The 111,660-nt window shown below is 71.0% G+C and carries 111 protein-coding genes (2 of these 111 running past the window's edge); 63 read left to right on the top strand and 48 right to left on the bottom strand.

Annotated elements, in window-relative coordinates:
• Positions 1 to 1,356, bottom strand: the 5' portion of a protein-coding gene (locus tag RS82_RS13745; RefSeq protein ID WP_045300356.1) for an MDR family MFS transporter. Its footprint begins 405 nt before the window's first position; 1,356 of the gene's 1,761 nt are visible here — the first part of the coding sequence; the start codon lies at positions 1,354 to 1,356; the stop codon falls past the left edge of the window.
• Between the two features lie 358 nt (positions 1,357 to 1,714).
• Here RS82_RS13745 and RS82_RS13740 point away from each other — a divergent pair, with 358 nt between their 5' ends.
• A complete protein-coding gene (locus tag RS82_RS13740; RefSeq protein WP_157005581.1) occupies positions 1,715 to 2,704 on the top strand; it encodes a hypothetical protein in 990 nt (329 codons plus the stop codon).
• A gap of 129 nt (positions 2,705 to 2,833) precedes the next feature.
• Here the strand turns inward: RS82_RS13740 and RS82_RS13735 are convergent, their stop codons facing one another.
• Positions 2,834 to 3,532 carry a TetR/AcrR family transcriptional regulator gene (locus RS82_RS13735; protein WP_045300615.1) on the bottom strand — a complete coding sequence of 233 codons (699 nt, stop codon included), beginning with the start codon at positions 3,530 to 3,532 and terminating at the stop codon, positions 2,834 to 2,836.
• A 163-nt stretch (positions 3,533 to 3,695) separates the two neighbouring features.
• Here RS82_RS13735 and RS82_RS13730 point away from each other — a divergent pair, with 163 nt between their 5' ends.
• The 6 genes from RS82_RS13730 to RS82_RS13705 all read left to right on the top strand — a co-directional run bounded on the left by RS82_RS13730 (position 3,696) and on the right by RS82_RS13705 (position 11,461).
• Entirely contained in the window at positions 3,696 to 5,447 is a 1,752-nt protein-coding gene (locus RS82_RS13730) for an amidohydrolase (RefSeq protein ID WP_084695651.1), read from the top strand.
• A gap of 47 nt (positions 5,448 to 5,494) precedes the next feature.
• Positions 5,495 to 7,144, top strand: a complete 1,650-nt coding sequence (locus RS82_RS13725; RefSeq protein ID WP_045300354.1) for an ABC transporter substrate-binding protein — start codon at positions 5,495 to 5,497, stop codon at positions 7,142 to 7,144.
• A 76-nt stretch (positions 7,145 to 7,220) separates the two neighbouring features.
• A complete protein-coding gene (locus RS82_RS13720; RefSeq protein WP_045300612.1) occupies positions 7,221 to 8,174 on the top strand; it encodes an ABC transporter permease in 954 nt (317 codons plus the stop codon).
• The gene (locus RS82_RS13715; protein ID WP_045300352.1) at positions 8,171 to 9,034 is read left to right on the top strand and encodes an ABC transporter permease; all 864 of its coding nucleotides are present in this window, start codon (positions 8,171 to 8,173) and stop codon (positions 9,032 to 9,034) included. The genes RS82_RS13720 and RS82_RS13715 overlap by 4 nt, the downstream gene beginning before the upstream one ends.
• Positions 9,031 to 10,914, top strand: a complete 1,884-nt coding sequence (locus tag RS82_RS13710; protein WP_045300350.1) for a dipeptide ABC transporter ATP-binding protein — start codon at positions 9,031 to 9,033, stop codon at positions 10,912 to 10,914. Before RS82_RS13715 ends, RS82_RS13710 begins: the two co-directional genes overlap by 4 nt.
• Positions 10,915 to 10,957: 43 nt before the next feature.
• Complete coding sequence (locus RS82_RS13705) at positions 10,958 to 11,461, top strand: 2'-5' RNA ligase family protein (RefSeq protein ID WP_045300349.1); 504 nt, start codon at positions 10,958 to 10,960, stop codon at positions 11,459 to 11,461.
• A 24-nt stretch (positions 11,462 to 11,485) separates the two neighbouring features.
• Here the strand turns inward: RS82_RS13705 and RS82_RS13700 are convergent, their stop codons facing one another.
• Positions 11,486 to 12,193 (bottom strand): YqaJ viral recombinase family protein, encoded by a 708-nt coding sequence (locus RS82_RS13700; RefSeq protein ID WP_425411892.1) that lies wholly within the window; start codon positions 12,191 to 12,193, stop codon positions 11,486 to 11,488.
• A 114-nt stretch (positions 12,194 to 12,307) separates the two neighbouring features.
• On the opposite strand from RS82_RS13700, the gene RS82_RS13695 reads away from it, so the two are divergent.
• Positions 12,308 to 12,943 carry a 4a-hydroxytetrahydrobiopterin dehydratase gene (locus RS82_RS13695; protein ID WP_045300347.1) on the top strand — a complete coding sequence of 212 codons (636 nt, stop codon included), beginning with the start codon at positions 12,308 to 12,310 and terminating at the stop codon, positions 12,941 to 12,943.
• Positions 12,944 to 12,979: 36 nt separating this feature from the next.
• Here RS82_RS13695 and RS82_RS13690 read toward each other — a convergent pair whose 3' ends face one another.
• The gene (locus RS82_RS13690) at positions 12,980 to 13,384 is read right to left on the bottom strand and encodes a GlcG/HbpS family heme-binding protein (RefSeq protein WP_045300345.1); all 405 of its coding nucleotides are present in this window, start codon (positions 13,382 to 13,384) and stop codon (positions 12,980 to 12,982) included.
• A gap of 53 nt (positions 13,385 to 13,437) precedes the next feature.
• Complete coding sequence (gene fdhA, locus RS82_RS13685) at positions 13,438 to 14,658, bottom strand: formaldehyde dehydrogenase, glutathione-independent (protein WP_045300343.1); 1,221 nt, start codon at positions 14,656 to 14,658, stop codon at positions 13,438 to 13,440.
• A 358-nt stretch (positions 14,659 to 15,016) separates the two neighbouring features.
• Here fdhA and rplJ point away from each other — a divergent pair, with 358 nt between their 5' ends.
• From rplJ to RS82_RS13650, 7 genes are all read left to right on the top strand, one after another.
• On the top strand, positions 15,017 to 15,532 hold the full coding sequence (gene rplJ, locus RS82_RS13680; protein ID WP_045300342.1) for a 50S ribosomal protein L10: 516 nt from the start codon (positions 15,017 to 15,019) through the stop codon (positions 15,530 to 15,532).
• 44 nt (positions 15,533 to 15,576) lie between these two features.
• Entirely contained in the window at positions 15,577 to 15,963 is a 387-nt protein-coding gene (gene rplL / locus RS82_RS13675) for a 50S ribosomal protein L7/L12 (RefSeq protein ID WP_045300341.1), read from the top strand.
• Between the two features lie 308 nt (positions 15,964 to 16,271).
• Positions 16,272 to 17,198, top strand: coding sequence for a carbohydrate ABC transporter permease (locus RS82_RS13670; protein ID WP_045300339.1), 927 nt, complete (start codon positions 16,272 to 16,274; stop codon positions 17,196 to 17,198).
• A complete protein-coding gene (locus tag RS82_RS13665; protein ID WP_211255936.1) occupies positions 17,185 to 18,108 on the top strand; it encodes a carbohydrate ABC transporter permease in 924 nt (307 codons plus the stop codon). The genes RS82_RS13670 and RS82_RS13665 overlap by 14 nt, the downstream gene beginning before the upstream one ends.
• Positions 18,109 to 18,203: 95 nt before the next feature.
• Positions 18,204 to 19,541 carry an ABC transporter substrate-binding protein gene (locus RS82_RS13660; protein WP_052676839.1) on the top strand — a complete coding sequence of 446 codons (1,338 nt, stop codon included), beginning with the start codon at positions 18,204 to 18,206 and terminating at the stop codon, positions 19,539 to 19,541.
• Between the two features lie 178 nt (positions 19,542 to 19,719).
• A complete protein-coding gene (locus RS82_RS13655; protein ID WP_052676838.1) occupies positions 19,720 to 21,576 on the top strand; it encodes a DUF6807 family protein in 1,857 nt (618 codons plus the stop codon).
• A complete protein-coding gene (locus RS82_RS13650; protein ID WP_045300334.1) occupies positions 21,573 to 22,679 on the top strand; it encodes a Gfo/Idh/MocA family protein in 1,107 nt (368 codons plus the stop codon). The genes RS82_RS13655 and RS82_RS13650 overlap by 4 nt, the downstream gene beginning before the upstream one ends.
• A gap of 14 nt (positions 22,680 to 22,693) precedes the next feature.
• Here the strand turns inward: RS82_RS13650 and RS82_RS13645 are convergent, their stop codons facing one another.
• Entirely contained in the window at positions 22,694 to 23,743 is a 1,050-nt protein-coding gene (locus tag RS82_RS13645; protein WP_045300333.1) for a LacI family DNA-binding transcriptional regulator, read from the bottom strand.
• A 243-nt stretch (positions 23,744 to 23,986) separates the two neighbouring features.
• Between RS82_RS13645 and RS82_RS13640 the strand changes: the two genes are divergently transcribed.
• The 3 genes from RS82_RS13640 to RS82_RS13630 all read left to right on the top strand — a co-directional run bounded on the left by RS82_RS13640 (position 23,987) and on the right by RS82_RS13630 (position 27,744).
• Entirely contained in the window at positions 23,987 to 25,330 is a 1,344-nt protein-coding gene (locus tag RS82_RS13640; protein WP_045300332.1) for an ABC transporter substrate-binding protein, read from the top strand.
• 93 nt (positions 25,331 to 25,423) lie between these two features.
• Positions 25,424 to 26,767 carry a carbohydrate ABC transporter permease gene (locus RS82_RS13635; protein WP_045300331.1) on the top strand — a complete coding sequence of 448 codons (1,344 nt, stop codon included), beginning with the start codon at positions 25,424 to 25,426 and terminating at the stop codon, positions 26,765 to 26,767.
• Positions 26,767 to 27,744 (top strand): carbohydrate ABC transporter permease, encoded by a 978-nt coding sequence (locus RS82_RS13630; protein ID WP_045300329.1) that lies wholly within the window; start codon positions 26,767 to 26,769, stop codon positions 27,742 to 27,744. The genes RS82_RS13635 and RS82_RS13630 overlap by 1 nt, the downstream gene beginning before the upstream one ends.
• An 83-nt stretch (positions 27,745 to 27,827) precedes the next feature.
• On the opposite strand, the gene RS82_RS13625 is transcribed toward RS82_RS13630, so the two are convergent.
• Both RS82_RS13625 and RS82_RS13620 read right to left on the bottom strand, forming a co-directional pair.
• On the bottom strand, positions 27,828 to 28,502 hold the full coding sequence (locus RS82_RS13625; RefSeq protein WP_045300327.1) for a DUF305 domain-containing protein: 675 nt from the start codon (positions 28,500 to 28,502) through the stop codon (positions 27,828 to 27,830).
• Between the two features lie 7 nt (positions 28,503 to 28,509).
• Positions 28,510 to 29,220 carry a thioredoxin-like domain-containing protein gene (locus RS82_RS13620; RefSeq protein WP_045300325.1) on the bottom strand — a complete coding sequence of 237 codons (711 nt, stop codon included), beginning with the start codon at positions 29,218 to 29,220 and terminating at the stop codon, positions 28,510 to 28,512.
• A 388-nt stretch (positions 29,221 to 29,608) separates the two neighbouring features.
• Here RS82_RS13620 and RS82_RS13615 point away from each other — a divergent pair, with 388 nt between their 5' ends.
• Positions 29,609 to 30,964, top strand: a complete 1,356-nt coding sequence (locus tag RS82_RS13615; RefSeq protein ID WP_084695648.1) for a multidrug effflux MFS transporter — start codon at positions 29,609 to 29,611, stop codon at positions 30,962 to 30,964.
• A 7-nt stretch (positions 30,965 to 30,971) separates the two neighbouring features.
• Here RS82_RS13615 and RS82_RS13610 read toward each other — a convergent pair whose 3' ends face one another.
• On the bottom strand, positions 30,972 to 31,469 hold the full coding sequence (locus tag RS82_RS13610; RefSeq protein WP_052676837.1) for a nitroreductase family deazaflavin-dependent oxidoreductase: 498 nt from the start codon (positions 31,467 to 31,469) through the stop codon (positions 30,972 to 30,974).
• A 180-nt stretch (positions 31,470 to 31,649) separates the two neighbouring features.
• On the opposite strand from RS82_RS13610, the gene RS82_RS13605 reads away from it, so the two are divergent.
• The 3 genes from RS82_RS13605 to RS82_RS13595 are packed head-to-tail and all read left to right on the top strand — an operon-like array spanning position 31,650 to position 35,058.
• Entirely contained in the window at positions 31,650 to 32,315 is a 666-nt protein-coding gene (locus RS82_RS13605) for a phosphatase PAP2 family protein (protein ID WP_045300323.1), read from the top strand.
• Positions 32,316 to 32,319: 4 nt separating this feature from the next.
• Positions 32,320 to 34,374 carry a helicase HerA-like domain-containing protein gene (locus RS82_RS13600; protein WP_084695647.1) on the top strand — a complete coding sequence of 685 codons (2,055 nt, stop codon included), beginning with the start codon at positions 32,320 to 32,322 and terminating at the stop codon, positions 34,372 to 34,374.
• Between the two features lie 45 nt (positions 34,375 to 34,419).
• Positions 34,420 to 35,058, top strand: a complete 639-nt coding sequence (locus RS82_RS13595) for a DUF305 domain-containing protein (protein ID WP_157005579.1) — start codon at positions 34,420 to 34,422, stop codon at positions 35,056 to 35,058.
• 150 nt (positions 35,059 to 35,208) lie between these two features.
• On the opposite strand, the gene RS82_RS20755 is transcribed toward RS82_RS13595, so the two are convergent.
• Together RS82_RS20755 and RS82_RS13585 are read right to left on the bottom strand one after the other, a co-directional pair.
• Positions 35,209 to 35,955, bottom strand: a complete 747-nt coding sequence (locus tag RS82_RS20755) for an IclR family transcriptional regulator (protein ID WP_052676836.1) — start codon at positions 35,953 to 35,955, stop codon at positions 35,209 to 35,211.
• Positions 35,952 to 37,391, bottom strand: a complete 1,440-nt coding sequence (locus tag RS82_RS13585; protein WP_052676835.1) for an APC family permease — start codon at positions 37,389 to 37,391, stop codon at positions 35,952 to 35,954. Before RS82_RS13585 ends, RS82_RS20755 begins: the two co-directional genes overlap by 4 nt.
• A 251-nt stretch (positions 37,392 to 37,642) precedes the next feature.
• On the opposite strand from RS82_RS13585, the gene RS82_RS13580 reads away from it, so the two are divergent.
• The 7 genes from RS82_RS13580 to RS82_RS13550 all read left to right on the top strand — a co-directional run bounded on the left by RS82_RS13580 (position 37,643) and on the right by RS82_RS13550 (position 45,415).
• Positions 37,643 to 38,485: a hypothetical protein gene (locus RS82_RS13580; protein ID WP_045300319.1), complete on the top strand. Its 843-nt coding sequence runs from the start codon at positions 37,643 to 37,645 to the stop codon at positions 38,483 to 38,485.
• Between the two features lie 17 nt (positions 38,486 to 38,502).
• Positions 38,503 to 40,410: a copper amine oxidase gene (locus RS82_RS13575; protein WP_052676834.1), complete on the top strand. Its 1,908-nt coding sequence runs from the start codon at positions 38,503 to 38,505 to the stop codon at positions 40,408 to 40,410.
• Between the two features lie 94 nt (positions 40,411 to 40,504).
• Positions 40,505 to 41,191, top strand: coding sequence for a DUF305 domain-containing protein (locus tag RS82_RS13570; protein ID WP_045300317.1), 687 nt, complete (start codon positions 40,505 to 40,507; stop codon positions 41,189 to 41,191).
• A 143-nt stretch (positions 41,192 to 41,334) separates the two neighbouring features.
• Complete coding sequence (gene lepB, locus RS82_RS13565) at positions 41,335 to 41,829, top strand: signal peptidase I (RefSeq protein ID WP_045300314.1); 495 nt, start codon at positions 41,335 to 41,337, stop codon at positions 41,827 to 41,829.
• A 127-nt stretch (positions 41,830 to 41,956) separates the two neighbouring features.
• A complete protein-coding gene (locus RS82_RS13560) occupies positions 41,957 to 44,467 on the top strand; it encodes an FdhF/YdeP family oxidoreductase (RefSeq protein ID WP_045300312.1) in 2,511 nt (836 codons plus the stop codon).
• Between the two features lie 28 nt (positions 44,468 to 44,495).
• Positions 44,496 to 44,975, top strand: coding sequence for a MogA/MoaB family molybdenum cofactor biosynthesis protein (locus RS82_RS13555; protein ID WP_045300310.1), 480 nt, complete (start codon positions 44,496 to 44,498; stop codon positions 44,973 to 44,975).
• The gene (locus tag RS82_RS13550; protein WP_045300308.1) at positions 44,975 to 45,415 is read left to right on the top strand and encodes a molybdenum cofactor biosynthesis protein MoaE; all 441 of its coding nucleotides are present in this window, start codon (positions 44,975 to 44,977) and stop codon (positions 45,413 to 45,415) included. The genes RS82_RS13555 and RS82_RS13550 overlap by 1 nt, the downstream gene beginning before the upstream one ends.
• A gap of 114 nt (positions 45,416 to 45,529) precedes the next feature.
• Here RS82_RS13550 and RS82_RS13545 read toward each other — a convergent pair whose 3' ends face one another.
• Genes RS82_RS13545 through RS82_RS13520 form a run of 6 tightly spaced genes read right to left on the bottom strand, consistent with a single transcriptional unit; the run spans position 45,530 to position 49,514 of the window.
• On the bottom strand, positions 45,530 to 45,763 hold the full coding sequence (locus RS82_RS13545) for a MoaD/ThiS family protein (protein WP_045300306.1): 234 nt from the start codon (positions 45,761 to 45,763) through the stop codon (positions 45,530 to 45,532).
• Positions 45,763 to 46,032, bottom strand: a complete 270-nt coding sequence (locus RS82_RS13540; protein ID WP_045300304.1) for a DUF6457 domain-containing protein — start codon at positions 46,030 to 46,032, stop codon at positions 45,763 to 45,765. Before RS82_RS13540 ends, RS82_RS13545 begins: the two co-directional genes overlap by 1 nt.
• On the bottom strand, positions 46,029 to 46,655 hold the full coding sequence (mobA, locus tag RS82_RS13535) for a molybdenum cofactor guanylyltransferase (protein WP_045300302.1): 627 nt from the start codon (positions 46,653 to 46,655) through the stop codon (positions 46,029 to 46,031). Before mobA ends, RS82_RS13540 begins: the two co-directional genes overlap by 4 nt.
• A complete protein-coding gene (gene moaC, locus RS82_RS13530; RefSeq protein WP_045300300.1) occupies positions 46,652 to 47,143 on the bottom strand; it encodes a cyclic pyranopterin monophosphate synthase MoaC in 492 nt (163 codons plus the stop codon). Before moaC ends, mobA begins: the two co-directional genes overlap by 4 nt.
• A complete protein-coding gene (locus RS82_RS13525; protein ID WP_045300299.1) occupies positions 47,140 to 48,384 on the bottom strand; it encodes a molybdopterin molybdotransferase MoeA in 1,245 nt (414 codons plus the stop codon). The genes moaC and RS82_RS13525 overlap by 4 nt, the downstream gene beginning before the upstream one ends.
• Entirely contained in the window at positions 48,381 to 49,514 is a 1,134-nt protein-coding gene (locus tag RS82_RS13520) for a ThiF family adenylyltransferase (RefSeq protein WP_045300298.1), read from the bottom strand. The genes RS82_RS13525 and RS82_RS13520 overlap by 4 nt, the downstream gene beginning before the upstream one ends.
• A 210-nt stretch (positions 49,515 to 49,724) precedes the next feature.
• On the opposite strand from RS82_RS13520, the gene RS82_RS13515 reads away from it, so the two are divergent.
• Positions 49,725 to 51,242: a protein adenylyltransferase SelO gene (locus RS82_RS13515; protein ID WP_084695643.1), complete on the top strand. Its 1,518-nt coding sequence runs from the start codon at positions 49,725 to 49,727 to the stop codon at positions 51,240 to 51,242.
• 24 nt (positions 51,243 to 51,266) lie between these two features.
• Here RS82_RS13515 and RS82_RS21865 read toward each other — a convergent pair whose 3' ends face one another.
• Positions 51,267 to 51,629, bottom strand: a complete 363-nt coding sequence (locus RS82_RS21865; protein WP_045300296.1) for an MmcQ/YjbR family DNA-binding protein — start codon at positions 51,627 to 51,629, stop codon at positions 51,267 to 51,269.
• Positions 51,630 to 51,781: 152 nt separating this feature from the next.
• On the opposite strand from RS82_RS21865, the gene RS82_RS13505 reads away from it, so the two are divergent.
• The 6 genes from RS82_RS13505 to RS82_RS13480 all read left to right on the top strand — a co-directional run bounded on the left by RS82_RS13505 (position 51,782) and on the right by RS82_RS13480 (position 57,348).
• A complete protein-coding gene (locus RS82_RS13505; RefSeq protein WP_045300294.1) occupies positions 51,782 to 52,174 on the top strand; it encodes a TOBE domain-containing protein in 393 nt (130 codons plus the stop codon).
• A 1-nt stretch (position 52,175) separates the two neighbouring features.
• On the top strand, positions 52,176 to 52,982 hold the full coding sequence (modA, locus tag RS82_RS13500; RefSeq protein ID WP_045300292.1) for a molybdate ABC transporter substrate-binding protein: 807 nt from the start codon (positions 52,176 to 52,178) through the stop codon (positions 52,980 to 52,982).
• On the top strand, positions 52,979 to 53,812 hold the full coding sequence (locus RS82_RS13495) for an ABC transporter permease (RefSeq protein WP_045300290.1): 834 nt from the start codon (positions 52,979 to 52,981) through the stop codon (positions 53,810 to 53,812). Before modA ends, RS82_RS13495 begins: the two co-directional genes overlap by 4 nt.
• Positions 53,809 to 54,957, top strand: a complete 1,149-nt coding sequence (locus RS82_RS13490) for a sulfate/molybdate ABC transporter ATP-binding protein (protein WP_045300288.1) — start codon at positions 53,809 to 53,811, stop codon at positions 54,955 to 54,957. The genes RS82_RS13495 and RS82_RS13490 overlap by 4 nt, the downstream gene beginning before the upstream one ends.
• Before the next feature lie 165 nt (positions 54,958 to 55,122).
• Positions 55,123 to 55,731, top strand: coding sequence for a GNAT family N-acetyltransferase (locus tag RS82_RS13485; protein WP_045300287.1), 609 nt, complete (start codon positions 55,123 to 55,125; stop codon positions 55,729 to 55,731).
• A 66-nt stretch (positions 55,732 to 55,797) separates the two neighbouring features.
• Positions 55,798 to 57,348, top strand: a complete 1,551-nt coding sequence (locus RS82_RS13480) for an SDR family oxidoreductase (protein WP_045300285.1) — start codon at positions 55,798 to 55,800, stop codon at positions 57,346 to 57,348.
• Between the two features lie 11 nt (positions 57,349 to 57,359).
• On the opposite strand, the gene RS82_RS13475 is transcribed toward RS82_RS13480, so the two are convergent.
• From RS82_RS13475 to RS82_RS13455, 5 genes are all read right to left on the bottom strand, one after another.
• A complete protein-coding gene (locus tag RS82_RS13475) occupies positions 57,360 to 58,304 on the bottom strand; it encodes a capsular polysaccharide synthesis protein (RefSeq protein ID WP_045300283.1) in 945 nt (314 codons plus the stop codon).
• A 37-nt stretch (positions 58,305 to 58,341) separates the two neighbouring features.
• Positions 58,342 to 60,018, bottom strand: a complete 1,677-nt coding sequence (gene cydC, locus RS82_RS13470) for a thiol reductant ABC exporter subunit CydC (protein WP_045300281.1) — start codon at positions 60,016 to 60,018, stop codon at positions 58,342 to 58,344.
• Complete coding sequence (gene cydD, locus RS82_RS13465) at positions 60,015 to 61,697, bottom strand: thiol reductant ABC exporter subunit CydD (protein WP_045300279.1); 1,683 nt, start codon at positions 61,695 to 61,697, stop codon at positions 60,015 to 60,017. The genes cydC and cydD overlap by 4 nt, the downstream gene beginning before the upstream one ends.
• A gap of 118 nt (positions 61,698 to 61,815) precedes the next feature.
• Positions 61,816 to 62,850, bottom strand: coding sequence for a cytochrome d ubiquinol oxidase subunit II (gene cydB, locus RS82_RS13460; protein ID WP_045300277.1), 1,035 nt, complete (start codon positions 62,848 to 62,850; stop codon positions 61,816 to 61,818).
• 18 nt (positions 62,851 to 62,868) lie between these two features.
• Entirely contained in the window at positions 62,869 to 64,314 is a 1,446-nt protein-coding gene (locus RS82_RS13455; protein ID WP_045300275.1) for a cytochrome ubiquinol oxidase subunit I, read from the bottom strand.
• A gap of 229 nt (positions 64,315 to 64,543) precedes the next feature.
• Here RS82_RS13455 and moaA point away from each other — a divergent pair, with 229 nt between their 5' ends.
• Both moaA and fdhD read left to right on the top strand, forming a co-directional pair.
• The gene (moaA, locus tag RS82_RS13450) at positions 64,544 to 65,629 is read left to right on the top strand and encodes a GTP 3',8-cyclase MoaA (RefSeq protein WP_045300273.1); all 1,086 of its coding nucleotides are present in this window, start codon (positions 64,544 to 64,546) and stop codon (positions 65,627 to 65,629) included.
• Between the two features lies 1 nt (position 65,630).
• Entirely contained in the window at positions 65,631 to 66,545 is a 915-nt protein-coding gene (fdhD, locus tag RS82_RS13445; protein ID WP_045300270.1) for a formate dehydrogenase accessory sulfurtransferase FdhD, read from the top strand.
• Between the two features lie 13 nt (positions 66,546 to 66,558).
• Here the strand turns inward: fdhD and RS82_RS13440 are convergent, their stop codons facing one another.
• Together RS82_RS13440 and RS82_RS13435 are read right to left on the bottom strand one after the other, a co-directional pair.
• Entirely contained in the window at positions 66,559 to 67,167 is a 609-nt protein-coding gene (locus RS82_RS13440; protein ID WP_084695641.1) for an ArsR family transcriptional regulator, read from the bottom strand.
• A 59-nt stretch (positions 67,168 to 67,226) separates the two neighbouring features.
• Positions 67,227 to 67,598: a hypothetical protein gene (locus tag RS82_RS13435; protein ID WP_245619612.1), complete on the bottom strand. Its 372-nt coding sequence runs from the start codon at positions 67,596 to 67,598 to the stop codon at positions 67,227 to 67,229.
• Positions 67,599 to 67,923: 325 nt separating this feature from the next.
• Between RS82_RS13435 and RS82_RS13430 the strand changes: the two genes are divergently transcribed.
• The 4 genes from RS82_RS13430 (at position 67,924) to RS82_RS13415 (ending at position 71,902) form a co-directional block, all read left to right on the top strand.
• A complete protein-coding gene (locus tag RS82_RS13430; RefSeq protein ID WP_045300264.1) occupies positions 67,924 to 69,342 on the top strand; it encodes an amidase in 1,419 nt (472 codons plus the stop codon).
• 120 nt (positions 69,343 to 69,462) lie between these two features.
• Positions 69,463 to 70,398 (top strand): SDR family oxidoreductase, encoded by a 936-nt coding sequence (locus RS82_RS13425; protein ID WP_045300262.1) that lies wholly within the window; start codon positions 69,463 to 69,465, stop codon positions 70,396 to 70,398.
• A 365-nt stretch (positions 70,399 to 70,763) separates the two neighbouring features.
• A complete protein-coding gene (locus RS82_RS13420) occupies positions 70,764 to 71,507 on the top strand; it encodes a sulfurtransferase (RefSeq protein WP_045300260.1) in 744 nt (247 codons plus the stop codon).
• The gene (locus RS82_RS13415; RefSeq protein WP_396653208.1) at positions 71,504 to 71,902 is read left to right on the top strand and encodes a DUF3054 domain-containing protein; all 399 of its coding nucleotides are present in this window, start codon (positions 71,504 to 71,506) and stop codon (positions 71,900 to 71,902) included. Before RS82_RS13420 ends, RS82_RS13415 begins: the two co-directional genes overlap by 4 nt.
• 11 nt (positions 71,903 to 71,913) lie before the next feature.
• On the opposite strand, the gene RS82_RS13410 is transcribed toward RS82_RS13415, so the two are convergent.
• The 6 genes from RS82_RS13410 to RS82_RS13385 form a co-directional block, all read right to left on the bottom strand.
• Complete coding sequence (locus RS82_RS13410; protein WP_045300258.1) at positions 71,914 to 72,213, bottom strand: hypothetical protein; 300 nt, start codon at positions 72,211 to 72,213, stop codon at positions 71,914 to 71,916.
• Between the two features lie 19 nt (positions 72,214 to 72,232).
• Positions 72,233 to 73,606 (bottom strand): hypothetical protein, encoded by a 1,374-nt coding sequence (locus RS82_RS13405; RefSeq protein ID WP_045300256.1) that lies wholly within the window; start codon positions 73,604 to 73,606, stop codon positions 72,233 to 72,235.
• A gap of 147 nt (positions 73,607 to 73,753) precedes the next feature.
• Positions 73,754 to 74,668 carry an ABC transporter substrate-binding protein gene (locus tag RS82_RS13400; RefSeq protein ID WP_045300254.1) on the bottom strand — a complete coding sequence of 305 codons (915 nt, stop codon included), beginning with the start codon at positions 74,666 to 74,668 and terminating at the stop codon, positions 73,754 to 73,756.
• Positions 74,669 to 74,697: 29 nt separating this feature from the next.
• Complete coding sequence (locus RS82_RS13395; RefSeq protein ID WP_045300591.1) at positions 74,698 to 75,426, bottom strand: ABC transporter permease; 729 nt, start codon at positions 75,424 to 75,426, stop codon at positions 74,698 to 74,700.
• Complete coding sequence (locus RS82_RS13390) at positions 75,423 to 76,097, bottom strand: ABC transporter permease (protein ID WP_045300253.1); 675 nt, start codon at positions 76,095 to 76,097, stop codon at positions 75,423 to 75,425. Before RS82_RS13390 ends, RS82_RS13395 begins: the two co-directional genes overlap by 4 nt.
• Entirely contained in the window at positions 76,094 to 76,918 is an 825-nt protein-coding gene (locus RS82_RS13385; protein WP_045300251.1) for an ABC transporter ATP-binding protein, read from the bottom strand. The genes RS82_RS13390 and RS82_RS13385 overlap by 4 nt, the downstream gene beginning before the upstream one ends.
• 153 nt (positions 76,919 to 77,071) lie before the next feature.
• On the opposite strand from RS82_RS13385, the gene RS82_RS13380 reads away from it, so the two are divergent.
• The 4 genes from RS82_RS13380 (at position 77,072) to RS82_RS13365 (ending at position 81,569) form a co-directional block, all read left to right on the top strand.
• Positions 77,072 to 78,490: a dihydrolipoyl dehydrogenase family protein gene (locus RS82_RS13380; protein WP_045300249.1), complete on the top strand. Its 1,419-nt coding sequence runs from the start codon at positions 77,072 to 77,074 to the stop codon at positions 78,488 to 78,490.
• A 19-nt stretch (positions 78,491 to 78,509) separates the two neighbouring features.
• The gene (locus tag RS82_RS13375; protein ID WP_045300247.1) at positions 78,510 to 79,004 is read left to right on the top strand and encodes a DUF427 domain-containing protein; all 495 of its coding nucleotides are present in this window, start codon (positions 78,510 to 78,512) and stop codon (positions 79,002 to 79,004) included.
• A 182-nt stretch (positions 79,005 to 79,186) separates the two neighbouring features.
• Entirely contained in the window at positions 79,187 to 79,747 is a 561-nt protein-coding gene (locus RS82_RS13370) for a PadR family transcriptional regulator (RefSeq protein WP_045300245.1), read from the top strand.
• A 121-nt stretch (positions 79,748 to 79,868) separates the two neighbouring features.
• On the top strand, positions 79,869 to 81,569 hold the full coding sequence (locus tag RS82_RS13365) for an ABC1 kinase family protein (RefSeq protein WP_045300243.1): 1,701 nt from the start codon (positions 79,869 to 79,871) through the stop codon (positions 81,567 to 81,569).
• Positions 81,570 to 81,622: 53 nt separating this feature from the next.
• Here RS82_RS13365 and RS82_RS13360 read toward each other — a convergent pair whose 3' ends face one another.
• Positions 81,623 to 82,168, bottom strand: a complete 546-nt coding sequence (locus RS82_RS13360) for a DEAD/DEAH box helicase family protein (RefSeq protein WP_045300241.1) — start codon at positions 82,166 to 82,168, stop codon at positions 81,623 to 81,625.
• A gap of 106 nt (positions 82,169 to 82,274) precedes the next feature.
• Here RS82_RS13360 and RS82_RS13355 point away from each other — a divergent pair, with 106 nt between their 5' ends.
• The 3 genes from RS82_RS13355 to RS82_RS13345 are packed head-to-tail and all read left to right on the top strand — an operon-like array spanning position 82,275 to position 84,684.
• Complete coding sequence (locus tag RS82_RS13355; RefSeq protein ID WP_211255934.1) at positions 82,275 to 82,919, top strand: DUF1345 domain-containing protein; 645 nt, start codon at positions 82,275 to 82,277, stop codon at positions 82,917 to 82,919.
• 59 nt (positions 82,920 to 82,978) lie between these two features.
• The gene (gene gnd, locus RS82_RS13350; RefSeq protein ID WP_045300237.1) at positions 82,979 to 84,067 is read left to right on the top strand and encodes a phosphogluconate dehydrogenase (NAD(+)-dependent, decarboxylating); all 1,089 of its coding nucleotides are present in this window, start codon (positions 82,979 to 82,981) and stop codon (positions 84,065 to 84,067) included.
• The gene (locus RS82_RS13345) at positions 84,064 to 84,684 is read left to right on the top strand and encodes a GyrI-like domain-containing protein (RefSeq protein WP_045300235.1); all 621 of its coding nucleotides are present in this window, start codon (positions 84,064 to 84,066) and stop codon (positions 84,682 to 84,684) included. The genes gnd and RS82_RS13345 overlap by 4 nt, the downstream gene beginning before the upstream one ends.
• 3 nt (positions 84,685 to 84,687) lie before the next feature.
• Here the strand turns inward: RS82_RS13345 and RS82_RS13340 are convergent, their stop codons facing one another.
• The 3 genes from RS82_RS13340 to msrB all read right to left on the bottom strand — a co-directional run bounded on the left by RS82_RS13340 (position 84,688) and on the right by msrB (position 86,789).
• Entirely contained in the window at positions 84,688 to 85,635 is a 948-nt protein-coding gene (locus RS82_RS13340) for a hypothetical protein (RefSeq protein ID WP_157005573.1), read from the bottom strand.
• Between the two features lie 135 nt (positions 85,636 to 85,770).
• The gene (msrA, locus tag RS82_RS13335; protein WP_045300231.1) at positions 85,771 to 86,325 is read right to left on the bottom strand and encodes a peptide-methionine (S)-S-oxide reductase MsrA; all 555 of its coding nucleotides are present in this window, start codon (positions 86,323 to 86,325) and stop codon (positions 85,771 to 85,773) included.
• Positions 86,322 to 86,789, bottom strand: a complete 468-nt coding sequence (msrB, locus tag RS82_RS13330; RefSeq protein WP_045300229.1) for a peptide-methionine (R)-S-oxide reductase MsrB — start codon at positions 86,787 to 86,789, stop codon at positions 86,322 to 86,324. The genes msrA and msrB overlap by 4 nt, the downstream gene beginning before the upstream one ends.
• 181 nt (positions 86,790 to 86,970) lie before the next feature.
• On the opposite strand from msrB, the gene RS82_RS13325 reads away from it, so the two are divergent.
• Together RS82_RS13325 and RS82_RS13320 are read left to right on the top strand one after the other, a co-directional pair.
• On the top strand, positions 86,971 to 87,204 hold the full coding sequence (locus RS82_RS13325; RefSeq protein WP_045300227.1) for a FitA-like ribbon-helix-helix domain-containing protein: 234 nt from the start codon (positions 86,971 to 86,973) through the stop codon (positions 87,202 to 87,204).
• Positions 87,188 to 87,610: a type II toxin-antitoxin system VapC family toxin gene (locus RS82_RS13320; protein WP_157005571.1), complete on the top strand. Its 423-nt coding sequence runs from the start codon at positions 87,188 to 87,190 to the stop codon at positions 87,608 to 87,610. The genes RS82_RS13325 and RS82_RS13320 overlap by 17 nt, the downstream gene beginning before the upstream one ends.
• Before the next feature lie 8 nt (positions 87,611 to 87,618).
• On the opposite strand, the gene RS82_RS13315 is transcribed toward RS82_RS13320, so the two are convergent.
• Positions 87,619 to 89,121 carry a SulP family inorganic anion transporter gene (locus RS82_RS13315; RefSeq protein WP_045300225.1) on the bottom strand — a complete coding sequence of 501 codons (1,503 nt, stop codon included), beginning with the start codon at positions 89,119 to 89,121 and terminating at the stop codon, positions 87,619 to 87,621.
• A 406-nt stretch (positions 89,122 to 89,527) separates the two neighbouring features.
• On the opposite strand from RS82_RS13315, the gene RS82_RS21860 reads away from it, so the two are divergent.
• From RS82_RS21860 to RS82_RS13300, 4 genes are all read left to right on the top strand, one after another.
• Positions 89,528 to 90,352: an acyltransferase family protein gene (locus RS82_RS21860; RefSeq protein ID WP_245619611.1), complete on the top strand. Its 825-nt coding sequence runs from the start codon at positions 89,528 to 89,530 to the stop codon at positions 90,350 to 90,352.
• Positions 90,277 to 91,545, top strand: coding sequence for an acyltransferase family protein (locus RS82_RS21855; RefSeq protein ID WP_245619610.1), 1,269 nt, complete (start codon positions 90,277 to 90,279; stop codon positions 91,543 to 91,545). Before RS82_RS21860 ends, RS82_RS21855 begins: the two co-directional genes overlap by 76 nt.
• Positions 91,546 to 91,615: 70 nt before the next feature.
• The gene (locus RS82_RS13305; protein ID WP_045300223.1) at positions 91,616 to 92,575 is read left to right on the top strand and encodes an NAD(P)-dependent alcohol dehydrogenase; all 960 of its coding nucleotides are present in this window, start codon (positions 91,616 to 91,618) and stop codon (positions 92,573 to 92,575) included.
• A 264-nt stretch (positions 92,576 to 92,839) separates the two neighbouring features.
• Positions 92,840 to 93,184, top strand: a complete 345-nt coding sequence (locus RS82_RS13300; protein ID WP_045300220.1) for a DUF2200 domain-containing protein — start codon at positions 92,840 to 92,842, stop codon at positions 93,182 to 93,184.
• Here the strand turns inward: RS82_RS13300 and RS82_RS13295 are convergent.
• The 7 genes from RS82_RS13295 to RS82_RS13265 all read right to left on the bottom strand — a co-directional run bounded on the left by RS82_RS13295 (position 93,115) and on the right by RS82_RS13265 (position 99,395).
• On the bottom strand, positions 93,115 to 93,972 hold the full coding sequence (locus RS82_RS13295) for an FAD:protein FMN transferase (protein WP_084695640.1): 858 nt from the start codon (positions 93,970 to 93,972) through the stop codon (positions 93,115 to 93,117). The two genes, RS82_RS13300 and RS82_RS13295, sit on opposite strands and share 70 nt — an antisense overlap.
• Complete coding sequence (locus tag RS82_RS13290) at positions 93,969 to 94,529, bottom strand: FMN-binding protein (RefSeq protein ID WP_045300218.1); 561 nt, start codon at positions 94,527 to 94,529, stop codon at positions 93,969 to 93,971. Before RS82_RS13290 ends, RS82_RS13295 begins: the two co-directional genes overlap by 4 nt.
• 30 nt (positions 94,530 to 94,559) lie before the next feature.
• Positions 94,560 to 95,978, bottom strand: coding sequence for a ferredoxin reductase family protein (locus RS82_RS13285; protein WP_052676832.1), 1,419 nt, complete (start codon positions 95,976 to 95,978; stop codon positions 94,560 to 94,562).
• Positions 95,979 to 96,011: 33 nt separating this feature from the next.
• Positions 96,012 to 96,536, bottom strand: a complete 525-nt coding sequence (locus RS82_RS13280) for a hypothetical protein (RefSeq protein WP_045300216.1) — start codon at positions 96,534 to 96,536, stop codon at positions 96,012 to 96,014.
• A gap of 84 nt (positions 96,537 to 96,620) precedes the next feature.
• Positions 96,621 to 97,655 carry a sensor histidine kinase gene (locus RS82_RS13275; protein ID WP_045300214.1) on the bottom strand — a complete coding sequence of 345 codons (1,035 nt, stop codon included), beginning with the start codon at positions 97,653 to 97,655 and terminating at the stop codon, positions 96,621 to 96,623.
• Positions 97,655 to 98,332: a response regulator transcription factor gene (locus tag RS82_RS13270; RefSeq protein ID WP_045300581.1), complete on the bottom strand. Its 678-nt coding sequence runs from the start codon at positions 98,330 to 98,332 to the stop codon at positions 97,655 to 97,657. Before RS82_RS13270 ends, RS82_RS13275 begins: the two co-directional genes overlap by 1 nt.
• Positions 98,333 to 98,408: 76 nt before the next feature.
• Positions 98,409 to 99,395, bottom strand: coding sequence for an aggregation-promoting factor C-terminal-like domain-containing protein (locus RS82_RS13265; protein WP_045300212.1), 987 nt, complete (start codon positions 99,393 to 99,395; stop codon positions 98,409 to 98,411).
• A gap of 226 nt (positions 99,396 to 99,621) precedes the next feature.
• Here RS82_RS13265 and RS82_RS13260 point away from each other — a divergent pair, with 226 nt between their 5' ends.
• Entirely contained in the window at positions 99,622 to 100,944 is a 1,323-nt protein-coding gene (locus RS82_RS13260; RefSeq protein WP_045300209.1) for a M18 family aminopeptidase, read from the top strand.
• A gap of 200 nt (positions 100,945 to 101,144) precedes the next feature.
• Here the strand turns inward: RS82_RS13260 and RS82_RS13255 are convergent, their stop codons facing one another.
• Positions 101,145 to 102,779: an FAD-dependent oxidoreductase gene (locus RS82_RS13255; protein WP_045300207.1), complete on the bottom strand. Its 1,635-nt coding sequence runs from the start codon at positions 102,777 to 102,779 to the stop codon at positions 101,145 to 101,147.
• A 152-nt stretch (positions 102,780 to 102,931) separates the two neighbouring features.
• On the opposite strand from RS82_RS13255, the gene RS82_RS13250 reads away from it, so the two are divergent.
• The gene (locus RS82_RS13250) at positions 102,932 to 103,669 is read left to right on the top strand and encodes an NUDIX hydrolase (protein ID WP_045300205.1); all 738 of its coding nucleotides are present in this window, start codon (positions 102,932 to 102,934) and stop codon (positions 103,667 to 103,669) included.
• 7 nt (positions 103,670 to 103,676) lie between these two features.
• Here RS82_RS13250 and RS82_RS21550 read toward each other — a convergent pair whose 3' ends face one another.
• Positions 103,677 to 104,252 (bottom strand): DUF2510 domain-containing protein, encoded by a 576-nt coding sequence (locus tag RS82_RS21550; RefSeq protein WP_045300203.1) that lies wholly within the window; start codon positions 104,250 to 104,252, stop codon positions 103,677 to 103,679.
• A gap of 243 nt (positions 104,253 to 104,495) precedes the next feature.
• Between RS82_RS21550 and RS82_RS13240 the strand changes: the two genes are divergently transcribed.
• Complete coding sequence (locus RS82_RS13240) at positions 104,496 to 106,169, top strand: ATP-binding cassette domain-containing protein (protein WP_045300200.1); 1,674 nt, start codon at positions 104,496 to 104,498, stop codon at positions 106,167 to 106,169.
• Positions 106,170 to 106,213: 44 nt separating this feature from the next.
• The gene (locus RS82_RS13235) at positions 106,214 to 106,615 is read left to right on the top strand and encodes a PPOX class F420-dependent oxidoreductase (RefSeq protein WP_045300198.1); all 402 of its coding nucleotides are present in this window, start codon (positions 106,214 to 106,216) and stop codon (positions 106,613 to 106,615) included.
• A gap of 60 nt (positions 106,616 to 106,675) precedes the next feature.
• Here RS82_RS13235 and RS82_RS13230 read toward each other — a convergent pair whose 3' ends face one another.
• Positions 106,676 to 107,551 carry an SDR family oxidoreductase gene (locus RS82_RS13230; protein WP_045300197.1) on the bottom strand — a complete coding sequence of 292 codons (876 nt, stop codon included), beginning with the start codon at positions 107,549 to 107,551 and terminating at the stop codon, positions 106,676 to 106,678.
• A 109-nt stretch (positions 107,552 to 107,660) separates the two neighbouring features.
• Between RS82_RS13230 and RS82_RS13225 the strand changes: the two genes are divergently transcribed.
• The 3 genes from RS82_RS13225 to RS82_RS13215 all read left to right on the top strand — a co-directional run bounded on the left by RS82_RS13225 (position 107,661) and on the right by RS82_RS13215 (position 109,331).
• A complete protein-coding gene (locus RS82_RS13225; protein ID WP_045300196.1) occupies positions 107,661 to 108,023 on the top strand; it encodes a winged helix-turn-helix transcriptional regulator in 363 nt (120 codons plus the stop codon).
• Positions 108,024 to 108,096: 73 nt separating this feature from the next.
• On the top strand, positions 108,097 to 108,246 hold the full coding sequence (locus RS82_RS21110) for a hypothetical protein (RefSeq protein WP_211255933.1): 150 nt from the start codon (positions 108,097 to 108,099) through the stop codon (positions 108,244 to 108,246).
• On the top strand, positions 108,243 to 109,331 hold the full coding sequence (locus RS82_RS13215; RefSeq protein ID WP_045300192.1) for a DNA glycosylase AlkZ-like family protein: 1,089 nt from the start codon (positions 108,243 to 108,245) through the stop codon (positions 109,329 to 109,331). The genes RS82_RS21110 and RS82_RS13215 overlap by 4 nt, the downstream gene beginning before the upstream one ends.
• A 34-nt stretch (positions 109,332 to 109,365) precedes the next feature.
• Here the strand turns inward: RS82_RS13215 and RS82_RS13210 are convergent, their stop codons facing one another.
• Positions 109,366 to 109,701 carry a cupin domain-containing protein gene (locus RS82_RS13210; protein WP_045300190.1) on the bottom strand — a complete coding sequence of 112 codons (336 nt, stop codon included), beginning with the start codon at positions 109,699 to 109,701 and terminating at the stop codon, positions 109,366 to 109,368.
• 141 nt (positions 109,702 to 109,842) lie between these two features.
• On the opposite strand from RS82_RS13210, the gene RS82_RS13205 reads away from it, so the two are divergent.
• Complete coding sequence (locus RS82_RS13205; protein WP_045300188.1) at positions 109,843 to 111,603, top strand: Na+/H+ antiporter; 1,761 nt, start codon at positions 109,843 to 109,845, stop codon at positions 111,601 to 111,603.
• A 12-nt stretch (positions 111,604 to 111,615) separates the two neighbouring features.
• Here the strand turns inward: RS82_RS13205 and RS82_RS13200 are convergent, their stop codons facing one another.
• Positions 111,616 to 111,660 carry the end of a TetR/AcrR family transcriptional regulator gene (locus RS82_RS13200; RefSeq protein WP_045300186.1) on the bottom strand. Its footprint extends 570 nt past the window's final position, so only the last 45 of its 615 coding nucleotides appear in the window; its start codon lies beyond the right edge, outside the window — the gene reads right to left on this strand; the stop codon is at positions 111,616 to 111,618.

The following is a 111,660-nucleotide window of genomic DNA, read 5'->3' as shown; positions in this document are numbered from 1 at the left end:
GTCCTTGCGGTCGGTGAACAGGTTCGTCGCCGAGGTCGCGAGCGCCGCGCCCATCACCGAGACGCCGATCGTGCCGCCGAGGCTGCGGAAGAAGGTGACTCCCGAGCTCGCCACGCCGATCTCCGACGGCTTGGACGTGTTCTGCACGATCAGCACCAGGTTCTGCATGGTCATGCCGACACCCGCGCCGAGCAGGAACATGTACAGCGAGACCAGCACGAAGTTCGTGTCGTAGTGGATGGTGGACAGCAGGTAGGAGCCGGCGATCAGCAGCACGCCGCCCACGATCAGGTACGGCTTCCAGTGGCCGGTGCGGGTCACGAGACCGCCGATGACGATGGATGCGAGGAGGAGTCCGCCGATCATCGGGATCGTCATGAGACCCGCCTCGGTCGGGGTCGCGCCGCGCGCCAGCTGCATGTACTGGCTGAGGAACACCGACGTGCCGAACATCGCGATGCCGATGGAGATCGACGCGATGACCGCGAGGGTGAAGGTGCGGTTGCGGAACATCGTCAGCGGGATCAGGGGCTCCTTGGAGCGCAGCTCGACGATCACGAAGAGCACGGCTGCCAGCAGCGCGCCGCCGACCATCAGGATGGTCTCGGTGCTCCACCAGTCGTAGTCCTTGCCCGCGTTGGTGACCCAGATGAGCAGCAGCGAGACGGCCGTCGACAGCAGCACGATGCCGAAGTAGTCGATGCGCGCCTTCTTCTTCGGGCGCGCCGGCAGGTGGAGCGTCCGCTGCATGATGATGAGCGCGGCGACGGCGAACGGCAGGGCGATGAAGAAGTTCCAGCGCCAGTCGATCGTGTCGGTGATGAAACCGCCCAGGAGCGGGCCGCCGACGGTCGCGACGGCCATGACGGCGCCGAACAGGCCCATGTACCGGCCGCGCTCGCGCGGGCTGATGATGTCGGCCATGATGACCTGGCTGAGCGCCGCGAGACCGCCGGCGCCGATGCCCTGCACCGCGCGGAAGGCGATGAGCGTGCCGGGGTCCTGCGAGAAGCCGGCGGCTGCGGTGGCGAGCACGAAGATCACGATCGCGATCTGGATCAGCAGCTTGCGGTTGAAGAGGTCGGCGAGCTTGCCCCAGATGGGGGTGGAGATCGCGGTAGTGAGCAGGGTCGCGGTGACGACCCACGTGAACGCCGCCTGGTCGCCGCCCAGGTCGTGGACGATGACCGGGAGCGACGTCGAGACGACCGTCGACGCGAGCATCGACACGAACATGCCGAGCAGCAGGCCGGTGAGCGCCTGCAGGATCTTGCGGTGCCGGCGCTTCTCGTCGGCGCTGCTGATGCCAGCTGTCGAGGTTGCGACCGACCCGGTCGCGGGGGTGGACGTGGCCATAGGAGTCCTTAGGAACGAGGAGTGGTGGTGTCGCGGCGACGTCGGCGCGCAAGAAGGTTGACGCAAGTCAACAGTTGATTCGCGTCAACTATACGCTGATGGTTGACGTACGTCAACCATCACGTGGGTTGAGGGCGCAAGCGCGGGATGTTCACATCGGGTGCTCTCGCCGAGATCACCTGTCGTGTGCGTTCATAACGCGTGCGCTCGGTGAGAGCACGTGATGTGAACGAGCGATGTGGGGCGGATGCTGCGGCCCGCGGCATCCGTTCCTCCACAGGTCGTTGCGGGGACGAGCAGCGCACAGGCTGCGGGATCGGTCGAGCGTCCGGATGCCGTCGCGGGCAGTCTGGGTCGCGTGCCGCGCCACCTGAGTCTCGACGAGGCGATGGCTGTGGTCCGCAGCCGCGAGCAGTTGCGGGCCGGCGGCATGACCGCGCGGGCGATCGGTGACGCGGTGGTGCGCGGCGAGCTGCGGCCGCTGCAGCGCAACCGGTATGTCGGGGTGAAGCTCTGGAACGATCTCTGGCCGGAGTCGCGTCACCTCATCGAGGTGTGCGCCGCGGTCGCCGAGATGCGCGACGGCGATGGTGTCGCCTCCCATGAGTCGGCCGGGGTTCTGGCGGAGTTGCCTCTGTATCGGCACACGCCGTCGGCGGTCCACCTCCTCAAGCCCGAAGCGCGACGCGGGTCCAGCCGCGTCGGGCTGCAACACCATGGCGATCTGCTTCCCGCTGGCGACATCACGGTGGTCAACGGCATCCGGTGCACGACGCTGGATCGCACGGTGTTCGACTTGGTGCGCACCCTCAGCATGGAGGCTGCCATCGCTGTGGCGGATGCCGCGTTGCGCCGCGAGGCCATGCGCGGATCCGCGTACGAGGAACGCGCCGCGGAAGCATGGCGTGAGCGAATGCTGCAGCGGTGCGAAGCTGCACGCGGTGGCCGAGGCGTTCGCCAGGCTGAGGCGGCGATCCGCTTCGCCGACGGTCGTTCGGAGTCGCCCGGCGAGGCGGTCAGCCGGCTGCAGCTGAGTCGTCTCGGATTCCAGGAGCTGCGGCTCCAGGTGCCGGTCAGCGGACCGGACGGGCGGACCTATCGCGTCGACATCGGCATCGAAGATGTGCGGAGCTTCTACGAGTTCGATGGCATGGGCAAATACGACGAACTCGCGCTCGCGTCGGGGAAGACGGTCAAGGAGGTGGTTCTCGACGAGAAGCGCCGCGAGGACTGGATCCGCGGCACGACCCAGCGTCGGTTCGCGCGTGCGGAAGCCCCGCACATCCTGACGCCCGAGGCGCTGGGTCGCCGCCTCGCTGCCTTCGGGATCACCCCGCCGCGCCGGTGACCCTGCCGTTCACATCGGGTGCTCCCACCGAGATCACCCGTCGTGTGCGTTCACAACGCGTGCGCTCGGTGAGAGCACGTGATGTGAACGAGCGATGTGGGGCGGATGCTGCGGCCGGCGGCATCCTTCTCAGGAAGGGCGGGCGGCGCGCTCGGCGGATCGGATGACCGACTCGACGCCGAGCATGAAGAGCTCGCGGTCTTCGAGGGCCAGCAGCTGTGCGGACATCTGTGCGATGTGGGGGTGCTTGATCGGGTCGACGAGCAGCGGGCCCTCGAACCACGGGCTGGACTCGGCGGTGGCGGTGGCGGTGGCGGTGGTTGTGCGTTCGGCCCGCGCGCGGGCGACGCCGGCGGCGATCGAGAGCACGTGGGTGGCCATGAGTGCGTAGTGCTGCACCAGGGCGTCTCCGGTGAGGCCGGCTCGCGAGAACGCGTCGAGCATCAGCTCGATGGCGTCGAGCTCTCCGGGGCCGTGGGTGGTGAGGACGATCGCCTCCTGCCCTACGGCGGGGTAGCGGGCGAACTCGGTCAGGGTCGCCGATGCGAGCTGGCGAAGGCGCTCCTGCCACTGCTCGGGCTCGGCGGTGACCGCGGCGAGGCTCCGCAGGGTGAGCTCGTCGAGCAGTGCGCTCATCAGCTCCTCCTTGCCGCGGAAGTGGCGGTAGACGGCGGTCGGGTCGGTGCCGAGCTTCGCGCCCAGGTCGCGGATCGAGAGGGAGGCGGATCCGGTCGTCTCGGCGAGCTCGAGGCCCGCCGCGATGATCGTGGCCCGATCCAGGCGCTTCGCGCCCGGCTTCTCGGGCGTCGCCCCGGTGCGTGCCGCCATGATCCCCGCTTTCGCCGTCGCGTCCATCGTGCCACGCGGGCCCGTCTCGACCCGGACGATCCGAGCCTACTCGGGATGTCATCGCTTCTGTCAACAGTGTTGACAGAGGCGATGACAGCCGTCTATCGTCAAGCAACCCGTTCGACGACGAAGGAGAGGTCCCGTGGCCGCTGCTGTTCCTGCCGGTGCAGACAACCCGTACGCAGACACCGTGTTCATCCGAGGTGCGCTGTTCAGCTCCGACCTCGTTCGGGCGGGAAGCGCCGAGGCCCTGGGCGGCGTCGCCGTGGCCGTGCGCGACGGGCGCATCGCGGCGGTGTGCGCCGAGGACGAGGCATCCGTGTTCATCGGCCCTGACACGGAGGTCGTCGACCTCGCGGGGGCGCTGCTCGCGCCGGGATTCCAGGACGCGCACGTGCACCCGATGTCGGGCGGCGTCGAGCTGCTGCAATGCAACCTCACCGGCTCGGAGGACGCCGCCGACACGCTCGCGACCATCGCGCGCTACGCCGCCGAGAACCCCGACGCCGAGTGGATCGTGGGCGGCGGATGGTCGATGGACCACTTCCCGGGCGGAGCCCCGCTGCGCGGCGCGCTCGACGCGATCGTGCCCGACCGGCCGGCGCTGCTCGCAAGCCGCGACCACCACTCCGCGTGGGCCAACACCGCGGCGATGCGCGCGGCCGGCGTCGACGCGGCCACGGCCGACCCGGCCGACGGCCGCATCGAGCGCGAGGCCGACGGGTTCCCCGCCGGCACCTTCCACGAGGGCGCGGCCGACCTGTTCGCCGAGGCGCGCCCGAAGGTCTCGGAAGACCTCGCCTACGCGGGCCTGCTGCGCGCGCAGGACGACCTCATCGCCCAGGGCATCACGGGCTGGCAGGACGCTCTCGTCGGGAACTTCCCCGGGATCGCCGGCGGCCTCGCCGCCTACCGTCGCGCGCTCGCCGAGGGAACCCTCAAGGCGCACGTCGTCGGGGCGCAGTGGTGGGAACGCGGTGAGGGGATCGAGCAGCTCGAAGGCATGATCCGCGCCCGCGACGAGGTCGCCGCGCTCGGACGCGAGGACCGCTTCTCGCTCGGCTCGATCAAGTTCATGGTCGACGGCGTCGCAGAGAACCACACGGCCGCCATGCTCGAGCCGTACCGCGACGGGCACGGTCACCCGACCGACAACCGGGGCCTGTCGTTCATCCCGGCCGAGCGGCTCCGCGAGTACGCGATCGCGGCCGACGCCGCGGGCTTCCAGCTGCACTTCCACGCCCTCGGCGACCGGGCCGTGCGCGAGGCGCTCGACGCGGTCGAGGCGGCGGCGGAGGTCAACGGCGCCACCGACGGCCGTCATCACCTCGCCCACATCCAGGTGGTCGACGAGGCCGACGTGCCGCGCTTCGCAGCGGCGGGCGCGGTGGCGAACATGCAGCCCCTGTGGGCGTGCCACGAGGATCAGATGGACGAGCTCACCCTCCCGTTCCTCGCCGAGTCCGCCGCATCGCGCCAGTACCCGTTCGGCGATCTGCAGCGGGCAGGGGTGCGCCTCGCCGGCGGCAGCGACTGGCCGGTCTCGAGCGCCGACCCGCTCGCGGGCGTGCACATCGCGGTGAACCGCGTCGCGCCGCTCTCCGACGACGAGCCGCTCGGCGGCGGCCACCAGCGACTCGACCTCGCGACCGCGCTCGCCGCCTACACATCGGGCACCGCGTACGTGAATCACCGCGACCACGACACTGGCTACGTCCGCGCGGGCTACCTCGCGAACCTCGTCGTCGTGGAGCCGAACCCGTTCACCGTCCCCGTCGAGGACCTCCACCTGTGCCGCGTCGCCTCGACCTGGATCGACGGGGAGCACGTCTACTCGCGCGCCGACGCCGAGGCCGCAGCGCGCGCCGAGGCCGCAGCATCCGCTATGTCCTGAGTTCCTTCTCCACCACCCGACACCGTCGTCAGAACCCGAGGAGCACCATGATCCGCACCCGACGCGCCGCCCGTCGCCTGCTCGCCGCCGCGAGCCTCGGCGTGGCGGGCGCGCTCGTCCTGTCCGCGTGCAGCGCCGACACGTCGAGCCCCGACGCCACCGCCGCCCCCGAGTGGGATTACACCGTCCAGACGGCCGCGCCGTCGGGCGACATCGACTCGTTCTCGTGGGTGAGCTACTCCGAGCCCTACTCACTCGACTACGCGTACGCGTTCGACTACGCCGACAACCAGGTGCTCTCGAACGTGTGCGAATCGCTCCTGCGCCTGAACCCCGACTACACGCTGACGCCGGGGTTGGCGGAGGCGTTCGAGCACCCGACGCCCGAGACGTGGGTCTACACGATCCGCGACGGCGTCACGTTCCACGACGGCACCCCGCTCACGGCGGCCGACGTGGTCGCATCGATGAGCCGCCACCTCGATCCCGAGGTGGGGTCGTCCTGGTACTCCGTGTACCAGAACGTCGCCTCGATCCAGCAGACCGGCGACCGCCAGGTCACCGTCACCATGAACCAGGCGGACTCGCAGTTCAACCTCGCGATGGGCGGCGCGGCGGGCGTCGTCGAGTCGGCGGCGACGCTGGCCGACAAGGGCGCGGACTACGGCAACTCGTCCGGGCTGGTGAACTGCACGGGCCCGTTCGAGCTCAGCGAGTGGAAGTCGGGCGAATCCGTGACGCTGACCCGCTACGACGACTACTGGGACGCCTCGCTGCGCGCCAAGGCGGGCGAGGTCGAGATCCTGTTCATGACCGACGCGAACGCGCGGGTCAACGCGCTGAAGTCGGGCGAGGTCGACGGCGGCTGGATGATCCCGACCGACGCGATCTCCCAGCTGCAGTCCTCCGGCAAGGGTGATATCCACTTCGGCCTCAACACCGCTGTCGGCAGCCTCGTCGTGAGCAACCTGGAGGGTCCGCTCGGTGACGAGCGCGTGCGCAGAGCGCTGCTGATGGCGATGGACCGGCAAGGGATCCTGGATGCAGCGGCCAAGGGCTACGGCGAGGTCACCGACGTGCTCACCACCGAGTCGGTCTGGGTCGGCGCCGGCGACGCGGCGCTGAAGGAGGCGTTCGACGGGCTCGAGGAGTATCCGTACGACGTCGAGGCGGCGAAGAAGCTCATCGACGAGGCAGGAGTCACAGGCGAGGAGATCGTGATCGCGACCGCGCCGATCAGCAACGACTTCACCGTCATCTCGCAGGGCGCGGCCGCCGCCGCGCAGTCGATCGGCCTCACGGCGACCATCGAGACGGTGAGCCCGAGCGCGTACACGGCGCTGTTCTCCGACCCGAGCGCGCGCGAGGGCATCGACCTCTTCTACACGTCGTGGTACCTGTCGAGCCCGGATCCGCTCGAGATGTACAGCGTGCTGCGCACCGGCGAGTTCAGCAACTACGGCAACTGGAGCGACCCCGAGTTCGACGCCCTCGTGAACGAGGCGGTCGCGATCGACGACCCGGCGGCGCGCAGCGAGGTCACCGCTCAGGCTCAGCGCATCGCGAACGCGCAGCTGCCCTGGCTGCCACTGTTACAGGGCCCGATGACGCTGTTCCTCGGCGACCGGGTGACCGGCGTCGCCCCGTCGGTGGCGTTCATGTACTACCCGTGGGCGGCGACCATTGGCTCCCGTTGACGTGAGCGCGGACCCGGCGGTCGCCGCCGGGCCCGGCCCGGATCGGCGGCGGGCCGGAGGGAGCGGGGGAGCGACGATCGCCGTCCGTCGGATCGCCGGCAGACTCGGCGGGCTGCTGCTCACGCTCTTCCTGGCATCCGTGCTCGTGTTCTTCTCGCGCTTCCTGGTGCCCGGCGACCCTGTGGCGTTCCTGCTGCGGGGCCGCAAGCCCAGTGCCGAAGCGGTGGCGCAGATCACCGCGCAGTACGGCCTCGATCTCCCGCCGTGGCAGCAGTACCTGAACTGGGTGGCGGGGCTCTTGCAGGGCGACCTCGGGCGCTCGCTGCAGTACCGGCAGGACGTCACTGTGGTGCTCGGCGAGCGGCTGCCCGTCACGCTCGGCCTGGTCGTGATCGCGGGCACGGTGATCGCGGTCGTCGGCCTCATCGCCGGCGCGGTCGCCGCCCTCCACCGGGGCCGCCTCGCGGACCGCTCGATCCTCATCGGGCTCACCGTGCTTGGGGCGATCCCGTCGTTCGTCGGATCGATCGTGCTGATCGCGGTGTTCGCGGTGCAGCTCGGCTGGTTCCCGTCGTTCGGGTCGGGCGAGGGCTTCTGGGACACGGTCTACCACCTCGTGCTTCCGTCGATCGCCCTCGCGGTCGTGTTCGTCGTGCTGGTGGGCAAGGTGACGCGTTCGTCGATGATCGACCAGCTCGACCGCGAGCACGTCGAGGTCGCGATCAGCCGTGGCATCAAGCGCGGTACGGTGATCCGCCGTCACGTGTTCCGCAACGCCGTCGGGCCGATCCTGACGGTGAGCGGGATGCTGGTGGCCGGGCTTCTCGTCGCGAGCTCCATCGTCGAGGCGGCCTTCGGTCTCGCCGGCATGGGGTCGCTCCTCGTGCAGTCGGTCGACCGTCTCGACTTCCCGGTCGTGCAGGCGATCGTCCTCCTCGTCGTGACCGCTTTCGTCCTCGTGAACGCCGTGATCGACGTCCTCGAACCCTGGATCGATCCCCGATCCGCTGCCGGAGCCGGTGCCCGATGACGACCACGCCCACACTCGCCGTCAAGGTGCTGCGCGCGCCGCGGCGGCCTCGCACCAGCCTGACGCTCGCGATCGCCGTCGGCGTCCTCGCGGCGATGACGCTGGCCGCGATCTTCGCGCCGTTCCTCGCCCCGTACAACCCCGACGCCGTCGACTTCGCCGCCGTGAACGCGCCGCCGAGCCCCGCGCACTGGCTGGGCACCGACGGCCTCGGCCGCGACACGCTGAGCCGTCTCATCTACGGCGCGCGCACGGCCCTGCTCGGCCCGCTTCTGGTGGTGATCGCGTCGACGGTGCTCGGCATCCTCCTCGGTCTCGTCGCCGGCTGGCGCGGCGGCTGGATCGACTCCGTCCTCGGTCGCCTCTTCGACGTGCTGTTCGCCTTCCCGTCGCTGCTCATCGCGATCATGGCGGTCGCGCTGTTCGGCAAGGGGCTGGTCGCTCCCGTCATCGCGATGAGCATCGCGTACGCGCCGTTCGTCGCGCGCCTCACCCGCTCGCTGATCGCGGCCGAACGCACGAGGCCCTACGTCGCGGCGTATCGCGTTCAGGGCTTCGGCGGTGCGTGGATCGCGCTGCGGCGCGTGCTGCCCAACGTCACCCCGGTCGTCGGGGCGCAGTCGACGCTCAACTTCGGCTACGTGCTGGCCGAGCTCGCGGCCCTGTCGTTCCTCGGCCTGGGCGTGCAGCCGCCCGCCGCCGACTGGGGCGCGATGATCAACGAGGCGCAGGCCGGGCTCATCGGCGGGCACTTCCTGCCCGCGATCGTGCCGGCCGTCGCCGTCGTCGTGGTCGTCGTGGCCGTCAACGTCATCGGGGAAGAGCTCTCCGACCGCATCGGTGGGGAGATCCCGGCATGAGCGTACCCGAGACCGTCGTCGATCCGGTCGCCACCGCTGCGACCGCGGCCCCCGCGAACGCCCTGCTCGACATCCGTGACCTCGCGCTCGACCTGCGGGACGGAACGCGGCTGCTGCACGGCATCTCGCTGTCGGTCGCCGCGGGCGAGACCGTCGGCCTCGTCGGCGAGTCCGGGTCGGGCAAGTCCCTCACCGCCCGCACGGTGCTGGGGCTCGTTCCCGACCGCTCCACGATCACGGGCGAGGTCGTGCTCGACGGGGCCGGAGTGCTCACCGCACCCGCAGCCGGGCTCCGGCAGCTGCGCCGCCATGGCGCGGCCATGATCTTCCAGGATCCGCGCGCGGGCATCAACCCGATGCGCACGATCGGCGACCACCTCACCGAGGCGCTGCGCCTCGCGGAGGGATGGTCGACGGATGCTGCGCGCGCACGCGCCGTCGAACTGCTCGAGGCGGTGCGTCTTCCGCGCCCCGAAGATCACCTGCGCCAGTACCCGCACGAGTTCTCGGGCGGGATGCTGCAGCGGGTCATGATCGCAGGAGCCCTGACCACGTCGCCGAAGCTCCTCGTGTGCGACGAGCCCACGACGGCGCTCGACGTCACGACGCAGGCCGAGATCATCGGCGTGCTCGCCGAGCAGCGCGCGAGCCGCGGCATGGGCATGCTCTTCATCACGCACGACCTCAACCTCGCCGCCTCGCTCTGCGATCGCGTCTATGTGATGAGCGGGGGCCAGGTCGTCGAGCACGGGCGCGCACACGAGGTGCTGCGCGACCCCCGGGCCGAGTACACACGGCGCCTCGTCGCGGCGACCCCGACGCTCGTCGGCGCCGCGGCCCAGCACAGCATCGGAGGTTCTGCGCGACACGCCGGGCCGCAGCATCCGTTCGCCGCCGCGTCGTCGGCGATCTCCGATTCTGTGCACGGCGAGATGGTGGCGGATGCTGTCGACCCGGCCGCCGCAGCGCCGCCGATGCTCGAGGCGGACGGGGTGTCGAAGACCTACGTGCGCCGCGGCAAGGAGCCGGTGCGCGCGGTGATCGACGCGTCGGTGGCGGTGCCTCGCGGCGGTGCGCTGGGCGTGGTGGGCGAGTCGGGGTCGGGCAAGTCGACGCTCGCGCGCATGATCGTGGGGCTCGAGGCCGCCGACGCGGGCGACATCCGCATCGACGGTCGGCAGCGCAGCGCTGTTCCTCGCAACCGGCGCGACCGGCTCGCCCACGCGCGGAGCGTGCAGATGGTGTTCCAGGATCCGTACCTGTCGCTCGACCCGCGCATCACGGCGGGCCGGGCCATCGAAGACGCCCTGCGCCTGCACACGCGCCTGGGGGTGACCGAGGCGCGGTCGCGGGTGCTCGACCTGCTCGCCCAGGTCGGACTGGGGGAGAAGCACGCCGGCGCGCGGCCGCGGACCCTCTCCGGCGGTCAGCGGCAGCGTGTCGCGATCGCGCGCGCCCTCGCGATCGAGCCGGACGTGCTCGTGATGGACGAGGCGACGAGTGCGCTCGATGTCTCGGTGCAGGCGCAGGTGCTCGACCTGGTCGACCGCATCCGGCGGGAGCGCGGACTCACCGTGCTCTTCATCAGCCACGACCTCGCCGTCGTCAGGCGGGTGTGCGACGAGACCGTCGTGATGCGCCGTGGCGAGATCGTCGAGCGCGGCCTGACGGCGGAGCTGCTCGCCGCCCCGCAGCACGAGTACACGCGGCTGCTCATCGACTCGGTGCCCAAACCCGGGTGGGACGCGGAGGCGGCAGGTGCCGAAGTCGAGGCTGCGGCGATCGACGGCGGTGGGTCGGACACGCACGCCGACGACGGCGATGCGCAGGCGCGGGCGGTGGAGACGGCGAACATCGAGGCGGGCGGGCAGGCGCGGTGACCCGTGTCCGGCGGAGGACGCCGGCGCGCGGGAGGATGGAGGGGTGTTCAGCGTCGAACTGATTCCGGATGCCGAGGTCGACCGCGTCGTGCGGGAGGACTGGGACCGGCTCCTCGGCGCCGACCTGCCGAGCTCGGGACGCAATCCCGCGCCGAGCAACCGCCCGCACGTCACGCTCGCGGTGCGGGATCATCTCGAGCCGTCGGCATTCGCCGGCATCGCCGAGATCCTTCCCGTCCCCCTGGAGCTCGGAGGAGTGCTGCTCCTCGGCCACCGGGACCGGTACGTGCTCACGCGCCAGGTCGTCGTGAGCGCCGCCCTGCTGGCGATTCACCGTGTCGTGGCCGAGCTCGCCGGCAGGCCCGAGCCGCGCTATTCGACGACGGGCATCGACCACTGGACGCCGCACATCACCCTCGCGCGAGGGCTGACCGCGGTGCGGCTGGCGACGGCGATGCGCACGATCAGGGCCCCGCACATCAGCGGGGAGGCCGTGGGAGTGCGGGTGTGGGATGCCGAGAACCGCCGCGTCACCACGATCAGGTGAGCGCGGCGCGCGCTCCGCGAGCGCTCAGTCGGCGAGGGCGAGCGCGCGGAACGGCTCGCGCGGCGCGGCGGGCGGCTGCGGGGTCCGTTCCGGCTGCTGCCGTGCCCGCGTGGTGCGCAGGTAGAGCTCGTCGATGAGGGCGGTCGCAAGACGCACGAGCTTCGCGATCTCGGCGTCGTCGCGATCGACCCACGCGCAGCGGGGCTCGTCGTCGACGGGTACGAAACCGTCGTGCTGCTCCCACGCGACCAGCGTGCGCTCGGCGCCCAGCACGTGCTGCTGCCACCACACCTGGCGGAGATACGAGCGCGGGATGCTGCGCCACGCCTTGTTCGTCGTCTTGATCTCGGCGAGGGTGATGCGACCGACCCCGTCCACCGCGATGCCGTCGGGCGTCGCGAGGTGCCTCTTCTCGACGACGGCGTGGAAGAGCGCCGACGACGGCTGGATGCCGTGGGTCGCCGCGACCCACGCGGCGATCTCGGGCTCCCGCGCGCGTCCGTGCGCGGTGTACGCGTTGCCCGAGAAGCCCGAGCCGAGGAGTTTCGCATCGGCCGCGCGGGCGATCGCCCTGTCGGAGGTGAGGGTCGCGACGTCCGTCGCGGTGATACCCCGGGACCGGGCGCGCACCCAGGCCACCCGGTCGCGCGAGTCCGCGACGATGCGGGCGGCGACCTCCGGTGCCTGCGCCGCGAGCCCGGACGGGCGCGCGGCGGAGTGCTCGGGAATCACCCTTCGAGGCTACGCCGCCGACCCGACATCCGCCGCCTGCGACGCACCGCGGTCGACAGACGAGGGTGCGCAAGGGGGGTTGCGGCGGGCTGTGACGGTGGCATCCTCGGGGGCATGGACACCATCACTTCAGCCGAGTTCCGCGCTTTCCCCGGTGTCGAGCACTGGCATCCGCGCGTGACCGGGGCGTTCGCCCTGTTCCGCACCGGCACGTTCGCGGCCGGGGCGCAGCTGTTCGGCGCGATCGCCGAGCTGGCGGAGGCGGCCGACCATCATCCCGACGTCGACGTCCGGTACACCTCCGTGCGCGTGCGGCTCACGACGCACTCGGCCGGCGGGCTGACGGAGAAGGATGCTGCGCTCGCCGCGCAGATCTCGCAGGCCGCGCGCGAGCTCGACATCCCGGCCGACACCGGGCGCATGCTCGACGTGATGCTCGCGGTCGCCACACCGGATCCGGGGGCCGTGGTGCCGTTCTGGAAGGCGGCAACCGGATTCTCGGAGGTGCGCGACGGCGTCCTGTTCGACAAGGACGGGCGCGGCCCGCTGATCTGGTTCCAGCCGGTCGACAAGCCGCTGCGAGGTCGGTCGCACCTCGACGTCAACGGCCCCCGCGACGTCATCGAGAAGCGGCTGGAGGCCGCGCTCGCCGCAGGCGGCGTCATCGTCGACGACTCGCATGCGCCCGAATGGTGGACGCTCGCCGACGCCGACGGCCACAAGGTCGACCTCTGTCCCTGGCGGGCCTGACCCCGCCGGCGCGCGGCCCGCCATCTCTCCTCGAGGTCAGAACGCTGCGGCGCCGGCCTCCGCGACGGTCTGGTCCTGCTCGCCCGAGCCGCCGCTGACGCCGACCGCGCCGACGACTTCGCCGTCGCGGGTAAGCGGCACTCCGCCCGCGAAGATGGCGACGCCGCGGCCGTGCGCGTTGGTGGTGTGGATGCCGAAGAACTGCTGCGTCGGCTGCGAATTGTCGCCGAGGTCCTTGGTCGAGATGTCGAACGCCTTCGACGTCCATGCCTTGCTGATCGAGATCTCGATGCTGCCGATCCAGGCGCCGTCCTGGCGCACGTGCGCGACGAGGTTGCCGCCCGCGTCGACGACAGCGATGTTCATGGGCTGGCCGATCTCGTCGGCGCGCTTCTCGGCGGCTTCGATCACACGGCGGGCATCTGCGAGGGTCACAGACATTGGGGTTCCTTTCATAGCGGGACGGATGCCTCGGGCCGAGGCATCCGTGTCGGTCAAGCGGTCTGGATGTAGCCGTTGGGGTTGAGCACGTACTTCTTGGCGGCACCCTGGTCGAAGTCGGCATAGCCCTGCGGGGCGTCTTCGAGGCCGATCGGGGTCGCGCCGACCGCGTCGGCGATGTGCACCTTGTCGTGCAGGATCGCCATCATGAGCTGACGGTTGTACTTCATGACCGGGCACTGCCCGGTGGTGAACGACAGCGACTTCGCCCAGCCGAGGCCGAGGCGCAGCGACAGCGAGCCCACCTTGGCGGCCTCGTCGATGCCGCCGGGGTCTCCGGTGACGTAGAGGCCGGGGATGCCGAGGGCGCCCCCTGCCGCAGTGAGGTCCATCAGCGCGTTGAGCACCGTCGCGGGCGCCTCGTGGGAGGCATCCGATCCGTGTCCTCTCGCTTCGAAGCCGACGGCGTCCACGCCAGAGTCGACCTCGGGGACGCCGAGGATCTGCTCGATCTGATCCTTCGGGTCGCCCTGGGAGACGTCGACGGTCTCGCAGCCGAACGAGCGGGCGCGGGCCAGGCGGTCGGCGTTGAGGTCGCCCACGATGACGACCGCTGCCCCGAGCAGCTGCGCCCCGACGGCGGCGGCGAGCCCGACGGGGCCGGCCCCGGCGATGTAGACGGTCGATCCCGGCCGGACGCCGGCGGTGTAGGCGCCGTGGAAGCCGGTGGGGAAGATGTCGGAGAGCATCGTCAGGTCGAGGATCTTCTCGAGCGCCTGGTCGCGGTCGGGGAACTTCAGAAGGTTCCAGTCGGCGTAGGGGACGAGCACGTACTCGGCCTGGCCGCCGACCCAGCCGCCCATGTCGACGTAGCCGTATGCGGAGCCGGGGCGGTCGGGGTTGACGTTGAGGCAGATGCCGGTCTTGCCTTCCTTGCAGTTGCGGCAGCGGCCGCAGGCGATGTTGAACGGCACCGAGACGATGTCGCCGACCTTGATGAACTCCACGTCGGGGCCGACCTCGACGACCTCGCCGGTGATCTCATGGCCGAGCACGAGCCCCGCCGGTGCGGTCGTGCGGCCACGCACCATGTGCTGATCCGAGCCGCAGATGTTCGTCGACACGGTCTTGAGGATCGCGCCGTGCGGCACCTTCCTGCCGACGTTCGCCGGGTTGACCCCGGGGCCGTCCTTGAGCTCGAACTCGGGGTAGTCGGTGTCGATGACCTCGACCTCGCCCGGCCCCTTGTACGCCACCGCCCTGTTCGCAGACATCGTCGTCCTCTCCGTCGCTCGACAGATTCGGCCGGCGACTTCGTCGTGCTGGGTCCGCTGAGAGCCTTCTCCTTCCGGAGGCCTCGCGCAATGGGGGCTCGATTTGGCGGACCGCGCGGCATCACGTACCCTTGTGGAAGCCGAAGACCGCTGGTCATCGACGTGCGTGCGAACGCATGGAGATCGAAGCTCTGCAACGCAGGGGCCCGCGCAGGTGTCACGAACGATTCTCCTGGATTCAGGAATCCCGCTCCGTGCGCTTGCGCCGGAGCTTTTTTGTTGCCGCGACGAGGATGACCGGGAGCCTTCGGCCGGCGCCCCGCCACCGCGGAGCGTCTCATTCACACAAGGAGTGGCCATGGCGCAGAAGGAAGCATCGGTCGCCGAGCTCACGAAGCACTTCGAGGACTCGACCGCCGTTCTGCTGACCGAGTACCGCGGTCTGACGGTTGCCCAGCTCAAGGAGCTGCGCAACAGCATCCGTCAGGACGCGGAATACGCCGTGGTGAAGAACACGCTGACCAAGATCGCCGCGAACAACGCGGGGATCACGTCGCTGGACGACGACCTCAAGGGTCCGTCGGCCATCGCATTCGTGCACGGTGACCCGGTCTCCGTCGCGAAGGGTCTCCGTGCCTTCGCCAAGGCACACCCTCTTCTCGTGATCAAGGGCGGTTTCTTCGACGGAAACCCCCTGAGCGCTGACGAGGTCAACAAGCTCGCCGACCTCGAGAGCCGTGAAGTCCTGCTGGCGAAGCTCGCCGGTGCGATGAAGGCCTCGATGACCAAGGCGGCATACGTCTTCAATGCGCTTCCGTCGAAGGCCGTCCGCACGGTCGACGCGCTGCGCGAGAAGCAGGAGTCCGCGGCCTGACATCGGGCCTCGGCGTAGCAAAACCACAATCAAGGAGAAACATCATGGCAAAGCTCAGCACTGAGGAGCTGCTCGACGCGTTCAAGGAGCTCACGCTCATCGAGCTCAGCGAGTTCGTCAAGGCGTTCGAGGAGACCTTCGACGTCACCGCCGCCGCCCCGGTCGCGGTTGCCGCTGCGGGCGCGCCCGCCGGTGCCGCTCCGGAAGAGGTCGAGGAGAAGGACTCGTTCGACGTCGTCCTCGAGGCCGCCGGCGACAAGAAGATCCAGGTCATCAAGGTCGTCCGCGAGCTCACCTCGCTCGGCCTCGGTGAGGCGAAGGCCGTCGTCGACGGTGCTCCGAAGGCCGTCCTCGAGGGCGCCAACAAGGAGACCGCCGACAAGGCGAAGGCCGCTCTCGAAGAGGCCGGCGCGACGGTTACCCTCAAGTAATCCCGCGCTGCTTCTTGCAGCGATCCACGAAGGCCCCGGATGCTCGGCATCCGGGGCCTTCGTCGTTTTCGAGAACCGGTAGTTGGATCTGAGACTGCGCATTCTGTGAAACCCCTTTCTCACGAATCGGTCACGCTCCACCGTTGATTTCACTGCAGGGCTTGCGCTGCAGCATCCGTTCTGGCAAGAATGAGAAAGCGCATTCCAGAAAGCGCATTCTCACCCTCGAAGACGAGACCGGAGGATACGGTGACGACGACGCACCGCCCTAGAACGCTGCCGCCGGGCCGCGCATGCGGAGGCACCGCATGAGCGCGATCGGCGAGCTCGGCAAGCTCAAGACCGCGAAGAGCGACGGCAAGAAGCAGAACAAGGCCGCCTACCTCTTCCTCGCCCCGTGGTTCGTCGGGCTGGTCCTCATCACGATGGGCCCGATGGTCGCCTCGTTCGGGCTGTCGTTCACCCGCTACAACCTGCTCAGCGCGCCGAAGTGGATCGGACTTCAGAACTACGCCCGCATGTGGGAGGACGAGCGCCTCCACTCGGCGCTCCAGGTCACCTTCACGTACGTGTTCGTGTCACTGCCCCTGCAGCTCGCCGTCGCGCTGTTCCTGGCGATCGTGCTCGACCGGGGCCTTCGCGGGCTGGCGTTCTACCGCTCCGCGTTCTACCTTCCGTCGCTGCTCGGAGCGAGCGTCGCGATCGCGATCCTGTGGCGCCAGATCTTCGGCGTCGACGGCCTCGTCAACCAGGTGCTCGCGGTGTTCGGCATCCAGGGACAGGGATGGATCTCGAACCCCGATACCGCCCTCGGCACGCTCATGATCCTGAACGTGTGGACCTTCGGCTCGCCGATGGTGATCTTCCTCGCGGGCCTCAGGCAGATCCCGACGATGTACTACGAGGCCGCGGACGTCGACGGCGCCAGCAGGCGGCAGCAGCTGTTCCGCATCACGATCCCGCTGCTGACCCCGATCATCTTCTTCAACGCCGTGCTGCAGCTGATCGGCACGTTCCAGTCGTTCACCCAGGCGTACATCGTCTCGGGCGGCACCGGCGGCCCCGTCGACTCCACGCTCTTCTACACGCTGTACCTGTACCAGCAGGGGTTCACGAACTACAACATGGGCTACGCATCGGCCATGGCGTGGCTGCTGCTGGTCATCATCGGCATTCTGACCGTCCTGATGTTCTGGACCTCGAGATTCTGGGTTTTCTACGATGACCAAGATTGACGACGCCGCCATGCCGGCCCCGCTCGCGACCGAGACGATCGTCACAGGACGCCAGCCGCGCTCCCGCCGGCGGAGCGCCTTCCGCAGGCCGATGACGAGCATCGTGCGCCACACCCTGCTCATCGCGCTCGCGCTCGCGATGCTCTACCCCGTGATCTGGATGGTCGTCAGCTCGCTGCGGCCGAACGACGAGATCTTCCGCGATCCGAGCATCATCCCCGACAGCTTCGAGATCTCGAACTACACCGACGGGTGGAACGCGCTCGCATACCCGTTCAACGTCTACATGTGGAACTCGGCGCTGATCGTGATCGGCTGCATCGTCGGCAACCTCGTGTCGTGCTCGATGGCGGCCTACGCGTTCGCCCGCCTGTCGTTCAGTGGAAAGCGGTTCTGGTTCGCGGTGATGCTCCTGAGCATCATGCTCCCGATCCACGTCATCATCGTTCCGCAGTACGTGCTGTTCTCCCAGCTCGGCTGGGTCAACACGTTCCTGCCGCTCATCGTCCCGAAGCTGCTGGCGACGGACGCGTTCTTCATCTTCCTCATGGTCCAGTTCATCCGGGGCATACCGAAGGAGCTCGATGAGGCCGCGCGGATCGACGGGGCGGGCCACCCGCGGATCTTCCTGCAGATCATCCTTCCGCTGATGGTGCCCGCACTCGCGACGACCGCGATCTTCACCTTCATCTGGACCTGGAACGACTTCTTCTCGCAGCTGATCTTCCTGACCAAGCCCGAGCTGTACACCGTGCCGCTGGCGCTGCGGTCCTTCGAGGATGCGCAGAGCTCAACCAACTACGCCCAGATGTTCGCGATGAGCGTCGTGTCGCTCATCCCGATCTTCCTGATCTTCCTGTTCGGCCAGAAGTTCCTCATCAAGGGGATCGCGACGACCGGGATCAAGTGACGCTCGCGTCACGCACCTCTTCGCGGGCCGCCAGGCCCACCCTCATCACACCGCACCAACACCACTCACCGACTTCGGTGGAAAGGATGCAAGACATGCGACGCACCACAACCGCACCGCGCTGGTTGCTGCTGACCTCCGTCGGCGCAGCGACGATGCTGACGCTGACCGCGTGCGGGGGTCAGGCGGAGACCCCCGCCACCGGACCGACCCTGTCCGACGAACCCGTGACGCTCAGCTTCACCTGGTGGGGCAACGACGTCCGCCACGGCATCACGGAGGAGCTCATCGCCGCCTTCGAGGCCGAGCACGAGAACATCACCATCGAGCCGCAGTACACCGACTGGGCGGGCTACTGGGACAAGCTCGCCACCACAGTGGCCGCCGGAGACGCCCCCGACATCATCCAGATGGACGAGAAGCAGCTCTCGACGTACGCGGCGAACGGCGTCCTGCTCGACCTCGGAACCCTGGGCGACCAGCTGCCGACCGGTGACTTCCCGGAGTCGGTCCTCGGCACCGGCGCGCTCGACGGCACGCAGTACGGCATTCCGGTGGGCATCAACACCTACACCTACATGGCGAACGTGGATGTGCTCGACAGTCTCGGCATCGAGCTGCCCGACGATGAGACGTGGTCGTGGGACGACCTCAACGAGATCGCCGAGGAGGTGACCGCCGCCAGCGGCGGCGCGGTCGTCGGCTCGCAGTCGTGGGGCTTCGAGGACGGCGGCCTCAACAACTGGCTGCGCCAGCACGGCGAGTCGCTGTACGCCGAGGACGGCTCGCCCGAGGTGACCGCGAGCGAGAAGACGCTCGCCGCCTGGTGGCAGAACCTGCTCGACGTCACCGAGGCCGGTGGAACGCCCGTGCCCTCCGCGACGATCGAGCGCGAGTCCGCCGGACTCGCGGAGTCGTTCACGGCGACCAACCAGTCTGCCTTCGGACCGTGGTGGTCGAACCAGGTGGCCGCCCTCCGCGATGCGAGCGGCCAGAACCTGGTGCCGCTCATGGTGCCGACCCCCGACGAGGGCGAAGACGCCGCCGCGTACTACAAGCCCTCGATGTTCTGGTCGGCATCGGCCAAGACCGAGCACCCGGGGGAGGTCGCGCTGTTCCTCGACTTCCTCGCCAACAGCGAGGAGGCGGCCGACCTGCTGCTCGCCGAGCGCGGCGTGCCCGCCAACGACAAGATCCGTGCGTACATCACCCCGAAGCTCGACGAGGTCAACCAGGAGGTCGTCGACTTCCTCGACAAGATCGCGCCACGCGTCGGCGACGCGCCGCCGGCGACGCCGCCGGGCGGCGGTGCGATCGAGACGATCATCGATCAGCACACGCAGCGCGTGCTGTTCGGCGAGGTGACGCCCGAGGACGCCGCTGCGAGCTTCATCGCGGAGCTGCAGCAGGCGCTCGACGACGCGGCCATCTAGCCCACGAGCGGGGTCGCGACACAGAGCGCGCGACCCCGCCGTGCCCAGGACTGTCCGGGGCCGGACCGAAGTGATGAGGGGTCCGGTCCCGGGCGGGCGCCCCGACGCGGAAGTCGTCCGGTCGAATGCGCCCCACCGCGCCCGTCGGCGCCCAAGATTGAGAGAGGAGGGGGATTCCTTGAGCGAGGTCACGTCGCGCCCGATCACGATGGCGCAGGTCGCACAGTACGCCGGTGTGTCGCAGGCATCCGTGTCACGCGTGCTCAACGGCGTCGCCACCGTCGATCCCGCCATCGTCGCGAAGGTCAACCGCGCGGTCGCTGCGCTGAACTATTCGCCGAGCGAGGCGGCGCGCAGCCTCGTGCGCGGGAGCAGCCACACCATCGCGCTGCTGGTTCCCGACCTCGAGAATCCGATGTTCCAGGGCGTCCTGAAGGGGCTCACCGTCGCCGCCGCCCGCGACGGCTACCGTGTGCTGGTCGCCGACAGCGCAGAGGCGGTCGGCGTCGAGGCCGACATCGCGAGCGAGGCGCGCAGCAAGTGCGACGCCTTGGTGCTGGTGTCGCCACGGATGCCGGACGCCGAGCTCCGCGACCTCATCCACCGCACCACGCCGGTCGTGGTGGTGAACCGCCGCGTCGACGACACCGCGGCGGCCCAGCTGTCGGTCGACTACACCACGGCCGTCAAGGAGCTGGGGATGCACCTGCGCGGCTTCGGCCACCGACGCATCGCGTACGTCGCGGGTCCGGCCCTCAGCTACGCGAACGAGCAGCGGGCCCTCGGACTGGGGGAGCTGGCGCGGGAACACGCCGACCTCGAGTTCCTCACCATTCCGGCGGGCTCGAGCATGGAGGCGGGCTACGACGCCGCCGACGCCGTGCTCGAGACCGGAGCCACCGCCGCCATCGCCTTCAACGACCTCGTCGCCCTCGGGCTCATGTCGCGCCTGCGCGAGGTCGGCGTGGAGGTGCCCGAACAACTCTCCATCGTCGGGATCGACGACATCCCGCAGTCTCGTTTCGCCGCCCCTCCGCTGACGACCATGTCGGTCCCGCGGATCGAGATCGGGCGGCAGGCTTGGAATCGCATGCGTCAAGCGCTGGACGGCGAGAGCGCCGACCACCCCCTGTTCTATCGGCCGGTCCTCGTGGCGCGCCGCAGCTCCGGTCCGGCGTCCCACGCCAGCGGCTGGGTGGGCCCGGCCCGCCCGGTCCTGCGGCTCGGGTCCACCGTCGTCGCCCAGTACGAGGAGGGCGTGAACGTCGACTCGGTGCTCTCGCCGCGCCCGTACCTCGACGCGGTGATCTCCCGCACCGGAACGCCGCTCACCGTGACGGAGCCGACCGACCACCCTCACCACCTCGGCGTGAGCCTCGCGATCGCCGACGTCAACGGCACCTCGTACTGGGGTGGCCGCACGTACGTGCGCGGCGAGGGATCGGTCATGGTTCCCAACCACGGCCGGCAGCGCCGTGACCGCCTTCACATCGAGGGGCACGCGCTCGACGAGCGGCTGAGCTGGGTCGACGAACACGGCACGACGCAGCTCGTCGAGGTGCGCGAGCTCCGCTCCGCCGAGCTGGCGAACGGCTGGGCGCTCAGGTGGCGCAGCCACCTCAAGGCGACGCTCGACGCGATCACCTTCGGGTCCCCGGCGACGAACGGGCGCGACGGCGCCGGGTACGGCGGCATCTTCTGGCGGTTCGCCCCTGAGATCGCCCGGGTCTTCAGCCCCGCCGGCGACACCGAGCGCGATGTGCACGGGGCTGCGACACCCTGGATCGCCTTCACCTTCCCCGAGCGGGGCACGACCGTCGTGCTGACGCAGGGAGAAGAGCAGCTGCCCTGGTTCGTCCGATTCGCCGAGTATCTCGGCGCCGGCCCCTCGGTGGCATGGGACGAGGCACGCACGATCCCCGAGGGCGGCGAGCTGAACCTCGAGCTGACGGCGTTCGTGCTCGATGAAGAGCTCGCCGACGCTGCGGCCGTCGACGCCGTGCTTCCCGCACTGCGGGCCGAGGCGGGGCTGTGACGAACCGCCTTCGCGTGGGCGTCGCCGGCGTCCACGGTCACGGGCGCGGCCACGTCGACACCGTGCTCGCGGCGCCCGATCTCGAACTCGTCGCCGTCGCCGACCCCCGGGGCGGCGGCGACGTGCCCTCCTCGACACGGGAGTTCGCCGACGCCGTCGCCATGATCGACGCCGTCGATCTCGACGTGGTCGTGCTCAGCACCCCGATCCCCACCCATGCCGGCCTTGCCCGCCTGGCGCTCGCGCGCGGTGCGCACGTCCTGCTGGAGAAGCCGCCCGTCGCCTCGGTCGCCGATCATCACGCTCTCGTGAGTGCGACGGATGCCGCGTCCCGCGCCGTGCAGGTGGGCTTCCAGTCGCTCGGCAGTGCCGGAGTGGCGGCGACGGCGGACGCCGCGGCATCCGGTGCGATCGGAGACGTGCTCCACTACGGCGCAGTCGGGCTCTGGACGCGGTCCGAGGAGTACTGGCGACGGGCGCCCTGGGCGGGGCACCGCGTGATCGACGGGCGACCGGTCGCCGACGGCGTCGCGACCAACCCGCTGGCCCACGCCCTCGCGACAGCGTTCGCGATCGCCGGCGCCGCGGCCCCCGACGACGTCGTAGGGATCGACGCCGACCTCCGTCGCGCGAACGACATCGCCACCGACGACACGTCGTCCCTCGTCGTCGAGCTGCGCGGGGGAGCCAAGGTGGCGGCCGGCCTCGCGGTGACCGCCCCGACCCGCCATGAGCCGTTCGTGCTCGTGCGGGGCACGCGCGGCTTCCTCGTGTACGTCTACACGCTCGACACGCTGCACGTCCATCGTGACGCAGCGGCGCTGCCTCGCACGTACGCCTTCGAGCGCACGAGCCTGCTCGACAACCTCGCCCGGCACGTCCGCGACGGGGACGACCTGCTCGCCCCGCTCGCACGCACCGGTGCCTTCACCCGCGTTCTCGAGGAGATCGTCACAGGGCCGCCGCCCGCACCGATCGCTTCGCAGCTCATACGGATCGAGGCATCCGACGGCGAGACTTTCCGCACCGTGATCGGCGTGGAAGAGGCGGTCGAGCGCGTCGCGTGGGAGGCGCGCACCTTCCGCGACCTCGGCGTGCTCTGAACCGCCCGCGGCCTTCAGCCGGTGCCGAGCGGGCCGACGCCGATGATCGCGGAGGCGTCGTCGTCGACGGGGGCGGTGGAGTTGCGCACCACGAGCGGTGACGACTCGTACAGGCGGTGCGTGGGGGCGTCGGGGTCGTCGAGCTGCCACATGAGCAGCTGCACGGCGGCGCGCCCCTGCTGGTGCGGTCGCTGCTGCAGGGTGGTGAGAGAGAACATCTCGGCGTAGGCGTGGTCGTCGATGCCGACCACGCTGAGCCGCTCCGGAACACGGATCCCGAGCCGTCGCGCGGCGATGATCGCCCCGACGGCGACCTCGTCGCACACCCCGACGATCGCCGTCGGCCGGGTGCGGCGGTCGCCGAGCAGCTCGACGGCCGCGCCGTACCCGCCGGGCATCGTCACCTCGGATTGGACATGGCGGACGGATGCCTCGAGCCCGGCCTCGCCCATCGCCGAGAGGTAGCCGTCCAGGCGCCTGCCGTCGCCGAAGCTCGTGCGGCGCCCGTCGGGGTCGCCGCCGAGGAAGACGATCTCGCGGTGGCCCAGGCCGACGAGGTGGTCGGTGGCGATGCGGGCGGCCGCGTGGTCGTCGATGGAGACCGCGTTCGTGCCGATGCCGTAGCCGCCCACCGCCACGACCGGCTTGCCGAATTCCACGAGCCGCTCGAGCTCGTGCGCACTGGGTTCGATGCCGACCGCGATGAGCCCGTCGAACCTCTTGCGCGCGAGGAAGTGCTCGAACATCTCGCGGCGCGCGGAGGACTCGGGCGGTGCTCCGTAGAGGGCGAGGTCGTATCGACGTTCGAGCAGCGCATCCTGGATGCCTTCCAGCACCTGGGCGAAGAACCAGCGGTCGAGCGACGGCATGACGACGCCCACGGTCTGCGTACGTCCGGTCACCAGGCTCACGGCGCTCGTCGTGGGAACGTACCCCAGGGCGGCGGCGGCATCCCTCACGCGCTGCCGGGTGGTGGCCGAGACGTACCCGGAACCGGTGAGCGCACGCGAAGCCGTCGACTTCGAGACGCCTGCCGCTCGCGCAACATCGGCGATGCCCGCCATCGGGTCCTCCTCGCGGTCCCGGGAACGCCCTCGTCACCCGGGATTCTGGAACCGGTTCCAGGGGTCATTGTGCCGTGATCGCTTTCCGTGCGCCACCCTGGGTGCGTGGTTTACCGAGTTGTGATCCGCGGTCATTGTGCGCTCTTGCGCCATCCCCTAGTTTGAGCATGGAATCGGTTCCCGATCTCACATCTGCGGAGCCCGAGAGGCGTGGCTCCGCGAACTCAAAGAGGAGGCAGACACATGACTGCACTGCGATCACGTCGTCGGCACGGCTACATCGCGCTGGGACTGACGGCCGTCGCGGCACTCGCACTCGCCGGATGCGCCGAGGGCGGCGGCGACGACGGCGGCGACAGCGGCTCGGTCGAAGGAGAGACCGTCGAGATCGCCGGCGGCATCACCGGCTCGGAGGCCGACAACCTCCAGAAGTCGTTCGAGCAGTTCGAAAAGGACACCGGTATCACCGTCAACTACACCGGAGACAAGGGATTCGAGGGCAACATCGTCACGAAGGTGGCGGGTGGCTCCGCTCCTGACATCGCGATCGTCCCCCAGCCCGGCCTGCTGCGATCGCTGATCGAGACCGGAGAGGTCAAGGAAGGCACCTCCGAGGTCGAGGCGAACGTGGACAAGTACTGGGCGCCCGCGTGGAAGGACTACGGATCGCTCGACGGCACGTTCTACGCCGCGCCGATGCTCGCGAACCTCAAGGGCTACGTGTACTACTCGCCGAAGAGCTTCGCGGAGTGGGGCGTCGAGGTGCCGACGACCTGGGACGAACTCCTCACCCTCACCGACACGATCCGGGAGAAGACCGGCGAGCCCCCGTGGTGCGCCGGGTTCTTCTCCGAGGCGGCATCGGGATGGCCGGGAACGGACTGGGTGGAGGACCTCGTCCTGCGTCAGGCCGGCGCCGACGTCTACGACAGCTGGGCCGCCGGTGACACCCCGTTCACCGACCCCGACATCGAGGCCGCGTTCGACTCGGTCGGCGAGATCCTGCTGAACCCCGACTACGTCAACGCCGGCTTCGGCGATGTCAAGAGCATCAACCCGACGGCGTTCGGCGACCCGATCGCAGCTGCGGTGGCCAACGGAACCTGCGCGCTCACGCACCAGGGCTCGTTCCTCACGGCGAACTTCCTCACCGCGCAGACCGCGGACGGACAGACGCCGACGATCGCGCCGGACGGTGACATCTACGCGTTCATCCTCCCCGGCGTGAAGGAAGGCGAGCTCGCGGTCGAGGGCGGTGGCGAGTTCGTCACACCGTTCTCGGACGATGCCGCTACACAGCAGGTGCTCGAGTACATGTCGACGCCGGAATTCGCCGACGCGCGGGTGAAGCTCGGCGGCGCGATCTCGGCCAACACCGGTGCCGATCCGACACTGGCGTCGAGCGAGTTCCTCACTGAGGCGATGCAGATCGTCCAGGACCCGAACACCGTGTTCCGTTTCGACGCCTCCGACCTGATGCCGGCGACCGTCGGTTCGGGCTCGTTCTGGCGCGGCATGGTCGACTGGATCGACGGCAAGCCGACGCCGCAGGTCCTGAGCGATATCCAGGCGGGATATCAAGACTGATCCACCGCATCCTGGTGCCGGGTCCGCGCGGGCGACGTGCGGCCCCGGCGCCGGGGTGATTCATCCGTCGAGGTCGACGGGGGAAGGCAGAACATGTCTCAGACCACAACATCGGCGGCCGACCAGGAGCAGGGCGCGTCGCCACCGGAACGCGGAGGAAGGAAACCTCCGTCGCGGCGGACCACGCGACTCGGCGTCGCGATCGGGTTGATCCTGATCGCAGCGCTGGTGATCTTCCTCCTCCTCAGCCCTCCCAACCCGGACGCGCGGCCGGTCTCGCTGGGCTTCTCGTACAACTCGTTCTTCCAGTGGATCGGCAACCTGGGTCCGATCGTCCAGATCCCCATCGTCCTGATCGTCTTCGCCGCCGTGGTCGGCATCCTGCTCGTGCTCATCGAGTTCGCTCCGCGCGCCGGCAGAGGCTACTTCTGGCTGCGGCTCATCTCGTGCTTCGCGATCCCGTTCCTCGCATTCATGCTGCTGCGGCCCTACCAGGGCGCCGTGATCTACGTGATCGCCATCGCCCTCGTCGCCGGCGGCCTGCTCTTCTGGGCCGACTACCGCGCGAGCCAGGGCGCCGGCTACATGTACCAGCTGACGCTGTTCATGGCGCCGGCCGCGATCGCGATCCTCGTGGGTCTGGTGTATCCGAGCATCGCGACCATCGTGCAGTCGTTCTTCGACAAGACCGGCGAGAACTTCGTCGGGCTGGAGAACTACGTCTGGGCCTTCACGAACCCTCAGGGGTTCTGGTCGATCATCAATACGCTCATCTGGGCGATCTTCGCCCCGATCTTCGCGACCGTCGTCGGCCTGGCGTACGCGGCCTTCATGGAGCGGGCGCGTGGTGAGCGGCTGCTGAAGCTGCTCGTCTTCATGCCCTTCGCGATCGCGCCGGTGAGCATCAGCCTCATCTGGAAGTTCGTCTACGACTATCGGCAGGGCGAGCAGATCGGCACCCTCAACGCGATCGTGGTGGCCTTCGGCGGCCAGCCGGTGCCATGGCTCGACATCTGGCCGCTGGTCAACACGTTCTGCCTGCTGTTCGCGTTCGTCTGGGCACAGACCGGCTTCGCCATGGTCGTGCTCTCGGCGGCGATGAAGGCGGTGCCGGTGGAGCAGCTGGAGGCTGCACAGCTGGACGGCACGTCGGCCTGGCAGCGGTTCATCAACGTGACGGTGCCGGGCATCCGAACGTCGATCATCGTCGTCCTGACGACCGTCACGATCGCAGCCCTGAAGCTGTACGACATCGTGGCGGTGATGACGGGCGGACGGGCGAACTCGACCGTGCTGGGCTTCGAGATGGTCAACCAGCAGCAGCGGTTCCAGAGCTACGGCCACTCCGCGGCGCTCGCCGTGCTGATCTTCGTCTTCGTGACGCCGCTGATCGTCTACAACGTGTTGCAGTTGCGCAAGCAGAGGGAGGTGCGGTGATGACTGCCGTCGACTCCAAGACCACGCCGCAGAACACCAAGGCCGAGGCGCGCAGGGTCGCGCGCGAGACGCGCCGCAACGAGGCGCTCGCGCACAAGCGGCTGACGTCGCCCCTGGCCACCATCCTTGCGGTGGCGATCGCCTTCCTGTGGACGATCCCGACGCTCGGCCTGCTCATCACGTCGTTCCGGCCGGGCGCGGACTCGGCGACGACGGGCTGGTGGACGGTCTTCACCAACCCCGACTTCACTCTCGGCAACTATCAGGCCGCGCTCACGTCGGGTGGCACCGCCTTGACGCTCGGCGAGTCCTTCCTCAACTCGCTCGCGATCACGATTCCGGTCACGATCTTCGCCCTCGCCGTTGCGTCGCTCGCTGCGTACGCGTTCGCGTGGATGGATTTCAAGGGCCGTGGCTTCTTGTTCGTCGCGGTGTTCGCGCTCCAGATCGTCCCGATCCAGATGGCGCTCGTTCCGCTGCTGAGCCTGTTCTCGAGGGGGCTCGAGATCGGCGACGTGCAGATCTTCCCTGGCTTGGAGATGCGGGAGGTCGACCACAGCTTCGCGACGGTGTGGATCGCCCACGTCATCTTCGCGATGCCGTTGGCGATCTTCCTGCTGCACAACTTCATCGCCGAGATCCCGTCCGACGTCATCGAGGCGGCGCGCGTCGACGGCGCAGGTCACGGGCAGATCTTCTTCCGGATCATCCTGCCGCTCGCGACGCCGGCGCTGGCGTCGTTCGCCATCCTCGAGTTCATCTGGGTGTGGAACGACCTGCTCGTCGCGACGATCTTCGCCCCGACGACATCGCTGCCGATGACGCAGACGCTGAACTCGTTGTCCGGCACCTGGGGCAACCAATGGTTCCTCGTGTCGGCCGGTGCGTTCCTCGTGCTGTTCGTGCCGATCATCGTGTTCCTCGCGCTGCAGCGGTTCTTCGTGCGCGGGCTCATGGCCGGCGCGACGAAGGGCTGATCGACAAGAGACAACGGATGCCGCGGGCTTGCGTCTCACGCAGGCCCGCGGCATCCGTTTCTGGTGGCGCTCTCGTTTCGGCGTCAGCCGGTGCAGCCGAGCCGCGCCTGGATCGACTGCATCGCGTCGATCTCGGCCGTCTGACCGTTCTTGATCGCGGTCGCGACCTCGAGGGCGCGAGCGTCGGTGCCGAGCTCGAGGAGGGCCTCCGCCATCGGGATGGCGCCCTCGTGGTGGCGGATCATCAGCGTCAGGAACTGGCAGTCCGCCGCCACGCCTGTCGCCGCCTTGAGCGCGGCGATCTCGTCGGCCGACGCCATTCCCATCGCTTCGTGGGCCTCTTCGTCGCTCATCGGCTCGGCGGACGTGCCGCCGTGCGTGTGGTCCGCGTCGGAGGCGTCCATCCACTGCATCATCGGTCCGCCGGACTGCGGGAGACCCCACCGCACGAGCCAGTCGAACATCTCGCCGCGCTGGCCGGCCTGACCCGTCGCGATGTCGTACGAGAGCACGCGAAGCTCGTCGTCGTCGGTCTTGCGGTAGATCTCCATCGCCATCTCGATCGCCTGAGCGTGGTGCACCTGCATGTCGCGCGAGAACCCGGCCTCAGGCGAGTTCGTGCCCGGGCTCGACGCGGCCGCCTGTGAGCCGAACGTCGAGAAGCGTCCCACCGCGAACGCGAGGCCCGCGATGAGGATGAGCGCGACGGCGATGACGAACCATCGCCGGGCGCTTCCCGCCGAGGGCTCGTCCGACACGCGCGGCCTACTTCTTGCCGGGGGCGTCGTGCGCGCCGGTGCAGGCGGCGTTCGGCTCGGGGGCGTTGGTGCTCTTCCAGTACGCCTTGATGAACTCCTCGATGCGCTCGTCGTCGGCGGAGTCGATCTTGAGCTGCGCGTTCCATGCGCTGAGGGCGATGGGGGTGTCCATGTCGTTGTAGGGCGAGAGCACCGTGTAGGTCGAGGGCAGCTCGCCCTCGAGCTTCGCGATGTCGTCGGCGGACACCTGCGCGGGGTCGTACGTGACCCATACCGCGCCGTGCTCGAGCGCGTGTACGGCGTTCTCGTTCGGAACCGGCTCCGTGTACACGCCGCAGTTGAGCCACATGGCGTTGTGGTCGCCGCCGGCCGGGGGAGACTGCGGGTAGTCGACTGCGCCCTCGACGTGGTTCGCCGTGTTCGTGAACGTCTCGACGCCCTCGATGCCGCTGCCGTCGCTGTCACCGCGAGCGTACGACGGGGCGGGAGCCGGCGCGAAGACGATCGATGCGACGATCGCCGCGACGACCAGCACGGCGGCGGTCGAGCCGACGATCCACCACACGAGCTTGCCGCGCTTGCGCTTGGCGAGCTGCTTCTGGTACTCCGCGAGCTTCTCCTGGCGCTTCTGCTCACGCTGCTGCTTGACCGTGAGGTCGATCTTCGCCTGGGTGGCGGGGTTGCCGCTCTTACGCTTGTCGTCGGGGGTCGGGGTCATGCTCGTGATCTCTGCCAATCGATGAACAGGGGGATGCCGCGCCCGGCGCGAACCGCTCGAGAGCGGCTGACGGGTTGTCCTCATCCTATGCGAGTGCATGAGTCGGCCCCCTGGGAAGGAGCCGACAGCGCCGCCGTGGCCCGCCCCCGGCACGGCCACGGGATACCGCTTGCGGGCAGGGCGGAGGCATCCGTTATCATGGGTACTCGAATCGATTCGACCTTCTCGGTCTATCGTGCGGGCCCCGGTGCCGATCGGCAGCGCCGGACGACCCGCGTCATCTCGGTCCGTTCCTCCCTGCGCGCCCAGACCGGCTCAGCCGGTGTCGACGCCGCTCCGCCTCGTCCACCGCCCCGTCGAACCCCTTGCCACGAAACGAAGTCCACTGTTGCTCGACACCGCCTCCATCCCCACGCAGAAGCCCGAAGCCCACCTCCCCGCCCCACCCAAGCCGCAGCCCACGGCCACGGGCGCCATCCGCACGCTCGGCAGCAACCCGGCCACCGCGCCGATCGTGCTCCACCCGGGCGATTCGATCCCGCACCGCCGCCGGGTCCTCTACATCGTGCTGCTCGGCGCGCTCACCGCGCTCGGCCCGTTCACGATCGACCTCTACCTGCCGGCGTTCCCGGTGCTCGAGGCGGACTTCCAGACCACAGCCGCGATGATCCAGCTGACCCTCACGGGTACGATGATCGGCTTCGCCCTGGGACAGCTCATCGTCGGCCCGCTGAGCGACAAGGTCGGTCGGCGCATCCCCCTGCTGTCGGTGACCGCGCTGCACGTCGTGGCCAGCGTCGGCGCGGCGCTCGCGCCCACGCTCGAACTGCTGTCGGTGGCCCGCGTGCTGCAGGGTGCCGGCGCCGCGGCCGGTGGCGTCGTCGCCGCCGCGATCGTCCGCGACCTGTTCGGCGGCCGCCGCCTGGTCGTCATGCTCTCGCGGCTCGCGCTCGTGTCGGGCGTCGCCCCGGTGCTCGCGCCGCTCGTCGGCTCGGCCCTCCTCGCTGTCATGCCGTGGCGGGGGATCTTCGTCGTCCTCGCGGTGTATGGCGCGGTCATGCTCGTCGCGTCGATCGTCTTGCTCCCCGAGACGCTGCCGCCCGCGCGTCGCCACGACAAGGGCGCCACGACCGTCTGGCAGCGCTACCGGAGCGTCTTCGGCGACCGCGTCTTCATCGGCGTGCTCATCATCGGCGGCATGACCTTCTCGGGCCTGTTCTCGTACCTGTCGAGCTCGTCGTTCCTCTTCCAGCTGAGCTACGGCCTCTCCGCGCAGCAGTACGGGCTCATGTTCGCCGTCAACTCCCTCGGCGTCGTCGTCGGCGTGCAGACCGCTTCGCGTCTGGCGGCACGTTTCGGCCCGCAGTGGGTCATGGCCTGGTCGACCGCGGTGCTCGTGGTCGCAGCATCCGCCATCATCGTCACCGACCAGATGGGCCTGGGCCTGTGGGGCACGATCGTGCCGCTCTTCGTCTTCATGACGGCGTGCGGCTTCACGTTCCCCTGCGTGCAGGTGCTGGCGCTCGACCGCCACGGCAAGGCCGCGGGCACCGCGCAGTCGATCATCGGCGCGACGAACTTCGGCGTCGCGGGCCTGATCTCGCCCCTCGTGGGATGGATCGCGAAGGACGCCGGCATCACCGCCACGACGATGGCGGCGGTCATGGTCGGGTGCGCCGTCATCGGCGTGCTGGCGCTGTGGTTCGTCGTGCGCCCGCGCACGGTGGAGCGCCTCGCGCCCTGAGCCGGCGTCAGGCAGGCGGCCGCACGGGCTGCAGGCTGAAGAGCCGGACGGTGCGCCCGGACTCGCGCTCGTAGTTGCGGTAGCCGGGCCACTGGGCCTCGATGAGCTCCCACACTGCGTCGCGCTCGGACGCGGGAACCGGCGTGGCGCGGACGGGCATGCGCTGCCCGCGCACGGTGATCGCGGCGTCGGGGTGGGCGAGCAGGTTCGCGGTCCATGCCGGATGGTGGGCTCCGGCGAAGTTCGTGCCGGCCACGATGGCGCGACCGTGCCCGTCGGGCGTGTACATGAGCGGCACGTCCCGCGGCTCGCCGGACTTCGCGCCGACGGTGTGGAGCACGAGCGACGGCACCAGCAGGGCGCTCACCTGCACGCGTCCTCGCGACACCCAGGCGACGAACCGCTCGACCGGCGGCAAGAACGCGGGGCCGATCACGCGGCGGAACACCCTCGTGCGGGTGAGCGGTGCGATGAGCCGGCGCACCACATCGACCACCGATGCCATCGGGACCCCCTCGTGCTCGCGGATGAAACCGCACGATAGCACCGGACGGCCGCCCGATTCTGCCCACCCGGTGTCCGCGCGTCTGCGCCGAGCCGACGTCTGTGGTCGCCGGGTTCTGGCATGCGGCGCGCCGGTCCGCAAGGGGGTGGTGCGGACGAGCCCTCCGGGCAGAATGGGGCGATGACGACAGTCCAGCGGCGGGTGGCCGCTCCGGTCATCGCCTACCTGGCGGTGGGATCGACCCTGGTCCTGCTGTCGTGCCTGCTGGGCTGGTGGATCCTCGCGCGCGGCGACGAGCCGTTCGCCATCGACACGGCGTGGAATCTGCTCGTGGCCGAGCTGTGGCATCCGGCACTGACCGGGTTCTCCCAGGTCATGAACTTCCTGGGTGGAGGGTGGGTCGGCGTCCTCGCGGTGCCCATCGGCGGTGCGATCGCGCTCGTCGTACTGCGGCGGCCGTGGGCGGCCGCGTACTTCCTCGCCGCTGAGGCGGTGTCGGCAGCGGGTGTGCAGGTGCTGAAGCACGTGTTCGGCCGCGTGCGCCCCGAAGACATCCTCGTCGTCTCGGACTACGGTTCATACCCGTCGGGGCATGTGACCAACGCCGCCACGATCGCGGTCGCCGCGGTGGTCATCTTCCCGCGCGTGTGGGTAGCTGTCGTGGGTGCTGCGTGGGTCGTGCTCATGGCCTTCAGCCGCACCTACCTTCACGCACACTGGCTGAGCGACACGGTCGGCGGCGCACTGCTCGGCGCCGGGGCGGCGCTGATCGTGGCGGCGGCGTTCGCGGTTCCGATGGCACGGGAGGGGATGGCTGCCTCGGCGAAACGCCCGTGGCTAGGCTGAGCGCATGACCTCCGCCGTGCCCGATCCGCCCGCGTCCGACTCCACGGCGTCCGATCCGGCCGTCGCCGCCGCCGAGGCGGAACTCGCGCGACTTCGCGCCGAGGCCGAGGCCGCGGAGGCACAGTTGAAGGCCGCTCAGGCCAAGGCCGCGCTCGCCGCTGCGGAGGCGTCGGCCGCGAAGGCCAGGGCGACCGGTGCACCCGCGCCCGACGCATCCTCATCTGAGGACGAGAGCGGGAAGGCGGGAGCTTCCGGAGGCGCGGCTGCTCAATTCGGCTCAGATCCTCAAATAAGGACGGCGACGGGGGAGGGGTCGCAGGCTCAGGGGCCTGCGCGAGCGCCCGCCTCGGAATCGACCGCGCGGGAACAGACTCCGAGCGGATCAACCCCGCAGCAGACGCAACACGGCCCTCTCACCGAACAAGAGGTCGAGAAGGTGCGGACCGGGTACACCTTCGACCCGGCGACCGCGACCCTCGATCTCGGCGCCCTTCTCAACGGAGACCCCGTCCCCGCGGCGCAGATCCGCATCCCGCTGCCGATGATGAACCGCCACGGGCTCGTCGCGGGCGCGACCGGCACGGGCAAGACGCGCACGCTTCAGGGGCTCGCCGAGCAGCTCGCGGCGAAGGGCGTGCCCGTGTTCGCCGCCGACATCAAGGGCGACCTGTCGGGCGTCGCGACGCCCGGGGAACCCAGCGAGAAGCTCCTCGCCCGCACACAGGCGATCGGTCAGGACTGGAAGCCCGAGGCATCCGTCACCGAGTACTTCGCGCTGGGCGGCGTCGGAAAAGGCGTGCCGGTTCGGGCGACGGTGTCGGGCTTCGGCCCGCTGCTGCTCAGCAAGGTGCTCGGCCTCAACGACACGCAGGAGTCGAGCCTCGGCCTCGTGTTCCATTACGCCGATGCGAACGGCCTGGCGCTCGTCGACCTGTCGGACCTGCGCGCCGTGCTCACGCACCTCACGAGCGACGAGGGCAGGGCCGAACTCAAGGAGCTCGGTGGCCTGTCGGCGGCGACGGCCGGCGTGATCCTGCGCGAGCTCATCACCTTCGCGGATGCCGGAGCCGACGTGTTCTTCGGCGAGCCCGAGTTCGACGTCGCCGATTTCATCCGCACGGCGCCCGACGGCCGCGGCGTCATCAGCCTGCTCGAGGTGCCCGGAGTCATCGACAAGCCGGCGCTGTTCTCGACGTTCCTGATGTACCTGCTGGCCGAGCTGTTCGAGATCCTCCCCGAAGTGGGGGACGCCGACAAGCCGAAGCTGGTGTTCTTCTTCGACGAGGCGCATCTGCTGTTCAAGGACGCCTCGAAGGACTTCCTCGCGGCGATCGTGCAGACGGTGCGACTCATCCGCTCGAAGGGCGTCGGCGTCTTCTTCGTGACGCAGACTCCGAAGGACGTGCCGTCCGACGTGCTCGGCCAGCTCGGCTCGCGCGTGCAGCACGCCCTTCGCGCCTTCACACCCGACGATGCCAAGGCGCTGCGCGCGACCGTCGGCACTTACCCGAAGTCGGGCTACGACCTCGAGCGGGTGCTGCAGGAGCTCGGCACGGGGGAGGCGATCGTCACCGTGATGAGCGAGAAGGGCGCACCGACGCCGGTCGCCTGGACGCGGCTGCGCGCGCCGCAGGGGCTCATGTCGCCGACGCCGGAGCCGGCGATCGTCGCGGCCGTGAACGCGTCGCCCCTCCTGGCCGAGTACGGCACGGCGATCGACCGGGAGTCGGCGCGCGAGATCCTCGCGAAGAAGATGCAGGCCGCCGACGACGCGGCCGCCGCCGAGGACGCTGCTCTGGCGAAGGCGAAGGCCGACGCCGAGTATGCGAAGCAGAAGGCCGCGATCGACAAGCAGCAGGCCGCGGCCGACAGGGCCAGCGCTGCGGCCGAGAAGAAGGCGCAGCAGGAGTACGAGCGTCTGCTCAAGAAGACGGCCGGCACGACGCGCACGTCGCGGTCGGCCCAGAAATCGCCGATCGAGCAGATTCTCAACTCGAAGTCGACCCAGACGATACTGGGTGGGGTGATCCGCGGGATCTTCGGCACCGGCAAGCGCTGACGCATCCCGACCCCGGCGGATCGCTCCCGATCCGGAAGGTCTCGCGTGCGCCGCACAGTGGTTCTCGTCGTCGCGCTGACGCTCGCGCTGGCGACGGCGGGGGTCGGCGTGTGGCTTGCGATCGCCGCAACGGCCGGGAACACGGATGCAGCGCCCTCGGCGTCCTCGTCGCCCTCGGCGTCGCCCACGGCACCGGTGACGGCCGACGACTACTGCTACGTCGAGGCGATGATCTACTACCGGGTCAAGGAGCAGGAACTCGCAGACACCCTGCTGCGCAAGCAGGGGATCGACGCCGGGGCGAGCGGGTTCGCCACCGGCATCGCGGCGCGCAGCGAAGACGAGCTCGAAGACCTGCGGGCGTGGTACCTCTCATGGGCGGATGCGCGTCCTGCCGAGCCGCCGGCCGACGGGCCGTGCGGCGGCCACGGCGCCGACCACGCGCAGATGCCCGGCATGCCGTCGTGGAGCATTCTGCAGGGGTTCGTCGACGCGCAGCACCCCGATGCCGAGCGCCGCTTCGCAGAGATCCTCCAGGCGCAGAATGCCGGGATGATCGCGCTGGTCACGCTCATCCTCGAGGGCGACCCGCATCCGGCTGTAGCCGGATCGGCCGAAGAGGTGCTGAAGCAGGCCGAGGCCGACCAGGAGACGCTGCAGGGCATCCTCGACGCCCTGCCGTGATCACCTCCGCTCGGGTTCGCGCGGATGCAGCGGTCCACAGCATCCGTGTTCCCCCTCCTCCGACAGGTCAACCGGGTCTCTGCATGACGGGGGAACGCGTTCCGGTCGGGGGCAAGCCCGGTTGACCTGTTGAAGCGGTGAGGCGCGACGTCACCAGCCGCTGAGCGAGCCGAGTGGAGCGAGCGCGCGCGCGGCGTCACGCAGCGCGCCGACGTGACGGGCCGCCACCGAGAGGCGCGAGATCGAGGTCGACAGCGTCACCGCCCCGATCGGACGGGCCGCGTCGTCGTGGATCGGGACCGCGAGGCAGCCGCGATCGGAGGTGAGCAGGGCGGCCTGCTCGGTGTAGCCGCGGACGGCGTACGCCTCGTGGATCGCGCGCACGTCGTCCGCGGGCGGGGCGACGCGCCAGTTCGGCGCCTGCGGCATCCGACGGTCCGGGTGCGCGACGAGCCAGAGATGTCCGATCGCCGAGCGCGTGGGATCGGCGAGGAGGGCGTCGCGGTCCGACAGCGGCTGGGACTCGTCCTCGTCGAGGACCATCAGGCCCGAGCGGTGGAAGGCGAACAGGTGCACGGCCTCGCCGGTGTCGTCGCGCAGCCGGGCCACCACCGCCGCGTGCTCGGGCCGGGTGCGCGCGCCCACGATCGCGGCGAGCTCCAGCACGCGCGTTCCGAGCAGGAACCCCGAGAAGTCGCCGCGACGCACGAGATACTCGTCGCGCACGAGCGAGTTGACCACGCGGTACACCGTCGCGCGGGGCGCGCCGACGGCACGGGCGATCTCGGCCGCCGAGGCGCCGCGGTCGTCGCGGGCGACCTGCTCGAGGATCTCGAGAGCCAGGCCCAGACCCTTCTCCGGCAGGCGGGTGTCGCCCGCGAGGCCCGCGCCGTTCACGTCCGCGCCGGCCCGTCGATGCAGTCGGCGTCGGTCGGCCAGTCGTGCACGCCGACGCGGGCGGCCACACGGGGATGGCGCGCCAGGCGGACCGAACCGGCCACCACGACCGCGGCGAGGATGCCCACGGACCACAGCAGACCCGCCGGATTGTCGCGCAGCGTCGCGGCGAGGTAGAAGCCCAGCACGCACAGCAGCCCCGCGAGCGGACCGACGCTGAGCACGACCGCCCGGACGGTGAGCTCGCCGATCCGAGCGAGGAACACCGGAGCCGCCGCGCACACCAGCGCGTAGGCGAGCACGAAGCCGAGGATCGACGCCGGCGAGGTGACGATGCGCATGTCCTGTCGGCTGCCTCCCCACGCGAGGATCGCGACCGGCACCAGCGTGACCGCAGAAGCAAGCAGTACGCCGCCGATCGCCGGCACCCCGCGCCGCGACACGCGCCCGAACGCCGCGGGCATCAGCCCCTCGCGGCTCATCGCGAAGACCAATCGCGTCGCGGCGTTGGTCATGGCGAGCGCGCACGCGAGGAACGAGATCGCGACGATCACGTCGATGAGGGTCGCGAGTCCGGTGACGGACGCGAGGGAAGCCGCACCCGGGCGCTCTGCGACGATCGACAGCTGCGCCGCGGTGCCGACGAGCATCACGAGCCCCGTGGCGCCGACGCTCACCATGATCGCGCGGGGGACGGCGGCGAACGGGCGACGGGTCTCGGGGCCGAGCGCGGCGCCGCTCTCGAATCCGACGAAGCCGATCAGGGCGAAGGCGACGCCGGTGATGATCGCCTCGAGCGACACATCCGGGGCGCGAGGGATGAGCAGACCGACGTCCCAGCGGGTGAGGCTGAGCGCGGCGATGGAGAGGCATAGCACGGTCACGACGGCGATCGACTCGAGCACCAGCAGCACGCGCGTCGACATGCGCAATCCACGGGCGACGACGAAGGCGATGACCGCCCCGAACCCGGCGATGAGGGCGATCACGAGCCACGGGGGCGCATCGCCTCCGCTGAGGATGTTCGCGAGCCGTGTGGACCCCGAGGTGAGCGTGTTCATCGCCACGGCGAGGTAGCCGATCCCCAGCGCTGCCCCGGTGACGAGACCCGCGTGGGAGCCGAGCCCGCGTACCGCGAACGTGTACAGGGAGCCGGTGCTCACGATGCGTCGCGCGAACATGCCGATCACGAGGCCCACGCCCACCACCAGGGTGATCGTGATCGCGATGTCGAGGAAGGCGAAGGAGCCGCTTCGTGCGAAGGCGGCGGCGGGATGGATCAGGAGCACGCCGGCAGGAGCGGTGGCCGCCACGGACTGCGCGACCACGTCGATCGTGTGCGCGTGGCGTCGGCGGAGTCCGGCGAACGGAGAGCTGGCTCCGAGATCGTTGCGCGGACGAGCCCGCTCGATCGCGCCCGCGAGTGCACTGCTCACGCGACCTCCTCGCTTCCGGCGCTCGCCGCCATGCGGCTGGCCGTGACGCTACCGGGTGCGCGTTGCCGGGAACGACGAGCCATGTTTCGGCCGCGTGACGAGCCGTGGGAACGAAGTGCGCCGGGCGCGCGCCCTCGTCTCACCAGGTTTTCGCCCGACGTTCTCGGCCCTGAATCATCGGGAAACGGCGGCGTCCAAGAATCGGCCTCGATGCGGGTGCGAGCCGCATCTTCGCCGTCGAAAGGACTCCTGTGACCGAACAACAGCTCTCCACCGAGGGGGACTCGCCGCCCTCGGACCCGCGGCCCTCGAGGCGGGGCCGTTTCCTCACTCCCCGTGCGCTGGGCATCGGCTCTGCGCTCGCCGCGACCGCCGCGGCTGTCGCCCTCGTGTTCGCGACGCAGACCGCCGTGCAGGCGACCTCGTCTCCCGAATCGCCGGCGTCCACCCCCATCGCCGCCGACAGCACCGACGAGGACGCCCCCGAGAAGGCGACGGAGGTTTCGAAGCCGACCACCGTCGCCGCCGCGTATGACGGGCTCACCGGCGCCGAGGTCGAGTACGTGCGCTTCCTCGGCGCCCAGGACCCCGCGTTCGCCGCGGGCAAGGACCTGTTCGGCGAGCCTGGCCTGCAGTTCCTCTCGACCGACGTCGCCGACCCGCAGGCGTACTCGGACGGGCACCGCCGGCTGCTCTCGCTGTACTACGACTACGCCACCAACGAGACGGTCAGCATGATCGTCAACGTCACGAACGGCGCGATCGAATCGGTCGACCGTGCGTCGGGCACGCAGCCCGCGCCGACCGATGCCGAGACCTCGTTCGCGTGGGAGCTGCTGCTCGACGCTGACACGGCGCAGCCCGTGGTCGACGAGTTCGCCGCACTCACCGGCGGCTCGGTCCTGACCCCGGCATCCGCCGAGGTGCTCCTCACCGCGCACTCGTTCGTGACGGATGCCGGATCCTTCGGCGCCGAATCGTGCGGCGTCGACCGGTGCGTGCAGGTGCTCGCCCAGGTCGACGGCGGCGCCTTCCTCACCACCAGCACGTACGTCGTCAACCTGTCGACGCGTGCCGTCCTGTCCATCTCATGACCATGGAGACACCCCCGATGAAACGAACCTCCCTCCGCCGGCTCCTCGGCGCGGGCACCGCGATGGCCCTCCTCGCGGGCGGCCTCGTGCTGTCGGCGCCGGTCGCGGCGTCCGCGCAGACCGTCACCGAGGCGTCCTGCTCCGGCGAATCCCTCGTCTCGGAGACGCTGGAGTCCGGCTCGAGCTGGCAGATGTGCTGGCGCCTCGACACCTACCGAGGCCTCGTGCTCGACAAGATCGCGTACCAGCCGCGCGACGACGCGGCGCCGATCCTCGTGCTCGACTCGATCGCGCTCGCGCAGCTCAACGTGCCGTACGACACGGGCGCCACCGAGTACAACGACGTCACCACCTACCAGGTCGGCGGTCGCCGGCTGCAGGCGATCGAGGCCGTCGACTGCCCGGTGGGCGAGGTCTTCAACGCGTGGGTCGACGCGACCCGCGGCTCGATCCCCGCGCTCTGCATCGGCGAGGAGGACTCGGGCCTCGCGTACCGCTCGAACATCGCCCGTGACGCGCTGTACGCGGCGCAGGGCACCGACCTCGTGCTGCACACGGTCTCGCGGATCGGCTGGTACGAGTACCAGACCGAGTACCGGTTCCACGACGACGGCGAGATCTCGGTGCGCCTCGGCGCGACCGGCGACCTGTCGCCCAATGACTACGTGAACGTCGTCAACCAGGGCTGGCCGATCGCGCCAGGCCAGGAGGACTTCGCGGTCAACCACTACCACTCGGCGTTCTGGCGCGTGGACTTCGGCATCGACTCGGGCGCGAACCAGGTCGTCGAGAAGTTCGCGACCACGCCGACGGGCGAGTACGGCACGACCGGCGACACCGGCCACACCGCGATCCTCGAGACGCAGCTCACCCAGATCACGAACGAGACCAAGACGATGGGCGCGAACCGCGAGGCATACCGGGTCGTGAACCCGGAGAGCCTCAACGCGGACGGCCACGCCCGCTCGTACGAGATCATCGTGCCGCGCGACCAGGCGTACAACCTCAACCCCGAGACCGACTTCGACATCGCCTTCACCTCGGCGAAGTCCGATGAGGTGCACGCCAGCCACAACCTGATCCCCTCGAAGGCGGGTCAGATGGTCACCGACTACATCGCCGACGGCGAGACGCTCGAGGACCCGGTGGCGTGGGTGAACGTGGGCTTCCACCACATCAACCGGGACGAGGACCAGAGCCCCATGCCGATCCACTGGCAGGGATTCACCCTCTACCCGCGCGACTTCGCCGCGCAGAACCCCAACATCCCCGAGGGCCGCAAGTGGGTCAACGGCGACATGCGGGGCGTTCCGAACCCCAACATCACCCCGACGCCCACCGCGTCGCCGACGCCCACCCCGACGACCGAGCCGACGGGTGAGCCGACGCCGACCGCGACCCCGACCACGCCGGGCAACGGGAACGGGAACGGCAACGGGAACGGGAACGGGAACGGGAACGGCAACGGCAACGGCAACGGCAACGGGAATGGGGCCACGCCGGCCCCGGCCTCCGTGACGTTCGGCTCGGGCGAGGTCGCTCCGGGTGCCGCGCAGACGGCCACGGCCGCCGGCTTCACCCCGGGCGAGACGGTGAGCGCCGTTCTTCACTCCGACCCGGTCGCTGTCGGCACGTTCGTCGCCGACAGCGAGGGCGTCGTGAGCGCGCAGTTCGTCGTCCCGTCGGCCACGCCGGCCGGAGAGCACACCCTCGTGCTGACCGGGCAGACCTCGTCGGCGGTGGCGCAGGGCACGTTCACCGTGGCGTCCGCGTCGCCCGCAGCGGTGTTCGGCGCCCTGGCCACCACGGGCACCGACGCGAATCGCTGGGCGCTCTCGGGGCTCGTGCTCCTGGTCGCCGGCGCGGGCCTCGCCGGCACCTCGTGGTACCTGCGGCGTCAGCAGAGCCTGAAGGCTCACGCCTGACCCGCTCCCGCGGGGCGGCGCCCGGCGCCGTCCCGCGGGACCCTCCCTCGGCGCACCCGCCGGGGACGCGGCATCCGACCCGAAAGGACACCTGATGCGCAATCGCATCGCCGCGCTCGGCGTCGTGCTGGCCCTGTCGACCGTGGTCGTCGGCGCCACCGCCGTCGCGCTCGCGCTGACGACGCCGGAGGACTCGGCTCCGCAGGCGGCAGCCTCAGGAGCGATGACGGATGCCGCCACCGCCGCCTACCCGACCCTCGAGGACCACTGCTACATCGAGGGCATGATCCCGCACCACGAGCAGGCGCTCGAGCTGAGCCGCCTGGTGCTCGGCGCCCCCGGTGTGCGCGAGCGCACACGGGCGCTCGCCGACTTCATCGTCGCGGACCAGACCGCCGAGATCGACACGATGCGTGCCTGGCAGACCGCGTGGCGCGGCGCCATTCCCGCCGAGGGGTCGGCCGGCGGCCACCAGGGTCACGATGCTGCCCAGGCCGCCGCCGGTACCATCCCGACCGGCTGCGGAGATCACGCGCACATGCAGATGAAAGGCATGGCGACCGCCGAGCAGCTGGCCGCACTGGACGCGGCCGACGGTGTCGCCGCCGACCGGATGTTCCTCGCGCTGATGATCGCGCACCACGAGGGTGCGCTCGAGATGGCGGAGAACGCCGTCCGTGAGGGATCGAACGCGTTCGTCCGCAACTCCGGCAAGCACGTGCTCGTCGAACAGCAGCGCGAGGTCGCCGCCATGACCGCGCTGCTCGCCGAGGCGTCGTGACCCCGGTCGCTCAACAGGCCGATCGGGCTTCGACGGGCGATTCGCATCGGGTCGGATCCGGGGATTCCGCGGCCGACCCGTCGACGCGGGGCGACGGCGGCCGGGGCGACGGCAGGCGGGGCGACGGCAGGCGGGGCAGGCTCGTGTCCATCGCAGCGGTTGTCGCTCCCGTCGTGTTCGGGCTCGTGATCGCCACGGCCTTCGGCGTCGCGACCGTTCGCAACGACTCGATGAGCCCGACCCTGCACAGCGGTGCCACCGTCGTGTTCGATCGCTGGAGCACGCCCGCGCGCGGCGACGTCGTCCTCGTCGTCGACCGCGAGGGCTGGTCGGGCACGCCCGACACGCTCCTCGTGAAGCGGGTCGTCGGCGTCGGTGGGGATGTCGTGATCTGCTGCGAAGCGGGCAGCGGTCGGCTCCTCGTCAACGATCACCCTCTCGACGAGCCCTACGCGGGCGAGGTGCGCCCGGGCGGCGACATCCCCTTCCGCGTCGCGGTGCCCGACGGTGCGGTCTGGGTCATGGGCGACAACCGCGCCGGCTCGGCGGACTCGCGCCTCTCGGTGTCCGAGCCCGGTCACGGCGCCGTGCCGCTCGGCGACCTCCGCGGCACGGTGCGCCTCTGGTGGGGCGGCTGAGACCCCGCCTCGTGCGGATCCGCCGGCCCGCAGCATCCGTGCGTCCTGCTCCCGCGTACATCTGTGACGAACGAACATCGAGGGGCGGGGCCGCCCCGGGGCGTCGGGCGAGGCATAGCCTGGAGGTATGGCGACGAAGCCCCCGACAGCCGACATCGATGAGACCCGCCTGCGCGCGTCGCGACCCAAGAAGGTCGCGGTGGGCGTGCCGGCGGTGCTGCACGCGCTCGAGATCGCGAACGAGCAGATGGGCGTCATGCGCTCGGTGCAGACGCTCATGCGGGTCAACCAGAAGGACGGCTTCGACTGTCCCGGCTGTGCGTGGCCCGAGGAGGACAAGCGCCACATCGCGGAGTTCTGCGAGAACGGCGCCAAAGCGGTCGCCGAGGAGGCGACGCTGCGCCGCGTGGGTCCGGAGTTCTTCGCCGCGCACTCGCTCGACGAGCTGCGCGCCCATGACGACTGGTGGCTCGGGCAGCAGGGCCGGCTGACCCACCCCATGGTCCTCGACGAGGGGGCTTCACACTACCGCCCGATCTCCTGGGACGACGCGCTCTCACTCGTCGCCGACGAGCTGAAGGCCCTCGATGACCCCGATGAGGCCGTCTTCTACACGTCGGGACGCACGTCGAATGAGGCGGCGTTCCTCTACCAGCTGCTCGTGCGCGGCCTCGGCACCAACAACCTGCCCGACTGCTCCAACATGTGCCACGAGTCGTCGGGCTCGGCGCTCACCGAGACGATCGGCATCGGCAAGGGCACCGTCTCGATCGAGGACGTCCACGAGGCGGACCTGCTGATCGTCGCCGGCCAGAACCCGGGCACCAACCATCCCCGCATGCTGTCGGCCCTCGAGAAGGCCAAGCGGCGCGGCGCGACGATCATCGCCGTCAACCCGCTGCCCGAGGCCGGGCTGATGCGGTTCGAGAACCCGCAGACGGTGCGCGGCGTCGCGTTCGGCGGCACGAAGCTCGCCGACGAGTTCGTGCAGATCCGGCTCGGCGGCGATCAGGCGCTGTTCCAGGCCATCGGCAAGCACCTCCTCGAGGCCGAAGCCTCTGACGGGGGAGTGCTCGATCACGACTTCATCGCGGCGCACACCAGTGGTTTCGACGCCTATCGTCAGGCGATGACGGATGCCCCGTGGCGAGACCTCGTCACCGCCACCGGTCTGCCCGAGAAGGCGCTGCGCCGCGTGGGCGAGGCGGTGCGAACCTCGAAGGCGACCATCGTCTGCTGGGCGATGGGGCTGACCCAGCACAAGCACTCCGTGCCGACGCTGCGCGAGGTCGTCAACGTGCTGCTGCTGCAGGGCAACATCGGGCGACCCGGCGCCGGTGTCTGCCCGGTGCGCGGGCACTCGAACGTGCAGGGCGACCGGACGGTGGGGATCTACGAGAAGCCTTCGGCGGCGTTCCTCGATGCGCTCGACGCCGAGTTCGGGTTCGCCGCTCCGCGCGAGCACGGCTTCGACACCGTCCAGGCGATCCGCGCGATGCGCGACGGGCAGGTGCGGTTCTTCATGAGCATGGGCGGCAACTTCGTCTCGGCCACGCCCGACACCGCCGTCGTCGAGGCGGGGATGGCCCGGGTAGGGCTCACCGTGCACGTGTCGACGAAGCTCAACCGATCGCACGTGGTCACCGGCCGCCGCGCCCTCATCCTGCCGACGCTCGGACGCACCGACCGCGACCGCCGCGGCGGACGCGAGCAGCGGGTCACGGTGGAGGACTCGATGGGCGCGGTCCACTCCTCGCGCGGGCGACTCGCCCCGCCGTCGGAGGAGCTGCTCAGCGAGGTCGCGATCGTGGCACGGCTGAGCGCACTGATCTTCGGGGCCGCGGATGCCGCGGCGACGGCGCCACGAGCGGGGGAGATGTCGCGAGCGGAGGACGACTTCGCCGCATCCGCTCCTCCCGTGCTCACCTCTCCTCCGCTCGTCGCAGCCGCGCGGGGGAGTGCCGACCCGGGGACCGACCACGGGCTTCCCGAGCACGGCGCGGCGGAGGGCGAGCGTCCGGATCCCGTGGGGGTGCAGCATCCGTCCAACGTCCCTCAGGCCGACTGGGCGGCGCTCGAGGCCGACTACGCGCTGATCCGCTCGCACATCGAGCGGGTCGTCCCGGGTTTCGACGACTACGAGGAACGCATCGACAAGGGGCGCACGCTGCACCTGCCGAACGGTCCGCGCGACGCGCGCCGGTTCGCCACCGTCGACGGCAGGGCGCGGTTCACGGTGAACCGGCTCGAGTACCCGGTGATCCCGCGCGGCCGGCTCCTGCTGCAGACCCTCCGCTCGCATGACCAGTACAACACCACGATCTATGGCAAGGACGATCGGTACCGCGGCATCCACGGCGGCCGACGTGTGGTGCTCGTGAACGCGAAGGACATCGTGTCGCTCGGGTTCACGGAGAACGACGTCATCGACCTCGTGTCGGAGTGGACGCGCCCCGACGGCACGATCGAGGAGCGCCGTGCCGAGGAGTTCCGCATCGTCGCCTACCGCACGCCGCGGGGGAACGCCGCCGCGTACTATCCCGAGACGAACGTGCTCGTGCCGCTCGACTCGGTCGCCGACGTCTCGGGCACGCCGACGTCGAAGTCGGTGATCGTCCGGCTCGAGCGCCGCGCGTGATCCGCGCGTGCGCACCTAGGCTGGACGCATGACCCGAGCCGCTGTCGTCACCGTGTCGGACCGCTCGGCCGCGGGTTCGCGGACGGATGAGAGCGGACCGCTCGCGGTCGCCGCGCTCCGCGAGGCCGGCTTCGACTGCGCAGATGCCGTCGTCGTCCCCGACGGCGCCGACAGTGTCGAGCGCGCCCTCACGGCGGAGGTCGTCGCAGGCGTGAAGCTCATCGTCACGACCGGCGGCACGGGGGTCTCGCCGCGCGACCAGACGCCCGAGGGCACCGCGCGCGTGGTGACCCGCCATATCCCCGGCATCTCCGAGGAGCTGCGTCGCCGCGGTGCCGCCGAGAAGCCCGTGGGAATGCTCACGCGCGGCCTGGCCGGCGTCGTGGACCCCCACGGCGTGCTCGTCGTGAACCTTCCGGGATCCCCCGGGGGCGTGGCATCCGGGATGCCGGTGGTGGTGTCGGTCGCCCGCCACGTGCTCGACCAGCTCGGCGGGAGCGACCACTGATGGCCGTGTCGACCCATGCCGTGCGGATCGCGGCGATCAGCGCCGAGCCGCTCGATCTCGACGCCCACCTGCGCGCCGTCGACGACGCGCACATGGGCGCGGTCACCACGTTCGTGGGGCGCGTGCGCGATCACGATCCGGATGCCGCCACCGCCGTCGTCGCCCTCGAATACTCCGCCCACCCCGACGCCGAGGCCACGCTCTCCCAGCTGGCGGCGGCCGCCATCGGCTCGACCGGAGCACTCGTCGCGGTGTCGCATCGGGTCGGGACCCTGCAGGTCGGCGATGCCGCCGTCGTGATCGCGGTCGCCTCGGCGCACCGAGCGGAGGCCTTCGAGGTCTGTCGCACGCTCATCGAGACGATCAAGACGGACCTCCCGGTGTGGAAGCGTCAGGTCGAAGCCGACGGCACCGCGACCTGGCTCGGCCTCGGCGGCTGAGCCCACCGGAGCGCCGAGCACAGAATCGGAGTCCACCGCCGCCACGCCGGGTCGAGGCATCCGTCCCCGCCGTGTCGCCGGAGATCTCCGATGCTCTGCGCGCCGTCGGGGCCCTCAGCCGCCGGCGAAGGGCGGCAGCACGTCGACGAGTTCGTCGGCGCCGAGGGGGGTGTCATCGTCGACGCGCGAACCGCCGACGAGCACGGCGCAGCGGGGGAGGATCCCGCCGAGGCTCGGGTAGGCCGCCGAAACGGCGTCGCGCAGCGCGCCCAGCGTGGGCTCCGAGCGGCGTTCGGTGTCGAGGCCGGTCGCCTCCTGGGCGGCGGCGAAGTATCGGACGACGGCCACTAGACCTCCCACTCGTTCGCCATCGCGGTGATCACGGCGACAGCGGCCGCCGTGTCTTCGGGCGAGCCGCCGGCGCGACCGGCGACGAGACCGGCGGCGAACGCGCTGAACGGCGCCGCCGGGCGTGCGACTCCCAGCGCGACGTCGCGCGCGAGGTCGAGGATCAGGGCCACGGGGAGCTCTTCCGGCGCGAGGCCGAACCGCTCGCGCAGCGCGTCGGCCCACGCGTCGAGGGCCTCGGGCGGAAGGGTGCGGGACTGCTCGCTCATGACGGCTCCTCCGGTGCGTGCTCGGCCCTTCTCCGGGCCTCCTCCAGATCCTCCCACGTGTCCACGTCGCGGGTCAGGTCGTCGGGCGCGACCACGACCGTGATCGCGAGATCGTCGAGCAGCGCGCGGACGGGGGCGTCACGACCGGCATCGGGAAGAACGGATGCTGCGGCCCGCAGCGCGCCCGTGCGATAGGCGCCGATCAGCCACTGCGGCCGGCTCGACGCGTCGGCGAGGCAGACGCCGTCGCTGTCGGAGGGGAGGAGCGGGATGTCGTCGACGAGCCGACGCACGGCGGCGCCGGTGCCCGGGAGGTCGCACGCGAGCACCAGCGTCCACGCAGGGTCGTCGTCCTCCGACCAGGAGGCGAGAGCGGCGACGACGGCCGCCGCAGGTCCGGTGAACGGCGGGTCCTCGCGCACCCAGTCGACCGGCAGCGTCTTGTCGAGGACGGGCGCCACCACGGTGATCGGCCGGGCGGCGGCATCCGTCGCCGCTGTCACGGCTGCCGCCAGCAGAGTGCGCCCGCCCACGTCGAAAAGCGGCTTCGCCGCACCGTCGACGCGGGACGCGCGGCCGCCCGCCAGCAGGATCGCGCCGAGGCCGCCCTCAGTCGGGGTCATGCCTCGTCCGGGCGATGCCAGTCGCCGCTCTTGCCACCGGTCTTCGTCACGATGCGCACGTTTTCGATGGAGGTTCCCTTGTCGAGGCCCTTCACCATGTCGACGACCGCGAGCGCGGCGACCGAGACCGCGGTGAGCGCCTCCATCTCGACGCCGGTGCGGTCGGCGGTGCGCACCGTCGCCTCGATGCTCACACCGTCGTCGACGATCGCGAGGTCGACCGTCGCGCCGTGCACGCCGATCACGTGGGCCAGCGGCAGCAGTTCGGGGGTGCGCTTGGCGGCCTGGATGCCCGAGATGCGGGCGACGGCGAGCACATCGCCCTTCGGCACCGAGCCGTCACGCAGCGCGGCGACGACGTTCGCGGCGCACCGGACGAACCCGCGCGCGGTGGCGGAGCGCACCGTCGGCTGCTTGAGGGTCACGTCCACCATGCGGGCGTGTCCCGCTTCGTCGAGGTGTGTGAACGTCGGCTGCTCGGTGCTCATGAGATCAGCATGACATCGACGAGGTCGCCCGCTGCGACGGCGTCGACCTCGGCCGGCACGATGGCGTACGCCTCGGCGCGGCCGAGTCCTCCGGCCAGATGCGATCCGCCGGAGGTCGCGGGGATCACGCGCCACGCCCCGGGGTCGGTGCGGTCGATGGTGACGGGAAGGTATTGCCGCCGGCCCGGCGGAGTGCGCCAGTCCGCGGCCGCGGGCAGCGTGAGAACGGGGCGATCCCGCACCCGGCGACCCTGCATGAGCAGCAGGGCGGGTCGCACGAACACCTCGAACGACACTCCGGCGCTGACCGGGTTGCCGGGCAGACCGAACAGCAGCGCGCCCGAGGGAAGGCGGCCGAAGCCCTGGGGCTTGCCCGGCTGCATGGCGACCTTCGAGAACGTCATCGTGCTCTCAAGCGTCGTCTTGACGACCTCGTAGGCGCCCGCGCTCACGCCGCCCGAGAAGACGACGACCTCCGCCGACCGCGGTGACCTCGGATCGGTCACCTCCGCCAGCACAGCATCCAGGTCGCCCGGCTCGTCGGGAACGCTCGCGCGCCGCACGACCTCGGCGCCCGCGTCGGCGGCGAGTGCGGCGAGCAGCACGCTGTTCGACTCGGGGATCTGGCCGCGGCGCAGTGGCGCCCCGGGTTCGACCAGCTCGCTGCCGGTCGAGATCACGGCTACCCGCGGTCGGCGCGCGACCGCGACTACCGCGACGCCGCACGCCGCGACCGCCGCGACCTGCAACGCACCGAGCACGACGCCCGCGGGGAGCACCTCGTCGCCGGCACGCGCGTCTTCTCCCGCGCGGCGGACGTGCGCGCCGAGGGCGCGCGGCGCTCGCAGCACCGAGATCGACCCGAGCGAGTCGGCGAGTCCGCCGGCGGTGTCCTCGAAGGGCACGATCGCGTCGGCGTCGGTGGGGACGGGGGAACCCGTCATGATGCGGGCGGCCTCGCCGGGTGCGAGCTTCGGGTCGGCGGCGGTTCCGGCAGGCAGGTCGGCGACGACACGGAGGGTCACCGGGGCGCCGGGGGCAGCATCCGCGACATCCGCGAAGCGCACGGCGAAGCCGTCCATGGCGGAGTTGTCGAAGACGGGGATGTCGACGGCCGCCCGCACCGGTGCGCGAAGCGTTCGGCCGTGGGCGTCGGCGAGAGGGATGCGCTCAGCGGGCAGCGGCTGGGCGGCGGCCAGCACGTCGGCGAGCTGCTCCTCGACGGCGCGGAGCCCGCTCACGCGTGCACCGCGCTGATGTCACGGTTGTACGCGTCGATGCCTCCGGCGAGGACGGATGCCTCGACCCCGGCGTCACGCAGAACAGCCGCTGCGCGCTGCGCGCGCATTCCCACCTGGCAGACGACGACCACGGCCGGCGCGCTGATCCGCGACGGGTCGGCGAGCACGTCGCCGAGGGGCAGCAGCACCGAACCCGGGATGACGCCACGCTCCGTCTCGAAGGGCTCGCGCACGTCGAGCAGCATCGAGCCGGCGCGCTGCGCCGCCAGGGCCTCCGCGGGGGACAGCTGCGGGATGGCGGGGAGTGGTGCCGCATCGCCTCGGGTCGATGCCCCTGCCGTGGGTGCAGGAGCGGTGCCATCCACCGCCGGTCGCAACGGCACCTCGTCGGTGCGACCGCGGAGCGCGTCGATCACGAGCACGCGGCCCAGGAGCGGCTCGCCGACCCCGGTGATCAGCTTCACGGTCTCGGTCGCAAGGAGCGACCCCACCTGCAGGCACAGCGAGCCGAGCACGCCGACCTGTGCACACGACGGTGCTTCGCGCCCGGCGTCCGGCGGGTACAGATCCGCGAGTCTGATCGGTCGCTCTCCGGCGGGCGGCGCCGACCAGAAGACGGTGACCTGCGCGTGGAACTCCTGCACGACGCCCCACACGAGGGGCACGCCCAGCTGCTCGCACGCCACGGCGACGGCCTCGCGGGTCTCGAACGTGTCGGTGCCGTCGACCACGATGTGCGCGCCCGAGAGGAGGTCCGCCGCGTTGTCGGTCGTGAGCAGCTCCCGCACCGGACGCACCACGGTGGTGGGTGAGAGGTCCGCGGCGATGCGCACCGCCGAGTCCACCTTCGGCGCCCCCACATCGCTCACCCGATGCATCACCTGGCGCTGGAGATTGGATGCCTCGACCAGGTCGTCGTCGATCACGGTGATGGTGCCGACCCCCGCGGCCGCGAGGGCGAGCACGGCGGGAGAGCCGAGACCGCCGGCTCCGACGACGGCGACGTGCGCCGCGGCGAGCCGGCGCTGGGCGATCTCGCCGAAGCCGGCCAGCACACGGTGACGGGCGGTGCGCGTGCGTTCGGAGTCGGTCAGCTCGGCGACCGGCTCGACGAGCGGGGGAAAAGCCATGCCCTCAGGCTAGCCGCGCCCGTGCGCACGCAGGCCGGTCGTTCGGCAGCTCCGATCAGTCCTGCTCAGCGATCTGCCGGCGGCGGCAGAGCATGGCGCCTACTGTGCTCCGAGACCGGCTGCGCGGCGAGCACGTCATGCGGCGACGCGCGAGGCCGCACGACGTCATGTTCCGTCCAGGGGGACGGGCGTGCGGCCTAGCCTGCGTTCATGGGTGACGTGGTGGGTGTCGTGGCGCGGACAGGCCGCGCGGTCGTGCGGGTCGACGGACGGGAACCGCCGGCGCTCGAACGAGTATGGGCCGAGGCTCTCCCGGAGCTCTCCCGCCCGGTCGCTCCCGTCCGGACTCCGCGGCCGCGGGTGCTCGTGCTGAACGACGAGGTCGCCGTCGAACTCGGCCTCGACCCCGACTACCTGCGCTCGCCGGAAGGGGGCCGCTTCCTGACCGGTGAGTCGCTCGGGTCGGGGTCCGTCCCCGTGGCCCAGGTGTACGCAGGGCATCAGTGGGGCGTCTTCAAGCCGATCCTCGGCGACGGTCGAGCGGCGCTCCTCGGTGAGCGGCGTGACCGCGCCGGACGACTGCGCGATGTGCACGTGAAGGGGATCGGCCCCACGTCGATGTCGCGGGTCGACGGGTTCGCCGTGGTCGGGCCGATGCTTCGCGAGTTCCTCATGGCCGAGGCGATGCACGCGCTGCGCGTTCCCACCACGCGGGCGCTCGCCGTGGTGGCCACCGGTGCTCCTCGCGACCATGACGGTCGTGTGCTTCCCGGCGCCGTCCTTGCCCGAACGGCGTCGAGCCACGTGCGGTTCGGCTCGTTCGAGTACGTGCGCGCGCAGGGCGACTCCGAGCTGCTGCGCCGGCTCGCGGATCACGTCATCGCACGCCATCACCCGGCGGCGGCCGGCGCCGATCATCCGTATCGTGCGCTGCTCGACGGGATCGTGGATGCGGTCGCGGCCGTCACCGTCGACTGGATGCGCACCGGCTTCGTGCACGGCGTCCTCAGCACCGACAACGTGCTGGTGTCGGCGGAGACCATCGACTACGGTCCCTGCGCGTTCCTCGACGCGTACGAACCCGGTGCGTACTTCAGCTCCATCGACCAGCTCGGCCGCTACGCCTACGACAGGCAGCCCTCGATCATGCGATGGAACCTCGAGCGGCTCGGCGACGCCCTGGCGCCGCTGCTCGCAGACGATCCCGCGGCCGGCGCATCGGTGGCCAGAGAGATCGTCGACACGTTCGACGGGCGCTATCGGTCGTACTGGGCCGCGGCGTTCCGGGACAAGCTCGGGTTGGATGATCGGATCGACGAGCAACTCGCCGCCGAGCTCGCCCAGGGCGCCCTCGACCTGCTCGCGGACCACGGGGTCGACTTCACCGGGTTCTGGCGCGATCTCGCGGCGGCTGCGGAGCAGGATCGGCAGCCGCTGCGCGATCGCTTCCTCGGACCGGTCGCCAGGCTCGACGCGTGGCTCGCCCGATGGTCGGCGCTGGCGCCGGACGCCGCCCTCATCCGGGCGACGAACCCGCTGTACATCGCCCGCAACCACATCGTCGAGGAGGCGCTGCAGGCAGCGACCGACGGGGATCTCGCGCCCTTCGAGCGGCTGCTCGACCTGCTGTGCGACCCGTACACCGAGCGGGCCGGGAGCGAGTACCGGCGCTTCGCGCGGCCGGCGCCTGAAGGCACGGCCCGGCATCGCACCTTCTGCGGCACGTGATCGCGGGCCCAACGCGGCCCGGACCTACTCGATCTCCGGCGGGCGGTACTTCATCGGCAGTCCTGCGACCACCAGCTCGTAGGAACGGTCGATCGCCTCGCGCAGCTCGTCGTCGGGGATGCCGCCGCCCGTTCTGAGCCGGTTCCAGCCGGAGCGCCCGATGTACGCCGCGACGGTGGCGTCGTCGGGATAGCGCGCCAGCCAATCGTCGGCCTCGTCACGCGTCGTCGCCGCCTTGACGCCGATCGAGCTGCCATCGCCGAGGAAGACGAAGATCTTCCCGCGCTCGCCTGGACCCACCTTGAAGACCGGGTCGTCCTCCCAGGGCTCGTCCTCCCACGCTCCCGGCTTCGCGGCACAGTACGCGCGGATGTCGTCCGGGGTCACCCCCTCAGTATCCTCGCCCGATCGGTTCGGAGGCGAGCCTCGGCGTGAACATCCCCGGGAACTCACCGCCACGCTCCGCCGCCCCACGCCCGAACCGCAGCTGCGGAGAATTCGAAGAGATAGGTCCGCATCTGCGGTGCTAGCGTGAGGGCGTGAGCAGTTACAAGATCGCCGAAGCGGCGCGCCTTCTCGGCGTGAGCGACGACACCGTCCGGCGGTGGGTGGACGCGGGGACGCTGGCGACGACCGGGGCATCGCCGATCGAGATCCCCGGCGACGCACTCGCGGCGCACGCGGTCGGGCTGGCCGCGACGCCGAAGGATCCGGGCGACGTGCTCTCCAGCGCCCGCAATCGGTTCGTCGGACTCGTCACGCGTGTGCAGATCGACGGCGTCATGGCGCAGGTCGACATCCAGTCCGGCCCGCATCGTGTGGTCTCGCTCATGTCGTCCGAGGCGGTGCGCGAGCTCGATCTCGAGCCCGGCTCCCTCGCCGTCGCCCTGGTGAAGGCCACGAACGTCATCGTCGAAACCCCGAAAGGCTGACATGCCGCGCTCCGCGCTTGTGCGCACCTCTGTCGTCCTCGCCTCCCTCGCGCTGCTGCTCACCGGCTGCGCGACCGGCGCCGATCAGGATCCGGCCGCGACGTCGGTGCCGACGACGTCGGCCGAGCCCGAGCTCGCCGGCGACCTCACGGTGTACGCGGCGGCTTCGCTGAAGGCGGCGTTCGATGAACTGGCGACGGAGTTCGAGGTGCAGCATCCGTCCGTCGATGTCCAGCCGATCACGTACGACGGCTCGTCGACGCTCGCGACCCAGATCATCGAGGGCGCTCCCGTCGACGTGTTCGCGTCGGCCGACGAGAAGAACATGCAGAAGGTCGTCGACGAGAAGCTGGCGTCCGGCCCGGAGCTGTTCGCGACGAACACGCTCGTACTGGTGGTGCCCGCCGGCAACCCGGGCGGCGTGGAGAGCCTCGACGATCTCGCGACCGCCGACCTCACCGTCGTGCTGTGCGCCGCCGAGGTGCCGTGCGGCGGGGCGTCTGCGACGCTGCTCTCGGACGCCGGCGTCACGGCGAGCATCGACAGCTACGAGCAGAACGTGACGGCGGTGCTGACCAAGGTCGCCGCCGGTGAAGCAGACGCGGGCCTCGTCTATGTGACGGATGCGGCGACCACCGACGACGTCGAGGCGATCGAGGTCGACGGTGCCGAGGATGTCGTGAACCGCTACTCGATCGTGGCTCTCTCCGCCGCGGCGGACCCCGAGGTCGCCGACGCGTTCGTCGCGTTCGTGGTGGGCGACGAGGGCCAGGAGGTGCTCGCGGCCCTGGGCTTCGGGGCGCCGTGACCACCGCCGCAGCGGCGCACGCGCCCGCGCGTGAGGAACGCGCGGGGTTCGTGCCGCGCGTTCTGGCCGTGCCGGCGGTGGTCGGGCTCGCGTTGCTCGTGCTGCCGCTCGGCGCTCTCGTGCTGCGGGTCGAGTGGGGGACGCTGTGGAGCGACGTCACCTCGCCCCAGGCGCTGTCGGCACTGGGGCTCTCGCTCGCGACCGGCGCGGCGGCCACGATCGTGTGCGTCGTGCTCGGAGTGCCGCTGGCGCTTCTCATCGCCCGGAGCACCGTGCGCACGGCCGCCGTGCTGCGGGCTCTGGTGACGGTGCCGCTCGTGCTGCCGCCGATGGTCGGCGGGGTGGCGATGCTGTTCCTCTTCGGCCGCACGAGCTGGCTCGGCGGCATCCTCGCGGAGTGGGGCATCCGCATCCCGTTCACGACGACCGCCGTCGTGATGGCGCAGACGTTCGTCGCGCTGCCGTTCCTCGTCCTCGCGCTCGAAGGCGCCCTTCGGGCGACCGGGGTCGGCTTCGAGCAGGCGGCCGCGGGCCTCGGGGCGGGCCGGTGGACGATCCTGGCCCGCGTGACCCTGCCCCTTGCCGCCCCGGGACTGGTCGCCGGGATCGTGCTGTGCTTCGCGCGCGCGATCGGCGAGTTCGGGGCGACGGCGCTGTTCGCGGGCAACGCGCCCGGCGTCACGCAGACCATGCCGCTCGCGATCTACACCGCCTTCAACGGCGCGGGCGTCTCGCAGGGCACGGCCGTCGCGCTGTCGCTGCTGCTGCTGGTGACCGCCGTCGGCGTGCTGCTGCTCGTGCGCGCCTGGCGAGCGGAGGCGCCGCGATGAGCGCCCTCGCTTGGCAGACCCGGAAGGATGCCGAACCCGGCGCCGTGGCTGGACTCGACGCCCGCGTGGTGGTGCGTCGCGGCGGGTTCGCCCTCGATGCCGTGCTGCGCGTGCCCGGCGGATCAGTGGTCGCCCTCATGGGTCCGAGCGGCGCCGGCAAGTCCACGCTCCTCGGGGTGCTCGCGGGCTTGACGGGGTTCGACCAAGGCCACGTACGTCTCGGGGATCGCACGCTCGACGAGTCTCCCGTACGCCGCACGCCGCCCGCGTCGCGCGGCGTGGTGCTCCTCGGGCAGGACCCGCGCCTGTTCCCGCACCTCAGCGCTCGCGACAACGTCGCCTTCGGGCTGCGCGTCCATGGCGCGGCCAAAGCCGCCGCCGCGGACGGAGCCGCCGACTGGCTCCGGCGCGTCGGCCTCGAGGGTCTGGGCGGGCGTCGTCCCGCGCAGCTGTCGGGGGGCCAGCAGCAGCGCGTCGCACTGGCGCGTGCGCTCGCCACGGCGCCCGCCGCGATCCTCCTCGACGAGCCGCTGACGTCGCTCGACACCGAGACCGCCGGCGATGTGCGCGCGCTCCTGCATCAGCAGCTCGCGGCCACCGGCACCACGGCGGTCGTCGCGACCCACGACGCGGTCGACGCGGTGGCGCTCGCGAGCCGCCTGGTCGTGCTCGAGGGCGGCCGCGTCACGCAGTCGGGTCCCGTCCGTGAGGTCCTCGCGTCGCCGGCGACCCGGTTCGCCGCGGCGGTGGCGGGCCTCAACCGGGTGGAAGGGCGAGCGGTCCCCGCGGCCCCTCCACTCACCCCCGGCGCGTCGAGTGGAGCCTCAGGCCGTGTGGGCCCAGCTGCGGCCTGGCGTGCGGGGAATCTCGTGCTGCCGCTACCGGCGGGGGTGCGGCATCCTTCGCTCGCGGCCGTCTTCCGGCCGAGCGACGTGCGGGTCGTCGACGGAGCGCCGAGCGGTGCGGGGGAGTGGACGGCGCACATCGTGCGGCTCGAGCAGACGCCCGCAGGCGTGCGGGTGCGCACCGCCGATCCCGACGTCGCGGTGGACGTCACCGCCGACCGCGCGGCGGGGCTGGCGCCGGGTGATCCGATCACTCTGCGAGTCGACCCGGCCGACGTGCGCTTCGTCGTCGAGGCCTGAGCCTGCGCCGGCTCAGCGCCTCTCCTCTTCGCGCGCCGGAGCGCGCTCCGCTCAACGACCGGTGCTGGGGGTCCTGCTCGTCGAGCGCGCGAGGAACGAGCGAGACGAAACGCCCTGTGGTTCCGGGAACGCGTGGTGCGTGCGCAGCCGTAGACTCGGCCGGTGATGCGAATCCGCCCCTTCCGGCCGGGTGACGAGCCCGCCCTCGCCGACATCTGCCTCAAGACCGCGGACGCCGGCGCCGACGCCACCGGTCTGCTCGACGACGACGACCTCTGGGCCGAGATCTTCGTGCTCCCGTACGTTGCACGCCACCCCGAGTTCGCCTTCGTCGTCGAGACCGGCGACGACCGCGTCGTGGGCTACATCGTCGGTGCGCCGGACTCCGCCGCGTTCGAGGACTGGTTCCGGGCCGAATGGTGGCCGCGGTTCGCCGAGCGCTGGCCGAAGCCGCAGGGCGAGCCGCTGCCGGTGAGCGCGTCGCGCCAGGACGGCATCGTCCGCTACGCGTACGCTCGCCAGGGCGGAGCGCAGCCGTTCGGCGACGCGTACCCCGCGCACCTGCACATCGATCTGCTGCCCGAGACCCAGGGGCAGGGCCTCGGCCGTCGCCTCATCGAGACGCTCGAGGACGCCCTGCGCGCAGCGGGCGTGACCGGCCTCCACCTCGTCGCGTCGTCCGACAACACCGGCGCGATCGCGTTCTACCCGCGTGTGGGGTTCGAGCCGCTGCCGTCGCCGGAGGGCACGCAGGTCTTCGCGACGCGCCTCTGACCTACGCCCTCGGGCACCCGCCGTCAACCCGTTGGGGAGGCCGGAAGGCTCCCGTAGTCTGCGGGCGTGGACGATGTCTCGGCGCCGACCGGTCGCGAACCGGAACTGACCGCTGTGCCCCGTGAGGACGGCTCCGCGCCGCGCGCGCTCGTGCTCGGGGCCACCGGCTACATCGGCGGGCGCCTGGTGCCCCGGCTGCTGAACGCCGGGTACGAGGTCCGCGTGCTCGCGCGCGAGCCTGCCCGCGCGGCGGCCTTCCCCTGGGGTGACCGCGTCGAGATCGTGCGCGGAGACGCCACCGACGCGGCATCCGTCGGCGAAGCGGTTCGTGAGGTCGACGTGCTGTATTACCTCGTCCACTCGATGTCGGGCGGCACGACGTTCGCCGACGCCGACCGCCGCGCTGCCCAGACGGTCTCGCGGGCGGCGGCCGAGGGCGCCGTGGGCCGGATCGTGTATCTCGGCGGGCTGCACCCCGACGGGGTGACGCTGTCGCCGCACCTCAGGTCGCGTGTGGAGGTCGGCGAGACGTTCCTCGCGAGCGGAGTCCCGACGATCGTGCTGCAGGCGGGCGTCGTGATCGGGTCGGGATCGGCGTCGTTCGAGATGGTGCGCCATCTCACCGAGGTGCTGCCGTACATGCCGGCGCCGAAGTGGGTGCGCAACCGCATCCAGCCCATCGCCGTGCGCGACGTGCTGCACTACCTGCTGGGCGCCGCGCGCCTGCCCGCCGACGTGAACCGGGCGGTCGACATCGGCGGGCCGGACGTGCTGCGGTACGGGCAGATGATGAACGGGTACGCGGTCGAGGCGGGGCTGCGGCAGCGGCCCATCGCCGCGCTGCCGGTTCTGACGCCCCGTCTCGCCTCGCACTGGGTGAACCTCGTCACCCCGATTCCCCGCTCGATCGCGCGTCCGCTCGTCGAGTCGCTGCAGAACGAGTGCATCGTCAAGGACCACGCGATCGACGCACTGATCCCGCCGCCGCAGGGAGGGCTCACCCCTTACCGGGCGGCGGTGCGACTCGCGCTGCGTCGCGTCGAGGCCGACGCGATCGAGACGAGCTGGCAGGATGCCGAGGTGCTCGGCGCGCCGAGCGACCCGCTGCCGAACGACCCCGACTGGGCAGGGCGGGCGGTGTTCACCGACGTGCGCACGGCGCACACGCCCGCGTCGCCCGAGTCTCTGTGGGGCGTGATCGTGGGGATCGGCGGCGAGAACGGCTGGTACTCGTCACCGCTGCTGTGGGCCGTCCGCGGATGGATGGACCGCCTCGTCGGCGGCATCGGACTCGCGCGCGGACGGCGCAGCAAGGGGCGGCTGTCGGTCGGCGACGCGCTCGACTTCTGGCGCGTCGAAGCGCTCGAACCGGGACGGATGCTGCGCCTCCGCGCCGAGATGAAGGTGCCGGGGCTCGCGTGGCTCGAGCTTCAGGCGTCGCCCGACGGCGAGCGCGGCGGCTCGCGCTACGAGCAGCGCGCCGTGTTCTTCCCCAGCGGGCTCGCGGGGCGCCTGTACTGGCTCGCGGTGCTCCCGTTCCACGGGTTCATCTTCGCCGGGATGGCGCGGCGCATCACCAAGACGGCGGAGGCCGCGGCGGAGTCCGCGCAGCAGTGACCCGTGCGGCGTCACCGGACGAGGATCGGTTCGCCCGACACCAGCCGCTCGAGCACCGAGCCCGGCGGCACGTCGTCGTACTTGTAGCTGAGCTTCTGCACGATCGATGCCCCGGCGACGAAGCGGAGCGGATCGGGATCCCACGGCTGCATCATGCCGAGCTGCAGGAGGTGGCTCGCGGCGCTCGACAGTGCGGGTGCAGCATCCCACTGCCCGTGGAACTCGGGGACGAGATCGAGGAGCACCTCGAAGATGCGGTGGTACAGGAAGTAGTCGGGGATCCCGCCGTCCTGCTCCCACCACGCCTCGAGCGCGAGCCGCTGCAACCGGATCAGCGCTGTCGCCGGCACGGCGGCGATGAACCAGTTGCCGATCTGGCGGTGGGTCCAGCGCGGGTACAGCGCTCCTGCGGTCAGGAGGGGAGCCACGGCCGCCGGCAGCGGCGCCGGCGCCCAGCAGGTCGCATCCACCCAGATGCCGCCGAGCCGGTCGAGCACGCTGATGCGGACGAAGTCGGAGAAGTGCGCGGGGTGGTCCTTCTCGAGGGCGTCGGCGACGGCATCCGGGATCTCCACGAGCTCCCGCGCCGAGCGGCCGTCCAGCACCGTCAGCGGCGTCGGCAGGTCGGCGTGAAGGCGCGTCATCTCTCCGACGCACGCCTGAACCAACGGCGGCGCGGTTCCGAGAGGCGTGTTCCAGAACGTGTAGAGGTTCAGCGCCGACACCTCGACGCGCGCGCCGTCGTTCTCGGCGATGAGGCGGCCGTCCCGGCGGGTGCCCGGCTGTTCGGGCAGTCCCGCCGCCACGCGCAGCGCGGGCAGGCGCGGCCGGAGGAACTCGGTGAAGGTGCGGTAGGCCGCGATCGCCGCGACGGGGTCGACCGCGTCACGGAACCGGTCCGCACGCCGCAGCTGCGCCTCGAGCCCTTGCAGCGGGTTCGGGATGCCTTCGCTCACGATGCGAGCCTATGCGCTGGTGCCGCAGCAGCCGGGATCACGCGACGAGGCGTCCGTCGTCGATGCGCACGACCCGGTCGACCCGCCCGTCGGGCACGGCGACATGGGAGATCAGCACCACGGCCTGGTCGTCACGGACGGCGCCGAGCAGATCGGTGAGCAGTCGATCGGAGGCTTCCGGGTCGACGCCCGCGGTCGGCTCGTCGAGCACCAGTACGGGGAAGCCCCGCAGCAGCGCCCGTGCGAGCGCTATCCGCTGCGCCTGCCCGCCTGACACGAGCGCGCCGCGCTCGCCGACGCGCGCGCCGAGGCCGCCGCGCTCGCGCAGCCATGGCCCGAGGCCGACGCGCTCGAGCGCCGCCTCGAGCTCGGCGTCCGTCGCGGTGTCACGCGCGAACAGCAGATTCTGGCGGATGTCCTCGTCGAAGAGCATCGGATGCTGCTCGCACAGGCCCACGGTGAGCCGCACGTCGTCGGGCGAGAGGTCGTGCACCGAGCGCGGGCCGACGTCGTAGCCGCCCTCGGTCTCGAGGAACCGCACGAGCGCGTGCGCGAGAGTGCTCTTGCCGGCGCCGCTCGATCCCATCACGAGGACGCGCTCGCCGGGCCGGATGGTGAGGTCCACCTCGTGCAGCGCGGGCTCGGCGGCCCCGGGCCACCGCACGCTCGCCGCCCGCAGGCGGATGCCGTCGCCGAGCGCCGGCGCGTCGCCGGTGGGTTCGACCGTCTCGGGGGCGAGTTCGGCGGGCGGGGCGGCCGGCAGCGCGTCGGCGATGCGCTCGGCCGACGCGCGGACCTGTCGCCACGCCGACGCCGCCGTCGGCACGGACGCGAACACCTCGAACACCGCCATCGGCACGAGGACGACGACCGCGAGCGACGGGCCGGTCAGGGAACCGGATGCCGCACCCGGCGCGGCGACCAGCACCGCGGCGATCGACGCTGCGCCGGCGAGGAGCGACACCAGGGCGGCGGTGCCGGCCTGGGCTCCCGAGCGACGGACGACGGCGCGCCGCAGGTCGGCGTCCGCGCGCGCGATGCGCTCCCGGCTCTGAGCCTCGGCGCCGAAGGCCGTGAGCACGTCGAGGCTGCCGATGTGGTCGAGCACCGCGTCGGCGAGGCGGGCGCGCACCGGGGCGATGGCGCGTTCGGCGCGGGCGCCCGACATCCACCCCCACAGCGTCGCGATCGCGGCGGCGACCACGAGACAGGCGAGCAGCGTCAGCGCCGCGGGCCACCACACGAACGCGACAAGCACGACGGCGCCGAGGGCGACGAGCGCCGAGGAGACGAGTGGCTGCACGACCCGCAGCGGAAGGTTCTGCAGCTCATCGACGTCGTCCACGAGCGCGCCGAGCACCGAGCCGCGGCGGGTGCGGGCCAGTCCGTCCGGGGCCAGGGGAACGAGGCGACGTACGAGATCGGCGCGCGTCGATGCGAGCTGACGCAGGGCCGCGTCGTGGCCCGTGAGTCGCTCGAGGTAGCGGAACGAGGCCCGCGAGATCGCGAAGAACCGCACGCCGACGACGGCGGCAGACAGGTACAGCACCGGCGGCTGCTCGCTCGCGCGCACGATGAGCCAGGCGCTGACCGCGAGGAGAGCGACGGCCGAGGCTTCCGACGCGAAGCCCGCGGCGAGAGCCCACCAGTACCGCCGCGCCGGAGGCATCGCCCCGCGCAGCACCGCTCCCGTCGTCGAGGCCGGCGCGGTCATGCGAGCACCTCGCTCGACTCGAGACGTACGATCTGGTCGGCGATCGCGCGCGCCGAAGTGCGGTGCGAGATCAGCAGCACCGCCGCGCCCTCGTCGGCCAGGCGACGGATGCCGTGCCACAGCCGGCGCTCGGTCTCGGGATCGAGCGCCGAGCTGGGTTCGTCGAGCGCGATCACCGGAGCGCCTCCGCGCAGATGCCGGTAGAACGCGCGGGCGACCGCGACCCGCTGGGCCTGACCGCCCGACAGACCGGCGCCCTGAACGCCCAGCTCCTCAGCCGGGTCGAGCGAGCCGGCGCACGCCAGGTCGAGGGCTCGGCGCACCGTCGCGGGGTCGGGCGCCGGGTCGCCGAGCGTGACGTTGTCGGCGATGCTTCCGGTGAGGAGCCCCGGCCGCTGGCCGGCCCACGCGAGCCACGCGGACGGTGCGAAGGCGCGCAGGTCGGCGCCGCCCCAGGAGGCATCCCCGTCGAACGTCGCGGCGCCGCGCAGTGCGGCGAAAAGGCTGGACTTGCCGGCGCCGCTCGGTCCCTCGATCAGCGTGACGGAGCCAGGGGCGGCCGCCAGGTCGACGGGAGGCAGCATCCGGTCTCCGCGGCGCACGCGAACGCCGTCGAGGATCAGAAGCGAGTCCGGGGCCGCCGGTCGTTGCGCGGAGGGCGCCCTCGCGCCCGCAGGCGGGTCACCCGCGGCCCGCGCGGCGTCGAGGACGTCGAAGACGTCGTCGGTCGCGGCGACGCCCTCGGAGGCGGCGTGGAACTGGACGCCGACCTGGCGCAGGGGCAGGTAAGCCTCGGGCGCGAGCAACAGCACGAAGAGGCCGACCGCGAGCGTCAGCGGTCCGTCGATGAGCCGGAAGCCGATCGACACCGCGACGATCGCGACGGCGATCGACGCGAGGAACTCGAGCGCGAACCCCGACAGGAACGAGACCCTCAGCACCCGCATCGTCTCGCGGCGGTACTCGCCGGTGACCCGTTCGATGGATGCCGCGGCCCGGTGCTGCCGGCCGAAGACCTTGAGCGTCGACAGCCCCTGCACGGTATCGGCGAACCGCGAGGCGAGGCGCTGGAGCGTGCGCCACTGCCGATGCTGCACCGAGCGCGTGGCCAGGCCGATGAGCACCATGAAGATGGGGATCAGGGGAAGCGTGAGCAGCACGGTCAGCCCCGAGATCCAGTCCTGCCACCACATCACGGCGACGATCAGCGGCGTCGCGACGACGGTCTGCACGAGTTGCGGCAGGTAGCGGCCGAAGTACGCCTCGAGCGCCTCCAAACCGCGGCCCGCGGTCACGGCGAGGGCGGCGGTGTTGCGGACGCCGAGCCACTCGGGCCCGAGCACGCCGATCGCCTCGACGAGCCTCGCGCGCAACTGGCCCTGCACCCGAGCGGCCGCGCGGGCGGCGACGGCCTCGCGCGCCCAGAGCAGCACGGCGCGCAGAGCCACCGTGATCGCGAGGGCGCCGAGCATCCCCGCGAGTTCGGCCCGGGGCATCCCGTCGATCGCTCCGGTGATGGCGTGCGTCAGCAGCCACGCGAACGCGACGATCACCGCGGTCTGCGCCGCCGCGATCGCGGCGATGGCGACGAAGAAACCGCGAGAGGCGCTCGCGTACTTCAGCAGCCGCGGATCCACGGGCTTGCTGCTCACGCGAGGCGGGGCGTCCGTCTCACTCATTCCTCTTCGACCCTACCCATCCGTCGCTCTGTCGCCGACGCGCCTGCCGGAGGCGCCTGTCGGCGAGCTGACGCGGGAGGACGGATGCCTCGCCCCGAGGCATCCCGTCATCCGCACGTCAGTGCGCGGGCGCCGCAGCCGCCTGCTCGATACGGGAGCGGGTGATGCGCTTGCGGAAGATCCAGTACGTCCAGCCTTGGTACGCGAGCACCAGCGGCAGGAAGATGAGCGCCGCCCACGACATGATCGTCAGCGTGTAGTCCGTGCTCGACGCGTTCTCGATCGTGAGCGAGCCGGCCGGGTCGCCGGTCGACGGCATGACATAGGGGAACAGCGCGAACCACACCGCGAGCACGGCCGTCACGATCGTGAAGGCGCCGAAGCCGAAGGCCCAGCCCTCGCGGCCACGGGCGTTCGAGATCCAGGATGCGATCAGGAGCACGGCCGCGACGGCCGACAGGATCGCGGTGACCATCGCGAAGTCGCGGCCTTCGGAGAACGCCATGACGACGGTCCACACCAGGAAGGCCGCGGCGACGACGATCGTGAGCAGTCCCGCGCGGCCGGCGAGCCGGCGCGCGTCGGCGGCGACCTGCCCGTCGGTCTTCAGCGCGACGAAGTACACGCCGTGCGTGAAGAAGAGCAGGAGTGTCGTCAGTCCGCCCAGGAGACCGTAGGGGTTGAGCAGCGTCAGCAGCGACCCGGTGAACTCGTGGTCGGCGTCCAGCGGCACGCCCTGCACGATGTTGGCGACGGCGACGCCCCACAGGAGCGCCGGCACGGCGGAGCCGACGACGATCATCGTGTCGAAGCCCTTCTTCCACCGCAGCGAATCGCGCTGGTGGCGGTACTCGAACGAGACGCCGCGCAGGATGAGCGCCAGCAGGATCAGCAGCAGTGCCAGGTAGAAGCCGCTGAACAGCGTCGCGTACCACTCCGGGAACGCGGCGAACAGGCACGCGCCGGCGACGATGACCCACGTCTCGTTGAGGTCCCACACCGGGCCGATCGTGTTGATCACCTGGCGGCGGCTGATGTCGTTCTTGCCGAGGAACGGCAGCGACATGCCGACGCCGAAGTCGAACCCGTCGAGCACGAAGTAGCCGACGAAGAGGAAGCCGACGATCCAGAACCAGAGGTAGGCGAGATCCATGATGTGCTCCTGAAGCTCTTAGTAGACCGTCGTCGGGGTGTCTTCGACCGCCTGGGTGCGCGCATCCGGCGCTCCCGGCTCGGGGAGGGGCTCCGGGCCCTTCTGGGTCGTCTTCAGGATGAGGCCGAACTCGACCACCGCGAGCGCCGCGTAGATGAGCGTGAACGCGGTGAGCGAGATGAGCACGGTCCATCCGGGCACCGAGGGCGAGACGCCGTCCTCGGTCAGCATCAGGCTGAACACGATCCAGGGCTGGCGGCCCATCTCGGTGAAGACCCATCCCACGAGGATCGCGAGGAGGGAGGCCGGCCAGGCCCAGATCGCGAGGCGCCAGGCCCACGCGGGGACCTCGCGCTTCGCGTTCTTGCGCGTGAGCCAGAGGCCGACGACCGCGACGAGCGCGGCGACGCCGCCGAGACCGATCATCCAGCGGAACGCCCAGTACGTGACCCAGAGGATCGGCGCGAAGTTGCCGTCGACCTGGTCGGCGAACTGCGGGAACAGCTCGGTCGTGTAGAGGTTGTTGAGGTCGTTGATGCCCTCGACGCAGCCGTCGAGGGAGTGCGTCGACAGCAGCGCCAGCAGGTACGGCACGCGGATCGAGAAGAGCTCGCTCGTGCCGTCGGGTGTGCCGAGCGTGAAGATCGAGAACGAGGCGTCCGCTCCACAGGCGCTGTCGAACATCGCCTCGGCGGCGGCCATCTTCATCGGCTGCGTCGCCACCATGACGAGGCTGAGCTGGTCGCCCGAGATCGCGACCCCGGCGAAGGCGGCGATGAGGCCCCACAGGCCGAACTTGAGCGACGAGCGCATCATCTCGACGTTCTGCTTGCGCAGCAGGTGCCAGGCCGAGATCGAGACGATCACGCCCGCGGTCATCATGAACGCGGCGAAGAGGGTGTGGGGGAGGGCCGCGAGGGCCACCGGGTTCGTCAGCACCGCGAAGAAGTCCGTCATCTCGGCGCGGGAGCCGTCCTCGGCCATCTTGAAGCCGACGGGATTCTGCATGAACGCGTTGGCCGCGAGGATGAAGTACGCCGAGAACCAGGCCCCGATCGTCGCGATCCAGATGCTCGCCAAGTGCAGAGCCTTGGGCAGTTTGTCCCACCCGAAGATCCACAGCCCGATGAAGGTCGCCTCGAAGAAGAAGGCCATGAGGCCCTCGAAGGCGAGCGGCGCGCCGAACACGTCGCCGACGAACCGGGAGTACGACGACCAGTTCATGCCGAACTGGAACTCCTGCACGATGCCGGTCACGACGCCCATCGCGAAGTTGATGAGGAAGATCTTCCCGAAGAACCGCGTGAGATGCAGCCACTTCACGTTGCCGGTGCGGAACCACGCGGTCTGGAAGATCGCGACCGTCAGCGCCATGCCGAGCGTGAGGGGGACGAACAGGAAGTGGTACAGCGTCGTGAGGCCGAACTGCCAGCGCGCCAGCAGCAGAGGGTCCAGCAGATCCACGATGCGATTCTCCGATCGTTCCGGACTGGGTCTGATCACCGTAGCATGTGGTCAGACCACACGGGCGACAGAGGTCCAACGCGCGCCCGGTGCACCCAGATTCCCAGGAATCCGGGCGGGAGGCGAGCCTTCCCGCCGTGAATAATGAGCTTGCACCGGCGCCCGCGGTCCGCGGCGCGACTACCCTCGGAAGCATGGCGAGCCGGGCACAGCGATCGGAGCCGGACGCATGACCGCGATCCCGGTGGCGATCGGGCGACGGATGCCTCTTCCCGCGGCATCCGCGGATCCGGGCACGGCCCCGGTCGCGTCGATCGGGGCACCGCTGATCGACACCCATGGGCGTGTGCACCGCGACCTGCGGATCTCGTTGACGGATCGGTGTTCGCTGCGATGCACCTACTGCATGCCGGAGCAGGGCAACGAGTGGCTGGCGAAGACGAGCATCCTGACGCTGGACGAGATCGTGCGCATCGCGCAGGTGGCTGCGGCGGACGGGATCACGACGTTCCGGCTCACCGGCGGCGAGCCGCTGCTGCGCTCCGACATCGTCGAGGTGGTGCGCCGGCTGGCGGCGATCACCGGTCCGGACGGCCGGCCGGTCGAGATCGCGATGACCACGAACGGGATCCGGCTGCCCGAGTTGCTGCCCGGGCTGGTCGACGCCGGGCTGAACCGGTTGAACATCTCGATCGACACGCTGCGCCGCGACCGGTTCCACGCACTGACCCGCCGGGACCGGCTGGACGATGTGCTGGAGGGCATCGCGGCGGCGGGGGCGTCGGGGCTGCGGCCGTTGAAGCTGAACGCGGTGGCCATGCGGGACGTCAACGAGGACGAGCTGGTCGAGCTGGTGGAGTTCGCGACCGCGCATGATGCGCAGATGCGGTTCATCGAGCAGATGCCGTTGGATGCCGGGCACACGTGGGACCGGTCGCGGATGGTGACGCAGGACGAAATCCTCACCGCGCTGTCCGCGCGGTGGACGCTGACGCCGGTGCCCGGTCGGGGTGGGGCGCCCGCGGCGCGGTGGACGCTGGATGATGGTCCGCATTCGGTGGGGGTGATCGCGTCGGTGACGGCGCCGTTCTGCGGCGACTGCGACCGGTTGCGGTTGACCGCGGACGGACAGTTGCGGAACTGCCTGTTCTCGACCACCGAGTACGACCTCCTGCCCATCCTGCGGGCGGGCGGCGACGACGACGAGATCGACGGGATGCTGCGCTCCTGCGTGCGCGGCAAGCTCCCGGGCCACGCGATCAACGACCCGTCGTTCCTGCAGCCCGCGCGCGGCATGAACGCGATCGGCGGCTGACATGGGACGCATCACGACGCGCACCCCCGTCACCCGCATCGCGCTGAACGACGGCGATGTCGCGGTACGCCGTCGCGCCGACACCCTCGTCGTGGAGGAGCCGCTCGAGATCCGCATCGCCGGCGAGCCTCTCACCGTCACGATGCGCACGCCGGGCAACGACCTGGAACTCGCGGCCGGATTCCTGGTCTCGGAGGGCGTGATCTCGACCGCCGCAGACCTGCGTTCCGCGATCCACTGCGGCGGACCGGGCACCGGGGCTGCGGCACCCACGTCGCTGTCGACGATCGGCGTCGGTCCCGCGGAGCCGGCGACCTCGAGCGAGAACACCTACAACGTCCTCGACATCGCTCTCGCGCCCGAGCTCGCGCCGCTCGTCACCGACATCGCCCGCAACTTCTACACGACGAGTTCGTGCGGCGTGTGCGGCACAGCGTCCATCGAGGCGATCGAGAAGCAGTCGCGCTACGACGTCGGAACGGATGCCGCGGCCGTCGACGCGACGATGCTCGCCGGTCTTCCCGACGCCCTGCGCGCCGGCCAGACGGTGTTCGACAAGACCGGAGGTCTCCACGCGGCGGCTCTGTTCGACGCGGCGTCCGGTGAGCTCCTCGTGCTGCGCGAGGACGTCGGCCGGCACAACGCCGTCGACAAGGTCATCGGCTGGGCGGTGCTGGAGGATCGCCTGCCGCTGAGCGGAATCGTGCTGCAGGTGTCGGGCCGCGCGAGCTTCGAGCTCGTGCAGAAGGCCGTGATGGCCGGCATCCCGATCCTGTCCGCGGTGTCGGCGCCGTCGTCACTGGCCGTCGAGCTGGCTGCGGCCTCCGGGCTCACGCTCGTCGGGTTCGTGCGAGGGTCGTCGATGAACGTCTACGCGCGGCCCGACCGGGTGCGGGTCACTGCCGCGGTGCGCTGACCGCGCCGGGGATTCAGCCGCGCGAGGTGGCGAGCTGCACCACGCACTGCGTCGGGTCGCACGACGGCGCGATGCCCTCGACGCGCAGCGGGCCGCCGGCCTGCGCCAGCACGCTGTCCATGAGCGCGACGTGCACGCTGCACAGCACGCCGCGATGTTCCGCGGCGGGCACGTGCGGACACGGCGTCAGGTCGACCGTGAGGTGGCGCTCGTCGACCACGGGGTCGAAGCCGGCATCACCGAGGTCTTCGACGAGTGCGTCGAGCTGGTGCAGGGCTTCGGCGCCGAGGTCGGCATCCGTGTCGGATCCGTAGACGCGACGCAGCAGGTCTCCGCGACGGGCAGCCGCCTCCGCACGGCGGGCGGCGACGGGGCTCGAGGCCTCGTCGGAGCCGGTGGCGGCCGAATAGAGCACGCGCGGGCGACCTCTTGTCGTGCGGCGCTCGGTCTCGGCGATCACATACCCGGCGTCGATGAGACGCTGCACGTGCTCGCGCACGGTGTTGGCGTGCAGGCCGGTCGCCTCGACGAGCTCGGAGATCGCCCGCTGCGGGCGCTCCTGGAGCAGGTGCATGATCTCGACGCGAGAGTAGCTCGAGATCGCGCTGTACCCGGTCGTCATGGTCCCATTATCGCGGGGCGTCATGCCGACCGGGTGCCCGCAGGTTCAGCCGTGTCGGATCAGAACAGCTGGCCGAAGATGAGGATCGCGACGAAGAACACCGCGACGATGCCGACGATGATCGCGAGCGTGCGTCCGGAGAGCTTCGCGACGCCCCAGCCGACCAGCACGGGGATGGCGAAGAGGAACAGTGCGACGATCCACCAGAACGCGGAGTAGGCGCCGCTGGTCGCCTCCTCGAGGCGTCCGCCGAACAGCGACTGCGTCGCCGGGTGCGTCGCGAAGCGCACCGCGATCGAGATGGGGACCGCCACGAACACGAAGACGACGAGTCCGATGAGCCAGCCCCAGAGGGTGGCGCTTCCGCCGCCCGAGAGGACGCCGCCGTGGAGCTCGGGTTCGGGCTTCTGCTGCTGCTTGCCTGATGCCATGGGCATGACTCTAGTGGCGCGCGATGGCGGGGCATCGCACGATTCGCACGATTTCGCCCGGATATGGCGCTGTCCGCCGGCGGGGACGGGCGGACAGCGTCGGGGCGCCAGGGAGAACCGCCACTGGGGGAGCGGACTCCGCGCTCACCATCCACGACCGCCGTCCGTCGAGGGGTGGAGCTTCGGGGCGCACGGTCACGGGGTCTGAGGGAGAAGCTACGCCCACCGCCGGTGTTCGCAAGGGGGATTGCCTGTGCGTCTCCTGAGTGCTATTCGGTCGTGCCGACCGCCGGGGTTCGCGCGCTCGTGGTGGGATGGGACCGACATGAGCCAGCCGCCGCCTCCTCCCCTCGATTCCGCCACTGCGATGGCCGCTGCCGTACGGGAGGGGGAACTGACCGCGCAGGAGGTCGTCGAGGAGCATCTGGCCCGCATCGGGCGGATCGATCCCGGCGTCAACGCGCTCACCGTGGTCTTCGCCGACCGTGCGCGCAGCGCGGCCGCCGAGATCGATGCCGCCGTCAAGGCAGGTCGCGACCCCGGGCCTCTCGCGGGCGTCCCGATCTCGGTGAAGGAGAACATCGACCTCACCTGGTCGGCGACGACGAACGGCTGGCGCGGGCTGGCCGACGCCGTGCCCGCCCGAGACGCCGCCGTCGTGCGGCGGTTGCGGGATGCCGGGGCGGTGCCCGTCGCCCGGGGCAACATGCCCGACTTCGGGATGCGGTGGGACACGGACAACGACGTGTTCGGCCGCACCCTGAACCCGTGGAACCGCGCACGCAGTGCCGGCGGATCCAGCGGCGGGGACGCCGTCGCCGTGGCGACCGGGATGAGCGGGATCGGCCTCGGCAACGACTTCGGCGGCTCGCTCCGCCTCCCCGCCTACGCGGCAGGCGTGGTCGGACTCCGCCCGTCGCTCGGGCGCGTGCCGCGCGCGGCGGTGCGAGAGCAGCCGGTGGCGCTCACGCTCCAGCAGTTCTCCGTGAACGGGCCCATGGCGCGGCGCGTCGACGACGTCGCGCTCGCACTCGGGGTCATGCAGGGATGGGATGCCGACGACCCGGTGTCGATCGCCGCGCCCGCGGTGCGCCCCGATGCGGTGCCGCGCCGCGTCGGCGTGGTGCGCGATCCTGCGGGCCTCGAGGTGGATCCGGATGTGGCGGCCGGACTCGACCGGGCCGCAGCATCCCTCGCGCGTGCAGGCTGGGAGATCGTCGACGCCGCCGGCCCGCTCCTCGAGGAGGCGGCCGTGCTGTGGCGGCGCCTGTCGTGCACCGACATGCTCATCTCGCTCGACCCCGCGGCGCTCGGCCTGCCGCTCGGGCGTTCCGCCACGCAGTTCCTGCGCGACAGCACGGCGGCGGCGCGCCCGTACGAGTCGGCGCGCGAGTACGCGCAGGCGTGGGCGCGGCGGGCCGTGATCGCGGCCGAGTGGAGACGGCTGCAGGTCGAGGTGCCCGTGATCCTGGGTCCCGTGTCGATGTCCCGGATGCGCGAGCCCGACTACGACCTGGGCGGTCAGGAGGCCGCGGATCGCGCATGGCGAGATCTGTGGCTGACGGTGGTCGTCAACTTCCTCGGACTGCCGGCGCTGGCCCTGCCCACCGGCCTCGGGGCCGACGGCATGCCCACCGGCGTGCAGCTCATCGGCCCCATGTTCGGCGAGGACGTGCTGTTCGAGGCGGGGCGCGCGGTCGAGGCCGGAGTACCGGCACTTCCCCCGGTTCCTTCGCCGTTCTGAGGGGACCTCTGGCGCCCGGAGGCGCCCCTGCGCCAGGCTGAGGCAGGCCAGCCGGGGGTGCGGGCAGGTATCAGCGGCATCCGTCCGTCCTCCTCCGGGACGGAGCCGAACGGAGGACCCATGTCTCGCACGCAGGCGTCGCCGGTCGCGCTGCCCGATCTGCGGGGGCGCACTGCGCTGGTCACGGGCGCGAGCGATGGCGTCGGCGTCGAGATCGCACGTGGCCTTGCGGCGGCCGGCGCCGATCTCGTGCTGCCGGTGCGCAATCGCGTCAAGGCAGAGCGGGCGGTCGAACGCATCCGGGAGAGCGCGCCCGACGCGCGTGCCGACCTGGTCGACCTCGATCTCGCGCGGCTGGACTCGGTCCGCGCGCTCGCGGCGGCGGTCCTCGCCGAGCGGACGCAGCTCGATCTGGTCGTGCTGAACGCCGGCATCGTGCTGCTCGGCGACCGCGAGCGCCATATGAGCGCCGATGGTTTCGAGCTGCACTTCCAGACGAACTTCCTGGGGCACTTCGCGCTCACGACGGCGCTGCTGCCGCTGCTGCAGGAGCGAGGTGCGCGCGTCGTCGTGCAGCTGAGCCTGGCGGCCGGCGTCTCGCGCCTCGTGTGGGACGACCTGCAGAGCGAGCACCGCTATGCGCCGCTGCGCGCCTACGGGTCGTCGAAGGTGGCGCTGGGACTGTTCGGCTACGAACTCGCCCGGCGCTCGGCGGCGGTCGGCGGGGGCATCACCGTGCACCTCAGCCACCCCGGCGTCGTGCCCGGCACCGGGATCGCGCCGGCCATGCGGGCCCGCGATCGGGGCGGGCTCGGACGCCGGCTCGCCGACCGCCTCGGCAGCACGCCGGCGCAGGCAGCGCAGCCGGCGCTGCTGGCCGCGGTGACGAACGCGCCGGCCCCGGGCTTCTTCGGCCCCACAGGCGCCCTGCACTTCGGCGGGGCGGCCGGCCCCGTGCGTCCGTATCGACGACTCGCCGATCCGGTCGACGGTTCGCGGATGTGGGCAGTGGCCGAACAGCTGCTGCAGGACCGCAGCGATGCCGTGCGCGCGTGACCGTCGGCTACGGGCCCGGCGTCTCGGGTGTCCGCGGAAACGGCGGCTCCTCCGGGTGGGGCGCCAGCGGCTCTTCCGGCCACGGCGCCATCGGCTCGTCCGGCGGCGTCGGGATGCTGGGGCCGGGACCCGGCTCAGGGTTCCCCGGCCCGGGAGAGCCCGGTCCGGGCGGCATCCCATCCGGCGGATTCTGGTCCGGCAGCCGTTCGGGGACTGTGGGGTCGGTCATGGCCTCTCCTGGGAGGAACGAGGGTCGCGCGTCACGCCCCTTCTGCGGGTGTCAGTCTGCGCATCCCGGCGCGGCCCGGCGAGGCCCTTGACCTCGTCGGGCGAAGAGATTACAGCGGCCTCCGTAGGCTGGAGGGGTGGCATCCGTTCTCAACATCTCGGCGTACCTCTTCACGCGCATCGACGACACCGGTGAGCTGCGCACGCTGCTGCGTGAGCGCGCGGTCGCTGCCGGGTTGAAGGGCACGATCCTGCTCGCCGAGGAGGGGATCAACCTCTTCCTCGCGGGTGACGCCCAGGGGGTGCGTGGCTTCGTCGCGGAGCTGCGGGCGGATCCGCGCTTCGCCGCGCTCACGACGAAGGAGAGCTGGTCGGACGCGCAGCCGTTCGGCAAGATGCTCGTCAGGGTCAAGCGCGAGATCATCCGCATGGACCACCCCGCCATTCGCCCCGAGGGCGATCGTGCGCCCGCCGTCGCTCCCGCCACGCTGCACCGCTGGCTCGACAGCGGTCACGACGACGACGGCCGCGAAGTCGTGCTGCTCGACACCCGCAATGCCTTCGAGGTCGACTACGGCGCCTTCGACGGCGCTCTCGACTGGCGCATCGAGCGGTTCACGCAGTTCCCGGATGCCGCGGCCGCCGCAGCGCGCGACCTCGAAGGCAAGACCGTCGTGAGCTACTGCACGGGCGGCATCCGGTGCGAGAAGGCCGCGATCTACCTGCGCGAGGCGGGCGTCGAGGCCTACCAGCTGGAGGGCGGCATCCTGGGCTACTTCGAGCACGTCGGCGGCGACCACTGGAACGGCGACTGCTTCGTGTTCGACGAGCGGGAGGCCTTGACGCCGGCGCTGGTGCCGCGATCGGGAGCCGTCGCGTGACCGTGCCGGAATCGGCGGCTGCGAGCCCCGTCGGTCGCGCCACGGTCCTGGGCGCGCTCGCCCTCGACGTCGCGCTCGTGATCGCGTTCGCCGCCATCGGCCGCGCGAGCCATGACTCCGACGTGTGGACCGGCCTCTGGCAGACCGCCTGGCCGTTCCTGGCCGGCCTGGGTATCGGCTGGCTCGTCACGCGAGCGTGGCGTGCACCGGCGGCGCCCGTACGCACCGGCCTGGGCGTCTGGGCGATCACCGTCGCCGGTGGGATGCTGCTGCGCTGGGCATCGGGTCAGGGCACCGCTCTGGCGTTCATCATCGTCGCGTCGCTGACGCTGCTGGTCGCGCTCGTGGGCTGGCGGGTCATCGTAGCGGTTGTGCGACGCGTGCGCCGGCGCTGATCGGAGCGAGTTCAGTCGGTCTCGCGGAGGCCGGTCGCTATCACGATCCGGTTGCCCTCGATCACGCCAGGGCCGTCGCCGGGAAGCGGCGCGGGTGCGGGGGTGATCTGCTCCGCCTCCCACACGGCGCGGGCGTTCTCCGCGGTCGGGTAGAAGAACTCCTCGACCCCGAGCAGTCCGCCCGACGAGTGCGACGGCGTCTCGCCGCGCCGGCGGCGGCGGTGAGTGTCGAACGCGAACCACAGGAAGTACACCGGCAGCGCGACGATCACGGAGACGAATCCCCATACCATCACGTCGCCCAAGGCCATGCCGACAGCGTACGTCGCGTCAGCGGTGAGCGGAGGCCTGGAGGGTCGCGTCGGGAGGGAACTCGGCGAACCACGCCTCGAACGGCACCGGTCTGCCGTCGCCGGGCACCTCGTCGACATACGCGGTGGCGGCGCGCACGATGCGGCCGTCGGTCGCCCGCGCGACCACGGTGACGGCGACGTAGCGCTGGTCGTCTGCGAACCGCCCGCTCACGGTGCCGGTCGCTGAGCCCGCCGGTGTCCGTGTCGATGTCCCGCCGGGATCGGGCGCGCCGGTGAGCCCGTCGACGCTGAACGAGCCCGTCTCTTCCCCCGGCGAGAGCGTCGCTTCCGAGGCCTCGGGCACGGTCACCTCGATGGCGTCGATCAGCTCTTCGCCCTCGATGGTGAAGTAGCCGACGACCGCGGTCTGACCCGACAGCAGGGTCGCGATGGCGGTCGAGGAACCGATGACGGTGCCGTCCTCGGCGTACGCCTGTGCGTCGAGGAAGGCGTCGAACACATAGTCGGCATTCGGGTTGTCGACCACGACGACGTACCACCAGATGTCGCCGAAATCGTGCCCGAACGCGGTCTCCGTCACCGTCGGCCGCTGGGGCGTCGGGAACTGCGCGCCGGGGTCGGGCTGGCCGTCCGTGCCCGGCGCGGCGACGCCGGGGATGGCGTAATCGTCGTAGTAACCGTCGCCTGAGTTCGAAACGACATCATCGCCGGAGGAGGTGCCGAACGGTCCGAGCCACGCGACCGCGATCACGATCGACACCAGGCCGCCGAGGACCGAGGTCACCAGCGCGCCCACGCCGAAGCCTTTGCCCCCCTGATGCCGGCCGAGGAGAGCGACCAGCGACAGTACGAATGCCGCGAGGAGCAACAGGGGAGCGAGCAAGCCTGAGCTCGACCCGAGCCCTGCACCGACGAAGAGCAGGAGCATGCCGGCGCCGGCGAGGACCAGTGCGACGATGGCGAGCGCCTTGGGTCGGCTGTCACGGCCTCCGGGCAGGGGGTACCCGGCGCCACCGGGTGCCGCCGGGGAGCCTGGCGCAGCCGGGTACGCCGAGGTCGTGGGGTAGCCGGGCCCGACGGGGCGGCCGGATGCCTGAGCCGCGCCGTCCCGCGCGTAGGGCGGGAGCAGGGGGTCGGCTCCGCGCGGGTCCGTGCCGGCGAGCGCGTAGCCGTGCGGCGCCGCGTAGCGGCCCGGCGTGCCCGACGCCGTGGGCGGGGATGCGGCGTCGCCGGGTTCCGGCGCCGCGTACGCCGGGACCGCGTATTGCGGAGCGTCGAGGTCGGGTGTGCGATAGCGCTGCGGGGTGGCCGCGCCGTCCGCAGTCGACGCGTTCGCCGGGTCGCCCGGCGTCGCGGTGTCGGCGTCGCCCGGAGGCAGGGGATCGGGCATGCGGCTCCTGTTCGCGGTCTCCTGGGTGCCCAACCTAGCGAAGTCGCGTGGCCGCGGTCGGGCGCCTCTGGCTCCCCGACACGACGACGGCGCCCCCGGCGCGGCCCTGGGCGGGCGACGCGGGGGCGCCGTCGTGGCTTCGCGGCGTCAGCTCAGGCCGTTGTCGGCGAGCCAATCCTTCGCGATGTCTTCGGACGAGCGTTGGTCCACCGTCGATTCGACATTGAGCGCGACGAGGCCCTCGGGCGTCAGCGCGGCGCTCACGGCGTTGATCACGTCGGCGATCTCGTCGGCGATGTCGGCGTTGACGACGGGGACGACGTTCGACGCCAGGAAGAGGCCCTTCGGGTCCTCGAGCGTCACCAGATCGTCGGTCTTGATGCGGGGATCGGCGCTGTAGACGTTCGCCACCTGGATGTTGCCGGCGACCAGCTCGTCGACGGTGGTGTCGGCGGTGGCGCTGAAGGCCACGTCGACGTTGTAGAGGTCCTTGAGGCCCTTGGGGCCGTAGGGACGCTCCTCGAGCTCCGGCGCCCCACCCAGCACCAGGCCCTCGATGCCGGCGAGGTCCTCGATCGAGGTGAGTCCGTTCTCCTCGGCGAACGCGGCCGTGACGTTGTAGGAGTCCTGATCGGTGGCGGGCGACTGGTCGAGGACCGTCAGCCCGTCCGGCAGGGCGTCCTTGAGGGCCGCGTAGACGTCATCCGACGTCGTGGCCGTCGTCTGAGGGTCGAAGAACTGCAGCAGGTTGCCGGTGTACTCCGGGAACAGGTCGATCGAGCCGTCCTCGAGCGAGGGGATGTACACGTCGCGCTGTCCGATGTTGAAGTTGCGCTCGACGGTGAAGCCGGCGCCCTCGAGCGCCTGCGCGTAGATCTCGGCGATGATCTCGTTCGAGTAGTAGGCCTGCGAGCCGATGACGATGGTCGACGAGTCAGCGGTGTTGCCGCTGTCGTTGCTGTCGTCGCTGAGGGGGTCGCTCGAGGCGCAGCCCGCGAGGGCGAGCGCCGCGATCGCGGTTCCGGCCAGGGCGGCCGTGAGGCGGGTTCGTGCTGTGGACATTGTCATACCTCCGGTGTGGTGGTGGGGGATCAGTGGGAGACCTGCAGCGAGCGGACCGAGTCGGTGCGGGCGGCTCGTGACGACCGCCGGCGAGGGCCGTCGGTGCGGGGCACGGCGAAGCGGGCGAGCAGGGCGAAGAGTCCGTCGAGCACGATGGCGAGGGCCACGACGATGATCGAGGCCCCGAGGATCTCGGCGAAGTCGCGCAGCGCGATGCCCTGCAGGATGTAGAACCCGAGGCCGCCCACCCCGATATAGGCCCCGATGGTCACCGTGGCGACCACCTGCAGCGTCGCGGAGCGGAAACCGCCGATGAGAAGAGAGAGTCCGAGCGGCACTTCGATCCGGAACAGGATCTGCCACTGGGTCATTCCCATCGCGCGCCCGGCGTCGATCACCGAGCGGTCGATCGCCTCGATGCCGGCATACGCTCCGGCGAGGATCGACGGGATGGCGAGCACCACGAAAGCTGCGACGGCGGCCTCGGTCTTGAGCGAGACGCCGAACAGCAGGTAGAGGAGCACGACGAGCCCGAGCGCGGGCAGCGCGCGGGCAGCCCCCGACAGGAACACCGCTACCTCGCGCCCCTTGCCCGTATGACCGATCAGCCAGCCGACGGGGACGGCGATGACGGCCGCGATCGCCACAGAGCCGAACGTGTACGCGAGGTGCTGGGCGATCGCGGTCGGCAGCGGCAGGGAGCCCGTCAGCCGCGCGGGGGAGAAGATCCAGGCGAACGCGTCGGCGAGCAGGTTCATGCGGCCACCGCCCGGGGCCGGGCGCGGCGCGGCGCGGAGATGCGCCGGGTCCACGGCATGAGCGCGCGCCCCGCCAGCATGAGCAGGAGATCGATGAGGACCGCGATCACGACGACCGCGACGACGCCGGCGAACACCTCGGCGATGATGCGTCGCTGCGACCCGTTCGTGAACAGGTAGCCCAGGTTCTGAACGCCGATGAGGGCTCCGACGGTCGCCAGCGAGATCGTGGACATCGCCGTCACGCGCAGCCCCGCGAGCACCACGGGCCCGGCCAGGGGGAAGTCCACCGTCCAGAAACGTCGCCAGCCGCCGAAACCGACCGCGACCGCGGCGGACCTCGTGCCGGGGTCGACCGAGGCGAGACCGTCCGTGACGGATCGGGTCAAGATGGCCACGGCGTAGATCGTGAGCGCCACCACGAGGTTCAGCTCGGATTGGTAGGGGATGCCGAACAGTGTGGTGAGCAGAGCGAAGAGTGCGAACGACGGGATGGTGTACAGCAGACCGACGACGGTCAGCACGGTGCCGCGCAACCGCGTGTACCGGAAGGCCACCCACCCCAGAGGCACCGACAGCACGAAGCCCGCGATGATCGCGATGGCGCTCTGCCGCAGATGATCGAGCGTCAGCGCCCAGATCATGTCGACGTTGTCGGCGACCCAGCTCACAGTTCGTCCTCCACGAGCACGCCCTGTGTGCGGCCGGCGTCGTCGACGAGCACCGTGCCGCGCGCCGTGCGCTTGGCGCGCAGTGCCCGCGTGCCCCGCTCGACCCCGATGAAGTCGGCCACGAAGTCGCTCGCCGGGTTCTCGATGATCTCGCTGGGGCTGCCGATCTGCGCGATGCGCGCGCCCTTCTCGAGGATCACCACCTGATCGCCGAGCAGGAACGCCTCGTCGATGTCGTGGGTGACGAACACGATCGTCTTGTCGAGCTCCTCCTGCAGGCGGAGCGTCTCTGTCTGCAGTTCGCGGCGCACGATGGGGTCGACCGCTCCGAACGGCTCGTCCATCAGCAGGATGTTCGGGTCGACGGCGAGGGCGCGGGCGACGCCGACGCGCTGCTGCTGACCGCCCGAGAGCTGGCTCGGATACCGCTTGGCCAGACCGCGCTCGAGGCCGACGACATCCATGAGCTCGAGAGCCCGCTCGCGCGCCTTCGCCTTCGCGACGCCGTTCAGCACCGGCACCGTCGCGATGTTGTCGACGACGGAGAAATGAGGGAGGAGGCCGGCGTTCTGCAGCACGTAGCCGATGCCCCGGCGCAGCGTGACGGGGTCGCGTTCCGAGATCGGCTCGTCGTCGATCGTGATGACGCCGCCGGTGGGGTCGACGAGCCGGTTGATCATACGCAGCAACGTGGTCTTGCCGCTGCCGGACGAACCGACGAGCACCGTGGTCTTGTGCGCGGGCATGAGCACGCTGAAGTCCTCGACGGCGGCCGTGCCATCGGGGTACCGCTTCGAGACCCCACGGAATTCGATCGCCATGCTGCCCTTTCGGCCGGGGTTCCCAGATAACCACAGGCCGCGGACATGGCGGCTCAGGCTGGACAGACGCCGTAACCTGCGCCATCCTTCCGTCTGCAGGCGCTGCGGGCAATGGCTTCGCAGCTGTCACCGGCGGCCGCTACGGTGGGGCGCATGACTGCTCGGGAGTACGACCTCATCGTGATCGGCGGCGGTCCTGTCGGCGAGAACGTCGCCGACAGGGCGACGCAGGGCGGCCTGTCGGTCGTCGTGGTCGAGAGCGAGCTCGTCGGCGGGGAGTGTTCTTACTGGGCCTGCATCCCTTCGAAGGCGATGCTGCGCGCGGGCGCCGCGGTGCGTGCCGCGCAGCGCGTGAAGGGCGCCGCCGAGGCGGTGACCGGAAACGTCGACGTGGCCAGGACCCTGGTGCGCCGCGACGAGCTGGTGCACAACTGGGACGACACATCGCAGGTCGAGTGGCTCCACGGTGCGGGCATCGATCTCGTCCGCGGGCACGGGCGCCTGACCGGCGAGCGCGAGGTCACCGTCACCGGTGCCGACGGTGCTGAGACCGAGCTCGTCGCCCGCCACGCGGTCGTGGTGTCCACCGGTTCGGCGGCGCTCCTTCCCGACATCCCGGGGCTGCGCGATGTCGCACCGTGGACCAGCCGCGAAGCCACAGGCGTCCACGACGTCCCGACATCGTTGGCGGTGCTCGGCGGCGGCACCGTCGGAACCGAGATGGCGACCCTGTACGCGTCGTTCGGCTCCACCGTGACCCTGATCGCCCGGTCCGGCCTCCTGCGAGGCGTCGAGGCCTTCGCGGGCGAGGCCGTCGAGAAGGCGCTGACGGATGCCGGGGCCACCGTCAAGACCGGCGTGGAGGTCGAGCGGGTCTCGCGTGACGACGCCGGCGAAGTGGTGCTGGCGCTGTCGGACGGGTCCGAAGTGCGGGCGGCCGAAGTGCTGGTCGCGACGGGCCGGGTGCCGCGGACCGAGGATCTCGGGCTCGAGGCGGTCGGGCTCGAGCCCGGTTCCTGGCTCGACGTCGACGACACGCTGCGCGTGCGCGGGGTGGACTGGCTCTACGCCGTCGGCGACGTCAACCACCGGGCGCTGCTGACGCATCAGGGCAAGTACCAGGGCCGCGCCGCGGGCGATGTCATCGCCGCGCGGGCGAAGGCCGCCGACGTCGACGACGCCCCGTGGGGCAGGCATGTCGCCACGGCCGATCACTCGGCGGTCCCGCAGGTGATCTTCACCGACCCCGAGGTCGCCGCGGTGGGGCACACCGAGAAGTCCGCGCGCGAGGCAGGTCTCAGCATCCGCGTCATCGATTACGACCTGTACTGGATCGCGGGCGCGAGCGAGGTCGCCGACGACTACCAGGGACGAGCGCGAGCGATCATCGACGAGGAGCGCCGCGTGCTGGTCGGCGTGACGTTCGTCGGGCAGGACGTCGGCGAGATGCTGCATGCGGCCACGATCGCGATCGTCGGCGAGGTGCCGATCGAGCGCCTGTGGCACGCGGTGCCGTCGTATCCGACGATCAGCGAGGTGTGGCTGCGCTGGCTCGAAGAGTACGGCCGCTGATCCCGTGAGGAGGACCGCCATGCGACCCGAACCCCTGCCCGCTGGTCCCGGCCAGGAATCGGTCTGGGACTACCCGCGCCCGCCGCGCCTGGAGCGGGTCGGGCGCCGCGTGCAGATCCGGCTGGGCGGCGAGGTCATCGTCGACACAGACGATGTCGTCCGTGTCCTCGAGACGAGCCATCCGCCCGTCTACTACCTGCCGATCCAGGCGTTCGCCGAGGGGGCGCTCATGCCCGGCGAGGGGTCGTCGTACTGCGAGTTCAAAGGCGGCGCCGCCTACTTCGACGTGCACGGGGGCGACCAAGTGCGCCCGCGCGCGGCGTGGACGTACCCGCGTCCCTCCGAGGGGTTCGAGCAGCTCGCGGGTCGGGTCGCGGTGTACCCGCGTGAGATGGACCGCTGCACGCTCGACGGCGTGGAGGTCGTGCCCCAGCCCGGGCGCTTCTACGGCGGGTGGATCACTCCCGATGTGGTCGGTCCGTTCAAGGGAGAGCCGGGCTCGCTGGGCTGGTGAGACACCGGTCCACGACCCGTCCACGCGCCGCCGGCGCGTCGCGCGGAGTCTCCGGTCGCGTGGACCCGGCTGCGGCATCCCTCGTGCGAACTGCACAGCGAACGCCCAGGCCCGGACCTTGTCCACCGATATATCGGTAGGTATCGTCAGGGTATCGGCACACGCTCGTTCAGGAGGTCGCCATGAGCGGTTCATTCCAGGGATTCGGTTCCCGTCCGGGAGGGCAGGGCTCGGGGCTTCCGAGCAGCTTCTGGGACGCGATGGACCAGTTGAAAGACACATTCGAGCGCAGCTTCTCGCCGCGCGTCGCAAAGGGCGATGTGCGGGCCGCAGTGCTCGCGATCCTCGCCGAGAAGCCCATGCACGGGTACCAGATCATTCAGGAGATCGAGGAGCGCAGCGACGGCGCGTGGAAGCCGAGCCCCGGCTCGGTGTACCCCACGCTGCAGATGCTCGCCGACGAGGGCCTCGTCGCCGCCGAGGAATCGAACGGCAAGAAGACCTACTCGCTGACCGAGGCGGGTCGTGCGGCGGCGGCGGCCGCCGAGGGGCAGTCGGCCCCGTGGGAGGCGGCCGGGTCACGCGACTCGGGACGCGCCACAGCGCTCCCCAAGGCCGGCGCGAAGCTCGCTCAGGCCGCCGCGACGGTCGGCCGCAGCGGCACGCCCGAGCAGGTGGCGAAGGCCGTCGAAGTGCTCGACGACGCGCGGCGTAAGCTCTACTCGATCCTGGCTCAGGACTGACGGCCGGCGTGCCGGCAGACGGCGTCGGCCCGAGTCCGCGGGTTCGGCGGGGCACACGATCCCGGGCGACCGGGATCGCAGGCATCCCTAACCGCTGAACAGCACCGTCCGAGGAGCTTCGATGGCCGACGTCGGGAACCCGCGCGCCCGCTACCGCCGGATCCTGCGCTTCGCCGGCAGGTACATCGCGCAGGCGTGGTGGTACGAGCTCGTCCTGCCCCGGTTCGGCTTCGGCGCGCTCGCCGCGCGCGGCCGCACCCAGCGCCTCCAGAACATCGCCCGCCGGTTCCACGTGCTCGCGGTCCAGTACGGCGGCCTCATGATCAAGGTGGGGCAGTTCCTCTCGTCCCGGCTCGACGTGCTGCCGCCCGAGATCACGAAGGAGCTGGAGGGACTGCAGGACGAGGTCCCTCCGGTCGCCTTCCCCGCGATCCGCGCGCTCGCCGAGGCGGAGCTGGGCATTCCACTGAGCCGCGCGTTCGAGTGGGTCGACGAGACTCCCGTCGCCGCGGCATCCCTCGGCCAAGCGCATCGCGCGCGGCTGACGCCGGCCGACGCGGCTGAGACAGGGTTCGCCGGCGTCGTCGTCAAGGTGCAGCGGCCCGGGATCGAGGAGATCGTCGATGTCGACCTGGCGGCGCTGCGCCGCGTGGCCGGCTGGCTCACCCGTGTGCGGATCGTGCGCGATCACGTCGACCTGCCCGCGCTCGTCGAGGAGTTCGCACACACCAGCCGTCAGGAGATCGACTACCTTCACGAGGCCCAGAATGCGGAGCGCTTCGCGATGGACTTCGCGGGCGACCCGCGCGTCACGGTGCCCGAGATCGCGTGGGAGCGCACGACGCGCCGCGTGCTGACGCTCGCCGACGTCACCGCCATAAAGATCAACGACGTCGAGGGACTCCGGGCTGCGGGCATCGATCCGGCGCAGGTCGCGGTCGAGTTCGCGAACGTGATGTTCGACCAGCTCTTCCTGCGCGGCTTCTTCCACGCCGACCCCCATCCTGGGAACATCTTCGTGACGCCGGTCACGCGGGCCGTCGGCGACTCCCGGCATCCCTGGACCCTCACCTTCATCGACTTCGGCATGATGGGCGAGGTCCCCGACAAGCTGCGCCACAACCTGCAGCAGCTGATGATCGCGGTCGCCTCGCGCAACAGCGCGCAGATGATCGACAGCATCCGTGCCGTCGGCGTGCTCCTCCCGTCGGCGGACACGGTCGAGCTCGAGCGCGCGATGACGGCGCTGTTCGGGCGCTTCGGGGGCATGGGGTTCGCGGAGCTGCAGGAGGTCGACCCGCGCGAGTTCCGCCAGTTCGCCAAGGAGTTCGGCGACGTGATGCGGTCGCTGCCGTTCCAGCTGCCCGAGAACTTCCTGCTCATCATCCGCGCGGTCTCGCTCACCAGCGGCATGTGCAGCTCGCTCGACCCCGCCTTCAACGTGTGGGACGCCGTCGAGCCGTATGCCGCGCGCCTGCTGCGCGACGAGCGCGGCAACGCCGCGAAGGCGATCGCGCAGGAGGCAGTGTCGACCGCCGGCGTCATGGCCCGGCTGCCGCGTCGCCTGGACGACATGGTGACGCGCATCGAGGACGGGCGCCTGGTCGCCGACGTTCCCAAGCTCGACCGGTGGCTGCGCCGTCTCGAGCGCCTGATCAGGCGCGTCGTGGCGGCCGTGCTGTTCGCCGGGCTGCTGATCAGCGGGGCAGTGCTGCGCGCCGAAGACCTCACGATCGGCACCGTGCTCATGATCGGCTCGCTCGTGCCGCTGCTGTACGCGCTGTTCGCGGGCTTCTCAGGCAGTCGCGGCCCGCAGGGCTGAGCGCGCATCGGCAGGTCGAGAAGTCGCGTGACGGATGCTGCGCCCCCGGCGCGTCAGCGGCCGTCGAGGTCCGCGATCGCGGCCTCGACCTGCGCCAGCCGAGCGGTCGGGGCGCCGGTGACCTCGATCACCGTGGCGTCACCGAGCAGGTCGGGGTCGTCCGAGAGCTCGAGGAGCGCACCGTCCATGGCCTCGCGCAGCTGCGGATCCTCGTCCGCGGGCACCCTGATGTCTCCACCGAGCGGCAGGATCACGAGCAGATCCACGTGCGCCATCGCGGCCACGGTGAGGTCGAGGGCTCGGGCCGGGTGACCGCCGGGCCGGGACACGCGGCCCAGCTCGTCGAGGGCCGTGAGGTACGCGAGGAAGTCGAGCGGGCCGCGCTCGGCGATGACCTTCGCGCCCTGCTCGAACGCGGTGAGGCGCCGGGCGGAGATGCCGAGCTGGGCGAGGAACAATCCCGCATCGGGCTCGTCGCCTGCCTCATCCAGGAGCTCGTAGGGGTCCGACAGGACCTCGTAGCCGGGGTGTGCCGCCGAGAAGTCGCCGATGAGGGTGCTCTTCCCGCTCGCATGGGTGCCCGAGACCACGATCCGCATGATCGGAGCATACGGGTGGCGCGCGTCCGGCTGGGCAGGCCCCCCACCCGCTACGGTGGCACGCAGGAACTCGTCCTCGGGGGTGCGTGTGGTCTGGGCGGTGATCGTGCGGGTCGCAGATCTGCTGGTGCAGCTCGCCCTGATCTGGCTCGGGCTCCAGATCCTCCTCGTGGACGACATCGAGCCCACCCTTGACGCGCTCGCCGCATGGTGCGCGCTCGGCGGGCTCTACTGGCTGGCATCCGTGGTCGCCGTCGGCGCGAGTGTGAAGCGATCCCGGATCGCCGCCCCGCGGTGGATCGGACAGTTCGACGCTCATCCGGTCGTCGCGGCGATCACCGCGTCCGCGACCTTTCTCGCGAGCGTGGTCGGAATCGTGGCGGCCATCGAGATCGTCGTGCTGCGGGGCGACCCGGACTGGGCAGGCTGGGTGGAGCCGGTCGGCGTACTCGCGATGCTGCTGTCGTGGGGGCTGTACCACTGGGGCTTCGCGCGCATCTACGACCGCCGCTACCGCCTCGCCGCCAATCCGCCGCTGATCTTCCCCGGCACCCGGAACCCGCGCCTGGCAGACTTCGTGTACTTCTCGTTCACGAATGCGACCACGTTCTCGGTGTCGGACGTGCAGGTCGTGACGACACGGATGAGGTGGACCGTGGTGTGGCACACCACGACCAGCTTCTTCCTCAATGCGGTCATCATCGTCCTCGCGTTCAGCACCATCATCAACGCCGACCTGACGGCTCCCTAGACTTTCGAGCACGGGCGCCCGCGCACGGCGCCCTTCACAGGTGAGCAGAGGGAGCGGCGATGCAGCTGGGAATGGTGGGCCTGGGCCGGATGGGCGGCAACATCGTCCGGCGTCTGATGCGGGACGGTCACGAATGCGTCGTGTACGACGTCAGCCCGGACGCCGTGTCCGGACTCGCTGGTGAAGGCGCTGTCGGGTCGGACAGCCTGGCGGATCTCGTCGCCAAGCTCCAGGCGCCGCGCGCCGTCTGGCTCATGATCCCTGCCGGGCTCACCGGCAGAGTCGTGGACGAGGTCGCCGCGCTGCTCGATCCGGGCGACATCATCATCGACGGCGGCAACTCGAACTACCGCGACGACGTGCGCCGTGCGGCCGCCCTGCGCGACAGCGGCATCCATTACGTGGACGTCGGCACGAGCGGCGGCGTGTTCGGCCTCGAACGCGGGTACTGCCTCATGGTCGGCGGGCCCGACGAGGCGTTCGCCCGCATCGAGCCGATCCTGCGCACGATCGCCCCGGGCAGCGGTGAGGTCGAGCGCACGCCGGGGCGCGCCGGGGACTTCGCCCCCGAGGAGCTGGGGTACCTCCACTGCGGGCCGTCCGGCGCCGGCCACTTCGTCAAGATGGTGCACAACGGCATCGAGTACGGGGTGATGGCGGCGCTCGCCGAAGGCCTCAACATCCTCGAGCACGCGGACGCCGGTGTTCAGGAAGCCGAGCACTCCGCCGAGGTCGCCCCGCTCGAGGAGCCCGAGTTCTACCAGTTCACGATCGACACCCCGAAGGTCGCCGAGCTGTGGCGCCGCGGATCCGTGATCTCGTCGTGGCTCCTCGACCTGACCGCGGCGGCGCTCCAGGGCAACCCCACACTCGACGGCCTCGCGGGGCGTGTCTCGGACTCGGGCGAGGGACGCTGGACGGTCAAGGCCGCGGTCGACACGGGCGTGCCGGCGCCGGTGCTCGCAGCATCCCTGTTCGAAAGATTCGCATCGCGCGGCGAGGACCATTTCGCCAACCAGGTGCTCTCGGCCATGCGGTTGCAGTTCGGCGGCCACCAGGAGCTGCCTGCCGGCGACGTGCTCGAGGCGGGCTCGCGCAAGTCGGAGTCGTCCGGCGGCCGTCAGCCAGGGACCGACGGCGCTTCGTGACCAAGGCCGACCTCAAGAAGTCGATCGCGGCGTACACAGCACCGCGCGGGTCGTTCGAGATCGTCGACGTTCCACCGCTGCAGTACCTCATGGTCGACGGCCACGGCGACCCCAACACCTCGGACGAGTACGGCGAGGCCGTGGCGGCGGTGTTCGGGGCCGCCTACAAGCTCAAGTTCCTGAGCAAGGGCGAACTCGGCCGCGACTACGTCGTCATGCCGCTCGAGGGCTTGTGGTGGTCCGACGACATGGCGGCGTTCACGTCGGAGCGCGACAAGTCCCGGTGGAGCTGGACGATGATGAGCCTCGTTCCGGAGTGGCTCGACGGCAGCCATTTCGAACGCGCGCGGGATGCGGCCGCCGCCAAGGGCGGGTCACCCGCCCTGGATCGACTGCGGCTGGCGGAGCTCGCCGAGGGCCGGTGCGTGCAGAGGCTCCACGTCGGGTCGTACGACGACGAGGCGCGGGTGCTCGCCGAGATGCACGAGCGCTTCATTCCCGAAGCAGGGCTGCGCATGCGAGGCCGGCACCACGAGATCTACCTGACCGACGCCCGCCGCACGGCCCCCGAGAAGCTCCGCACGATCCTGCGTCAGCCGGTCGACCCCTCGGGCTGACGTTCAGACGGTCGGCGGCTTCGCCGCGTCGGCCGCCTCCTGCGTCGGGTGGCCGTGGGCGCCCTCCGCCGTGCTGCCAGGACCGCGCGAGATGAGGTTCGTCGCCCAGCGCTCGTTGAAACCTGCCAGGAATCCGACGGCGCCCCAGAAGAACCAGCTCGCGACGTGATCGTCGGGGACGGTGAAGATGCCGGCGAGCAGGCCGCTCTTCAAGAAGAACACCACGGCCGCGGCGAAGAACCAGCCGAGGAAGATGCGGTAGATCGCCGCGCCTCGGGCGGCCGACTCGATCGTGAGATTGTGCATGCGATGCATGCGCAGCATGACGCTCACGCAGGCGCCCGCCGCGCCCGCTCCGACGGCGACCAGCACGTCGCGCAGAGCCTCGCTCTGGTCCACCGGCATCGGCCCATGGCGCCACAGCGTGATGACGGCCACGCCGCCCGCGCCGATGAGCAGGAGGAGGAAGAACGTCATCGTGACGCCGCCGAGCAGGCCTCGCGCGTACCGTCGGCGTGCGATCTCGCCCTCTCTGCGCTGGAGGAAGTCGGCCGCGTAGATGATGCGGCCGTCCAGGGCGGTGAGCTCCGAGGGGTGGGGCCCTGGTCCGTCGAAGCCGATCGCGGCGATTCTCACCGCTTCGTGAACGAGTTCGTCGAGCGTGGCGACGTCTTCGCCGCGCAGGACGAAACGGCCGCGCAGGATGATCTCGTCCAGCCTGCCGAACTGCTGCGGGGCGTTCACGGCGACGATCAGAGCCGCCCTCTGGAACTGCGCGTCGTCCACATGGAGGAGCCCGATCGGCTTCTTCCGCGAAGTCGCTCTCCTGCGTGCGGCCGCGCGTGAACGTGCAGCATCCCGCATCCGTGCGATCTCGAGGGCGAGCCCGGACCTGCCCTCAGGGATCTTGATGCCGACGGTGGGTGGCGCCGGCAGCGTCGCATCAGCCACGATCGCTCTCCCTTGGCCTCGCGGCGCGGGTTGCGCCGCATGCTGTGAGGAGGGTGCCCGTGCGCCCCGTGATACCCCGACGCACGAACGGATGCCGCGACCCGGCCGGGTCGCGGCATCCGTTTCTCGTCTGGCTTACGCCGTCGCGTCGGCGCGCTTGGGGAGCACCCAGCCGGCCCGCGGGAAGTGGCACGTGTAGCCGTTCGGGATGCGGATCAGGTAGTCCTGGTGCTCGGGCTCGGCCTCCCAGAACGGGCCCTCGGGCTCGATCGTGGTGACGGCCTTGCCCGGCCAGAGCCCCGAGGCGTCGACATCGGCGATGGTGTCGCGGGCGACCTCGGCCTGCTCGGGGGAGAGCGGGAAGATCGCGGAGCGGTAGCTCGAGCCGATGTCGTTGCCCTGACGGTTCAGGGTCGACGGGTCGTGGATCTGGAAGAAGAACGCCAGGATGTCGCGATACGTGGTCTTCGTGGGGTCGAAGACGATCTCGACCGCCTCGGCGTGACCCGGGTGCTTGCGGTAGGTCGCGTGAGCGTTCTCGCCGCCGGTGTAGCCGACCCGGGTGGCGAGCACGCCGGGCTGGCGGCGGATCAGGTCCTCCATGCCCCAGAAACAGCCGCCGGCGAGGACCGCAGTCTCGGTGCCGGGGGTGCGGGTGATCTCGCCGGTGTCGAAGGGACCGCTGGTCATGATGCGTGCTCCTGGTTCTCGGTGGTGAAGAGGTGTCGGTAGGCGCCATAGCCCTCGTCCTCGAGCGACGAGGCGGGCACGAAGCGCAGTGCGGCCGAATTCATGCAGTATCTCAGGCCCCCGGCCTGCCGTGGGCCGTCGGGGAAGACGTGACCCAGATGACTGTCGGCGCCCGACGAGCGCACCTCGGTGCGCGGCAGCAGCAGCTTCCAGTCCTTCTTGGTCGAGACGGCGTCGGGCTCGATGGGCTTGGTGAAGCTCGGCCATCCGGTTCCACTGTCGTACTTGTCGGTCGACGAGAAGAGCGGCTGGCCCGAGACGACGTCGACGTAGATGCCGGGCTCGTGGTTGTTCCAGTACGCGTTGCGGAAGGCGGGCTCGGTGCCCTCCTCCTGCGTCACGCGGTACTGGGTGTCGGTGAGGCGGCTGAGCGCCTCGGGGGTCTTGCGGTAGTCGTTGCTCACGATTCCTCCAGTTCGACGCGGCTGGCTGCGGCGTCATAGAGGAGAACGGATGCCTCCCGGGTTTTGGTCCCGCGAACCTGGGAGCGCGCCGTGAGTTCCGTCGCACGCGCCCAACTGCGATCGACCGCGGGGCGATCGAGAGATGTATGCATTCTGCAGGCGTGGAAGGTATTATGCATGCATGGCTGTCACCGTCACGATTCGCAACGTGCCGGACGACGTGCGCGATGAGCTCGCCGCTCGCGCGGCGCGGTCCGGCAGGTCGCTCCAGGAGTACTTGAGCTTCGAACTTCGCCGCCTGGCGACGACGCCGAGTGCTGCCGAGGCCATCGCACGTGCGCGCCTCAATGCGCAGACGTACCCGCAGCTGGAGATGGATGAGATCGTGAGCGCCGTCGATGCCGAACGGCCCTGATGCTCCCGGCATCCTGGTCGTAGATGCGAGCGTCGTGGTCGCGCTCGTCGCAGCACAAGCCGCACGCACGGCGACGCTCGCGGGCCGGATCGGCAGTGCGAGCCTGCATGCGCCGGCCATCCTCCCGATCGAAGTGGACAGCGCGCTTCGTGGCCTCGAGCGCGGAGGGCGGCTCAGTGCGGCGCAGGCGTCGGCAGCACGTCTGCATGCCCACGCTCTTCCGATCGAGCTGTGGCCATGGGAGCTGCTCGCTGATCGGGCGTGGGCCTTGCGGGCGAACCTTTCGACCTACGACGCCGGCTACGTCGCGCTCGCCGAGCGACTCGGTGGGACTCTTCTCACCGGCGATCGGCGCATCGCCTCGGCCCGCGTCGCGGGGTGCCCCATCGAGGTCGTCCGCATCTGAACTCGGGCTCAGGCCGAGCCGAGCTCTCCGCTGAGGCGGCCATGGAAGCGGGCCGCAGCATCCGTCATCCCGTACAGCTCGACGGTCGTTCCGCGCGCCTCGTACTTCGTGACGATGGCATCGAGGGCGGCGACCGTCGAGGCGTCCCAGACGTGGGTGCGCGAGAGGTCGATGACGACGTGCGGCGGATCGGCAGCGTACTCGAACTGCGTGGTGAGGTCGTTGCTCGACGCGAAGAAGAGCTCGCCGTCCACGCGGTACCGGGCGGTGTCGCCGTCGACCTCGCGCGTCACGGTCGTGAAGTGCGCGACGCGGCGGGCGAACAGCACCATGGCGGCGAGCACGCCGAGGATCACGCCGACGGCGAGGTTGTGGGTCCAGACCGTGGCCACGACGGTCACGAGCATCACGAGGGTCTCGCTCCGCGGCAGCCGCTTCAGCGTCGACGGACGGACGCTGTGCCAGTCGAACGTCATGACCGACACCACGATCATCACGGCGACAAGGGCCGCCATCGGGATGAGTCCCACGATGTCGCCGAGGGCGACCACGAGGATCAGCACCCACACGCCCGCCATGAACGTCGAGATCCTCGTGCGACCGCCGGACGTCTTCACGTTGATCATCGTCTGGCCGATCATCGCGCAGCCGCCGGTGCCGCCGAGGAACGCCGACGCGATGTTGGCGACGCCGAGTCCCCACGCCTCACGGGTCTTGCGTGAGCGGGTGTCGGTGATGTCGTCGACGAGCTTCGCGGTCATCAGCGACTCGAGGAGCCCCACCAGCGCGGCGGCGAACGCGTACGGCGCGACGATCTGCAGCGTCTCCCACGTCAGCGGGACGTTCGGGATGAGGAGCTCCGGAAGGCTCCGGGGCAGTTCGCCCTGGTCGGCGACGTTCGGCACCGCCGAGAGCCCGAACGCCACGACGACCGCGGTCAGCGCCACGATCGCGATGAGCGGTGCGGGGATCGCGCGCGTGACGCGCGGCCAGACGAACAGGATGCCGAGACCCACGGCGACGAGCACGTACACCGCCCAGGGCACGTCGACGAGCTGCGGCATCTGCGACAGGAAGATCAGGATCGCGAGGGCGTTCACGAAGCCGACCATGACGCTGCGCGGAATGAACCTCATGAGCCGGGCGACGCCCAGCACCGCGAACAGCACCTGGATGACGCCCGCCAGCGCGATGGTGACGATGAGATAGTCCGAGCCGTACTCGCGCGCGACGGGTGCGATCACCAGCGCGACCGCCCCGGCAGCGGCGGTGATCATGGCCGGACGCCCGCCGGTGAACGCGATGACGACGGCGAGCACGAACGATGAGAACAGTCCGACGCGTGGGTCGACGCCCGCGACGACCGAGAAGGCGATCGCTTCGGGGATGAGGGCGAGCGCGACGACGAGGCCGGCGATGACCTCGCGGGTCAGCAGACCCGGGTGCCGCAGCGCGTGCAGCACGGTCGGCCGGCTGCCGGAGCGATCGGCGGATTCGCTGACGGCGGACACGGGCGCTCCTCGGATATCGCGCGCACCGTTGCGCCCGCAGGGGGTGGATGAGGGGAGGGACGCCGCGACCCGCGCGGCCCTTCGACTCTAGCCGCGTCCCCGAGGACGCCACCGATCTTCGAGCCCTCCGGGTCGATCGTGCGGAGTGACGTGACGGCCGATGTCGACCTCCGGGTTCACAGGGCATCTGCCCGGTGAGCCGGCGTACCGCCGGCTCACCGCGGGAGGGTCCCCGCGATGACGGTGGGAATCATCGCCGCGCCGGGGATGCGGCCGACGGCGTCGCGCATTCGTGATGGGAGAGCGGATGCCGCGGGTCGAGCATCCGCGGCCGAATGGTGGAGTGCTCCCGGCCTCTCGTCAAGGGGGTGACAGCTGTTCACCCCGCCGGCCTACAGTCGCTCGAGTGGTGGACCGAGTCAGCGCCCAGCCCGACCACTCGGGTTTTCGCGCCGATATCCAAGGACTGCGTGCGATCGCAGTCGGGTCGGTCCTGCTCTATCACGCGGGAGTGCCGTTCCTGCCCGGCGGTTACGTCGGCGTGGACGTCTTCTTCGTCATCTCGGGCTTCCTCATCACGTCCCACCTCCTGGGACAGCTGGAGAGCCACGGCACGCTGAGGTTCGGGGAGTTCTACGCGCGACGCGCGCGACGCATCCTGCCGGCGTCCTTCGTCGTGCTCACGCTCTCGGTGGCAGCCGCGCTCATCTGGTATCCACCGCTGCTGATGAAGGACCTCTGGGCGGCCGCCGTCGCCACGGCGCTCTACGTGCCGAACTACTTCTTCGCCTCTGCGAACTCGGACTACCTCGCCGAGTCGTCGAACCCGTCGCTGTTCCAGCACTACTGGTCGCTCGGCGTCGAGGAGCAGTTCTATCTCCTGTGGCCGGCGCTGCTCGCGCTGGTCTGGGTGCTGGCCCGGTCGCGACGCGCGCTGCTGGGGGTGCTCATCGGGGTGGTGGCCGCGTCGTTCGCGCTCTGCGTGTGGCTCACGTTCACCGCGCAGCCGTGGGCGTTCTTCTCGCTCCCCTCGCGCGCGTGGGAGCTCTGCGTCGGGGGCTCGTGGCCGTGCTGCTGCAGCGGCGGCCCGGGATCGTGGGGGAGCGGGGGGCCGCTCTCCTCGGGTGGGCGGGCATCGCGGCGGTCGCGGCGTCCGTGTCCTTCTTCTCGCCCGAGACGCTCTTCCCCGGCGCGGCGGCCGCCCTTCCCGTGCTCGGCACGGCTGCCGTGATCGCGGCGGGCGAGTCGCGGCTTGGACCGACTCGGATGCTGTCCGCCCGCGGCATGGTGTTCCTCGGAACGATCTCGTACTCGCTGTACCTCGTGCACTGGCCGGCGATCGTCCTCCCCGGCACCGCGCTGCCGGGGGAGCTCCCGCTGTGGATGACGCTGCTGATCGCGGTCGCGTGCGTGCCTGTCGCGTGGCTGCTCTACCGGTTCGTCGAGGACCCGGTGCGGCGGACACCGCTGCTCACGAAGCGGCGGGCGCGCGTCACGCTGGCGGGCGCGCTGGCGGGCTCGCTCGCGTGCCTCGGCCTCGCCAGCGCCGCGTACGCGGTGGCCGACACCCGGTCGCTGCACGCGGAGCGCGCGGCGTCGAGCACCGTCATCGCCGACGCCCCGCGCGGCACCGACTTCGTGCCCGACAACCTCGCGCCCGCGCTGCGGGACGCGCGCGACAGTCTCCCCGAGGTCTACGACGACGGCTGCATGCTGGGCATCGCCTCCACGGACGCCGAGGGCTGCGTGTACGGGGATCCCGCGGCGCCACGCATCGTGCTGTTCGGCGACTCGCACGCCGCGCAGTGGTTCCCGGCGCTCGAGGGCTTCGCCACCTCGGCGGGGTACTCCGTCGAGGTGCACACGAAGAGCTCATGCCCCGCCGCCGACATCGAGTCGCTGCGCCGCGGTGCGCCGTACCCGCAGTGCCCCGAATGGCGCGATGCCGTGATCGACCGCATCAACGCCTCGCCGCCTGCTCTGGTGGTCCTGGCGACGTTCACCGACCCCGAGCTCGCCCCGGGCGTCGACGACGACGCGAAGACGTGGGCGGCGGCATTCGGCCGCACGCTCGACGCGATCGACGCGCCCGTCGCGATGATGGCCGACACCCCCGACATGCGTGAGGATCCGGCGCCCTGCCTGTCGGCGCACCTGTCCGACGCCGCGGCCTGCGCGCAACCGCGGACGGTCGCGCTCGAAGGACCCGCGCGTCAGGGCGAGGCTACGGCGGCCGCGAAGCGCGGCATCCCGCTCGTCGACCTCAACGAGTACCTCTGCGACGCCGACGCCTGCCCGCCGATCATCGGCAACACGCTCGTCTACCGCGACTCGCACCACCTCACCGCCGCCATCAGCGCCGACATGGCCCACGTGCTCGGCAGGGCGCTGCAGCCCCTGCTGCCGCCTCATGCAGGAGGGTGACTGCGACGGCACTCCGCCACCGGCCGGTCGGCCGTTGCGCGCGGCCCCTCGCGCCCGCGACGATGGGGACATGCGCGCGGTCATGTACGAGCGGTACGGGTCGCCCGAGCGGCTCGAGCTGCGCGACATCCCCCGGCCGGTGCCCGGCGCCGGCGAGGTGCTCGTGGAGGTCTTCGCGACGTCGGTCAACCTGTCGGATTGGGAAGGGCTGCACGGCAGCCCGGCTTACGCCCGGCTCGGCGGGCTGTTCCGGCCGCACCGCGGGATCCTCGGCTCCGACATCGCCGGCCGGGTCGCGGCCGGCGGCGACGGCGCGACCCGCTTCGCGGTCGGCGACGCGGTGTTCGGCGACATCATGCCTCGGTACGGAGGGTTCGCCGAGTTCGTCGCCGTGCCCGAGTCGATGCTCGCTCCCAAGCCCGTGCAGCTGTCGTTCGCCGAGGCGGCCGCTCTTCCGCAGGCCGCGGCGATCGCGACGCACGCCGTCGCACTGGCGGAGCCGGGAGCACGGATGCTGCTCAACGGCGCCGGCGGAGGATCGGGGAGCCTGGCGATCCAGCTCGCGGTCCAGCAGGGCGTGCACGTGACGGCGGTCGACAACGCCGGCAAGCTCGACTTCCTTCGCGCGCTCGGCGCGGACGAGGTGATCGACTACCGCCGCGACGACTTCACCCGACAGGGGCCGTACGACCTCATCGTCGACCTCGTCGCCCGCCGTTCGGTGTTCGCCTACGCCCGCGCGCTCGCGAAGGACGGCCGGTGCGTGATGGTGGGCGGAACGGCAAGGACACTGGTACGGATGCTGACCGCCGGCGCGCTTGTCGGGGTCCTCACCCGCAAGCACCTGGGTGTGCTCTTCGTGCGCCAGGGGCCTTCCGCGTTCGTGCCGGTCGCCGAACGCTGCGCGGCAGGAGAGGTGCAGGTGCACATCGATCGCGTGTTCCCGCTCGACCAGGTCCCCGAGGCTCTCGCGTGGCACGGTGAGGGCCGCGCCCTCGGCAAGGTCGTGGTGGCGGTGCGCAGGGAGTGACCCATCAGGGGTGCCAGGCTGCGGTTACCAGTTCGGCGCGGAGCATGTCAACGGGCAGACGGATCCGGGTGGCGATGCATAACCTGGCGGAGCAACACAAGCAGTTCAACGCGTAGCGGTCGAGCTTCGGCGTTCGGGTCGCCGTACCGTCTCCCGTCGACGCGTGATGGTCCCGGTGGGAGGGCAACCCACCGGGACCATCTTCTTCGTCTGGGACTGCGGATGCCGGGTGCCGAGGCATCCGAGCGGCATTAGCCTGTCGGCATGCACCGGATCTTCACGATCAGCTTCGCCTCGGTCTACCCGCTCTACGTCACGAAGGTCGAGAAGAAGGGACGCACGACCGCGGAGCTCGACGAGGTCATCGAGTGGCTCACGGGATTCGACGACGCGGAGCTGAAGCAGCACATCGACGAGCACACGACCTTCGAGGACTTCTTCGCGGACGCCGACCTCAACCCGAACGCCTCGCTCATCACCGGCGTCATCTGCGGCATGCGCGTCGAGGAGATCGAGGACCCGTTGATGCAGAAGATCCGCTACCTCGACAAGCTCGTCGACGAACTCGCCCGCGGCAAGTCGATGGAGAAGATCCTCCGCGCCGCCTGATCGACCGGGTCGACGCCCACCTCGACGCCGTCGAGCCAGCGGCGTACGCGGCCGGCGTCGTCGACGATCAGGCCGGTCGTCGGGCCCGCGCGTCCGATCCACCCGAGGTCGTCGAATCCGGCCACGACAGCCGCGGTGGCCCAGACATCGGCATGGGCGAGGCTCGCCGACACCACCGTCGCCGACGCGGCTCCCGCCGCCGCGCGGCCGGATCTCGGATCGATGATGTGCGCGCCACGCTCCGCGCTCCCCGAGGTGGCCACGGCTCCATCGCGCACGGGCACGGTGGCGAGCACCCGCGCCCGGTCGGCGGGATCGACGATCGCGACGTTCCAGGTCCAATCGGCTCCCGGCGCGGTGAGGAGCTGAAGGTCGCCGCCGGCGTTGATCCCCGCCGCGACCACGCCGGGATGATCGAGCAGCGGGGCGAGGTGCGTGCGGGCGGTCCGCTCCGCGGCCCATCCTTTGACATACCCGGTCGGATCGAACACCCCGGCCCACGTCGCGGTGAACAGGCCGCCGGTGTCGGACTCTGCCTGCGCGCATGCCTGGGCGACCTCGGCGACCCAGGGCGAGGCATCCACCATCGCGAGCTCGCCGCGCGCCACGCGCAGCAGATCGGAGTCGTCGCGATACGGCGAGAAGACCCGATCCACGAGGCGCAGCTCGTCGAAGAGGGCGGCGGTGGCGGCGGCGAACACGTGAGAGTCGACGTCACCGATCACGTGCACGCTGATCGCCGTGCCCATGATGTCGGCGACCTCCACATGCCGGTGCGGACGCTTCATGCCCGTGCCTGGTCGATCGCGCTCTGCAGCGACTGCAGGTAGCCCTGGCTGGTGTACGTCGCGCCCGACACCATGTCGATGTCGGCGGACTGGGCCGCGGTGGTCTCGGCGACGAGCACGGGGAGTGCGCGCTGGTTGATCTGGCGGTCGCGAGGGTTTCCCGACGGGTACTCCGGCACCTGCACGTCGGTGATCTGCCCGCCCGAGACGCTGATCTGCACCTGGACGGGGCCGAAGCGGGTGTTCGCCGACGAGCCCGTGTAGGTGCCGTCGGAGAGTCCCGTGGACGACCCGGAGCCCGCGTCCGAGCCCGTCGCCCCGGATGTCGAATCGCCGGAGCCCGCGTCGGTCTCGGCCCCGCTGCCGGTCTGAGTGCCGGTGTCGGTCTCGCTTTCGGTGCCACTGCCGTCGCTCCGTGTCGAGCCGGATGAGCTCGACGAGGTGCTCGCGGTGTCTGCGGCGACCGGTTGGATCGCGTCGATGTGCGAGGTGCGGTAGCTGAACAGCAGCACCAGGCCGCTGACGGTGGCGAGGACGGCGTAGACGATCTTCTTCATCTCGGACTCCTGGAAGGGTGCATGACGGCCTCAGATCGTGAAGGACTCGGTGTGGATGCGGGCCGGCGCGACCCCGGCTGCACGCACGTCGCGAGTGACGGCATCCATCCACGGCTGCGGACCGCAGACGAACACGTCGTAATCGGCGAGGTCGGGCGCGAGGTGGCGGAGGGCATCGGCGCCGTTCCATGCGACGTGGGACGCGGGCAGCCACGGCGTTGCGGACGACGCGCGCGGTCCGTCGAGAGGAACGTGCCGCAGTCCGCGATCACGCACGAGCGCTGCGATGGCGGCGCCCCGCAGCGCGGCGTCAGGAGTCGAGTCGCGGGTCACGAGCGTGGCCTCGCCCGCAGCGAACGGCTCGGACTCCAGCAGCGACACGAGTGGTGCGACCCCGGCCCCGGCGCCGACCAGGAGCAGCTTGCGCCCGCAGCGTGCCTCTCCGGTCATCCGGCCGTACGGACCCTCGACGAGCACCCGCGTGCCGGGGCGAAGCCCGGCGAGCCGTGCGGTGCCGTCCCCGACGATCCGCGCCGAGATGGCGAGCTCGTCGCCGCGGGGTGCGGCCGAGAGGGAGAACGGATGGCCGCGCGACCACCCCGGGCCGTCGAGGAAGCGCCAGACGAAGAACTGGCCGCCACGTGGGGCGAGGCGATCGAGCCGGCGTCCGCGCATCCGCACGGTCACCCCGCCGGAGCCGTCGGCCTCGACCGCGGCGACCCGCAGGCCGTGCCGGATCGACTGTGCCGCCGGAACCCCGAGGCGGAACACGACGATCGCGGCCGCCGCGAGCGCCCACAGGGTCCACCAATAGACGGTCGCCCACGCGGACGCCGTGAAGTCGGCGCCGGCCCACAGCTGGTGCGGCAGTGCGATGCCGACGCCGACATACGCGTACAGGTGGAGCAGGTGCCACGACTCGTACCGCAGCCGGCGCCGTGCCCGCCGGATCGACGTGACCGCGACGAGCACGATGAGCACGGCGCCCGCCGTCGCGAGCAGCATGCCGGGGTAGTCCCACACGAACTCCCACAGCTGCACGAACGGGTTGACCTGTGCGACCGCCGCGTAGCCGGCGACCAGCAGCGCGATGTGCGCGAGCATGAGCCAGAACGACCAGAACCCGACGACGCGGTGCATCCTCGTGATGCCGTCGCGTCCGAATCCCCGTTCGAACAGCGGCACCCGCGCCATGAGCAGCACCTGGTACAGCAGCAGGTTCGCCGCGACCAGGCCGCACAGGCGCCCCACCGCGTTGAGCGCTTCCGCGCCCTCTCCGAGGACCGCGTCGACTCCACCGCCGGACACCCACAGGGCCGCCACGAACAGGCTCGTCAGCCAGATGACGGCGATCGCGCCGGCATTCCACGCGGCAGCGCGGCGGCGCCCTGCGGCGAGGGACGGACGCCGCAGCGCGAGCGGTGCGGTCGGTGACGCGATCGTAGCCATGGCTGCTCCTCAGGGTTGGTCGGCGGAGGAGGGTCAGGAGCCGTCGGACTCGGTCCCGGAGTCGGAGTCGGCGTCGTCGCCGTGCGGGTCGCCCTGACCCGGACCGCCGGGTGCGCGGTTCTGCCGGCCGTCGTCGGGGCCGCCGCGCTGCCCGGAGCCGTCTCCGGGGCTGCCCGGCGTGTGGCCGCCCTGGTTCCAGCCGACCGGAGCCCCGACGGGTCCGCGGGCGCTGCCCGCCGCCCAACCGGTGCCGAAGCCGACGCCGAGGAGCAGGACGGCGGCGACCGCGGCACCGGTGACCTTGACCCACGTGCGCCGCAGCAACGTCGGCGTCTCCGTGGCGGTCGCGGGTGCGGCCGCTGCGGCCGGAGCGACCGGAGCGGCCTGTGTCGCATCCGGTGTGGGGGACGCCGGCGCGACGGGCGGCTGCGGCGGGAGAGGCGTCATCGCCGGGGTGGGCGCCGCAGGTCGGGAAGGGGCGGACTCGGGAGCGACCGGCTCGGTGGGTGCGGCCTCGCCGGGCGTGCCGCCGGGCTTTTCAGGGGTGCTGTCGGACATGACCACACTGTCCCTCCGAGGTTCCAAGAATGCTCAAAGAGTCGGTCGATCTGGGCATTCTCATAGGTTCGCGCCCGGGAACCCTCAGCGTTCCCCCGCGCGCCGGCCGCCCGAGGGCAGATCCAGCAGGAACGTCGTGCCGGCGCGCGATGTCTTCTCGACGCGCACGCTGCCGTCGAAGCGCGTGACGATGTCGCGCACCAGAGCGAGGCCGAGCCCGAACCCACGTCGCCCGTCCTCGCTCGCCACGTCGGTCGAACGGGCGAAGCGGTCGAACAGCCGATCGGGATCGATGCCGGCGATGCCGCTGCCCTCATCGACCACCCTGATCTCCACGCGGCGCCCGGCGGGTCGTGCGCGGACGGTGATCGTCGAGCCGGTGGGGGAGTAGCGCACAGCATTGTCGAGCAGCGCCATCAGCGCGCGCGTCAGCGAGGTGTGGTCGGCACAGACGAGCAGATCGGCGGATGCCTCGGCGATGAGTGCGACGCCGCGCGCGGCGGCCCGAGGCTCGATGACCGCGATGGCGTCGTGCGCGGCGGCGGCGACCGATGCGAAGGCGCCGCCGTCGCCGGCGCGGGCGCCGGCCGTCTCGGCCGTGAGCAGCAGGTCGGTGAGCACCGCATCCATCACCATCGCATCCCGGCGCAGATCGGCGAGTACGGCGTCGACGTCGCCGCCGCGTTCAGCCCGATGCTGTGCGAGCTGGATCCGGCTGGTGAGGGTCGTCAGGGGCGTGCGCAGCTCGTGGCTGGCGTCGGCGACGAAGGTGCGCTGCACCTCGAGGGCATCCGCCAGCGGCTGCGCCGCCCGCTTGGACGCCCACCAGGCGACGAACCCCAGCGCGACGACGCCGATCAGCCCGATCAGGATCGCGAGGGGAACGACGTCGTCGAGGTCGATCACCCGATCACCCGGTCCGTCCCAGCCCCCACCGCCGGGACCGTGCGGCGGACTGTGCTCGGGCCGCGAGGTCGCGAACATCACCGCGACGATGACCGTGGTGATGATCGCCACCACCGCCGCCGCGGCGACGGCCACCCAGACCCCGGCGCGGAGGGCTGCCTGCTGCACGCGCCGGCGGTCGGCGGCGGTGGCAGCATCCGTCCGCTCGCTCATCAGGGTGTCCCGCTGCGATACCCGCGCGCGCGGACGGTCTCGATGATCTCGGGCGTCGACTTGCGGCGGACGTAGTGCACGTAGGTGTCGACCGTGGTGGCCGAGCCGCCGGGGAACACATGAGCGAGGATCTCGTCGCGCGAGAACACGTGCTCGGGGCTCGAGGTCAGAAGTTCCAGCAGCTCGGATTCGGCCTGCGTGAGCGGGATGCGGCCGTCGGCGGGGGAGTAGAGCGCCTGCGAGGCGGGGGTGAACACCCAGTCGCCGAGCTCGCGGCGATCGCCGGCTCCGCGCCCGCGGCGGAGCGCGCGCAGCCGGGCGCGCAGCTCGGCGAAGTCGAACGGCTTCATGAGGTAGTCGTCGGCGCCGGCGTCGAGCCCGGTCACGCGGTCGTCGACCGCGCCGAGCGCCGTGAGCATGAGTGCGGGCGTCGCGATGCGCGCCGTGCGGACGGCGCCGACGAGTTCGACGCCCGACATGCCGGGCAAGCGGCGATCAACCACGATCACGTCGTAGCGGCGGCCGAGCGCAAGACGCAGCCCCTCCTCGCCCGTCGACGCGTGGTCGACGTCGTACTCGTCGCCGAGCATCTCGACGACGATGCCGGCGATCTCGGCCTCGTCCTCGACGTACAGCAGACGCGGCCCGGGCGACGGCGGAGATGACGAAGAGGGCACGTCCACAGTCTGGACGTGCCCTCTTCGAGGCTGTCAGGCGAGCGCTATGGATCGCCTATGAGCTTCGCGGCGTTGATCAGTACCAACCGGTCGACTGCGAGTGGCTCCACGCGCCGCAGGGGCTGCCGTAGCGGCCCGAGATGTAGCCGAGACCCCAGGCGATCTGCGTCGCCGGGTTGGTCTGCCAGTCGGCACCGGCGCTGCCCATCTTGCTGCCGGGAAGAGCCTGCGGGATGCCGTAGGCGCCGCTCGAGCGGTTGTAGGCCTGGTAGTTCCAGCCCGACTCCTTGTTCCACAGCGACACGAGGCAGCCGAACTGGTCGTCGCCCCAGCCGTAGCCTCCGAGCATCGATCGGGCGGTCGCCTGGGCGTCGGCAGGACTGGTGCCGCCCACGGCGCCGCCGGTGGCGAACACCGGCGCGCCGCCGCCGGACGAACGCGGCGCCGACGACTTCTTCGCGGCGGCCGCGGCGGCGGCTTCCTCGGCGGCCTTGGCGGCTGCGGCGGCTTCAGCCTCCTTGCGGGCCTTCTCCTCCGCCTCCCGCTGCGCCTTGAGCGCGATCGCGGCGTCGAGCTTGCCGCGCAGGCCCTGCGCCTGCTCGTTGACCGACGCGGTCAGGGTGGTCACCGCATCCGTGACCTCCGTCGTGTACTCGGCCGGGAGCGACTGCGCGCGCTTCAGCTGAGCGACGGCACCCTCGAGCTCCGAGGTGTCGACGGTCGTGTCGGGCGTGCCGACGTCGAGGCCCGACGTGGCGATGTCGGCGGCGACGGTGGTCGCGGCGGTCACCGCTGCGTCCGCGTCGGCGACCGTCTTCTCGAAGGCGCTCGGAGTTGCGGCAGCCTCGGCCTTGACGGAGGCGGTGGAGTACGACGCCAGCGCGAAATTCGTGAGCGCGCCGGACGCCTCGGCTTGCGACGCGGGGGTCGCCGTGCTGAACGCGGCGGTGGCCAGCACGCCTACTGCGAGCGTCGCGGCGACCAGCACCGGGCGGCGGCGGAGGCGGCGTTCGGCGCGGCGGACGGTGCGACGTGCGGGCAGAAGAGACGTGTGGGAGCGCATATAAGACCGGGTTCCGTATCAGCGAAATGCGCCATCGGGCGGCGCGTCGTGACCGTTCGGGCGGGCACAAGTCCCCGAGTCTCCCGGGCCTTTCTGGACGCTTCCGGTGCGTTACCTGAACGTTACATGTGAGCGCAAAGTCTGAAAAGGCCAGGTCAAGAGCTCAGATCCCGCTCCCTGGGCGCCCTGGGAAGGTCCTCCGAACTACGATCGAAGCACCCGCCGCATGTCTACAGGAGGCTCATCCGTGCCCTCGTCCATCGCTCCCGCCCGCCCCGCAGCCCTCGCGCACGCGGACGATCTCGCCGCGTTCGTGGCGGCGTCGCCGTCGAGCTTCCACGCCGCTGCCGAGGTCGCGAGCCGCCTCGAGGACGCGGGGTTCACGCGTCTCGACGAGGCGGCCGGGTGGCCGGCTCCCGCCGGTGGGAAGTACGTCGTGGTGCGCGACGGCGCGGCGATCGCGTGGGTCGTGCCGAAGGGTGCGTCGGCGTCGACGGGTGTGCGCATCTTCGGCGCCCACAGCGACTCGCCGGGGTTCAAGCTCAAGCCGAAGCCGACCACCGGCAAGCTCGGCTGGCTGCAGGCCGGCGTCGAGATCTACGGCGGCCCGCTCCTGAACTCGTGGCTCGATCGCGAACTGCGGCTGGCGGGTCGCCTCGTGCTCGACGACGGCACGGCCGTGCTCGCCGCGACCGGTCCGCTGCTGCGGCTGCCGCAGCTTGCGATCCACCTCGATCGCGAGGTCAACGACCACCTCGCGCTCGACAAGCAGTCGCAGACCCAGCCGGTGTGGGGCCTCGGCGAGGCGGAGTCCGCCGACATCCTCGGCGAGCTCGCGCGCGAGGCCGGCGTCGACGCGGCGCGCGTCCGCGGCTACGACGTCGTCACCGCCGACGCCGCGCGTGGTGCGGCGTTCGGACGCGACGACGTCTTCTTCGCCTCCGGCCGCCTCGACGACCTCGCGTCCGTGCACGCCGGGGTCGTCGCCCTCGAGCGCGCGGCCGACGGGCACGACGCCGACCACATCGCTATGCTCGCCGTCTTCGACCACGAGGAGGTGGGCTCGGGCACCCGGTCGGGCGCGGCCGGTCCGTTCCTGTCCGACGTGCTCGAGCGGCTGTGGCTGTCGCTGGGCGCCGACCGCGAGCAGCAGCTGCGTGCGCTCGCCGCGTCCTGGTGCGTCTCGAGCGACGTGGGCCACTCGGTGCACCCCAACTACCCCGACAAGCACGACCCCGTCGTGCAGCCGGTGCTCGGCTCCGGCCCGATCCTGAAGATCAACGCCAACCAGCGGTACGCCACGGATGCCGCCGGCGCGGCCGCCTGGAACGGCTGGTGCGCCGCGGCGGGCGTCACGAGCCAGGAGTTCGTCTCGAACAACGCGGTGCCGTGCGGATCGACGATCGGCCCGATCACGGCGACCCGTCTCGGCATCCGCACCGTGGACGTCGGCATCCCGATCCTCTCCATGCACTCGGCACGCGAGCTCGCCGGCGTGAGCGACCTGTGGGACCTCGCCCGCGTCGCAGAGACCTACTTCCGCGCCTGACGCCCGAGCACAGAATCGGACCTGTCCGACGACACGCCGGGACCCGGATGCTGCCACCCGGCGTGTCGCGAGAGGCGTCCGATCCTGTGCGCCCGCGAGGGTGCGACCGCGGGCGCAGAATCGGAAGTTCGGGGAGACACGCCGGCGACGGATGCCGCCACCCGGCGCGTCGGGCGAAGCCTCCGATCCTGTGCGCGCAGTCAGGCGCGCGGTGCGGCCGCGCCGAGCGCGAGGTACTGGTGCGTGAACGCGATCGCTGCGCCGCCCTCGCCGACGCCCGCGACGACGCGCTTCACCGAGCCGGACCGCACGTCGCCGATCGCGAAGACGCCGGGCACGGTCGTCTCGAGGGCGAACGGGCGGCGCGCATGGTGCCACGAACCCGATTCCGCCGCATCCGCCCCAGTGAGCACGAACCCGCGCGCGTCGCGCGCGATCTCAGCCGGCAGCCACGCGGTCTCGGCGTCGGCCCCGATCATGACGAAGAGCACGTCGACGTCGCGCTCCTCGACGGCGCCCGTGCGGCGGTCGGCGATGTCGGCGGCGCGGAGCGCATCGGCGCCGTGCAGTCCGACCACCTCGCTGCGGGTCTCGACGCGGATCGCAGGGATCGCCGCGATCTGGTCGATGAGGTAGCGCGACATGCTCGACTCGAGCGATTCGCCGCGCACGAGCATCGTGACCGACCGTGCGTGCCTGCTGAAGAACAGCGCCGCCTGCCCGGCCGAGTTCCCGGCGCCGATGATGCAGACGTCCGCACCCTGCGCCACCGCCGAGTCGCTGCGCGCGGCGCCGTAGTAGACGCCGCTGCCGAGGAACCGCTCCACGCCCTCGACCGGGAGCGTGCGCCACACCACGCCCGTCGCGAGGATGACGACCTCGGCGCGCACGACGTCGCCGCCGTCGAGCGTCAGCTCGCGCGTCTCAGGGTCCAGTGCCTCGACCGTGCGCGTGACCACGATCTCCGCGCCGAGCCGCTTCGCCTGTGTGAAGGCGCGTCTTGCCAGGTCGTCGCCCGAGATGCCGAACGGGAATCCGGTGTAGTTCTCGATCCGCGTCGAGGTGCCCGCCTGGCCGCCGGGCGCGAAGGTCTCCACGACAAGCGTCCGCAGACCCTCGGCTGCGGCGTTCACGGCGGCGGTAAGACCGGCGGGGCCGGCGCCCAGGATCACGACGTCATAGCGGTCGGCTGCGGGCGTCACATCGAGCCCGACCGCCTCGGCGATCTGCCGCATCGTCGGATTCTCGAACCGCGCGCCGCTCGCGAGCTCGATCAGCGGGTAGTGCGGGGCGTCGGCGGCGGCATCCACGTCCACGCGTTCGAAGTCGACCTGGTTGCGCGAGAGGAACCCGATCACGCGGTGCGCGCGGGCGCTGCGTCGCGGATGGATGAGCCGCACCTCGTACTCGTGCTGCTCGGCGGCCATCGTCTGGAGCGAGTCCAGGTACCGCCGCGCGAGCCCCGCGACCCGGTCGGGGACCGACGGCGCGTCCGCGGCGAGCGAGTAGTAGACGGCGGGCTCGAGTTTGAGCACGCGCGTCGGCTCCCCGGCACGGCCGCTCGCCGGGAACGGCGTGCTGAGGGTCATCGGGACTTCGCCGAAGAACTGACCCGGCCGGCGCGTGCCGATGACGCGCTCCTCGCCGCCCACCACTTTCGTGATCTCGGCCACCCCTTCGACCACGACGAAGAGGGCCCGAGTGTCGCCTTCGTGCGCGAAGTACTCGCCCGTCACGAGCCGGATGTCCTCGACCGCGCCGGCGAGGTGGGCGAGGGCCGCGTCGGGCACCTCGGCGAAGACGTGCAGGGCCCGAAGGCCTTCGACGGTGATCATGCGGCTCCCCAGCAGCGCAGGCACACGCGGCGCGGTGCGCCCGATGGCGCCGGTGCGCCACGGGGCGAACGTAGCGGCACGGCCGAGCGGCGGTCAACAGCCGGTTCCGTCAGCCGGGACCGCGTGTCCAGGATGCGGCGTAGCCTGAACGGATGCCGCAGCCGTCGACTCCGCAGACCGGCGAGCCGCGCCGGGGTCATGCCCTCGGTGCGCGTGCCCAGCTCGCCGCGCTCGCCGACGATTCCGCGACCGGAGCGGGCGCGTTGGTGGATCTGCCTTCACCGGCCGATCCGCGCCCGGCGGCGGTGCTCATGCTCTTCGGGGTGCTCGACACGCTCCCCAGCGATCACGACGCGCAGGCCCACGCCGTGTCGCGCGACCTCGACGTGCTGCTCCTGTCGCGCGCGACGACGCTGCGCGCGCACCCGGGGCAGGTCGCGTTCCCCGGCGGCCGTCTCGATCCGGGCGACGACGGCCCCGTGGCCGCGGCGCTGCGCGAGGCGCGCGAGGAGACCGGCCTCGACCCCGCCGGCGTCGAGGTGCTGGGCGAGCTCGTCGACATCCCTCTCGCCTTCTCGCAGCACGTGGTGACTCCGGTGCTGGCGTGGTGGCGGCATCCGTCACCGGTCCGCGTCGTCGACGAGGCGGAGTCCGCCGAGGTCTTCCGTGCGCCCGTCGCCGATCTGCTCAGCCCGGCGAACCGCGGGGTCACGGTGATCCGTCGCGGCGGGCAGGAGTGGCGCGGCCCCGGATTCCTCGTGCGGCATGCGACCGGCGAGCACCTGGTGTGGGGATTCACCGGGATGGTCCTCGACGCGCTGTTCGACCGCCTCGGCTGGACCGAGCCGTGGGACGACGGGCGCGAACTCCCGCTCGCGCTGCCCGACTGAAGACCCGTCAGCGGTAACGGTAGTGGTCGGCGCTGCTGTTCACCCAGGTGATGAAGCGGCGGGCCTCGGCATCGCGCGCCGCCGGGAACGGCGAGACCCATAGCTGCGGCCCCGCGATCACGAGGTGCGGTGCTGCACGCGTGATCGCCCTGTTGAGCGTGCGCGGCGTGATGGGGCCGGCCGGCCCGAACATCCGCCTCTCGACCGCCGCCTTCGTGAACTCCGGGCGCCGAAGCAGCGCATCGCCCGAGTCGGCGGACGCCGCGACCTCCCTCACAGGCTGGCTCAGGTCGCCGAAGTGGATCCACCGACCATCGATCACGACGCCGGTGAAGTCCTGCTCCTGCCCGCTGTAGCGCACCTCGCTCGTCCAGCGCCGGCCGTCCCACCAGCGTGTGCGGCCGCGCTGGTCGTCGTACCACCCTGCCTGTGCCGGGCCGGATGCGGCGGGTCCGGCATCCGTTCGCAGTTCGGTGTCGCGCTCGCGCAGGTCGATGAACTGGTCGGTCCAGTGCGTGCCGTCCCACCAGCGCTGTTTGCCGGAGCCGTCCTCGTACCACCCCGGTGCGGGCTGCGTCGCCATGGTCCGAGCGTAGTTCGTGCCCGGGCGGTGTCCAGCTGCGGCGGCTATGCTCGAGCCGTGCATTTCCACTTCTTCATCTGATCCGACGTGCGGCCGCGCCCGCATGTCGCTCGTCGAGTCATCCGAGCGACGCGTGCCTGCGGCATCCGGCCCCTTCCCGGGCCCCGTCAGATCATCCGCACGCGCGCGCCCACGGGCCCAGCGTGCCCGCAGAGGCCCCGGTCTCGGAAGTGGACACACCACATGCCTTCCCTCACCCGCACTCCTGCGCGCGACCGCGCGCAGCTCACCGCCGCGCGCGTCTCGTTCTCGCGTGCGGGTCACCGGATCCTGAACGACGTCGACCTCGTGGTGACGCCCGCCGCGCGCATCGCGATCGTCGGCGAGAACGGCCGTGGCAAGTCCACGCTGCTGCACCTGCTCGCCGGCCTGCTCGTGCCCGATGCGGGCGACATCGCGCGCGTGGGCACCCTCGCGCTCGCCGAGCAGGAGATGCCGAAGGGTGATCGCCGCACGGTGGGCGACGCGGTGGCCGAGGCCATCGCGGACGCCCTCGCGGCTCTCGATGCGCTGGACGAGGCATCCGTCGCCCTCAGCACGGATCACCCGACAGGCGCCGCTGCCGACGCGTACGCGCAGGCGCTCGACCGCGCCGTCGCGCTGGACGCCTGGGACGCGGAGCGGCGCGTCGAGGTCGCGCTCGAAGCGCTCGGGGCCGAGACGGACCGCACGAGGCCGCTTGCGCAACTCTCCGTGGGGCAGCGCTATCGCGTGCGTCTCGCGTGCCTGCTGGGCGCGGACCACGACTTCCTGCTGCTGGACGAGCCGACCAACCACCTCGATCGGGAGAGCCTCGACTTCCTCACCGCACAGCTGCGCGCACGGGCCGGAGGCGTCATCGTGGTCAGCCACGATCGCGCGCTGCTCGCCGATGTCGCCGACACGTTCGTCGACCTCGACCCGACCCCGGACGACCGTCCGCGCGTGTACGGCGGCTTCGACGCCTACCGCGAAGGGCGCGAGGCCGAGCGCGAGCGCTGGCAGCAGCTGTACGACCGCGAGCAGGCCGAGCGGACACGACTGCAGGACGACCTGAGCGCGGCGCAGAACCGGCTCGTGACCGGCTGGCGGCCGGAGAAGGGATCGCCGAAGCACGGTCGGGCCACCCGCGCCGCGGGCATCACGCAGACGATGCACCGCCGCCGCGCCGCGCTCGAGGCGCACGCGGTCACCGTGCCCCCGCCGCCGATGCGGTTCGCATTCCCGGCGCTGCCGTCCCGCGGTGCGGCGGCGCTGCTGGTCGCCGAGCACCTGCACCTGGACGGACGGATGCCGCGGCCGGTCTCGCTGGTGCTCCACAGCGGCGCGCGGGTCGTCGTCACCGGCCCCAACGGCGCCGGCAAGTCGACGCTGCTGGCGGCGCTGGCCGGCACTGTCGACTCCCACGATGCGGACGCTGCGGCCCAGGAAGCGGGTGCCCTGGGGGGCGCGGTGCGCCGGGGCGGCAGCATCCGTCTCTCCCTGCTGCGTCAGGAGTCCGTGCTCGATCCCGACCGGCGTGCGTCCGAGCTCTACGACGAGCGGGTCGGGAAGGCAGTCGCGTCCGGCGCGCTCGCGGCGTCGCAGGCGGCCGGCCTGAGTGCGCTCGGGCTGCTCACGTCGCGGGAGACCGGGCGCCGCGTCGGAGAGCTGTCGATGGGGCAGGTGCGCAGGCTCGATCTCGCGCTCGCCCTCGCGGTGCGCCCGCACGTGCTGCTTCTCGACGAGCCTACGAACCACCTCTCGTTCACGCTCGTCGACGAGCTGACGGCGGCGCTGCAGGCGACGGATGCAGCCGTGGTCGTGTCCACCCACGACCGGCAGCTGCTTCGCGACGTCGTCGAGTGGGACCGCATCGACCTGGGAGTGCGTGGGTGACACCGTTCGACCGTCGGTCTCCGGAGCCACGGCAGACTGGAGCCATGCGCCACGTCGACGACATCGTCCCCGCTGACCGCCGCCACCTGCTCGCGCTCCCGGTGTACGCGCACCTCGGGACCATCCGGCCCGACGACACCGTGCAGGTCAACCCGATGTGGTTCGAGTTCGACGGCGAGCACGTCCGGTTCACGCACACGAACTACCGCCAGAAGTACCGCAACCTGCAGCACAACCCGTCGATGTCGCTGTCGATCCTCGACCCCGACTCGCCGTTCCGGTACCTCGAGGTCGCGGGCAAGCTCGTCGACGTCGTCCCCGACCCCGAGGGCGCGTTCTACGTGCGGCTCCAGAACCGCTACGGGAACCCGAGCTCGACGCCGCCCCGCGACAAGGAGGACCGCGTGATCCTCGTCATGTCGATCGATCGCGCAACCCGGCAGTAGAGCCAACGGCGAAGGGGAGGATGCTGCGGTTGCGGCATCCTCCCCTTCGCCGTCATCGCGTCAGGCGTTGACGCGCGACGCCGCCACGGCGGCGCGCAGGCCCTCGGCGACCGGTGTGGTGGGGCGGCCGAGGAGGCGCGCGAGCGTCGGGTCGGCGTCGGCCAGGACGCCCCGCGCGATACCGGCCTCCAGCTCGGCGACGAAGCCGACGGTGCCCGCGTCGAGACCTGCCTCGGTGAGAGCGGCCTCGAGCTGCTCGCGAGAGACCGGCACATAAGCGACGTCGCGGCCGAGCACCGCGGCGGCAGCCGTGGCGAGGTCGGCGTACGACACCGCGGTGTCGCCCGAGAGCTCGTAGGTGCGGCCCAGGTGGCCGCCCTCGGTGAGCACGACGGCCGCGGCCTCGGCGTAGTCGGCACGGCTCGCGGCGGCGACGGTCGCGTCGCCGACGGACGCGGCGACCACACCGGTCTCGGCGGCGCGCAGCACGTCGGGGGTGTAGTTCTCGGTGTACCAGTTGTTGCGCAGCACGACGGCGGGAACGCCGCTTGCGGCAAGGTACTCCTCGGTCGCCTTGTGATCCGGCGCGAGCACGAAGTCGACGGAATCGGCGTGCGCGAGGCTCGTGTAGACGACCTTCGCCGTGCCCGCGGCCTTCGCCGCGTCGATCACGTTCACGTGGCCCTCGTGGCGCCGGCCGGGCTCGGACCCCGAAATCAGCAGCAGTGCGTCCACACCCTCGAGCGCGGCGGCGACGGACTCGGGAGCGTTGTAGTCGAGGGGGACGCCACGGATGCCGCGGTCCACCAGATCCGCGACCTTCGAGGTCGTGCGGGCGCCGGCGACGATATCGCCAGGGGCGACGCCGCGATCGAGGAGCGCATCGATGACGAGGTGGCCGAGCTGTCCGCCGGCGGCGGTCACGAGGATGGTCATGGGTGTCCTTTCGGTGGGGAGGCGCCTTGCGCACCCACCCCACGGCAACGCCCGCGATGGCGATTGACATTCCAGCCGGAGGGTACCCACTTTGAGGTAAGGTACCCACGTGGTGGTGAGTTTTGCGGAAATCCGGGCAGAGATTCCCGGCGTCTTCGACGAGGCGTGCCCGACGCGTGTCGTCCTCGACCACGTCATGAGCAAGTGGGGTGTACTCGTGCTCATGGCCCTCACCGAGGGCACGATCCGGTGGGGCGAGCTGCGTCGCACCGTAGAGGGCATCAGCGAGAAGATGCTCGCCTCGACGCTGCGCACCCTCGAGAAGGACGGTCTGGTCGCGCGCACGTCGTATCCCGAGGTGCCGCCGCGCGTGGAGTACTCGCTGACACCGCTCGGCGACGAGCTGATGGAGCGCATGATGCCGCTCATGGCGTGGATCGGCGTCCACGCGGGAGACATCGTCGAACGCTGACGCCGAACGGTCGACCGCGTCGGCGCATCGGGCTAGCGTGGGGCGCGACCGCACGTTCTCATCGGAGGTTCGCATGTCCGCCGTCGTCGCAACGATGTCGCTCTCGCTCGACGGGATCGGTGCCGGAGTGAACCAGACCGAGGAGCGCCCGTTCGGCGAGGTGCCTGAAGGCACGCTTCATCGGTGGATGGTGCTTCCCGCGGAAGCCGCTGCGTCCGCGTGACGGCGCATCAGCTCACGCGGGATCAGGCGCGGCGCATCGTGGTGCGCGCCCAGCTGCTCGACGCCGAGCGTCCGGGCGACGTCGTCGAGGTGGCCGAGCAGCTCGGCTACATCAAGATAGATCCCACCGCGACGATCGCGCCGTGCGAGCACACCGTGCTGTGGTCGCGGATCGGCTGGTCGTACGAGCCCGGGCAGCTGCGCAAGGTCGTCGAGGACGACCGGCTGCTCTTCGAGTTCGACGGCACGTTCCGGCCGACGAGCCTGCTGCCACTGATGCTGCCGGCCATGCGCCGGTGGCCGCAGCGCGAGAGCAGCCGGCAGTGGCTCGAGGCGAACGCCGGGTTCCGCGCCGACGTGCTGGCGCGGCTGCGCGCCGAAGGTCCGCTCCTCGCGAGCGACATCCCCGATACGGCGCAGGTGAGCCGCGCGCCCGACGGCTGGTCGGGGTCGAACCAGGTGCCCCACATGCTGGACTTCCTGCTGCGCCAGGGAGAGGTCGCGGTCACCGGCCGTGAGGGTCGGCATCGCGTGTGGGACCTCGCCGAGCGCGTTTACCCGCAGGACCTGCCCGAGTACGCGGACGACGAGGCCGCCGTACTGCTCGCGGCACGCCGGCTCCAGTCGGCTGGACTCACGAAACCCCACTGGTACTGGAGCGGCGTCGCGAAGGACACCGGCGAACCCGCGGTCGTCGAGGGCAGCACCACGAAGTATCGCGTCGACCCCGAAGCGCTCGCCGCGCTCGACGACGAGGATTCCGGCGGTCGTGTCGCCTTCCTGAACCCTTACGACAGCCTGCTCTTCGACCGCAAGCGGCTCGAGGAGGTCTTCGAGTTCACCTACGTCCTCGAGCAGTTCAAGCCGAAGGCCCAGCGGCGGTACGGCTTCTTCGCGCATCCGATCCTGATGGGCGACCGATTCGTCGGGATGCTCGACGCGGAGGTCGACCGGAACCGCGAGGTGCTCAGGATCAACGCCCTGCACGAGTTCCTGCCGTTCGACGCCGAGGAGTCCGAAATGGTGCGCGCCGAGATCGCCGAGCTGGCGGAATGGCTCGGCGTCTCGGTCACGGGACTGCCCTGAACACGCCGGAGTCAGTCCGCTGGGTGACCGGAGCTCAGGGCACGCGGTTCGAGACGGTCAGCAGCACGACGGAGTCCTCGAGCGCCGCGAGACTGTGGCGCTGCGGCGGAACCGTGAGGTGATCACCGGATGCTCCGTCCCACGCGTCGTCGCCGGCGACGAGGCGCACGCGCCCGCGCAGCACCTGCAGCGTGGCTTCGTGAGGGCTCTCGTGCTCGGCGAGTTCGTGACCGGCGCGCAGCGCGATGACGGTCTCGCGCAGGGCGTGCTCATGGCCTCCGCGGATGGTGCGCGCGGCGCGCCCGCTCGACGCGTCGCGCGCCTTCGCGGTCAGGTCGTCGATCAGATCGGCCAGATCCGTGCTGTCCATCCGCGTCGCCTCCATCGCCTCGACAGGCCGGAGTCTACCCGCGCGCCTGCCGATTGAGACAGGCCATGCGGCGCCCGGCATCGGGAATCCCTTCGCCCCGTGCGCGGTTGCGAGGATCATTGCACTGAAGGGAGGCCGCGCATGAACGGACTCGAAGTCACCGTGCTCGTCGGGATCACTGTGCTCACCGGCGCGATCCTCGCGCCCCGGCTCAGGGTGGCGGTTCCGCTGCTGCTGGTGGTCGCGGGGCTGGCGCTCGGATTCATCCCCGAGGTTCGCGAGATCGAGCTGCCGCCTGAGACCGTGCTGCTGCTGTTCCTTCCCGTGCTGCTGTTCTGGGAGAGCCTCACCACCTCACTGCGGTCGATCCGCCGCGACTTCCGCGGCATCTTCCTGATGAGCACGGCGCTGGTGGTCGCCAGTGCGTTCGCCGTCGCCGGCGTCGCTTACCTGCTCGGCCTGCCGTGGGACGCCGCGCTCATCCTGGGGGCGGCGGTCGCCCCGACGGACGCGACCGCGGTGGCGGCGCTCGGCCGCATGCTGCCTCGTCGCAACTTCATGAACCTCAAAGCCGAGAGCCTCACCAACGACGGCACGGCGCTCGTCATCTACGGGGTGGCCGTGGGAGTGGCGGTCGGCGGCACGTACACCCCGCTGGACGTCACCGGCCTCGTCGCACTGTCGTACGTCGGTGGGGCGGCCGCAGGGATCGTCGTCGCGGGCCTCGCCTACCTGGTGATGCGACGCACCCGTAACACGCTGAACCTCAATATCGCTCTGCTGCTGGTGCCGTTCACGGCGTTTCTGGTGGCCGAGCTCATCCAGGCGTCGGGCGTGCTCGCCGTCGTGGTCGCGGGCCTCATCATCGCCTACATCCAGCCGCGCATCAGCACCGCCGCCTCGCGACGGCAGGCCGCGTGGACCTGGCCCCTCGGCTCCTTTCTGCTCAACGGCTCGCTGTTCGTGCTGATCGGGTTCGAGGTGCAAGCCGTCGCTCATGAGATCCCGGGCCGCGAGATCGGCTGGCTGGCGGTGATGACCGTCGCGGTGTGGCTCGTGCTGCTCGTCGCGCGGTTCGTCTTCCAGACGACGTCCGTCATGATCATCCGCCTGCTCGATCGCCGGCCCTCGCAGCGTCTGCGCCGTACGACCTATCGGGCGCGGATCGTGAGCGCCGTCGCCGGGTTCCGCGGTGCGGTGTCGCTCGCGATCGCCCTGTCGGTTCCGCTGACCACCGCCTCGGGGGAGGCGCTGCCCGGCCGCGACGAGATCATCTTCGTGACGGCCGGTGTCATCCTCCTGACGCTGCTCGTACAGGGACCTCTGCTGCCCGCGGTCGTCCGGTGGGCGCGCCTGCCCGACGACATGGCGATGCAGAAGGAGCTCGAACTCGCCGAGCGCGCGATCACGGGTGCCGCTCTCACCGCGGTCAAGGAGATCGCGCACGACCATGGCATCAGCGAGGAGACGCGAGATCGGCTGACTCGCGACTACTACGAGTTCCTCGAGCGCAACAACGAGCGCGCGCAAGCGCGGGAGCAGGCCGAGGTCGACCGCCAGATCGCCGACCTCGACCGTCGGATAGGGGAGACGGGTGACACCGCCTCGGATCCGGTGATGGCTGCCGGCCTGTCCCGGGCGGGCGCGGACCGGCCCGAGGCGGCTGCGGACGAGGCGCCCGGCACGGCCACGGCGCTGCTCGAGGCACCGGCCCCGCTGCCCTCGCCCCAGGAGCGCGACGAGGAGTATTCGCGGCTGCGCATCGCGGTGCTCGACCGCAAGCGCGATGTGCTCTATCGCCTCCGGCGCGAAGGCGCGGTGGATGATGCTGTGGTCACCCAGATCCAGACGCGCCTCGACGTCGAGGAGCTGCGGATCACCGGCATCGAGACGCTCGATTGACGCCCGGCGGGTTCACGCCGCAGAGTCGCGCAGGCCCGCCGAGATCAGGTCCGCGAG

The organism is Microbacterium trichothecenolyticum, from assembly GCF_000956465.1.
Classification (GTDB): Bacteria; Actinomycetota; Actinomycetes; order Actinomycetales; family Microbacteriaceae; genus Microbacterium; species Microbacterium trichothecenolyticum.
The sequence above is the reverse complement of the archived record's forward strand: the minus strand, read 5'-3'. Positions and strand labels throughout refer to the sequence as shown.

Bases quoted from the DNA above. Each gene is read 5' to 3' on its own strand.
- rplL (WP_045300341.1), top strand. From the start codon at position 15,577: ATGGCAAAGCTCAGCACTGAGGAGCTGCTCGACGCGTTCAAGGAGCTC.
- RS82_RS13205 (WP_045300188.1), top strand. From the start codon at position 109,843: ATGAACGGACTCGAAGTCACCGTGCTCGTCGGGATCACTGTGCTCACC.
- RS82_RS13695 (WP_045300347.1), top strand. From the start codon at position 12,308: ATGGACACCATCACTTCAGCCGAGTTCCGCGCTTTCCCCGGTGTCGAG.
- RS82_RS13570 (WP_045300317.1), top strand. From the start codon at position 40,505: ATGCGCAATCGCATCGCCGCGCTCGGCGTCGTGCTGGCCCTGTCGACC.
- RS82_RS13715 (WP_045300352.1), top strand. From the start codon at position 8,171: ATGACGACCACGCCCACACTCGCCGTCAAGGTGCTGCGCGCGCCGCGG.
- RS82_RS13290 (WP_045300218.1), bottom strand. From the start codon at position 94,529: ATGAAGAAGATCGTCTACGCCGTCCTCGCCACCGTCAGCGGCCTGGTG.
- cydD (WP_045300279.1), bottom strand. From the start codon at position 61,697: ATGAGTGAGACGGACGCCCCGCCTCGCGTGAGCAGCAAGCCCGTGGAT.
- RS82_RS13710 (WP_045300350.1), top strand. From the start codon at position 9,031: ATGAGCGTACCCGAGACCGTCGTCGATCCGGTCGCCACCGCTGCGACC.
- RS82_RS13665 (WP_211255936.1), top strand. From the start codon at position 17,185: ATGACCAAGATTGACGACGCCGCCATGCCGGCCCCGCTCGCGACCGAG.
- RS82_RS13395 (WP_045300591.1), bottom strand. From the start codon at position 75,426: ATGAACCTGCTCGCCGACGCGTTCGCCTGGATCTTCTCCCCCGCGCGG.
- RS82_RS13575 (WP_052676834.1), top strand. From the start codon at position 38,503: ATGAAACGAACCTCCCTCCGCCGGCTCCTCGGCGCGGGCACCGCGATG.
- rplJ (WP_045300342.1), top strand. From the start codon at position 15,017: ATGGCGCAGAAGGAAGCATCGGTCGCCGAGCTCACGAAGCACTTCGAG.
- RS82_RS13440 (WP_084695641.1), bottom strand. From the start codon at position 67,167: ATGACGACCGGGTACAGCGCGATCTCGAGCTACTCTCGCGTCGAGATC.
- RS82_RS13435 (WP_245619612.1), bottom strand. From the start codon at position 67,598: ATGGCATCAGGCAAGCAGCAGCAGAAGCCCGAACCCGAGCTCCACGGC.
- RS82_RS13280 (WP_045300216.1), bottom strand. From the start codon at position 96,536: ATGTCCGACAGCACCCCTGAAAAGCCCGGCGGCACGCCCGGCGAGGCC.
- RS82_RS13255 (WP_045300207.1), bottom strand. From the start codon at position 102,779: ATGATCACCGTCGAAGGCCTTCGGGCCCTGCACGTCTTCGCCGAGGTG.
- RS82_RS13230 (WP_045300197.1), bottom strand. From the start codon at position 107,551: ATGACCATCCTCGTGACCGCCGCCGGCGGACAGCTCGGCCACCTCGTC.
- RS82_RS13555 (WP_045300310.1), top strand. From the start codon at position 44,496: ATGACCCGAGCCGCTGTCGTCACCGTGTCGGACCGCTCGGCCGCGGGT.
- RS82_RS13210 (WP_045300190.1), bottom strand. From the start codon at position 109,701: ATGGACAGCACGGATCTGGCCGATCTGATCGACGACCTGACCGCGAAG.
- RS82_RS13735 (WP_045300615.1), bottom strand. From the start codon at position 3,532: ATGGCGGCACGCACCGGGGCGACGCCCGAGAAGCCGGGCGCGAAGCGC.
- RS82_RS13265 (WP_045300212.1), bottom strand. From the start codon at position 99,395: ATGCGCTCCCACACGTCTCTTCTGCCCGCACGTCGCACCGTCCGCCGC.
- gnd (WP_045300237.1), top strand. From the start codon at position 82,979: ATGCAGCTGGGAATGGTGGGCCTGGGCCGGATGGGCGGCAACATCGTC.
- RS82_RS13610 (WP_052676837.1), bottom strand. From the start codon at position 31,469: ATGGCATCGGTGGTCGATGTGGTGCGCCGGCTCATCGCACCGCTCACC.
- RS82_RS13540 (WP_045300304.1), bottom strand. From the start codon at position 46,032: ATGAGCGAGCAGTCCCGCACCCTTCCGCCCGAGGCCCTCGACGCGTGG.
- RS82_RS13635 (WP_045300331.1), top strand. From the start codon at position 25,424: ATGTCTCAGACCACAACATCGGCGGCCGACCAGGAGCAGGGCGCGTCG.
- RS82_RS13250 (WP_045300205.1), top strand. From the start codon at position 102,932: ATGCCGCAGCCGTCGACTCCGCAGACCGGCGAGCCGCGCCGGGGTCAT.
- RS82_RS13300 (WP_045300220.1), top strand. From the start codon at position 92,840: ATGCACCGGATCTTCACGATCAGCTTCGCCTCGGTCTACCCGCTCTAC.
- RS82_RS13240 (WP_045300200.1), top strand. From the start codon at position 104,496: ATGCCTTCCCTCACCCGCACTCCTGCGCGCGACCGCGCGCAGCTCACC.
- RS82_RS13235 (WP_045300198.1), top strand. From the start codon at position 106,214: ATGCGCCACGTCGACGACATCGTCCCCGCTGACCGCCGCCACCTGCTC.
- RS82_RS13670 (WP_045300339.1), top strand. From the start codon at position 16,272: ATGAGCGCGATCGGCGAGCTCGGCAAGCTCAAGACCGCGAAGAGCGAC.
- RS82_RS13620 (WP_045300325.1), bottom strand. From the start codon at position 29,220: ATGACCCCGACCCCCGACGACAAGCGTAAGAGCGGCAACCCCGCCACC.
- RS82_RS13275 (WP_045300214.1), bottom strand. From the start codon at position 97,655: ATGAGCGAGCGGACGGATGCTGCCACCGCCGCCGACCGCCGGCGCGTG.
- RS82_RS13285 (WP_052676832.1), bottom strand. From the start codon at position 95,978: ATGGCTACGATCGCGTCACCGACCGCACCGCTCGCGCTGCGGCGTCCG.
- RS82_RS13365 (WP_045300243.1), top strand. From the start codon at position 79,869: ATGGCCGACGTCGGGAACCCGCGCGCCCGCTACCGCCGGATCCTGCGC.
- RS82_RS13605 (WP_045300323.1), top strand. From the start codon at position 31,650: ATGACGACAGTCCAGCGGCGGGTGGCCGCTCCGGTCATCGCCTACCTG.
- moaA (WP_045300273.1), top strand. From the start codon at position 64,544: ATGACCGCGATCCCGGTGGCGATCGGGCGACGGATGCCTCTTCCCGCG.
- RS82_RS13320 (WP_157005571.1), top strand. From the start codon at position 87,188: ATGCCGAACGGCCCTGATGCTCCCGGCATCCTGGTCGTAGATGCGAGC.
- RS82_RS13485 (WP_045300287.1), top strand. From the start codon at position 55,123: ATGCGAATCCGCCCCTTCCGGCCGGGTGACGAGCCCGCCCTCGCCGAC.
- RS82_RS13295 (WP_084695640.1), bottom strand. From the start codon at position 93,972: ATGAAGCGTCCGCACCGGCATGTGGAGGTCGCCGACATCATGGGCACG.
- RS82_RS13375 (WP_045300247.1), top strand. From the start codon at position 78,510: ATGCGACCCGAACCCCTGCCCGCTGGTCCCGGCCAGGAATCGGTCTGG.
- RS82_RS13490 (WP_045300288.1), top strand. From the start codon at position 53,809: ATGAGCGCCCTCGCTTGGCAGACCCGGAAGGATGCCGAACCCGGCGCC.
- RS82_RS13515 (WP_084695643.1), top strand. From the start codon at position 49,725: ATGGGTGACGTGGTGGGTGTCGTGGCGCGGACAGGCCGCGCGGTCGTG.
- msrA (WP_045300231.1), bottom strand. From the start codon at position 86,325: ATGACCAGCGGTCCCTTCGACACCGGCGAGATCACCCGCACCCCCGGC.
- RS82_RS13260 (WP_045300209.1), top strand. From the start codon at position 99,622: ATGTCTACAGGAGGCTCATCCGTGCCCTCGTCCATCGCTCCCGCCCGC.
- RS82_RS13600 (WP_084695647.1), top strand. From the start codon at position 32,320: ATGACCTCCGCCGTGCCCGATCCGCCCGCGTCCGACTCCACGGCGTCC.
- RS82_RS13430 (WP_045300264.1), top strand. From the start codon at position 67,924: ATGAGCCAGCCGCCGCCTCCTCCCCTCGATTCCGCCACTGCGATGGCC.
- RS82_RS21110 (WP_211255933.1), top strand. From the start codon at position 108,097: ATGTCCGCCGTCGTCGCAACGATGTCGCTCTCGCTCGACGGGATCGGT.
- RS82_RS13630 (WP_045300329.1), top strand. From the start codon at position 26,767: ATGACTGCCGTCGACTCCAAGACCACGCCGCAGAACACCAAGGCCGAG.
- fdhA (WP_045300343.1), bottom strand. From the start codon at position 14,658: ATGTCTGCGAACAGGGCGGTGGCGTACAAGGGGCCGGGCGAGGTCGAG.
- modA (WP_045300292.1), top strand. From the start codon at position 52,176: ATGCCGCGCTCCGCGCTTGTGCGCACCTCTGTCGTCCTCGCCTCCCTC.
- RS82_RS13645 (WP_045300333.1), bottom strand. From the start codon at position 23,743: ATGGCGGGCATCGCCGATGTTGCGCGAGCGGCAGGCGTCTCGAAGTCG.
- moaC (WP_045300300.1), bottom strand. From the start codon at position 47,143: ATGAGCACCGAGCAGCCGACGTTCACACACCTCGACGAAGCGGGACAC.
- RS82_RS13550 (WP_045300308.1), top strand. From the start codon at position 44,975: ATGGCCGTGTCGACCCATGCCGTGCGGATCGCGGCGATCAGCGCCGAG.
- RS82_RS21550 (WP_045300203.1), bottom strand. From the start codon at position 104,252: ATGGCGACGCAGCCCGCACCGGGGTGGTACGAGGACGGCTCCGGCAAA.
- RS82_RS13400 (WP_045300254.1), bottom strand. From the start codon at position 74,668: ATGTCCACAGCACGAACCCGCCTCACGGCCGCCCTGGCCGGAACCGCG.
- mobA (WP_045300302.1), bottom strand. From the start codon at position 46,655: ATGACCCCGACTGAGGGCGGCCTCGGCGCGATCCTGCTGGCGGGCGGC.
- RS82_RS13380 (WP_045300249.1), top strand. From the start codon at position 77,072: ATGACTGCTCGGGAGTACGACCTCATCGTGATCGGCGGCGGTCCTGTC.
- RS82_RS13725 (WP_045300354.1), top strand. From the start codon at position 5,495: ATGATCCGCACCCGACGCGCCGCCCGTCGCCTGCTCGCCGCCGCGAGC.
- RS82_RS13560 (WP_045300312.1), top strand. From the start codon at position 41,957: ATGGCGACGAAGCCCCCGACAGCCGACATCGATGAGACCCGCCTGCGC.
- cydB (WP_045300277.1), bottom strand. From the start codon at position 62,850: ATGGATCTCGCCTACCTCTGGTTCTGGATCGTCGGCTTCCTCTTCGTC.
- RS82_RS13410 (WP_045300258.1), bottom strand. From the start codon at position 72,213: ATGGCCTTGGGCGACGTGATGGTATGGGGATTCGTCTCCGTGATCGTC.
- RS82_RS13325 (WP_045300227.1), top strand. From the start codon at position 86,971: ATGGCTGTCACCGTCACGATTCGCAACGTGCCGGACGACGTGCGCGAT.
- RS82_RS13370 (WP_045300245.1), top strand. From the start codon at position 79,187: ATGAGCGGTTCATTCCAGGGATTCGGTTCCCGTCCGGGAGGGCAGGGC.
- RS82_RS13660 (WP_052676839.1), top strand. From the start codon at position 18,204: ATGCGACGCACCACAACCGCACCGCGCTGGTTGCTGCTGACCTCCGTC.
- RS82_RS13640 (WP_045300332.1), top strand. From the start codon at position 23,987: ATGACTGCACTGCGATCACGTCGTCGGCACGGCTACATCGCGCTGGGA.
- RS82_RS13690 (WP_045300345.1), bottom strand. From the start codon at position 13,384: ATGTCTGTGACCCTCGCAGATGCCCGCCGTGTGATCGAAGCCGCCGAG.
- RS82_RS13520 (WP_045300298.1), bottom strand. From the start codon at position 49,514: ATGGCTTTTCCCCCGCTCGTCGAGCCGGTCGCCGAGCTGACCGACTCC.
- RS82_RS13405 (WP_045300256.1), bottom strand. From the start codon at position 73,606: ATGCCCGATCCCCTGCCTCCGGGCGACGCCGACACCGCGACGCCGGGC.
- RS82_RS13385 (WP_045300251.1), bottom strand. From the start codon at position 76,918: ATGGCGATCGAATTCCGTGGGGTCTCGAAGCGGTACCCCGATGGCACG.
- cydC (WP_045300281.1), bottom strand. From the start codon at position 60,018: ATGACCGCGCCGGCCTCGACGACGGGAGCGGTGCTGCGCGGGGCGATG.
- RS82_RS13425 (WP_045300262.1), top strand. From the start codon at position 69,463: ATGTCTCGCACGCAGGCGTCGCCGGTCGCGCTGCCCGATCTGCGGGGG.
- RS82_RS13305 (WP_045300223.1), top strand. From the start codon at position 91,616: ATGCGCGCGGTCATGTACGAGCGGTACGGGTCGCCCGAGCGGCTCGAG.
- RS82_RS13360 (WP_045300241.1), bottom strand. From the start codon at position 82,168: ATGCGGATCGTGGTCTCGGGCACCCATGCGAGCGGGAAGAGCACCCTC.
- fdhD (WP_045300270.1), top strand. From the start codon at position 65,631: ATGGGACGCATCACGACGCGCACCCCCGTCACCCGCATCGCGCTGAAC.